This is a genomic window from Paraburkholderia strydomiana (assembly GCF_046030495.1).
GTDB lineage: Bacteria > Pseudomonadota > Gammaproteobacteria > Burkholderiales > Burkholderiaceae > Paraburkholderia > Paraburkholderia strydomiana_A.
This window is the reverse complement of record NZ_JAQQCJ010000008.1, coordinates 173,015-280,598: the sequence shown is the minus strand read 5'-3', so window position 1 is coordinate 280,598 and position 107,584 is coordinate 173,015. Positions and strand designations below refer to the sequence as shown.

Genomic DNA, 107,584 nt, shown 5'->3' with positions numbered 1-107,584 from the left:
TTGTTTCTGGCCTGACGGACGCGCTCGGGGTTTACCTTAAGCCCACCTGAAGTCGAGTGATTGCGCGACGATCCTCATCGAGACGCTGCAAGCCCAGCCAGTACGGCGTTAGCGCGCATTGTCACCCATCAGCGCCGTCGCCCCGGAAACGTTGTTTATCGCCATAAGCGATACAGCCTATCCGTCATATCGCGTTGCACGATACGGGCCATGATCGTCACACTGAGTGCAAATCAATCGCCGCATTCAGGAGACATCTCATGCGCACCCAAGTTGGCATCATCGGTGCTGGGCCCGCGGGCCTGCTGCTTTCCCACCTTCTTCATTTGCGGGGCATCGAGTCGGTCGTGCTCGAAACGCGCACACGCGAACAGATCGAATCCACCATCCGCGCGGGCGTGCTCGAACAGGGCACGATGGACCTGCTGAGCGAAGCCGGCGTCGGCGCGCGCATGAAAGCCGAAGGCGCACTGCATCATGGCTTCGAACTGGCGTTCGAAGGCAAGCGCCGCCGCATCGATCTGACCGGACTCACCGGCCATTCGATCACGGTCTATGCACAGCACGAAGTGATCAAGGATCTGGTCGCGGCGCGCGTGGCCGCGAATGGCGCGCTGCGTTTCGGCGTGTCGGAGACGTCGATTCACGGCATCGATACCGACAAGCCGGCGATCCGCTATCGCCACGAAGGCGAAGCCTGCGAGCTGCAATGCGACTTCGTGATCGGCTGCGACGGATCGCAAGGCGTCTCGCGCGCATCGATTCCGCAGGCGCTGCGCAAAGACTATGAGCGCGTCTACCCGTTCGGTTGGTTCGGTATCCTGTGCGAAGGGCCGCCGTCGTCGGCGGAACTGATCTATGCACGCCACGACCGCGGCTTCGCGCTGATCAGCACGCGCTCGCCGAACGTGCAGCGCATGTACTTTCAGTGCGATCCGAAGGACTCGGTCGAGAACTGGTCCGACGATCGTATCTGGGCCGAATTGCACGCACGTGTCGATTCGCACGACGGGCAGAAGATCGTCGACGGCAAGATTTTCCAGAAGAACATTGTCGGCATGCGCAGTTTCGTGTCGGCCACGATGCAGCATGGCCGGCTCTTCCTCGCCGGCGACGCGGCGCACATCGTGCCGCCGACGGGCGCGAAGGGCATGAACCTCGCCGTCTCCGACGTGCGTGTGCTGACGCAAGCGCTCAACGCGTTCTACGTCGAAAATCGCAGCGATCTGCTGGACGGCTATACCGAAACCGCGCTCAAGCGCATCTGGCGCGCGGAGCACTTCTCGTACTGGATGACGAGCATGATGCACCGTATCGAAGGCGCGTCGCCGTTCGAGCAACAGTTGCAGGTGGCCGAACTCGAATACGTGACGACCTCGCGTGCGGCGGCCACCGCCATGGCGGAAAACTACGTCGGCGTCGCTGGAGCGCACGCATAAACATAAGCGAAAGCGCGTAGCGTACGCAGCGCGTCGGGTGACTAGTTCAACGATAAATCCCGATGCGCCGCAGCCTGAAACTCCGTAGGCGTGACGCCGGTCTGCTTGCGGAAATAGCGACTGAAATAAGCCGCGTCCTCGAAACCGAGCGCATGCGCAATCTGTTTGATGGTCAAGCCTGAATAGACCAGATCGCGCTGCGCCTCGCGTATCAGATGATCGTTGACGAGCGACATCGGCGAATGGCCGAGTTCGTCGCGGCAGATGCGGCCCAATTGCGCGGCCGTGATGCCGATTTTGCCCGCATAGAACTCGATCGGCTGATGCTCGCGAACGTGCGCGGCGACGAGTTCGCGCAGCCGTTTGATCTGCGCCGCGCGCCGGTCGTTGACTGTTGCGCCGGCCGCCGCGCTGGCCGCCGAAGCCGCGTCGGTCAAACGCGCCACTTGTACAAAAAGTGCAATCATCAACGACATGCCCGCGGCGATGTGGCCGCGCGCACTGCCACGAAATTCCTGCTCCAGCAAACCGAATAGCGGCATCAGCGTGTCGTCGCCGATCTCGGGTCGCACGGGAATCAGCGCGGGCCGCTGCAGCACCGGCAACAGACCCGGCGACACCGCCTTCGAAATCGACTCCAAAGCCCGCTGCGCGGCGGTAATCACCAGCCCGTCGATCTCGGGCGAAAACACGAAGCCATGCACCGTTTGCGCGGGAATCAGCAGGAGGCAAGGCGGTTCGATCACGAGCTTTTCGCTTTCTATCAGCACGTGGCCCGTTCCGCTGCGGATATAGAGGATCTGCAGCAACGCGTCGTGCCGATGAGCGGAGATGTGCCAGTCGTTAGGACGGCTGCGCTCGGCGATCCATTCGAAATTGAACGCGTCGTACCAGGGCGGTCGCGCGGATTCGCCGTACAGATCGTAGTTAGGGATTTTACTCATGCCGGTTTGTCTCCTGTGTACGAATTGTCCTGCGATGCGCCGCCTTTGTCCAATTTCAAGCGCATTCGCGTCGCTATACTTTTTTCCATGAAAGGGGCGCTGGGATAGCGCGGTGCAGGTATCGACGCGGCACGCCATACCGGCAATCAAAATCATGGAGATTCGGATGACTAATCAAATAAAGAAAGCCGATGCGGACGCGAACCAGCGGCATTGGCTCGGCCTCGAAGGCAAGGTCTGCGTGGTGAGCGGCGCGGCCGGGGGCATCGGCAGTGCGATCGCTCACGTGCTGGGCGGGGCCGGCGCGCGGCTCGCATTGCTCGACCGTGACGACGACAAGTGCCGCGCGCTTGCGCAAGCGTTGAACGCGAACGGCATCGAAGCACTGGCGCTGGCCTGCGATATCGGCGACATCGACAGCGTGCGCGGCGCCGTGCAGGGCGTCGAGTCGGCGTACGGCGCGGCCGATGTGCTGGTGAACAACGCGGGCCTGCTGCGCCCGGGCGGCATCGAGGAGATCGCGCTGGATGCGTGGAACGCGATGCTGCGTGTGAACCTGACCGGCTACATGCTGTGCTCGCAGCAGTTCGGCCACGGCATGCTGAAACGGGGCGCGGGCGCGATCGTGCATGTCGCGTCGGTGGCCGCGCATCATCCACAGACTTACAGCGGCGCGTATAGCCCCGGCAAGGCCGGCGTGGCGATGCTGTCGAAACAGATCGCGGCGGAGTGGGGGCCGCGCGGTATCCGCAGCAACACGGTGTGTCCGGGCATGATCCGCACGCCGTTGTCCGCCGCGTTCTACGAGCATGGCGACATCGAGCGGCGCCGCAGCGCGATGACGGCGAGCCGCCGTATCGGCGAGCCCAACGACATCGCCGATGTCGTCGCGTTTCTCGGCAGCGCTCGCGCCGCGTATGTGAACGGCGCGGAGTTCGTCGTCGACGGCGGGCTCGAAAGCATGCTGATGGACCTCGTGCCGCGCCCAGGCTTCGAAGCCGCAGCGGCTGCGCCGGTCACTCGCCAAGCCCCCGCACAAGGACGCACATCATGACTACCGCAACACGTGCAATCGGCAACACCACACTGACCTGCGACGTGCTCGTCATCGGTTCGGGCGCGGGCGGCCTCTCGACGGCCATCACTGCGCGCAAGCAGGGGCTCGACGTGATCGTGATCGAGAAGGAGCCGTTCTTTGGCGGCACGACCGCGTTTTCCGGGGGCGTGCTGTGGATTCCGGGCAATCGTCACGCTAGCAGCAATCACGTGAGCGACACGCGCGAGGCGGCGCTGACCTACATGCGCAACGAGACCGGCGCCTTTTTCGATGCCGCCGCCGTCGACGCGTTTCTCGACACCGGCCCGCACATGCTTGAGTTCTTCGAACGGGAGACCGCAGTCAAATTCGTGCCGACGCTCTATCCCGACTATCACCCAAACGTGGGCGGCGGCGTGGATATCGGCCGCTCGGTGGTAGCCGCGCCGTTCGATGCACGCGCGCTCGGCAAGGACATCGGGCGTTTGCGGCCGCCGCTGAAGACGATCACGTTCATCGGCATGATGTTCAATTCGTCGAACGCGGACCTCAAGCACTTTTTCAACGCGACGCGCTCGTTGACGTCCGCGCTGTACGTGGCGAAGCGCCTTGCAAGCCACCTGAAGGATCTCGCGCTGTACCGGCGCGGCGTACAGGTCACGAGCGGCAACGCGCTCGCCGCACGACTCGCGAAGTCCGCGCTCGACCTCGGCATTCCGGTTCACACGAACACCGCGGCGCGCGAGTTGACCGTCGCGGGCCAACGCGTGACGGGTGCGCTCGTTAGCGGACCAGACGGCGAGATGCGCATTACCGCGCGGCGCGGCGTCGTGCTCGCGTGCGGCGGCTTCTCGCATGACGTGGCGCGCATCGCCCGTGCGTATCCGCACGTGCGGCGTGGCGGTGAGCACGTGTCGCCGGTGCCGACCGGCAATACCGGCGACGGCGTCGGCATGGCGGAACGGCTGGGCGCGAAAGTGACGATCCGTTATCCGCAACCGGCGGCCTGGATGCCGGTCTCGCGTGTGCCGATGCGCGATGGCAGCGTCGGCGTGTTTCCGCATCTGCTCGATCGCTACAAGCCTGGGATCATCGGCGTGACGCGCGCGGGCAAACGCTTCACCAACGAAGCGAATTCGTATCACGACGTGGGCGCGGCGATGATCGACGCGTGCGCGAACGAGCGCGAAACCGCGATGTGGCTGATCTGCGATCACGCGACAATCCGCAAATACGGGCTTGGTTTCGCGAAGCCCGCCCCGGTCCCGCTCGGACCGCTGCTGCGCAACGGCTATCTGACGAGCGGCCGCACGCTTGCCGAACTCGCGCGCAACGCGGGGCTCGACGGTGCGGCGCTGGAAGCGACGGTGAAACGCTACAACGCCGATGCAGTGCGCGGCGAAGACCCCGAGTTCGGGCGCGGCACGACCTCGTTCAACCGCTATCTTGCAGACCCGGAGCACCGTCCGAATCCATGCGTCGCGCCGATCGGCAATGGCCCGTATTACGCGCTGAAGGTGGTGATGGGCGACCTCGGCACCTTCGATGGCATTTCGACCAAAGTGACCGGCGAAGTGCTCGACGAAGCCGGCGCGCCGATTTCCGGCTTGTATGCAGTCGGCAACGATCGCGCGAGTGTGATGGGCGGCAACTATCCCGGCGCAGGCATCACGCTTGGCCCGATCATGACGTTCGGTTACATCACCGGGCGGCATCTGGCAGGCGTCGGTGAGACCGGTGAAACTGGTGCAAGCGGCGCGAACGCAAGTCACGACCGGGGCGGCAACGCAGGCGCCCGCAACACCGAAACCGTGTTGAGGACAGGCACATGAGCAGCGGCAAACCGTTTGTCGATCACCGCATCTATACGATCCGCCCGCGCGGCATGGCGGAATTCATCGAGGTATTCGACCGGCTGGCCATGCCGATCCAGGTGAAGTATCTCGGTGCGCCGGTCGGCTTCTATATGAGCGACATCGGCGCGCTGAATCAGGTCGTGCATCTGTGGGGCTACGAGAGCATCGCCGACTACGACCGGCGTCGCACCGCGCGCGACGCCGATCCGCAATGGCCCGCGTATTTGCAGGCGTCGGCGCATCTGATCGTCGCGCAGGAAAGCCGCATCATCAAACGCGTCGATTTCAGGAGCCTGGCGATGCTTCGCTAGCGGCGCCGCATCATTCAGGAGGAGACAAAACATGAACGATCGAACACGACGCGTCGCGCTCGTGACAGGCGCCGCGAACGGTATCGGCTGGGCGAGCGCACAACGTTTCGCGCAGGAAGGCTATAGCGTGGTCATTGCCGACATGGATGCGAATCGTGCTGGCGAACGCGCGCAGGCATTAGGTGCGGCTCATCTGGGCATCGGCGCAGATGTGGCCGTCGAAGCCGACGTGCGCGCGCTGATCGGCGCATGCATCGAGCGTTTCGGGCGGCTCGACGTGCTGGTCAACAACGCAGGCAACGGCGATCAACCGCATCCGACGATCGAGCAGAACGTCGAAGCGTTCGACCGGCTACTCGACATCCATGTGCGCGGCACCTTCCTCGCATGCCGCGAGGCGGCCCGAGTCATGCTCGCGCAGCGCAGCGGCGCGATCGTCAATCTCGGCTCGATTGCGGGGCTCGCCGGCATCCCGGCGCGCAACGCATACGGCGCCGCGAAGGCGGGCATCGTGGCGATGACGCGTTCGCTCGCCTGCGAATGGGCGCGCGACGGCGTCCGCGTGAACGCCGTGGCGCCAGGCTATGTCGCCACCGAACTGGTGGAGACGCTCAAGCGCAACGGCCAGATGAATCTGCAGGCCATCGAGCGGCGCACCCCGATGGGCCGCCTCGCACAGCCGGATGAAATCGCGCGGGCAATCAGCTTCCTCGCGTCGGACGCGGCGAGCTACATCACCGGCACGGTGCTGAGCGTCGATGGAGGCTGGCATGCGTACGGCGCCGCCGGCGACTGACAGCCTCCTGAACGCCGCGAGCGAATCTCGGCATAGGCAGCCGCATTATTCATAGCATTCCGAACAATAAAAAACACCTCGTCATATCACGGAGACACCGCAATGAAAAAGCCTCAACCAGGCAGGGCGAAAGTCCTGCGCCCGTACGGTCGTGAAACACGCGCCACCCTCGCTCGGGGAGACCTCAAATGATCCGCTCCGAACGCAATGTGGATGTTCAGGCCTTCATCGACGAGCAGCGCTTTTCGCCGTATCAATGGACGATTCTCCTGCTGTGCTTTCTCGTCGTTGCCGCGGATGGCTTCGATACGGCCGCGGTCGGCTTCATCGCGCCGTCACTGGTGCAGCAGTGGGGCATCGCGCGCAGCTCGCTCGGGCCCGTGATGAGCGCGGCGCTCGTCGGGCTCGGGATCGGCGCGCTCGCGGCCGGTCCTTTCGCGGATCGTCTCGGACGCAAAACGGTGCTGGTGTTGTCGGTGTTCTTCTTCGGCGTGTGGAGTCTCGCGGCGGCTCGCGCGAACTCGATCGAAGCGCTGACGCTGCTGCGCTTTCTCACGGGGCTGGGCCTCGGCGCGGCGATGCCGAACGCCGTCACGCTGATGTCCGAATACGCGCCGGCGCGGCTTCGCGCGGTCGCGGTCAACGGGATGTTCTGCGGATTTTCGTGCGGACTGGCGATTGGCGGTGTGGCTTCCGCGTGGCTGATTCCGCATTTCGGCTGGCCCAGCGTACTGGTGGCAGGCGGCGTCGGCCCGATCGCGCTGACCGTGCTGCTGATTCTGCTGCTGCCGGAGTCGGTGCAGTTTCTTGCCGTGCGCAGGCAGGCGGATCGGCGCATCGCGCGGATCCTGCAACGTATTGCGCCGCATAGCCGCTTCGAAGGATGCCGCTTCGTCGCGGTGGATGCGCGCGCAGGCCACGAGGCTGCGGCAAGCAACGCGAGCAAATCCGGCGCGCGTCCTCAGTGGGCGCTCGCCATCGTGCTGTCCTCACGTTACCGCTTCGGCACGCTCATGCTGTGGCTCGCGTATTTCATGGGCTTGCTGATCTATTACCTGCTGACCAACTGGCTGCCGACGCTGTTCAAGGACACCGGTTTCTCCGGCGAAAAAGCCGCGCTAATGACCTCGCTTTTTCCCCTTGGCGGCGTACTCGGCAATCTGTGCGTCGGCTGGATCATGGACCGTTTTGCCGGGCATCGCGTGGTGGCGCTGACCTTCGTCCTGGTGGGTGTGCTGGTGCTGCTGGTCGGACGTGGCGTTGGACATCAGGTCTGGCTCGGCACGCTGATCTTCCTCACCGGCACGGTGGCGACGAGCGCGGTCACGTCGATGTCGGCGCTCGCCGCGAGCTTCTATCCGACCCGGGCGCGCGCGACGGGGGTAGCGTGGATGCTGGGGATCGGCCGCATCGGCGGTGTGGCGGGCGCGCTGGTCGGCGCCGTGCTGATGGGGCTCGGCTGGCAGTTCGGCGCGGTGTTCAGTCTGCTGGCCGTGCCGTCGGTGATCGCCGCGAGCGGTGTGTATCTGATGACGCGGCGCGTGCGGGCAGACGCGTCTTCGGAGCAGGGGGCAAATCCTGCCGTCGCGCTCGAATGACCGCTGCGTGGCAAAGGGGTGTGCCGCACAATGGCGCCACGCCTTCATGACCGGCAGCCACTTTCATTGTGGTCTGAAAAACAACAGTGAATTCGTGATTGACGGATTTATCCCGTCAGGTGAGCCACCTACACTGCCTTCAATGCTGCCGCGCGAGTCACGCGGGAGCGCATGTGGAGACAATCTCTGGAGGTGGTGTCATGAAGTTGCTCATTCAAACTGTTGCTCTCGCCGTCGTTCTTGCCGCGCCGGTCGCATCGTTCGCCCAACCGGCCGGTGATCCCGGTTCTCAGGACTCGCAGGCCACGCAGACGCCAGCCGCCCGCCCGCATCACGCAGCCCGAACGGATGACAGCGGGTATGGTGCAAGCAGCCACGGTACGTCGCAGTCCGGTCGCGGCACCGACACGACGGTCAGCTCCTACTCGCCGCCGATCTACAACGCGCGTTGAGCGCAGGTGCGGGCGAGGTATTCATAAGAATGGCTCGCGCGTAAGCACTTAACGAAGCCATACATGACCCACCGCGCGACGAGCGATTCGTCGCGCGCGTGGCGTCGGGGTTCCAGTCAGGGCGTACGCAACAACGCCATCTCGTTGCGCAGCAGCGCATGCAGTTCATCGTCGGTAGGGCGAGTCCCCCAATGCTGTGCGCCCGCCACCGATGCAATCGCCATCCACGAATGCGGTGGGAACCACTCGCGCAACAGCGTGCCGTCCTGGCGCAAACACAATTGACCAGTTTGTTCGCTGTATTCGGCGCAGATGAGCGAACCATCGATGTGCGCCGTTACTCGTCTTGGATCGTTGCGTAGCAATTCGTCGCTCCTGCAAAAGGGGTGGCGAGCATGCCCACGCGATACGGCTGCGTCATCGACGCAGCCGCCGTCCGGGCATCAGTGATTGTGCCCGTGGTCGTCGCCATGGCCATGCCAGCCGTTGTCGTGACCGTGCGGGCCGCGAGCCTCGCGCCACTCGCGCCGGTCGTCATGACGCTCTTCCCATTCGCGCCGTTCCCAGTAGCGGTGGCCGTCGTAATAGCGCTCGCCGTACCAGCCGGGGCTCACCACGACCACGGGCGGCGGCGCAGGTGCGTACACCGGCGGAGGCGGGGGCGGCGCATACACCGGCTCGGGTGCGTACACGACACCCGGCACGCCGATGTTCACGCCGACATCGACGTGGGCCAGCGCGGCCGACGATGCGCCGATTCCCACGCCTGCAACGATCGCCAACGAGAGCCAGCGGTTTTTTGAATTGCTCATGTTTTATTCTCGGTCTCTACGATTGAGGGGACATGCTCGCGCGCGATGCGCATTAGTAATGGTCGTGATCGCGGTGGTGGTCGTGATCGCGATAGCCGCCTTCGGGGACCACGATGCAACCGCTCAGCGTGCTGCCGAGCGTTGCTGCCAGAATGACCAGGGCGAGAATTCTTTTCATGTCGTTGCTCCGTTTTGCTTGTGAAGCGAACTCTACTGAGCGGCGGCATTTTCGTTGTGTTTGTGTGTAACAGGACGTGTCGATGCGAACGCGCGTGGCTAACGGGCGCGGCGTGTGAGGAGGGCGTCGAGGGAGCGTTTCATCGGGCGATGGCGAGCTTGCCGCAACAGCCGCAAGCCATTGAACAGACTATGAAAAAAACGCGGCGCCCACGCATTGCGCATGACTGCGCGCATTGAGCGGTCAATGCATCAATTGCCGGCAAGTGGATCGCATCGTGTTTCGCCGCGGATAAGCCGGGCGGATACATTCAGTTGCAGACTGAGGCGTGACGTTGCATGGCGAGCGGCGCGGCCGCCGGCCTGAGTGGTCGAGGCGCGACACGACGCGAGTGCCATCAGTTCTGGATAAGGTTCGATGCGTAAAATCGACAAGATGTGCGTCCGGCGTTCACACAGGCGTGACGGCGCCAAGGCCGGGTCGAGTCAACAGCGCCGTCATTGCAGCGCGTCGTTTATCCCGCCGGTGCAGGCTCCGGCGCCGTCGTTTCGCGATAGCCGAGCCGCGCCGAGATCGCAAGACCCGACTGCTTGAGCAACGCGACATAGTGCGACTTCGTGTCGGCGCCGCAACGCATCGTCGGAAACGACACCGACAGGCCGGCGATCACGCGGCCGAAGCGATCGAACACCGGCACCGCGATGCACCGCAGTCCTTCTTCCTGCTCCTCGTTGTCTTCGCCATAACCTTGCTCGCGCACGTGAGGCAGGATGCTGAGCACCGCTTCGGCGCAGGTGAGGGTTTTCTGCGTCGACTTGCGAAACTCGACATGCGAAAGCACTTCGCGCGCGTCGGCCGGGTCCATCCACGCGAGCAGCACCTTGCCGATCGCCGTGCTGTGCAGCGGATTGCGCCGGCCGATGCGTGACTGCATGCGCAAGCCGTAGTCGGCGTCGATCTTGTGGATGTAGATGATCGCGTCTTCGTCGAATGCGCCGAGGTGCACCGCTTCGCGCGTCACCTGGCCGATGCGCCGCATTTCGACGTCGGCCTCGCGCACGAGATCGACGCTCTCCAGCGCCTTCGCGCCGAGTTCGAACAGACGGATCGTGAGCCGGTAGCGCTCGGTCTCGACTTCCTGGGTCACATAGCCGAGCGCCTTGAGCGTCTGGATCACGCGATGCACGGTGGTCTTCGACATTGCGAGCCGTTGCGACAGCTCGCTGATGCCGATCTGTCCGCCGTCGCCGATCGCGCCGAGAATCGCGAACACGCGGCCGATCGACGACGCCGATTCGCCCCGTTCGCCCCGTTCGCCGCCGTTGCCGGACTCGCCGCTCTCTGCGTCCTGTATCTGCGCGGCGGCGTCGTCCTTGCGCTGTTTGCCTGTTGCTGCCATTTCCGTCATTCCCTGTCTATACGGACCCATACGGCCCCTCTGCGTGGCCGGCCCGCGCGATCGAACACGTCAGTCACGCCCGCTCGTGCGGCGAGGCGCGCAAGCATACCGCTTCGCGCGCGTGTCTGCCGCTAGCGCGCGAGCCACCCGCCGTCTACCGCCAGTGTATGCCCGTGCACGTAGTCCGAAGCGGACGACGCGAGAAATACGACCGGCCCCGCGAGATCTTCCGGCGCGCCCCAGCGGCCCGCCGGAATCCGCCCGACAATCTCCTCGTTGCGCTGCGCGTCCTCGCGCAACGCCGTCGTGTTGGCGGTTGCCATGTAGCCCGGCGCGATCGCGTTCACGTTGATGCGCTGCGCGGCCCATTCGTTGGCGAGCAGCCGCGTCAGACCGAGCACGCCGCTTTTCGCCGCCGTATAAGAGGCGACCCGGATGCCGCCCTGGAACGACAGCATCGACGCGACGTTGATGATCTTGCCGCCGCTTTGCTGCCTGACGAACTGCCGCGCCGTGGCTTGCGACAGAAAGAACAGACTCTTCAGATTGACGTCGACGACGGCGTCCCAATCGTCTTCGGTGAAGTCGAGCGCGTCCTCGCGACGGATGATGCCGGCGTTGTTCACGAGCACGTCGACGCGGCCGAAGGCCTCGACCGCCGCGCGCACGATGTCGTCGACCGGCGCGATCGAGCCGAGGTCGGCGCGCACGTCGGCGAAACGGCGCCCAATGGCCGCGACGCGCGCGGGCGTGGCGCCGGCGTCGGCACGGCTCACGCCGATGATGTCGCAGCCGGCCGCGGCGAGCGCGAGCGCCATCGCGGCGCCGAGCCCCGTATTGCTGCCGGTGACGATGGCGACCTTGCCGGTGAGATCGAAAGTATTCACGTTATTCAAACCCATGTCGTATGCGGATGGTCGTCGGGATAAAGCGGACGGGCCCTCAACGCAGGTCGCCGATCGCGAGGTGATCCATGTCGCCGAACACCTGGTTCTCGCCGACCATGCCCCAGATGAACGTGTATGCGCGCGTACCGACGCCCGAGTGAATCGACCAGCTCGGCGAGATCACCGCCTGTTCGTTGTGCACGAGAATGTGCCGCGTTTCATGTGGCTCGCCCATCATGTGAAAGACGGCGGCGTCGTCGGCGACGTTGAAGTAGAAATACACTTCCATGCGCCGCTCGTGGGTGTGGCAGGGCATCGTGTTCCACAGGCTGCCCGGTTCGAGCCTGGTCATGCCCATCGACAGCTGGCAGGTGGGCAGCACCTCGGGCACGATGAACTTGTAGATGGTGCGGCGGTTGCTCGTGGCCGGATCGCCGAGCGTTTGCGGCGATGCCTGCGCGAGCGTGATCCTGCGGGTCGGATGCGACTCGTGCGCGGGCGCGCAGTTCAGATAGAACTTCGCCGGGCGCGCGGCGTCGTCGCTGCCGAATGCGATCGCCTGCGCACCCTTGCCGATGTAGATCGCTTCCTCGTTGCGCACCGTATGGCGCGTACCGTCGACATCGACCCAGCCGTCGCCGCCGATGTTGATCGCCCCGAGTTCGCGCCGCTCCAGCAGATAGTTGACGCCGATCGACTTGCCGAGCGAGCCGGGCACCTCGACTGCGCGCGTCGCCGGCCACACACCGCCGACGATGATCCGGTCGATATGGCTATAGGTGAGCTTCAACGCGTCGCGCTCGAACACCTCCTCGACCAGAAACGTTTTGCGCAGCCCGGCGGTATCGAGCGTCTTCGCATACTCGCTGTTGATGGCCTGTCTCACTTCCATGTTGTTTCTCCGTTCGATTCGCTTTCCGTGGGGCCGCCCCGCCCGCGCCGCCACGCCGATCTGTTCGGGACTGTAGCGCAGATTCGCAGTTTCGGAACAGTGGTCCGAAAAATTATGGCGTGTCTTCGAGCCTGGTAAAGCGTTCGCCATGCAGGCGGGTAAACGATGAGCCGAATTTATAAAGAGAATCGGAACGACGTTCCTTTCACGATGTTATATTGCGCCGAAAGGGAGCAGACCGGCGTCAGACCGGCGACCTTACCCCGGGTGATTCACCCGACCAACAGGACGCAAAGTCCATGGAGGAGGCATGAAGATCAAAAAGGCCCTCGACCGCATTCCCGGCGGGTTGATGCTGGTTCCGCTGCTGCTCGGCGCCTGTGTCCATACGTTCGCGCCCGGCGCGGGCAAATATTTCGGGTCGTTCAGCAACGGCCTGATCACCGGCACCGTGCCGATTCTGGCGGTGTGGTTCTTCTGCATGGGGGCGACGATCGACCTGCGGGCGACCGGCACCGTGCTGCGCAAGTCGGGCACGCTGCTCGCGACCAAGATGCTGGTCGCGTGGATCGTGACGATGATCGCGGCGCGCTTCATTCCGGTCGACGGCATCAAGACCGGGCTATTCGCCGGACTCTCGATCCTCGCAATCACGACTTCGATGGACATGACCAACGGCGGCCTCTATGCCGCGGTGATGCAGCAATACGGGACCAAGGAGGAGGCGGGCGCGTTCGTGCTGATGTCGGTCGAATCGGGACCGCTCGTCAGCATGATCATTCTGGGCGCGACGGGCGTCGCGTTCTTCGAGCCACGGCTCTTTGTCGGCGCGGTGCTGCCGTTCCTGATCGGCTTCGCGCTGGGCAATTTCGACAGCGATCTGCGCGATCTGTTCGGCCGCTGCGTGCATCCGCTGATTCCGTTTTTTGGCTTTGCGCTCGGCAACGGCATCGACCTGAACGTGATCGTCACGAGCGGCTTGCCGGGCATCGTGCTCGGTCTCGCGGTGATCGTCGTGACGGGCATTCCGCTGATTCTCGCCGACCGCTGGATTGCCGGCGGCAATGGGGCGGCGGGGCTGGCGGCATCGTCGACGGCGGGGGCCGCGGTGGCCAATCCGGCGATCATCGGCGACATGATTCCGAGCTTCAAGCCGCTGGTGCCGGCCGCGACGGCGATGGTCGCGACGGCTTGCCTCGTGACCGCGATTCTGGTGCCGATTCTCACCGCGCTGTGGGTACGCCGGCATCACGCACGCGATGCGTTGCGCGAGGAGTTCGCGGCGGCGCAGGCGGCGCCGCTCAATGAGCGCGACGCGCACGTTTGAGACGGTGAGGTCGTGCGGTTGCGTGAGGTTGCAAGGCAACCGGTAAGTGGCCCGCGTGCGCGCGTTGGATCGGAGCGCGGCGGGCCTTGAGCGGCATCTGCAGCCTAGACCGTCCGCGAGGCCGCGCCGATTAACGCGCGAGCTTCGCTTCCAGCATCGTCTTCACCCCGGACCATTCGTCATCGATGATGCTAAAGCGCACCGAGTTGCGCTTGCGCCCATCCGGCATGATCCGTTCATGCCGGACCACTCCTTCCTGTTTCGCACCGATGCGCAGAATCGCCGCGCGTGAGCGCTCGTTGAGCGCATCGGTCGTGAACTGCACGCGCACGCATTGCATTGCGTCGAACGCCTCGCTCAGCAGCAGATACTTTGCCTCGGTGTTGACCGCCGAGCGCTGCACCGATTCGCTCAACCACGTATGACCGATTTCGAGCTTGCGGTTCGCGCGGTCGATCTTCCAGAAGCGCGTGCTGCCGACAATCGCGCCGCTCGCGCGCAGCACGATCACGAACGGCATCACGGTGCCGGCCGCGCAGCCGTCGAGCGCGCTCGCGATATAGCCGCCGATGGTGGCCGGTCCGGGCACGACGGTCAGCTTCATGTTCCAGAGTTGGCCGTCGGCGGCGGCGTCGAGCAACGCTTGCGCGTGTTCCTGCCGAAGCGGCCGGAGCTCGACCGTCGCGCCGGTCAGCGTGGGTTGCATGAGTGGGGAAGTGTCGTGATTCATGGCAATAAAAAAGTCCGCGAGTTTTTGGCTCGCGGACCCGATGCAGTGACGTCGAACGGTACGGGCCGAAACGCCTGACTCGACTTGCGCCGACCGGCCTTCAGCCCGTGGCGGCTAAACCTTAAGCCGCCAGCACCGACACCGCCTTGGTGACCAGATAGCCTTCCATCGCTTCCGGTCCGCCTTCCGAGCCGTAGCCCGAATCCTTCACGCCGCCGAACGGCATTTCCGGCGAAGGCGTGGCCGGCTGGTTGATCCACAGCATGCCGACTTCCATTTGCTGCGACAGCAGGTGCACGTTGCTGAACGACTTCGTGTACGCGTAGCCCGCGAGGCCGAACGGCAGACGGTTGGCTTCGGCGATCGCGTCTTCGAGCTTGTCGAAGCCGCGAATCGCGGCGATCGGGCCGAACGGTTCGTTGTTGAACACGTCGGCTTCGAGCGACACGTTGGTCAGCACGGTCGGCGCGAAGAAGTTGCCTTCCGAGCCCACGCGTTCGCCGCCGGTTTCGACCTTGGCGCCGGTCTTGCGCGCGTCGTCGAGCACCTTGGTCATTGCGGAGAGACGGCGCGCGTTGGCGAGCGGCCCGAGGGTCGTGCCTTCCGCGAGGCCGTCGCCGAGCTTCAGGCTTTCGGCGTGCTTGACCAGCGCCGCGGCGAATTCTTCACGGATGCTGTTGTGCACGAGAAAGCGCGTCGGCGAGATGCAGACCTGGCCGGCGTTGCGGAACTTCGCGCCGCCGGCCGCCTTGACGGCGAGCGCCACGTCGGCGTCTTCAGCGACGATCACCGGCGCGTGACCGCCCAGCTCCATGGTCGCGCGCTTCATGTGCGCGCCGGCGAGGGCGGCCAGTTGCTTGCCGACCGGCGTCGAGCCCGTGAACGTGACCTTGCGGATCACCGGGTGCGGGATCAGGTAGCTGGAAATTTCAGCCGGGTCGCCGAACACGAGGCCGACCGTGCCCGCCGGCACGCCCGCTTCGACGAATGCCTGCAGCAGTGCCGCCGGCGATGCCGGGGTTTCTTCCGGCGCCTTCACGAGGAACGAGCAGCCGCAGGCGAGCGCCGCGGAGAGCTTGCGCACCACCTGGTTGACCGGGAAGTTCCACGGCGTGAACGCCGCGACCGGGCCGATCGGCTCCTTGAGCACCAGTTGCTGCGCGGCGAGGTTGCGCGACGGCACGATGCGGCCATACACGCGGCGGCCTTCGTCGGCGAACCACTCGATGATGTCCGCGGCGGCCAGCACTTCGACGCGCGCTTCGGCGAACGGCTTGCCCTGTTCCTGCGTCATCAGGCGGCCGATGTCGGAAGCGCGTTCGCGCACCAGAGCCGCGGCCTTGCGCATCGTCGTGGCGCGCTCGTTGGCCGGAATCTTGCGCCATGCTTCGAAGCCGCGTTGCGCGGCTTCGAGCGCGCGGTCGAGGTCGGCGATGCCGGCGTGCGCCACTTTGCCGATGGCCTGGCCGGTGGCCGGGTTGATGACGTCGAGCGTCTTGCCGCTGGCAGCATCACACCACTCGCCGTTAATCAGAAGTCGGGTATCGGTATAGCTCGAAATGGCCATGCTGGGTTCCTGTAGTTGGGAAAAACGACAGGCCGCGCGATCCTGAAGCGATGAAACCGACCTGCGCGGCCATGGATGGACTGCCGATAGCAATCATCTTATCTGATTGCGCGTCATCGCATCGGCCGCCGCCTCGATTGCGGCACGCGGCACGCCGCTTGCGGGGCGGTTGTCGCGGCACCGGGAAAACGGTAGGAGCAGCGCCGCGCAAACAGGCGTAAAGTCAGATGGCTGTGGCCGTTGCCGCGGTGGGAGCAGGCCCGGCCCGCGACGGCGGACGGCGCTGAAGCAGGAGAGAGCAGCGCGAGGCAAGTTCCCGGCGCGGCAGGCGAAGACAGCGAACAAACTCCAATCAACCCAGATGCACACGAGGAATCGACATGCCAACCGGTACAGTGAAGTGGTTCAACGACGCGAAAGGATTTGGCTTCATCACACCCGATGACGGCGGCGAAGATCTTTTCGCCCATTTTTCGGAGATTCGCTCCGAGGGCTTCAAATCGTTGCAGGAAAACCAGAAGGTCAGCTTTGAGATCAAGCAGGGGCCCAAGGGGAAACAGGCAGCGGATATCAAGCCGGTGTGAAGGAAGAGGGGCAGCCGGTTCGCACGCGGGATGAGATGCGGCCGGCTGCTTCGTGAAGCGTGGGTGGGGTTCGCATGGGCGAAGGTGGCGGCTGACGCCGGCACGCGAGTTCAAGGCAGCCTCTGGGCGCTCGAACGCCGACGCTTGGGACTTGCGCCCTGGTCAAGCCGTGCCCTTGGCCGCTACATTCTTTAAATCCCGCCGTCCGCCGCAGCCCCGATTCCTTCGAGCAATTCATCACGCAGGGCCGCGAGGGTTTCGTCGCGCCGCTCGCGTGGATGCCGTCCCGTCACCGCCACGTCGCGCAGCAGCCGCCCCGCGCGATGCGGACCTGCCGCGTTGAGCAGCAGCACCCGGTCCGACAGATAGAGCGCCTCGTCCAGATCGTGTGTGACGATCAGCGCGGCGGTGCCGTGCGCGCGCGTCAACGACAGCAACAGATCCTGCAGACGCCTGCGCGTCATCGCATCGACCGCGCTGAACGGTTCGTCGAGCAGCAACAGATCCGGCTGCGGGAACAGCCCGCGCGCAAGCGCCACACGCTGCGCCATGCCGCCCGAGAGCTGCTTGGGCAACGCCGCGCCTATGCCGGCGAGGCCGACCTCTTCGAGCAGACGCGCGACGCGCGGGTCATGGCCCTGGCGCGGACCGGCTGAAAACGCGACGTTGTCGGCCACGCTCAGCCACGGCAGCAGGCGGGGCTCCTGAAAAATCACGCCGACGCGCGGCGACGGTCCGCGCTGCGCCACTGCGTCGAGCAGCAGTTCGCCGTCGAAGTCGCGATCGAGCCCGGCCAGCACGCGCAGCAGGGTGCTTTTGCCGCATCCGCTCGGACCGACCAGGCTGACGATCTCGCCGCGTCCGAGCGCGAAGCTCACCCGGTCGAGCACCATGCGCGCGTCGTAGCGCTTGCTCACCGCCCGCACGTCCAGCAGCCGCGACGCTCCCGCGGCCGGCCCGGACGACAACCCCGTCGACACTTCAACCGCGCTCACCGCGCACCTCCCGAAACCGCCTGATCGTTCGCCGTGTCGCGCCAGCGCAGCACGCGCGCTTCGAGCGCCTTGAGCACGCTGTCGCTGAGCTTGCCGAGCAGCGCCAGCAGCAGGATCGCGCCGAACACGAGGTCGGGGCGGCCGGTTTCGCGTCCGTCGCTGAGCAGATAGCCGAGCCCGCGCGTGGCCGCGATCAGTTCGGCGGCGACCATGAACATCCACGCGAGGCTCAGGCCGGTGCGCAGACCGGTGAAGATCTGCGGCAACGCCGCCGGCAGCAGAATGCGCGTGAACAGCGCCCGGCGACTCAAGCGGTTAACCTCGCCGAGTTCGAGCAGTTTTCTATCGACGCCGCGAATCCCCGCCACCACGCTCAGTTGCACCGGGAAAAACGCGCCGATGGCGACGAGCGCGATTTTCGGCGCTTCGTCGATGCCCATCCACAGCAGCAGAATCGGCACCCACGCGAGCGATGGAATCGCACGCAACGCCTGGAACGCGGGATCGAACAGCGCGTCGAGCCGGCGGCTCAGGCCCATCGCGGCGCCGGCCAGCAGCGCGAGCGCGGCGCCGATGCCGAAACCCGCGAGCACCCGCAGTGTGCTCGCGCCGAGGTGGCGGCCAAGACGCTCGCCGCCGAGCTGCCAGAGGGTCTCGAAGATCGAACTGGGCGCCGGCACCAGATGCGCCGGCAGTATCGACGCCCGCACCAGGGCTTCGATCAGCGCGAGGAACGCGAGCGGCAGGATCAGGCCTGCGATGCGCCAGCGCCTCAGCGGATCGCGCGGCGGCGACGGGCGGCCGGCAGCGGCGGCGGGGTAGGTGGGAGGATGCAGGGAGAGCGATTCGTCGGTGGCCATGAACGTGCGTCAGCGAGGGGGGAAACGAAGGTGCGGTGGCTTGGCGGCCGCGCATGGCCGATAGGCGGTTGAGCGGCTATGCGTCCGAACGGCATGGCACACAGCCGCGACCAGACAAATGGCGAAGCATCAACCGCAGGCGATACATGGATGGCCCTGAGCGCGCGGAGCAGCAGCTAACCCAGTACGCCACGCGGCCGATGATGCACAAGCACGCAACCGCTCACTGCCCATTCGCGGCAAACACAGGCTGCGCCGATTTCACATCGATCAACGCATCGATCACCTGATTCAGATCCGTACCCGGCTTCACCAGTTGCTCCTGCACCAGAATCGGCGCGGCCGCCTTGAGCGCGGCGAGCTGCTGCGCGCCCAACTGAGGGTGGCTGAAATCGTTGCGGCTCAATTGCAGTTTCGCGACCGGCAGCGACAGCTTCGATTCTTCCGCGACGATCTTCGCGGTTTCGTCCGGATGCGCGGCGATCCACACGCGCGCTTTTTCATAGACCTTCAGCACCTGCGCGAGCGTCTCCGGATGATCGCGGATGAAATCCTCGCGGGCGTTGAGCAGACCCCATGTGTTGAAATCGACGTTGCGGTATAGCAGCTTCGCGCCATCGTCGATCTGCGCGGCAGCCATGTGCGGATCGAGGCCGGCCCAGGCGTCCACCTGGCTGTTGGCGAGCGCCGTGCGGCCATCCGGATGCTGGAGATTGACGATCTCGACGTCGTCGCGCGACAGCCCCGCCGTGTGCAATGCACGCAGCGTGAAGAGGAACGGATCGGTGCCCTTGGTCGCGGCGATCTTCTTGCCCTTCAGGTCGGCGAGGGTCTTGATCGGCGAGTCCTTGCGCACGACCAGCGCGGTCCATTCCGGGCGCGAGAACACGTACACCGAGCGGATCGGATTGCCGTTCGCCTTGGCGAGCACGGCGGCGAGACCCGCCGTCGAGCCGATGTCGATCGCACCGCTATTGAGGTATTCGAGCGCGCGATTGCTGCCGAGGCTCAGTACCCATTTGACGTCGGTGTGCTGCGGCGCCAGCGCTTGTTCAAGCCAGCCGTTACGCTTGATCACCAGACTTTCCGGCGAGTAGTACGCATAGTCGAGCTTCAGTTCGGCGGGCGGCGCGGCGCGTGCGACGTTCGGCGCGAAGAACGCAGCCAGCGCGGTGGCGGCGACCAGCAGCGACGCGAAACCGGCTTGCACGCGGTTCGCTTGCCGCGAACGCGGCGCCCGGAAAGTGGAACGCGACAGATTGGCCGTACCCCGCGGGAATGTCATCGAATGGTCCTGATTGGTCGTCTGGTGTGACCGCTCAATGTAGTGAATGACCGCGCGAAACTGAACGAATAAAAAGTCACAATCAAAGCAGCTCGGCCGCTATGGAGGCGGGGTGAATTGTGTGCTTAATGCAAGAGGTGCATGGCGTTGAGCGAGGAGGCATTCGGGCGCGTGGCCGCCAACTCCGCGGCCTCACTCCGCCGATATGGCACGATGAGATCAACGGCCGCGGTGCGGCCCGTCGGCAAGCGAGGACGTCGTGGACAAAGACAGTGCATACAAGGAAATAACCGGCAACGGCGGCGCACCGTATGCAAGGTACTTCGCCATGCAGAACCCCGAGCATCCGCTCACGCCGTTCTGCCATCGCTACCTGTTCGAAAAGGATCTCGAAGCGCGAACCGCCGCGCACGACGAAGAGCGCGGCTTCGCGCTGAAGTCGCTCGCGCAGATGGAATCGTCGTCGCATCTCGCGCAAGCGGCGGCGAGCGCATCGCGCGATGCGGCCACGGCCGCGCATACGTCCGCGCTGAGCGCGCGGCGTTCGGCATTCTGGACGATGATCGCCGCGATCGCGTCGGCGCTCGGCGTAGTGGTAAACGCTGCTCTCAATCTGGGCTGGCTCGACTGGGCAAGGCACGTTGTACGGTGAGACGGGCGACCCGCGAATCACCGCGCATTTTTGTCCGGCTAGCATAAAAAAAAGACAGCTGTGCGTAAGGTGAAACTAAAACGCAGAACCATGCCGCGCATCGCGTGAACGCAGTATTATTCATCAGGTTTCCTTCAGCTTTGCTCCGTACTATCTGCGCCACCCGTTCGCGTTCGCACGAACCACGGTCCCGATAGTGTTTCGACAGAAAACTGAAATGCCGCACAGGCTTGCTAGGGTCTCTATGAAAACTCTGTTCTTGCAGGCTCCGTCATTCGACGGCTTCGACGGCGGCGCAGGTTCGCGCTACCAGGCAAAACGTGAGGTCAAGTCGTTCTGGTATCCAACATGGCTTGCACAGCCAGCCGCTCTGATTCCCGACAGCCGCGTCTTCGATGCCACCGCGAATGGGGCATCGGTGGACGAGACGCTCGACCTCGCCCAGCAATACGATCTCGTCATCATCCACACCAGCACGCCTTCGTTTCCCACCGACGCGCTATTCGCGCAGCATCTCAAGGAACGCAGGCCGTCGATCCTGATCGGCATGGTCGGCGCGAAGGTGGCGGTCGATCCGCACAATTCGCTCACCGCGACCCAGGCAATCGACTTCGTCGGCCGCGAAGAATTCGATTTCACCTGCAAGGAAGTCGCCGATGGCGTGCCGTTCGCGCAGATCAAGGGCTTGAGCTATCGCGCCGCGGACGGTTCGATCGAACATAACGAAGCGCGTCCGATCCTCGAGAACATGGACGAGCTGCCGTTCGTCGCGCCGGTCTACAAGCGCGATCTGAAGATCGAAAACTACTTCAACGGCTATCTGAAGCATCCGTACGTTTCGCTCTACACCGGCCGCGGCTGCCGCTCGCGGTGCACGTTCTGCCTGTGGCCGCACACGGTCGGCGGCCATCGCTACCGGGTGCGTTCGGCCGAGCACGTGCTCGAGGAAGTGAAGTGGATTCGCGACAACATGCCTGAAGTCAAGGAGATCATGTTCGACGACGACACCTTCACCGACTTCAGGCCGCGCGCCGAAGAAATCGCGCGCGGCATGGGCAAGCTGGGCGTGACGTGGTCGTGCAACGCGAAGGCCAACGTGCCTTACGAGACGCTGAAGATCATGAAGGAGAACGGCCTGCGCCTGTTGCTCGTCGGCTATGAATCCGGCGACGACCAGATCCTCGTGAACGTGAAGAAGGGCTTGCGCACGGATATGGCGCGGCGCTTTGCGAAAGACTGCCGCGCGCTCGGCATCAAGGTTCACGGCACCTTCATTCTGGGCTTGCCGGGCGAAACGCCGGAAACGATCCGGAAGACCATCGAATACGCGAAAGAGGTCAATCCTCTGACGATCCAGGTGTCGCTCGCCGCGCCGTATCCCGGTACCGTGCTCTACAACCAGGCGGTCGAGAACGGCTGGCTCGCGGAGAACAAGGTCATCAACCTCGTGAGCAAGGAAGGCGTGCAGCTGGCGGCGATCGGCTATCCGCATCTGTCGCGCGACGAGATGTATCACCAGCTCGAAAACTTCTACAAACGCTTCTATTTCCGGCCGTCGAAGATCTGGGAAATCCTGCGCGAGATGTTTACCAGCTGGGACATGATGAAACGGCGCTTGCGTGAAGGCGTCGAATTCTTCCGTTTCCTGCGTGCCCATCAGGCGTGAGCGCCACGCACCTGCTCGCCGTCACGCTGGCCTACGCGTGTGCGGCGGCGGCTGTATTCGGGATCGGCTACACGGTGCTGGCCGGCGTGCTGATCGGGCGCTTCTTCGCCCGGCCGGTGTCCATGCCGACCAGTTTTCCGCCAGTCACGATCGTCAAGCCGCTGCACGGCAACGAGTGGGCGCTGCTCGCTAATCTGGCTAGCTTCTGCGAGCAGGATTATCCGGGGCCGGTGCAATTCGTATTCGGCGTGCACGACTCGAACGACCCCGCGCTGCATGCCGTTGAAGAACTGCGGCGGCTGCATCCGGACGCCGACATCACGGTGGTCGCCGATGCGCGTCTGTACGGGCCGAACCGCAAGATCAGCAACATCATCAATATGTTGCCGCAGGCGCGGCACGACGTGCTGGTGTTCGCCGACAGCGACGTGAGCGTCGCGCCCGGCTATCTGCGCCACGTCATGGGCGAACTGCAGAAGCCGGACGTGGGGCTCGTCACCTGCGCGTATCAAGGACAGCCCGATCCGGGCTTCTGGCCGCGGTTGTCGGTCAAGGCCACCAACTACCAGTTCCTGCCTAGCGTGGTGACCGGCCTCGCAGTCGGACTCGCCCGGCCGTGCTTCGGGCAGACCATTGCGATGCGGCGCGACACGTTCGACAAAATCGGCGGTTTCACGCCGTTCGTGCGGCATCTCGCCGAGGATCATGCGATCGGCGAAGCGGTGCGCATGATCGGCGAGAAGGTCGTGATCCCGCCGTTTCCGATTTCGCATGCGTGCGTCGAATCGAGCGCAACGCAGCTGATCGCGCATGAACTGCGCTGGAGCCGCACGATTCGTTATATCGATCCGCTCGGCCATCTGGGCTCGGCGCTGATTCATCCGCTGCCGTTCGCGCTGCTGGCCGTCGCATTCTCGGGCGGCGCGATCTGGGCGTGGCCGCTCGCCGTCATCGCGATGTGCGCGCGGCTCGCGCTGCAACTGCTCACCGACCGCGCGTTGCGGCTGCGCCCGCGCGACCTCTGGGTGCTTCCGTTATGGGATATCGTATCGTTTGCGATTTTCGTGGCGAGCTTCCGGTCATCGCGCGTGATCTGGCGGGGCTTCAGCTTCAAGGTGGATGGCGACGGCCTGTTGTCGGCGCCACAGGACGAGTAACGGATGAACGGCAAGGCAGGGCGGTCATGACAGATGGGTTTTTCGAACCGCGCGCAGCGGACTGTACGGCTGCATGCGCGGCGAGTGGCATCGTATTCGCGTCGGCATTGATCGCGCCGATGATGCGCGCACGCACGGTGTCCGCGCGATGAAGCATGTCGGCCGCGCCGCCGCGCTACTCGGCTTGCTGCTCTCGCTATGGCTCGTGTGGCGCGACAATCCCGGCGCCGTGCTCGGCGCGCTGCAGGCCGCGGGCGCCGGCCTCGTGCTCGCAGCACTCGTGCACCTGCTGCCGATGCTGGCCAACGCCTGCAGCTGGCGCTCGCTGATTCGCGGCGCGCAGCAGCCGAGCGTGCTCAGGATGCTGCATCTCGTGTGGGTGCGAGAATCGGTCAACAGCATGCTGCCGGTCGCGCGGATCGGCGGCGAAGTCGTCGCATTCCGCATGCTCCGGCGCTGGGACACGCGCGCTTCGACGGCGGTGGGCAGCATCGTCGTCGACATGCAGCTCACGGTGATCAGCCAATTGCTGTTCACGATGGTCGGCATCGGCTTCCTGTTCGCGCACGCGCAGTCCGACACGCTGCGCCTCGCGGGACAACTCGCATGGGGCGTGGTGGTGCTGGCGCCGCTGCTGCTGTTGTTCGCGCTCGTGCAGCATGCGAATCCGTTCGCGCGCATCACGCGTGTACTCAACCGGATGACGAGCGGCAAGCTCGCGGCGCTGGCCGGGCAGTCCGCGCAGATCGATCAGTCGATCAAGCTCATCTGGCGGCGGCGCGCAGTGGTGTTGCGCTATCTGTTCGGCTGGCAAGCGCTGCAATCCTTGATGACGGCCTTCGAAATCTGGCTCGCGCTGTATTTTCTCGGCGTGCGGATCACGCTCGTGGAAGCGATCGTGATCGAGTCGTTGATCCAGGCGATCAGCAGCGCGGCGTTCTTCGTGCCTGGCGGGCTGGGCGTGCAGGAGGGCGGTTTCATTCTGATCGGCGGCGCGCTCGGACTCGATCCGTCCACCTGTCTGGCGCTGGCCGCCGCGCGACGGATTCGCGACGTGCTGATATTCGTGCCGGGGCTGCTCGCGTGGCAGTTTGCCGAATCGCCGAAGCGCGCAAACACGCTGGCGCAGCAGGGAGCGCGCGCGGAACGGGGCGAGCCGCGCTCTGCCGTGACCGAGACTGGCCGGCGTTAGGCCTTAAGCGAGACGAACCCGGCGCGAGGGCCATCGTGCAGGAGCGTCAGTGCGCGTGCGCTTGTGCCTGCGCCTGCTCCTGCACATGGGCTGGAAACGACACATCCACCTTCAGACCTCGTCCGCCAATGCCCGCGGCCAGATTCAGCTGCGCGCCGAAATGTCCGGCGATACGCGCGGCGATCGACAACCCCAGGCCGCTGCCGGAAGCCGCGTTGCCGGTTGCGCGAAAGAATCGGCGGGTCAGGCGGGCGAGGTCGTCCGGCGCAACGCCGGGGCCGTCGTCGCACACGCTGATCTGCACGCGGTCGCCGGCCTGGCTGACCGCGACTTCGACGCTGCCGCCGCTGTGGCCGTACTTGATCGCGTTATCGAGGAGATTGTCGAGCAGGATGCCGATCAGTACCGGCTCCGCGTCGATCTCGGCGCGCATGTCGCCGGTGAGCCACACGCGGATGTTCTTCTGCTGCGCGTTGAACTCGTTCGCGCGCAGCGTGTTCTTCGCCACCATCGCGAGTTTGAGCGGCCCGGCCGACAATTTTTCATGTGCGTCGAGACGCGCTAGCAGCAGCAATTGTTCCGCGAGCCGCGCGCTGCGATCCACGGCTTGCACCACGCGCTCCATGGCGAGCCTCTGCAATGCGGTGTCCGGCTCGGCCAGCGCGACCTGCGCCTGCACCTTGATCGCGGCGAGCGGCGTCTTCAGTTCATGGGCGGCGTCGGCGGTAAACGCGCGTTCGCGCTCCAGCGAGTTCAGCAAGCGCGACAACATCAGATTGATCGCATCGACGAGCGGCCGAACTTCGAGCGGCGCACGGCCGATGTCGACCGGCTCCATCCGGTTGACGTCGCGCGAGCGAATCGCGCCCGACAGCACCTTCAGCGGCGCCAGACTCCAGCCGATGCTCAACCACACCAGCAGCGCCAGCACCGGCAACGCGATCAGCGTGGGACGCGCAATCCGGCTCGCGACGCCGCTCACCAGGTCGCTGCGCGTATTGGCTGGTTCGAACACGCGCACGGTGTGGCCGAGCGCGGTGTCGCGCAGCGTGAACGAGTGATACCGCTGGCCGCCGAGCGTGATGTCGCGCGCGCCGCTGACGGACGGCACTGGCAGGTCCCATGCGCGGAGCGCATGCAATTGCGGGCTGCCCGCGAGTACCTCGCCGTTCGCGCCGCGCACCTGGAAGAGGGCGTCGCGCGGCAGGGTGTCGTCGTCGTCGAGATCGCTGGCGCCGGGGTCGCCGCCTTTTTCTTCTTCGCGCACGTCGATGCGCGCGTTGGCGAGTGTGGTCAGATTGCGTTGGTCGAGCAGCGCGAGAATCTGCGCGAGTTCCGCAAGACGCGCCTCTTCCCATTCGCCGACTTCACGCGTGGCCTGACGATAACTCGACACCAGCGCGATGCCCCAGATCAACACGATGCTGGCGAGCACCAGCAGCATGAGGCGCCGGCGAATCGACGCGCCCATCACGCTTTCTCCACCACGTAGCCGATATTGCGCACGGTCTTGATCAACCCCGCGCCGAGTTTCTTGCGCAGGTTAGAGACATGGACTTCGATCGCGTTGCTTTCGATCTCTTCCTGCCAGCCGTACAGGCTTTCTTCGAGTTGCGAGCGTGATTGCGGAATGTCCTGATGAGTCAGCAACTGCAACAGGATCGCCCATTCGCGCGACGTGAGCGGCACGCGCGTCGTGCCCACTTCCACCGTTTGCGCGACCGGATTGACCGTCAGGTCCTGATAGCGGATCAGCTCGACACTGCGGCCTTGCGCGCGGCGCAGCAGAGCGCGGCAACGCGCGATCAGTTCGGTCAGGTCGAAGGGCTTGCCGAGGTAGTCGTCCGCGCCGGCTTCGAGACCGCCGACCCGGTCGGCCACCGTGCCTCTCGCGGTCAGCACCAGCACCGGCACGTCGTTGCCGGCGTCGCGTAAGCGACGAAGGAGTTCCATACCGCAGACGCGCGGCAAGCCGAGATCGAGCACCACCAGCGCATACGTGGTGGTGTCGAGCGCGAGGCCGGCCTTGTGGCCGTCGCGTGCCCAGTCAACGGTAAAGCCGGCTTGACGCAAGCCGGCTTCGACGCCGTAGCCGATCAGATCATCGTCTTCTACGAGGAGTACACGCATGGGGGAAATGTCCGTTTCGAATGTTTATTGCATGACGGCAGGCGCTTTTATGCGAGCGCCAATCGTGCATCCGCAGTTTAACCAGCCTCTTCATCAGACTGCTTTATACCGTGCGCATGCTTAAGGTTTCCTTCAGTTCGAATGGATAGTATCGCCCCTCAACAGCCCGGTTCGCGAGGCGATGATGAATACGTGACGCGCATACGGATGTCGGTTGATTTTTTCTGACTGCGCTTTTTTCAACATCGCATGTCGCCCACGTTCGTTAGCCAATTGCAACTCGATCGTAAGGACATCGACGGAAATTTTCCGGCCAGTGTCCATGCCGACAAGTCCCGCTGTGCGTTCCTTCACGTCACGAGGCCGCATTATGAAGCCACTCACCGTCGACATGCTGCGCGCTCATCTGCTGGTCGCCTCGCTCACTGCAGTGGGCGCCGAGGCGATCGTCTGTGTCGCACTGCTGGTGTTGCCCGTGTCGCAGCAATTCTTCGGCTCCACTTCGTTCCGGCTGCTCGCGATTGCGGTGATCGCCGGCGGCGTGATCGTGACGCGCGAATTCGCGCAGGCCGCGTTCGAGGTCGCGGTCGAAGGTCATCACACGACGCCTGCCAGGCGCTGCGAGCGGCCGTTCGAGATCGCGCCGGATTGTCCGCGGCGCTGGCTCGTCATTCTTCATCTGCGGCTGACAGGCCAACCGTTCGTGCTGGCTGGCCACTGACGGAAACGGGCTATGGCGGCGCATGTATGGACCGTATGCCAATGGATTCTGTCGACCGGCTGCATTGGCGCCGCGTTCTACGCGATGACCGCCGTGGTGGCGACGCCGTTCCTCGGCACGTGCCGGCACGCTTCGGCCCATCGGGAGGACGCCCCTGATTTTCCAGCGGCCCCCGTCTGCGCGCCGCAATCGACGCAATCGACGCAATCAGCGCAACGGCCCGATCCATTCGAGCAGGTCGGCGTCAGCGTGCTCAAACCGCTGTGCGGCGCCGAGCCGCGTCTGTACGACAACCTGCGAACCTTCTGCGAGCAACGACATGGGCATTTTCAACTGGTGCTCGGCGTCTCGTCGCCGCACGATCCCGCGATCGCGGTGGCACGCCGCTTGCAAGCCGCCTATCCGGCGCACGACATCGAGTTCGCGATCGACACGCGCGTGCACGGCAGCAATCTGAAGGTCAGCAATCTGATCAACATGGCGGGTCGAGCCCGCTACGACGTGATCGTGATTGCCGACAGCGATATTGCCGTCTCAGCCGATTACCTCGACAGCGTCGCCGCGCCGCTCGCGGACCCGCGCGTGGGGGTCGTCACGTGTCTGTACGTCGCGCGCGGCGTCGGCGGATTCTGGCCGCGCGTGGGCGCGCTCTTCATCAACGAGTGGTTCGCGCCGTCGGTGCGCGTCGCGCACGCGATCGGCTCGCGCCGCTTCGGTTTCGGCGCGACCCTCGCGTTGCGTCGCGCGACGCTCGAACGCATCGGCGGCTTCGACGCGCTGAAAAACTGTCTCGCGGACGATTACTGGCTCGCCGAACACGTGCGCGCGCTGGGCTTGCAAACGGTGCTCTCGCGCGTGGTGGTGGCCACCGATGTGATCGAGCCGACCTTCGGCGAGCTATGGCAACGTGAAACCCGCTGGTTGCGCACGATCCGCTCGGTGAATCCGTCGGGCTTCGCGTCGCTGGCGATCACGTTTGCAACGCCGTGGCTGCTGGTTGGCGCGTGGCTCAGCTTTGCTCTCACGACGTGCCAGGGCCACGGGGCGCACAGCGCGGTCGCACTGGCGAGCGCCGCCGCCACGGCGGCCGGGTTCGGCGCGCGCCTACTGCTGCATCTGCGCGCCGCGCGGCATGAGCGCACGTTCTGGCGCGATCTGCCGCTCGTGCCGCTACGCGATACGTTGCTGGCGTTGCAATGGTGCGCCGGCGCGTTCGGCTCGCACGTGACCTGGCGCGGCGTGCGTGTGCCGCTCGGCACGTCGGCTGCGGCGCCGGCGCGCAGCGGGCACGTGAACGTGATGGATGCAATGGAGGTGTCGGATGGCGGCTAGGCCACGCGGGCTGATCGTCACCGCCGACGATTTCGGCCTGCATCCGCGCGTGAATCTGGCCGTCGAGCGCGCGCATCGTGACGGCGTGTTGAGCGCGGCGAGCTTGATGATCGGCGCGCCGGCTGCAAGCGACGCCGTGGCGCGCGCCCGCGCGCTGCCGCGCCTGCGGGTCGGTCTGCATCTGGTGCTCGCCGACGGCGCCGCGCTGCTGCCGCGCGCGGAGATTCACGCGTTGCTCGACGAGCACGGCCGCTTCGGCGACAACATGGTGCGCGACGGCGTGCGCTTTTTCTTCCTGCCACGAGTGCGCCGCCAACTCGCGCGCGAAATCCGCGCGCAGTTCGACGCCTTCGCGCAAACCGGGTTGACGCTCGATCACGTGAACACACACAAGCATTTTCATCTGCACCCGACGGTGCTCGGGTTGATCCTCGCGATCGGCCGCGAGTACGGCATGCAGGCGATGCGCCTGCCGTTCGAAGCGAACGCGCCGCTCTGGCTGAAGCCGTGGATCGCGCAGGTGAGGGCGCGCCTCGATCGCGCGGGGATCGTGCACAACGACTACGTGCTCGGGATCGCCGGCAGCGGACGGATGGACGAAGCGGCGTGGCTCGCGGCGTTGAGCGCGCTGCCGCATGGCGTCGGCGAGATCTATTGCCATCCCGCGCTGGCGGGCGAACTGCCGTTGAGTGACGGCATGCGCGACTACCGGCATGCCGATGAATTGCAGGCGCTGCTCTCGCCGAAGGTGGCCGCCGCGATTCGCGCGTCGGGCGCGCGGGTCGGCGGATTTGCGGACGTGTTGACGCAGCGCATGTAATAACGGGGGTGTTTGACTGCGGGCGGGTACGTCCACGAGACCGGCGTGGACGTACCCACACGATGTGCACCCGCACGTGTGCGGCAAAAGCTGCGCGTTATATCGGCTGCTTCTTCATCAAGAGCTTCAGCAGCACCGGCAGCAGCAACAAGACGAGCGGCAACTGCACGATCAGCCCGGAAATGATCGCGATCGCGAGCGGCTGCTGCATCGCCGAGCCTTGCCCGAGCGCGAACGCCAAAGGCAGCAGCGCGAGGATCGCGGCGATCGTCGTCATCGCGATCGGGCGCAGGCGATTGCGGCCGGCGCTACGCAACGCTTCGTCGAACGGCATCTCCTCGTCACGCACGAGGCCCTGCAATTCCGACACATAGAAGATCGCCACTTCGGTGACGATGCCGATGATCATCGTCATCCCCATCATCGCGGAGATGTTCAACTCGATGCCGGTGATCCACAGGCCGATGAACACCGCGCCCGCCGCCAGCAGCGGCATCGCCAGCACCGCCAGCGCGACCCGAAAGCGCTCGTACAGAAACAGCAGCAGGCCGAACACCAGCGCAATCGCCGCGCCGAACACGGTCAGCAGCCCCTTGAACGCGATCTGCTGTTGCTGGTACAAGCCGCCCAGTTCGTAGTAGACGCCCGTCGGCAGGAGGGTGGCTTCGCCGAGCGCCTTCTGCACGTCGGCGATGGTGGAGCCGAGATCGCGCCCGTCGATGCGCGCGGTCACCGCGACCATCCGCTTGAGGTTGTCGCGGCTGATCTCAGGCTGGCCCGTCACCTTCACCTGATCGGCGACGCGGTTCAGCGCGAACAGATGGCCGTCCGGCGCGCGAATCTGTAACTGGCCCAGTTGCGTATCGGTGAGTTTCAACGCGCCGTCCACCCGCACGCGCACGCCGACCGTTTTCGGCCCGCTCTGGAACTGCGTCGCCACATTGCCTTCGACCATGTCGGACACGGCCTGCGCGATCGACTGCGGGTCCATGCCCTCGGCGGCGGCCGCGGCCGGCAGGATATGCAATTCGAGCGCGTCGCCCGCGGGATTGATGCCGTCGTTCACGTCCACCACGCCCTGAATCTTGCCGATACGCGCGGCGACCTTGCGCGCGGTGGTGTCGAGCGTGTTCGCGTCGTCGGAGAAGATCTTGATCTGCACCGGCTGGGGGACCGCCGTCAGGTCGCCGATCAGATCCTCCATCAACTGCGCGAGTTCGATATTGACGCCGGGCACCTGCGCTTCGACCTGCGAGCGGATTTCTTCCATGACCGTGTCGATCGGCTCGCGCTGGCCGGACTTCAGGCGCACGAAGAAGTCGCCTTTGTTGGGCTCGTTCAGGTCGCCGCCGAGACCCGCGCCGGTGCGGCGCGAATAGGTCGCCACATTCGGATTCGCGCGAATGATGCTCTCGATCTGCTTCATCAGCCGATCGGTTTCGGTTACCGAGGTGCCCGGTTCGGTGTGATAGTCGAGCACGAAACCGCCTTCGTCCATGCTCGGCATGAAGCCGCTGCCCACCTGCGTGAACGCGAACGCGGCCGCTACGATCAACGGCAGGACGCCGAGCAGTACGAGCACGGGTTTTGTCGTGACGCGCTCGACCAGCGTGGCGTAACGCCGGTTCAGCCATGCGGCGAAGCGGGTTTCGGCATGCTCTTCGGCGTCTTTCGGTTTCAGCCAGCGGTCGCACAGAATCGGCACCGCGAGCCAGGTGACGAGAAATGAAATGAACAACGCGCTCGCCATCGTCACTGAAAGCGCCTTGAAGAACGCGCCCGTCACGCCCGACAGGAACGCGAGCGGCACGAAGATGATCAGCGTCGCCGCCGAGGACCCGGCCAGCGGCCGCGTGAATTCGAGCGCCGCGGCCATCACGCGGCCGTGAAACGCGCGCGAGCCGGCTTCGCGCATGCGCCGCACGATGTGCTCGATCATCACGATCGCGTCGTCGATCACGAGGCCGACCGCGGCCGCCATGCCGCCGAGCGTCATGATGTTGAAGCCCATGCCGAACACGTCGAGCAGCAGGATCGTCGCGGCCATCACCACCGGCACCAGCGCCACGGCGATCGCGGTGATCTTCCAGTTGCGCAGGAATACGAACAGCGTGAGCGCCGCCAGCACGACGCCGATCATGATCGCGTCGCGCACGCTGGTGGCCGATGCGATGACCAGTTCGCTCTGGTCGTACCAGTTCGACAGATGCACGCCCGGCGGCATCTGATGCTGGAAGTCGGCGAGTTTCGCGCGGATCGCCTTCGCCATCGCGACGCTGTTCGCGCCGGGCTGCTGGTAGACGTTGAGCAGCACGGCGTCCTGGCCGTCGGCGGTGACGCGCATCCACTGCGGCACGACGCCCTGGCGGACCGTCGCGACGTCGCCCAGGCGAACCTGCGCCGCGCCGCTCGCGGACACCACCACGTTGCGCAGTTCATCGAGCTGCGTGATCGTGGTGTTGGTGATCACGAGGTACAGCTTGTCGTGGTCCTCGATGCGGCCGTTGGCCATCAGCACGTTGTGCGCGCCGATCGCCTTCGATACGTCGGCGAGCGACAGCTTGTACGCGGCGAGGCGCGCGGGGTCGACCGCGACTTCGAACTCGTCCTGAGCGCCGCCGGTCACGTCGACCCGCGCCACGCCTTCCACCGAAGACAGCAACGGCCGCATCTGGAACTGCGCGAGATCGTGCAATGCAGACAGCGACTGCTGCGTCGACGTGAGGCTGTACGCGAGCACCGGAAACACGGTCGGGTCCATGCGCCGCACCTGCATCGAGGTGCCGGGCGGCAGCGTCGCGAGAATCTCGCTGATGGCCGACTGCGCCTGCAACGTGGCCTGCGCCATGTCGGTGCCCCAGTCGAAGTTCAACGAGATTTCCGCCGCGCCGCGACTGGTGCTCGACTCGACGTCGCGCACGTTCGGCACGCGGCGCAGCGCTTCCTCGACCGGCATCGTCACGAGCGTCGCCATCTGTTCGGCGGGGCGGTCGCCCGCGTCGAGCGAGACCACCGCACGCGGAAATGCGACGTTTGGAAACAGCGAGATCGGCAGACGGAACGCCGTCAGCGCGCCCGCGATCGCCAGCAGCGCGATCACGAACAGCAGCGAGCGGCGGTGCGTCTGCATCCATTGACCGAAGTTCATCGCGGTGCGCCTCCGCCGGTTCGCACCGCCATGCCGTCCTTCAGTTCATAGTTGCCGCTGACCACGAGCCCTTGGGCGGCATCGATCGGGCCGTCCACACCGTAGCGCTCGCCGTTCTCGATCTGAACGCTTACGGCGACGCGGCGCGCTTTGTTTTGCGGCGTGATCTGGAAGACGTACGCACTCCTGTCGTCCTTGAGCACGGCCGCGCGCGGCACGACCCAATGCGTGCCGCTGCGGGTCGCGATCTCGGCGCTCACGCGCGTGCCCGGAATGAACGCACTCTCACCGAGCGGCACGTTCGCGCCGACGTCAACCTGTTGGCTCTGCGGATTGATCGCGGCGCCGACCTGCACCACGCGTCCATTGACCGGCGTGTTCGCAAGTGCGCTCGAGAGGCCGCGCAGCGTGACGGAGTCGCCCGCGTGAATCGCGGCAGCGTCCGACGGTTCGACGCCGAGCATCACGTTCGCGCGCGTGTCTTTCGCATTGCCACCGGCCAGTTGCAGGATCGGCGCGCCGGCCTGCACCTGGTCGCCTTGTGCCGCCGACAGTTGCAGCACCACGCCATCGAGCGGCGCGGTCACGACCTTGTTGCCGCTCGCGACGCCGGTCTGGGTTTGCGCAGCAAGCGCCTGTTGCGCGTCGTCGGCAGCCTTGCGGGCGGCCGCGAGTTGCGACTGCGTGGCGAGCCCCTTGTCATACAGCGACTGCGTGCGCGTCAATTCGCCTTGCGCGAGCGTCACGGCGCTCTTCGCCTGGGTCGCGGCGAGCACGGCGGCGGGATCGGCCTGCACGACGAACAGCGGCGTGCCGCGCGTGACGCGCTGGCCGGACTGCACGCGCATCTGCACGATGCGTGCGACGTAGGGCAGATTGATGGTCGTGAGATTGGAGGCAGACGCGGCGACGATGCCGAAACCGCGCACCGGCTGCGCGATTTCGGCGCGTTGCACGCGAACGGTCTGGACGGATACGGCGGGTTGATTGGCGGCGTCGTCGGCGGGGGCCGCGCTTGCGCCGGCTGCATGAGCCGCGCTCACGGCGTGGACCGCCACGCATAGCAGCGCGGCGCAGGCGAGCGCGGTCGCCACAGCGGCGACGCGCGGCCGTGAGCTTGGGAATGGACTATTTCGCATGAGTGTCGATGAAGGTCTGAGCGGAGGTGAAGGCGTCGGGAATCGCGCTGCCTAGCAGCGCCTGCAAGCCGACACGCTGTTCGGCGAGCGACTCGCGCAGTTTCGCTACGTCGACACGTTTGGCGAGCGCGGCGCTTTGCGCGTCGGTGTACGCGCCGAGCGCGAGATTGTGTTCGGCATAGGCCGCGGCCGCATGCTGGGCCGCGAGATCGACCTCGGGCAGCGCGCTTTCGGTCTGCTGCAATTGCCGCGTGAGGATCGCGAGATCCGCGCGCATCTGCGCGACGTCGGCGTAGGCCTGGTTCAGGCGCGTCTGATATTCGTCGCGCAGCCGCTGCCGGGTGGCCTTTTCGATCGCGACGTTGCCCTGGTTGCGGTTGAAGATCGGCAGGCTCAGGTTGATCTGGAAGCCGCTGGTGTAGATGTTCGACGTGTCGCGCGCGCGCACGAAGCCCACCGACAGGCTGGGAAACTGGCTCAGAATCGCCGCGCGGTACTTCTGCTCCTGCGCCTCGTAGCCCGCCTGCAGCGCGATCAGGTCCGGGCGGCGTTGTGCGAGCGAGGCGAGCGCGCCGTCGAGCGTGGGGTCGCTCAGCGGCGCGATGTCGTCGCTGCCGCGCAGGGGCAACTGGACGTCGGGCGCGAGACCGAGCAATGCGTTCAGATCGTGGTGCGTCTGCTGCGCGGCGCGTTCGGCGTCCGTGGCTTGCTTGCGCGCGTCGCTATACGCGGTGAGTGCGGCGCTCAGCGTGTCGTCGGTGAGGTTGCCGTCGCGGCGTGCTTCGGCCATCCGTTCGTATCGCGTGCGCGCGAGCTCGCGCTGTTGCTGCAGCAGCGGCAGCGTGTCCTGCTGGAAGCGCGTCTTGATGAACAACTGCCGCGCCTGCGCGACGATCTGCCATTCCTGCCAGAGCAGGCCGAGATCGGTTTTGGCAACCGTGGCGTCGGCGGACTGCTGGTTCGCACTGCGCAGCACGATCGCCATCACGTCGATGCTCAAGCCATAATTGAATGCGCGCGTGGTGCCGGCGGCGCCCGGGTAATCGCTCGACACGCTCATTTGCGGGTCGGGCAGCAGGCCCGCCGAGTAGGCTTGAGCACGCGCGATGCCGAGATCGCCGCGGGCCAGCTTGAGCTCGGGATTGTTGGCCACCGCGAGCATCGCGACTTCGTCGATGTCGAGCCCGTCGGACGGATCGAAACGATGCGCGGCCAGCTCGGGCAGCGGCATGCGCGACGCGTCGATCTGGATGCGTTCGAGCGAATGTGCGGAGGTGGACGTGTCGCGCGGCGCGAGCGGCTCGCGGTGATACCACGCGCAGCCGCCGAGCAGCAGCGCGGCGAGGGCCACGAGCGCGCGCAGCCGTGGCGCACGGCGCGCGCCCACTGACGCGCGGGTGACGGCATTCTCTGGGGGTGCCGCAGGGAAGGCCGCCGTGGCGGCATCGAAAACGGACAAAATCCGGCTCCTGAATGAAGAATTGACGCAACCGCGAGCGGATGCCGCGGCAAAGTGGAGCCGAGTTTGCGCAGGGAGCGCTTAAGTCACGCTTAACTTCAAATTAAGCAGGCCAACGGCGTCGCATCGGCCCGCTGCAACGCGCCCATAAGGCTGCGCTAAGGAAGTGTTAAGGAAGCGTTAAGGAAGCGTTAAGCTGGCGGCCTGGACAATGGGCGGGAAAAAAACTGGACGGAGAGAAGGCCATGCGCCTGCTACTGGTCGAAGACGACGAGATGATTGCGGAAACGGTGCAGGGCGCGATGCGCCGCTCCGGCTATGCGACCGACTGGGCTGAAGACGGCCGCGCGGCGGAACTGTCGCTGGACAATGACGTGTACGACCTCGTGCTGCTCGATCTCGGCCTGCCCAAGAAGGACGGCATCGAAGTGCTCAACGCGTATCGCAAGCGCGGCGGCACCGCGCCGGTGATCATCCTGACCGCGCGCGATGCGGTCGACGAAAGGATTCGCGGCCTCGACGCCGGCGCCGACGATTACCTGATCAAGCCGTTCGACCTCGACGAACTCGCCGCGCGTGTGCGCGCGCTGCTGCGCCGGCGCACCGGCCAGAAGCAGCCCATCTATGCGCACGGCGAACTCACGCTCGACCCCGCCGCGCACGAAGTCACCAAGGACGGTACGCCGCTGCCGCTCGTGCCGCGCGAGTTCGCGCTGCTGCAGGCGCTGATCGAAGAGCCCACCCGCGTGTTCACGAAGGCCGAGCTCGAAGAAAAGCTGTATGGCTGGGGCGAGGAAGTAGGCAGCAACACGATTGAGGTCCACGTGCACAGCTTGCGGCGCAAGATCGGCGCGGAGCAGGTCGTCACGGTGCGCGGCGTCGGTTACCGTCTGAAGAGGTGCTGATGAGGTCGATTCGCCGCTGGCTGCTGGGTTGGCTGATCTTCGGCATGGCGGCGGCCTCGGCCGTGGCCGCCTTCGGCATCTTTCAGACGGCGCGGCAGGAAGCCGGCGAACTGTTCGACTACGAACTGCGCACGATCGCGGTGTCGTTGCCGTCGAACCTGAACGGCGCGGGCGACGGCGAGCATCGCCACCCCGACCTCGGCGGACTGGCCGACGACCGGGTCGTCATCGAAATCTGGGATCGGGGCGGCGAGCAGATCTATCACTCGATGGAGGCGCCGGTGTTCGAGCGGCTGCCTGAGGGCTTCAGCATGGTCGAGCGGGGCGGCTCGCAATGGCGCACCTTCGGCGTGCAGCAGAAAGAGCGCTATGTGCAGGTCGCGCAGCCCATCTCGGTGCGCGAGGACCTCGCGCTGCGGCTCGCGCTGCACACGCTGTGGCCGCTCGGCGTGCTGGTCCCGGTGACGATCGTGCTGGTGCTGCTGGTGGTCGCGCGCGGGCTCGCGCCGATCGGCGGCCTGTCTCGCGCGCTATCGACGCGTTCGATCGACTCGCTCGAACCGCTGCGTCTGGACGGCACCGTGCCGGTCGAAATCAAGCCGCTGGTGGAAGCGCTCAACGATCTGCTGCAAAGGCTGCATACCGCGTCACAGGCGCAGCACACGTTCATTGCCGATGCCGCTCACGAGCTGCGCTCGCCGCTCGCCGCGCTGAAGCTGCAATTGCAGGCGGCTTCGCGCGACGGCTCGTTGAAGGGCGAAGGGCAGACGCTCGAGCGAGTCGAGGGACGCGTGAACCGGATCATTCATCTGGTGCAGCAGTTGTTGACCCTCGCGCGCGAGGACGCGCAGCCGGTGACGTCGATGGTGCCGGTCAGCTTGCGCCGGATCGGCGAGCAGGTGGTGGGCGACCTGTCGCTGCTGGCGGAATCGGCGGAGATCGATCTCGGTCTCGAATGCGAAGACGCGCGCACGCCCAACGACGCTTACACGGTGCTCGCCGAGCCGCACGGCGTGGGCGTAATGTTAGCTAACCTGATCAATAACGCGATCCGGCACACGCCGCGCGGCGGCCGTGTCGATGTGATCCTCAAGCGGGCGGGCGCGCGGGTGGGGTTCGACGTCGTCGATAATGGCTCGGGCATTCCGCAGGCCGAGATCGAGCGCGTGTTCGACCGCTTCTATCGCGGCGAGGAAGCGCGCGGCGACGGCAGCGGGCTAGGCCTCGCGATCGTGTCGCGGATCGCCGAGCGGCATCAGCTGGGACTGTCGTTGCGCAATAACGAGGGGCGGCCGGGCCTGTGCGTGGCGGTGTTCGGTCTGAAGGCGCACGATGCCGAGGCGCCTGTGGCCGTCAGAGTCTGACGAGGCTGGGGAAGGGCGCGCGGCGGTGGGCGCGCACATGCTGGTCGCGGGGGCTGGGGGGGCTGCGCGCAGATTCAAACGGCGCTGTGGAATGGAACCGTAAAGCGGCAGATTTGCCCGCCACCGGGTCAGCGTCAACGCGAGACGCGCGAGCCGGAACCTAGGTCGCTCATCGCCTCGCGGCTACCCGCGTTTGTGTCCCGATGGCATTGTCACGAGCGCATTGCCACACGCTGCTACAATCTCGTCTTTCTCGATTGATTGTGCGCTATGGGTTTCGAACAACTCGCTGAACTGAAGAAGCAACTGGCCGCGGCACGCGCCGAAGCTGCGCCTGCCGCCAGGTCCGATGCCAAACCGGCATCCAAGCCTGCTTCGAAAGCCGATTCCAAGGCCGGTTCCAGGCCGGGCGCGAAGCCTGCCCGCAGGCCCGCGCAGCCGCGTCGCGACGCGCCCGCAGCGGGCGCGCAAGCGAAGCCGGCGGTGGACGCCAAGCCGGTCGACCCGGTGGTGAAATCGATCGGGCGTCTGCAAAAGCGCTTCCCCATCGCCTTCCCGAAGAATCCGGCGCCCAAGCTGCCGTTGAAGGTCGGCATTTTCGAAGACCTCGTCGTGCATGCGAAGGAACTGTCGCTGAGCGAAGCCGAGTTGCGCGACGCGATCAAGACGTGGTGCCGCGGCAGCCGCTACTGGAAGTGTCTCGTCGAAGGCGCGGCACGCGTCGATCTGACGGGCGCAGCCGCAGGCCAGGTCACCGCGCAGGAAGCGGCGGGCGCGCAGCGTCTGCAGGCGCATCGGGCAGGCAAGGGCGCGCCGAAGGCGGTAGCGGCGGGTGCGTCTGCGGTTGAAGGCGCAACTGAAGCGGCAACTGAAGCGACGAGCGCGGCGCCCAATGTGGCCGAAGCGGCGACCACGCCGGATGCGTCCGACAGCGATGGCAAGCCGCAGGCCAACGCCGCTGAGGCGGCCGTGTCCAACGAAACGGTTGCCGCGCCCGCCAACTCGCCGGCCAATTCCCCGGCCGCACCCGAAGCATAAAGTCCTCGCCACCCCTGCTACGGGGTGCTGCCTTGCCGCTCCGCAGCCGCCAGCCGGCTGCGCACGAAGCCGACGTGTTCGCGTAGCACATAGAACGCGTCGGCGTAGGCGAGCGGCATGCGCAACTGGTTCAACGACGCCTCGATTTCATCCAGTTGAGCGAAGAGCTGCTTGCGCTCTTCGTCGGTCGAATCGGCGAGCGCGTCGCGTTCGATTGCAATCAACGACCCGTAATAGCGATAAATGCGCGAGCGCACGCGCCAGCGGTAGAGCGCGGGAATCACACGCATGGCCGGAAACAGCAGCACCGCCACCGGCAGCAATAGCACCAGCGTGCGGTCGCCGATACTCGCCAGCCAGAACGGCAGCGTGCGATACAGGAAACTTTTGCCGGTCTTGTAATAGCGCTGAGCGTCCTCGCTGATCTGATATTCATGAGCGGTCGGATTCGGGAATTGCCCCGCACGCTGCAACAGCCCCGGCATGCCATGCACGTCCTGCGCCGCTTCGATCAGCAGGTCGGAGATCGCCGGATGAAGATTGGTCCGCGCGACGAGTTCGACTGTCGGGCTGATCAGATGCACCGTTTCAGGCGGAATCCGATACTTAAGATCCAGCACGCCGGGCGGCAGGTCGATCTGATCGAGGTACGGAAAGAGCCGCGTATACGCGCTCGCTTCTTCGAAATTCATCACCGAAATGCCGGGCACCTTGAGCAGGCGCAGCATCAGGCTGCGCGTGGCCGAGTCGCCGCTGAGGATCGCCGCGTCCACCTCGCCCGAGACCAGTTGGGTGGCGGCCTGCAAACCGTCGCTCGGCACCAGCACGGTGCCGCCGCCGGGCCCGATGCCGTTTGCATCCAGCAGCTTGAGCGACAGCAGGCGCGTACCGCTGCCTTCGCGGCCTATCGCAATGCGCTTACCTTCCAGTTGTGAAAGCTGGGTCACACCGGTACCGCGATAGAACACGACCACCGGGATATAGAAAAGGCTGCCGAGCGACATCAGCGACGACGTGTCAAGCCCGCCGGCGACACCGCCTTGCACGAGCGCGATATCGACATGCTGTTTCGGGTCGAGCAGTCGTTGCAGGTTCTGCACCGAACCGTCGGATTCCAGCACGTTCAGCCGCACGCCGTTGCGGGCGAGGATCTTTTTGTACTGGTTTGCGGTGATGAGAAACGAACTGTCGCGCGGGCCCGCGCTCATCGTGATGGTCTTCGGCGGTGCCGGGTCGACCAGCCAGATCACCAGCGTGAGCGCCAGCACGACGAGCGCGGCCACGAGCACGAATGGCAGCGTGTGATCGCGCCATTCGGCATGCGGCTGCTCGCCGGGAAACTGCGGGGGACGCCGACGCTGAGCTTTCATGGACACTCCGTGGCTGAAGCCGGATAAACACATTGTCCACTGTACGCGGCGGATTCACCGTCGGCAGTTTGCTCTATTGACCATGCGCAGCGCATGGCCGGCCGGTTGCGCTATGTGTGGGATCTGAACGTCATCGCGCACCACGCCCTGATGATTGTCATCGCACCGCATGTCGTGCCGGGTTCGCGGTGCCGCGCCCCTGCAGGCGTGCCCGAATGCACCGGTAAATGGCTTCCGGTTGAACGTTCGACATCCTAAACGTCAATGTCGACGACGTCGATGGGTTTGTTGTTCGGCGGCATGGTGCCGCGCCGAAGGCGCCGATGCGTTCGCACTCAGGTCACAGCGTAGCGGACCACCACAGCCTGCCGCTGGTCAACCCCGTTCAACACGACGCAACCCGCTTGATGCGATGGAAATTGCGATCGAAATAGATCAGTCCGTCACCATCGGCGCGCACGCTGATGCGCGTCGTCTTCACGAACATCACCGAGTGCGAGCCGACTTCCTTCAGATCGACGATCTCGCCTTGCAGGCTCGCGAGCGCATCGCGCAGCACCGGTACGCCGTGTGCGCCGTCGTCCCAGATCGGCCAGCCGAAGCGTTCTTCCATCGGCACCTGGGTCATCCCTGCGAAGTGGCGCGCGAGCAGCTCGTGCTCGCCGGGCAGTACGTTGACACAGACATGCCGGTTGCCTTCGAAGGTCGCGTGCATCGCGCTCGATCGGTTCAGGCAAACGAGCAGCGTGGGCGGCGTATCGGTAACGGAGCACACCGCGCTTGCGGTGACGCCGCAGCGTCCATGCGGACCGGCGGTCGTGATGACGTTGACGGCCGCGCACAGATGCGCCATCGCCTGGCGGAATTGCTGCTTCTCGTTCAGGTGGGCGTCGCTGTCGGCGGTCGCGAGCGGGGGCGGGGTCGTGGTCATGATCTCGGTTCCTTGAGGGCGCGGCATCGTGGGTGCTGATCTGGATTGAAGCGTAATCAATCCGGATCCGGAAAAAAATCCGCACGCGCGGCGCGCAGCTGGGCGTCTTTCCCAACGTTTCTAAAGTTTTCCCCAATGCCCCACGCGTCCTCTGTGCCCTGGTGCACATTTGATTCGAACGACAGGCGCGTGACTGGGTTGTCAGCGCCGATTCAGCGTAACTTTCAGGGTAATTAGCACTTTGCACGGTTTTTTTCGCTGGCTATGATGGTTCGCGCTACACGTCCCGAACCACCCCGTCACGAACTGCTCCCGCGCCTTCCATGCCTCACTCGCCGCCATCCGTTCCCGCTCCCGCACCGATCGTCTATATCGTCGACGACGACAGCGGCATGCGCACGTCGCTCGCATGGCTGCTCGAATCGGTTGGCGTGAAGTCGGCGGGCTTTGCCAATGCGAGCGAGTTTCTTGCCGCGTTCGATCCGGCGATTCCCGCTTGTCTGGTGCTCGACGTGCGCATGCCGGAGCAAAGCGGCTTCGATGTGCAAGCGGAGTTGAACCGGCGGGGCGCCAACTTGCCGATCATTTTCGTCAGCGGCCACGGCGACATTCCGATGTCCGTGCGCGCATTGCAGAACGGCGCGATCGATTTCGTCGAAAAGCCGTATAACTCGCAGCAGATGCTCGATCGCGTGCAGCATGCGTTGAAGCTCGCCGCGCAGCGGCACGTCGCCGGTCAGAAGCAGCGCGAACTGCGCAGGCGGATCGAGTCGCTGACCGCGCGCGAAACGGAAGTGCTGCGCGGGGTGATCGACGGCAAGGGCAGCAAACGCATCGCGAGCGATCTGTCGATCAGCGTGAAAACGGTCGACGTGCATCGCGCGAGCATCAAGGACAAACTCGGCGCGGCTTCGATCGCGATGCTGGTGCGCGAAGTAATGGCGGTGTGGGAGGGGGACGGGGCGTCTGGCTGACGGCGTGAGGGCGATGGCGATGCATCCGAACGTCGCTCCCGCTGCGTGCTGCGAACGCACAGTCAACAGACACAGCGACGGCTAACACGAACGCAAGGGCAAGCACACGCGGCGCGTGGAGGTACACCCGGATGGCGCGCCAAAAAGCACACCATGCAGGCACACCAGCGCGTACAAAACCGTACCAAAGCGCACCGCGTGCGTCGAACCTTCTCGCCCTTCACCGCATGAACAATCCGCCATTCACATCCCAGCACGCGCCGTTGGCAAAGTAGGCATTCTCTGCGGCGAGCATCACCGCCACATCGGCGACATAATCCGCCGAGCCCAAACGCCCTGCGGGAATATTGGCGATCACCGCCTTGAGCTTCTCCGGCGCGACGCTTTCGTGCACGATCGGCAAATCCATCGGACCCGGCGAAATGGCGTTGACGGTCACACCGGCCGCGCCGAGGTCGCGCGCAAACACCTTGGTGAGCGTAATCACGCCGCCCTTGGCCGCCGCATAGTGCGCGCCGGTCGCCGAGCCGCCGTTCTGCCCGGCCAGCGACGCGATGTTGACGATGCGCCCCTGGCCGACGTCGGCGAAATGCTGGCCGAACACCTGACAGCCGAACAGCACGCTGCGCAGATTGACGTCGATGACCTGATCGAACTGCTCGGCGGTGATCTCCATCACGGGGACGACCTTGGACGCGCCGGCGTTGTTGACCAACGCGTCCACGCGTCCCCAGCGCTGGAGGATCGCATCGCGCGCGGCTTCGAACGCGGCCTTCGCGGTGACGTCGAGATTCAGCGCGAACGCGCTGGACCCGTCGGCGCTCAGATCGCGCGCGAGCGCCTGCGCGGCAGCGAACGCGATGTCGCCGATCGCGACCGCATAACCGGCCGCGTGAAAACGCGCGGCAATCGCGGCGCCCAGGCCGCGTGCGGCACCTGTGACGAGGACGACTCTTTTTTTCATGACTTCGACTCCGTTAGTAAGCGAGGGCAGGCGAGAGCGGGCACGACGCGCCGCCATGACACGCGGCAGCATGCGTCACCTGATGTCGCTCGGGCCCGCCCGATCCCCATCGCATTCAGGCGGCAAGAGCAGCTTCGAAACGCGCCGCAATCGCGCACACCTGTTCGTCCTGTCCTTTGCGTCCGACGATCTGCAAACCCGCCTTCAGCGGCGAGCCCGCGATCGGCAGCGGCAAGCTCAACGCGGGATGGCCGCTCAGATTGAACGGCCGGATCAGCGACGACATCGCGATCACCGACGCGCCGCCGCGCGCCTCGTCGAGTGTGATGGGCAGAGCGGGCAGCGTTGGCAGAATCAGCACGTCGACGTTATCGAGCGCATGATCGACGGCCGCGGTGAATTGCCGGCGGATCTGTTGCGCAGCGTCGAGTTGCGCGGCGGTGGTTTTCGCCGCGGCGCGCAGCCGTGTATCGAGATCGACGCCGAGCTTGCCGGTTTCGAGCAGATGACCGAATGCGCGCGATGTCTCCACATTGATGACCGCGAGGCCCGCATCGAACGCAGCCGCCAGCCCGTCGAGCCGTACCGCGTGCGCAGTGCAACCGGCCACATCGGCCGCTCGCGCGAGCGCTGCGCCGATCTCGGGGATCGCTTCGGCCTGCACGACGCCGACCTTGCACGCGCCTTGCCACACGCGTGCGGCCTGCGCGTCGAAGTCGGCGGTGATCGCCTGCATCACGGCCACCAGCATCGACATGTCGCGCGCAAACGGACCGACGCAATCTAGCGAGGATTCACGCGGCGCCACGCCGTGCCGCGACACGCGGCCGAACGTCGGCTTCAAGCCGAGCACGCCGCAGCACGCGGCGGGCCCGCGAATCGAGCCGCCGGTGTCGGTGCCGAGCGCGGCATCGGCGAGCTTCAGGCCAACCGCCGCAGCCGAACCGCTCGACGATCCGCCCGGAATACGCGTAGCGTCCTGCGGATTTTGCGGTGTGCCGGTGTAGTCGTTGATGCCGGTCATGCCGAACGCGAGTTCATGCATGTTCGCTTTGCCGACGACGCGCCAGCCGGCCGCGAGCAAACGCGCGACGACCTCCGCATGCTCTGCCGCGGGCGCCGTGTCGGCCAGCGCACGGCTTGCGGCCGTGCTCGCGTAGCCGGCGATATCGATCGTGTCCTTGATCGCGATCGACGCTCCTGTGCCGCCCAACGACAACGTCTGGATAAACTCGTTCATGGGTTAGGTATCCTTGCATTGACTTGCCACGGCGCATCGAACAGGCGCTCGGTGCGAAAGTGAGTGATGAGCCAGTCGCGGCCATTGTCCGCTGGCGCGAAATCCACTTCGAGGCGCGCCGAGATCAGCTCCGCCGGCGCATCCACATAGCCCGACGCCTGCAGCATGATCCAGCGGCCCTTCGCGGCGGCGCCGCGCACGTCGATCGTTTCCGACGTAAGGAAGTGCACGTTCACCGAGAAATGCGGCGACGGCGGCAGGTAGCGGGACAGCATCGCGATGATTGCCGCATGACCCTTCAGGCATCCGAACTTGTTGGCGTATTGCGGGCCGATGCCTTCCCAGACGGCATCGTGGGCAAACAGCGCGGCGAGCGTCTCGCCTTCGAGCGCGCCGCACGGTACATCGCACAGCGCCATATAACGCGCCATCGTGCGGCGTACCGCAGTCTCGGCTTCGAGCGCGGCGAGCCGTTCGCTCAGCACGCGCAGCGTATCCGGATTCGTCTCCATTGCATCGCGCTCCGTCATGTTCACGCCGCGTTCGCGTGCTGCGGCGGCACTTGCAACGCGCGCCCAACGCGCGCCTCGATCTTGCCATAGCGCCACAGGTTGTATTCGCCGACCGGCGTCGTGCGATACAGATTGCACACGGCGACCGTCGTGTCGAAGTCGCGCACGTCGGCCATGATGTAGAAGGTCCACGGCGAGTTGTCCGCGTGGCCGACGGTGAGGCGGTCATCGTCCATGATGCCGAGCACCTCGACGCCGTCCATTGCTTCGATCGCGGCCAGCATCTTGCCGTAGGCCTGCCACACCGTGCCGATCTGCTCGCGGGGCAAATCGAAGAAATTCTGCGTGACGCCACAGCAGAACAGAACGCGTAGCGGCAGCGCCGGATTGCCGGTCGAGGTGGACATGAGTAGGTTCTCCTTGAAATCGTTTGAACAGAGCAAAGCGAAAATGATCGGGTCGCTTCACCTAACCTGCGGATCGCGCAAAAGCGCCGATCACAAATAACCGGGAATCGGCGGCACGCCGACGAATACCGCACCGGCGCCGTCATAGTTGCCCTCGCCGAGAAACGCGTGCTGCGTGACGACCATCGAGTCGCGCAACAGCCGCTGCAACGGATGGGTGCGATAGATCGCCATCGTGCCGCCAAGCCGGTACGCGCGCTGCACGACCTCGGCGCCTTCGCGCGCGATCTGCGTGGCCGCGAGACGCAGCAGGCTGACCTGATCGGCGGTGACGGGTGTGCCGGCGAGGATCGATTGCCAGACCTCATCGGTGGTGTCGTAGAAGAACGCGCGGGCCGAACGCAATTGCGCCTCGGCTTTGGCGAGTTCGATGCGGTAGTACGCGCGGTCAGCGAGTTGCGGCGCGCCGGTCGTGGTCTTGCGCCCGCCGGCCATCTGATTGGCGACATCGAGCGCGGCGCGGGCCAGCCCGAGGTTGACGACGGCGAGCACCTGCGCCGCATAGGCGATGGTTGGGTAGCGATACAGCGGTTCGTCGACGCATGGTTCGCCGCCGCGCACGAAGGTCCACGCATCGGCGACGAACTGGTCGTGCACGCGCAGATCGTGGCTGCCGGTGCCTTGCATGCCGACCACATCCCAGTTCTCGACGATTTCCACCTGATGCGCACGGAACACGGCAGTGCGTGGCTTGCCGGGCGCGCCCGCGCCGCCCGTGCCGATGCCCACGCCCAGCCAGTCCGCGCCCTTGCAGCCGCTCGCGAATTTCCACGTGCCGTTCACGCGCCAGCCGCCGTCCGCGGGCTGCGCGGATTGCACCGGAAAGAGGCCGCCCGCGAACACCTGGTCGGGTCCGTCGGCATAGATCTCCGCCTGGGTCTGGAGCGGGAGTGCCGCGAGATAGACATTGGCCGAACCGAAACTGGCGACCCACGCGGCCGAACCATCGGCCGCCGCAATCCGCTCGATCATGTCGAGAAAAGCGGTGGGCGCGAGCGCATCGCCGCCGAAGCGCCGCGGCGTGGCCGCGCGATAGATGCCCGCGCGCTTGAGCCTGGCGATCATGTCGCGCGGCACATGCGCAAGCCGGTCGAATTCGTCGCGGCGCGCGGCGATCTCGGCGATCACGTCGGCGAGCGGCAGGCGCGCGCTCATCGACGCGGGGCAGGAGTCGGAGGCGACGGCGATGGCGGTGGCGGACATGTGGGCTTCTCCTTGATTCGATATCGACGGGAATAGGGCGCACGGTGTGGTCGAAGACAACGCGCCGTGCACGGTGAGGCCAGTCTAGGAACGCAAAAAGAACGCTTCAATTGGGATGCGGGGCGCTCTTTTAGGTAACGCGCCGGGGGCGTCTAAAGAAATCTTCAGATACGGATCGCGGGTACTGGTGTTATGTTTCTGCACAGACCAGATCGAACCCGTATGCCGCCACGCCCGATGAATTTCCCCGCCGAAGCCGATTTTCACCGCCTGCTCGACGCGCTGACGCTGTGCGTGCTGCTGCACGACGCCGAGACCAAGGCGATCGTGTGGGCCAACCGCGCGGCGTGTGAGGCGCTTGGCTTCACGCTCGACGAACTGTTGCCGCTTAAAGCGAAGGACATGACGCGCCCGGTGCCGAAGTACCGCCGCGAGATCGGCGTGGGCGCGATGGACCGCTCGATCACCGAGGGCCCGCAGGTCTACGAGTGGTGCTACCGTTCGCGCAGCGGCGCCGATATGCTGTCCGAAGCAATTGCCACCTATGTGCCGCTCGCCGGGCGTCCGGTCGTGATGGTGCAGTTCCGCGACATCAGCGCGGAGGACACGCTCAAGCAGACATTGCGGCGCTACGAATCGCGGCTGCGCGAATTCATGCAGGATCTCGGCGAAGGCGTCGCGGTCCTGACGCCCGCAGGCGTCGTGGAATTCGTCAGCGAGTCCGGACGGCGCGTGCTCGGTCTCGAAGAAGGTGCGCCGATGGGCGACCTGCTCGACTATTGCAGCGCGCCGGATCGCGACCGTCTGCTCGCGCAGCTCGCTGCGGCGCCGCGCATCCAGCCGTCGGCGCCGCAGCGTTACCGGATCACGCGCCGTGACGGCACGCCGGGCTGGCTGCGCATTACGTGCCGGCGCATCGAGATCGAAGACGACCTCAATGGCCGCCTGCTGCACTTTCGCGACGTGACCGACGAGGTGGCCGTGGAAGAGGCGCGCCGCAACGAAGCGCGTCTGCTCGAATATGCGGGGCGTTACAACGCGATGGGCGAAATGGCGACCGCGATCGCTCATGAGTTGAGCCAGCCGCTCGCGGCGGTGCGCAACTTCATCGAAGGGGCGATCCGGCGGCTCGCGCAACCCGGTTCGCTCGACGATGCCGTGTGGGGGCTGCGCAGCGCCGATCGTCAGGCGGAGCACGCGGCGTTGATCATCCGGAGCGTGCGCGATTACATTGCGAGGCGCGAGCCGAGCGAGACGTATGCCGACTTGCGCGAGGTGCTCGCGGATTCCGCCTACTTCATCGAATTGCGCGCGCGCGAGGCGGGCGTGACGGTTACGATCGATCAGGCGAGCGAGCCGTTGCCGGTGTATGTCGAGCGCGTGCTGATCGGCCAGGTGTTGCTCAATCTCGCGTTCAATGCGATCGACGCGTTGGGTCAGGGCACGCAGGCGGACCCGACACTGCCACGAAATAACGAGTTGCGCCTCGTCACTCAACTGCGCGGCAAACACGCGCAGGTCCAGGTGATCGACAACGGGCCCGGCGTGCCCGCCGATGCGTATGGGCGTCTCTTCGACGGCTTCTCGTCGTCGAAGGCGGGCGGCAACGGCATTGGCCTGTCGTTGTGCAAGAACATCGTCACGCGGCACGGCGGCGAGATCTGGGCGAAGCCGGCGCCGCACGGCGGACTCGAATGCAGCTTCACGCTGCCGCTCGCGGTTGCGCCGGCCGCCTGAGCGCGCGTTAATCATGCGCGGTGTGCGTGTTCTTCGGAATGGTCATGAGCGTCAGCGCGGTAATCAGACCGAAGCCGATCAGCATCAACGCAACCGGCCACGGCGCCCGGACTTGCGCATACAGTGCGGTCGCGACCAGCGGCGCGAGTCCGCCGGAAAAGACCGATGCGATTTCGTGGCCGAGCGCCATGCCCGAGTAGCGCACTTCGGTGGGGAACAGTTCGCCCATCAGCGCGGGTTGCGTGCCGATCATCGCGGCGTGGCAGAACGGCAGGCCCAACGCGAGCGACAGGAACACGTAGAGCGGCTGATGCGTGTCGATCAGCCAGAAGGCCGGAAACGCGATCACCACGAGACCGAGCGCGCCGATCATATACACGGGGCGTCGCCCGATGACATCGGAGAGGCGGCCCCACAGCACGATCGTCACGAGTTCGAGCAACATCGCGATCATCACACCGCCGAGCATCACCGAAACCGGCACGCCGACCGTCTTGCCGTACACCAGCACGAACGACAGAAAGATATACGTGCCGCCGTTTTCCGCAACGCGCAGGCCCATCGCCTGCAAGACCTGCTTCGGATGATTGCGCAGCACGGTCAGCACCGGCATGTGCTTCGGTTTGGCAGCAGCGAAGTCGCGGCTTTCGGGCAAGCGCCGGCGAATATACACACCGACACCGAAGATCAGCACGCTCGCGAGAAACGGCACGCGCCAACCCCACGACATGAAGCTTTCGAGCGGCAGGCGCTGCACCAGATAGAACGCCGCCGCCGACAACACGAAACCGCCGGCCACGCCCAATTGACTGAACGACGCGTAGTAGCCGCGCCGGTTGGCCGGTGCGCTTTCGCTGATCAGGAGCACGCCGCCGCCCCATTCGCCGCCGGAGGCGATGCCTTGCACGATCCGCAGACACACCAGTGCGATGGGCGCGAGAAAGCCGACCTGCGAGAACGTCGGCAACAGGCCGATGCCGAAGGTCGCCACGCCCATCATCATCAGCGTGACGACGAGCGCGCCTTTGCGTCCATGTCGGTCGCCAATGTGGCCGAACACGACGCCGCCCAGCGGCCGCGCGAGAAAGCCGATCGCGAAGCCCGCGAACGCGGCGAGCGTGCCGAGCAACGGATCGCCGTGCAGCGGGAAAAACAGCGGCCCGAAGATCAGCGCGGCGGCCGTGCCGTACAGAAAGAAGTCGTACCATTCGAGCGCATTGCCGATCACGGAGGCGATGATGATCCGCCGCAAGGTCCGCGAAGTGGCCGGCATCGCGGACGCGGGAGGCGATCCGGCCGTGGGGGAAAACGTATCGTTTTGCATCGTCGTGCTCGCTGTTGTCGCGGTATCGTGGGGGAGGGAAAGGGCGCTAGCGCCCGAGTGACCTCGCGGTGTGGCCGCCGATGCCGAAGTCGGTATTCGGTATGTCCTTGATCATCACGCGGGCGGCCGCCAGTGGCGTATCGAGCAGGTTCGCGGCGGTCTCGCTGAGCGCGGCGATCAACGCGGCTTTTTGCGTGGGCGTGCGGCCCGCGATCAGGATCGCGACGATGCTCAACAGCGCGCTGCGTGCACCAGGGGCGTTGCTCGCGCTGAGGCCGCCCACGCCGATGTCGTGCGGCGGCAATTCGCTCAGCAGAATCCGCACCGCTTCGGCAGGCGCGCCGATCGCGTCGACCGTGGCCCGCGTGAGATCCGCGATCAGCTGCGCCTTGCGCGCCGGCGCGTGTCCGGCCGGCAGATAGACTTCTAGTGTAGGCATCGTGTCGTTTTCGCTTCGCTCGTGGGGTCGACGATCGTCGTTCAGGCGATCACAGCAGGAAGCCGATCGCGCTCAACGCATCGGTCGAATCGATCAGGCGAATCACCTTCTGCACGATGCGCGGCTCGCCGCTCGCAAAGCCGATGCGATGCGTGAGGTCCGCCGCGAACAGCGTCGCCTTGCCGCGTTTGTACGCGACGATCACCTGTGCCGAGTTCACCGTGACTTCATCGCTGGCGTCGCTCGTCAGCGTGAAGCGCGAGACCGTGCGCACGGTGCGGGCGGCGTCGCTCGCCGACGCCGAATAGCCGGACGTCATCCGTTGCACGCGTTTTTCGCGCATGTCCTGATCGTCGTACGCGTAGTTCAGCGTGGCGGCGAAGTCGGTGGCGTCGGGTTCGATCGGCACCACGTAGAAGCCCGCCGGGTCCCACAGCGTCAGCCACTCGCGATAGTCCTTGCGATCCAGCAGTTCGGCTTCGCGCCAGATGAGTTCGATCGCCTCGGCGAAGATCTTCTGCGAGAACAGGGTGTTGCGCTCGTCCATCATGCTTGCTCCATCATCGTGCGCCATTGCGCGTACGCTTCGCGCATGCCGGTTTCGTCGGTGGCGTGCGCGGTCTTTTCGCCGTTCGGCGCGGTGTTCTCGCGATTCAGGCCGCGGTTCACGAGAATCGGCAGATCGGGCCCGGCGTGCGAGCCGCGCTGCACGCGCTCCCAGGCTTCGGCGTCATCGGGGCTGCCGAAACCGAACGGGCCCTGGAAGTGTTCGTGAATACGCAGACGCACGCGGTTCGCTTCGTCGGGGCCGCCGTCCATCGCGAGCGCGACGTGACGAATTTCGGTTTCATTCGCGGAAATGGGCCGCAGCACGCGGAAAAACGCCATCGACAACGCGAGATTCGGAAACAGATTCAGGTTGAAGCCGACGCCCATCAGCGAGCGCACGATGCGGCGCACCTCGTCTGGCGCATGATCTTTGGCGAGCGACGCGGCGAGCGCCTCGAAGCGTTCGGGAATGGGCGCGCCGTCATCCTTGTCCAGATCGACGAGTTCGGGCACCAGCACCGCGAGGCTATGGCCGTTGCCGAGCGAGCGGCAGAAAGCGTCGTCGCTGGTCATGAAACTGGTGATCGCGGTGGCGGTTTCGTCGTCGATCGATTTCATCCACGATTTGTGGACCACGGGGAAGTGATACAGATCCGTCGTGTTTTCGAGCTGAATCTTCCAGTTGCCGTTGAAGCGGAAGCGGTGTTCGCCGTTGGCCTTGATCGGATAGCCCGCGCCCTGCTTCATGAACAGATCGATCCAGGGCTTCGCGCCGCCGAGAAAATCCTCGAGCGGCTCGATTTCCTGATTGAAGCTCGCAAATATCAAACCTTGATAGATTCCGACGCGCAGACTCGCGAGCGGCAGTTCCGTCTTGTCGATCACGCCTTCATAGCCGTCGCCGTACGGCAGTGCGCGCAAGGCGCCGTCGAGGCCGTAGGTCCAGCTGTGATACGGGCACGTGAAGCCTTTTGCGTTGCCCTTGTGCTGTTCGCACACGGTCGCACCGCGATGGCGGCAGCGATTCTGCAGCACGTTGACCGCGCCGCTCCTGTCGCGCACGACGATCACCGGCTGGCGGCCGATCGTCGTGGTGCGGAAGTCGCCGGGGTTCGGCAGTTCGCTTTCGTGCGCGACCCAGATCCACGTCTTGTAGAAAATGCGCTCGAGTTCGGTTTCGAAGACGGCCGGGTCGTAGTACAGCGACGGGGCCACGCGGTCGGACTGCGCGCGCTGGTACAGCGCGCTCGCATCGACGGTCTGATATGAGGATTCGCTCATGACGGTGTAGTGGGGGTGTGGTCGATGGAGCAAAGTCTCGCCGAGTGACTGATATGCGTCAAATTGATCTAAAATAAAAACCAAGATCAACCGCATGGATATCTCGATGAATTCGCTGGACCACGTCGACCTCAACCTGCTGCGCGTTTTTCAGGCGATCGTCGAAGAGCGCAGCCTCACGCGGGCCGGTCAGCGGCTCGCGCTGTCACAGCCGGCCATCAGTTATTCGCTGGGGCGTTTGCGCACGCTGTTCGACGATCCGCTGTTCATTCGCACGCGGGTCGGCATGCAGCCCACGCCGATCGCGCTGGAGTTGTCGGCGATCGTGTCGCGGGCGCTCGACACGGTGCGCGAAGCGCTGCGTTACGCGGAACATTTCGATCCGGCGGTGAGCACGCGCACGTTCCGGCTGTCGCTTTCGGACGCGGGTGAACTGGCTTATCTGCCGCCGATCTGCGAGGCCTTGCACCAGCAGGCGCCACGCGTGAAATTGCGCATCGAGCCGTTGCCGGTCGAAGAAATCGAAGACGCGTTGCGCGCGAGCCGGCTCGATTTCGCCATCGGCAACCTGCCGACACTCACTGCGCGCACGCGTCATCAGGCATTGTTCGAGGAAACCTATGTGTGCATGACGCGCAAGCGACGCGGCTTGCCGCGCGCGAAAGAGCTGGGTCTGAAGGCGTTTCTGGAGGCGTCGCACGTGCAGATCACGTCGGTCGAGCACAGCCACCATGCGCTCGACGACGAGTTCCGCGCGCAAGGCGTCGGGCGTCATATCGCGCTGGAACTACCGCATTTCGTCGCGCTGCCGAGCGTGCTCGCCGTGACCGATCTGTTCGCGACGCTGCCGCGCCGCCTTGCGCAGATTTTCAACCGCAGCGGCGGCTTTCAGATTTACGAGTTGCCGGTGAGTCTGCCGGTCGCGGCGGTCACGATGCACTGGCACGAGCATTTCGACCAGGACGAGGGCAACGTGTGGCTGCGCACGCTCATGGCGGACATCGTGCGGCGCTTCGACGAGCAGTGACGCCGTTGCGGCGTCACGTCCGTTTGAAGAGCCCGCGTGCAAGCGAACACATCAGCGTGGTGGCGGGCGACTCGTCCTGCAAACGGCGGCTCATGATGATCGGCGAGGCGATGCTGGCCGCCGGAATCGGCCGGTACACGACGCCATGCGCGCGCAAACCTTCCACGCTTTCCGGCACGAGGCACACGCCCACGCGCGCCGCGACCAGACCGAGGGCGGTCTGCAATTCCCGCACTTCATGAATCGCCTTCGGCTCCAGCGCGTGATCGTGCAGCGCCGAGAGCTGCTGGTCGGCATAGCTCGGGCGCGGCGTGCTCGGATAGACGATCAGCGTTTCCTGCGCGAGCGCGGCGAGGGTCAGCGGCTTCTTTTGCCGCGCGAGCGGATGGTCTTGCGGCAGCGCCGCAATCATCCGTTCTTCGACGAGCACTTCGCGCGCCAGTTGCGCGTCGTCGAAACGCAGGCGGCCGAAGCCGACGTCGATACGGCCGCCTTTGAGCGCGGCCAGCTGCTCGATCGTGAACATTTCGATCAGCGACAACTCGATATGCGGCGCGGCCTCGCGAAACGCGCGGATCACGGCGGGTAGCGCGCCGTACAGCGTGGAGGGCACGAAGCCGATCACGATGCGCTCGGCCAGCTGCGCGAGCCGGCGCGTGAGCGGCGCGAGTTCGTCGGCTTCGTCGACGAGGCGCTTCGCCTGCGTATAGAAAATGCGGCCGGCTTCGGTCAAACGCAGCGGACGCGAGCCGCGTTCGAACAGCGGCAGGCCGACGCTTTCCTCGATCTGCTGAATCTGCCGGCTTAGCGGCGGCTGCGTCATGTGCAGGCGATTGGCGGCCCGCGTGATGTTCATTTCTTCCGCGACCGCGATGAAGTAGCGGAGTTGGCGAAGTTCCATGCAGTCCCCTAAGGTACAGGTTTTCTTATCGATCTCGAACGTTGCTGAGCATGTGGCAGGCCGTGCGGCGAAGGCGCAGATTAGTTCAGGCGGGCGGGTATGGTCAATGTTCGCGTCTGCCATGTACGCCACATACGCCGCTCATGGTCGCCGCGACGCCCCGCCATGCTCATCCGTGGCGGCGCCGGATTCCCTCTCGTAGTCGTCGACCGCACTGCCCACCGTCGGATGGAAGCGCCGCTCGCCAATCACATCAGTCAGTTCGAAGCGGATCAGCTTGTCACGCACCGGATCCTTCATTTCGGCGAAATGCAGCGTGATGCCGCGTTCGCCGAGAATCCGGCTCAGTTCCCGCAGCATGTCGGCGGAAGTGACGTCGACACTGGTCACCGGCTCCGCCGCGACGACGACCCGGCGAACCTGCGAGGGATAGTCGTCGACCGCTTCCAGAAGCCGATCCTGAAACAGCTCCGCGTTGGCGAAGAAGAGCGGCGCATCCCAGCGAAACAGCAGAAGCCCCGCGGGCCGCGCGGCATGCGGATAGCGCTTGATGTCATGGTATCCGCGCAAACCTTCCACGTGACCGAGAACCGCGTAATGAGGCCGCCAGCCGTCCCAGAGAAATTCGATGATCGCGATCACCACCGCGAGACAGATGCCCGGAATCGCACCGAATACCGCGACACCGGCGAAGCACGCGAGCGAGAGCCAGAACTCCCACTGCTGGATGCGGTAGATGCGCTTGAGGTCCGTCACTTCGAACAGGCCAAGGGCTGCGGCAATCACGACCGCGGCGAGCGCGCTGTTGGGCAGGTAGCGCATCAGATTGGGCGCCGCCAGCAGCAGCGCCGCAACGGCCAGCGCGCCGACGACGCCGGTCAGTTGCGTGCGCGCGCCCGCCGCTTCGGCCACTGGCGTGCGCGAGGCGCTGCTGCTGATCGGAAAGCCCTGGAAAAAACCTGCCGCGAGGTTGGCCGCACCCAGGCCCACCATTTCCTGATTCGGGTCGACCCGGCTGTGAAGCCGTGCGGCGAAGGTGCGCGACAGCACGCTCGTGTCGGCGAACGAAATCAACGCCACCGCGCATCCGCCGAGCAGGATCTTGACCAGATCGGCGCCGCTGGCCCACGGCAGGACGAAAGCGGGCAAGCCTTGCGGGATTTTGCCCAGCACTTTGACGCCGGCGCTGTCGAGGTCGAACAGGTAGACGCACAGCGTCGCCAGCACCACGGCGATAAGAATGCCGGGCAGCTTTTCGAAGCGCTTGAGCAGCAGGATCAGGGCGAGACTGCCCGCACCGACCGCCAGGCTGTACCCGTTGACTTTCCCGCCGGCAATGGCCTGTGTCAGGTTCAACAGGATGCCGAGAGAACCATCGCCGTTGCCGGAGACGCCGAAGAGCCGCGGCAGCTGGCTGATCAGGACGGTGACCGCGATGCCGTTCATGTAGCCGTATCGAATGGGCTTGGACAGCAGCTCGGTGATGAAGCCCAAGCGCAGCAGTCCCATGACGATGCAGAACACGCCGGAGACGATCGCCAGCATGCTGGCCACCGCGATGGCGCGCGATGGATCGCCCATGGCAAGCGTCACGACGACCGAGAGGATCGGCGCCGCGAGCGCGGAGTCCGGACCCACGACCAGAATCCGGCTCGGACCGAAGAGCGCGTAGGCGAGCAGCGGAACGATCGTCGCGTACAGGCCGACGACACCAGGGACGCCGGACGCCTCGGCATAGGCGATGCCGACGGGCACCAGCATCGTCGTCAGGACGAGACCCGCCGCCACGTCCTTTGGCAGCCAACTGAGCTGATACCCCTTCAGCATCACGAGTCCGGGGAGCCAGCGCAGCCATCCTTGCGGGCGGTTCGCGGGATGCCCGGCAGCGGGCGTGGATTGGTCGGATTGCATGAGTCGGCTATTGACCGTCGAAGCGCGGTTGCGCGTGAGAGGGTTGGACGTCGCCTTCGTTCCTTCGTTATCTGACAGAAAGAATAGTGCACAGCCGCCGAAGGCAGTAGAGGGTTCGTGTGCGGGGCCTGCCGTGAGCTGTGTCGCGTTGCTCAAACCCGTTCCCGCGTTCCATACCGCCAGAGTATGGAACTAGTCTGAATGAGTGTTGGACTGCTTGACGGGTTTGTTTCTAATATGGGGCTCCAGGTTAAAGCCGTTCAGGAGGGCAACGAATGACAGCAACACCCGTGAAGATCGAGAGCGTGGAGACGATTCTCGTCGACGTACCGACGATCCGTCCGCACCGTCTCTCGGTCGCAACGATGAACTGCCAGACGCTGGTGCTGGTGCGCATCCGTTGCGCGGACGGCGTGGTCGGCGTGGGCGAGGGCACCACGATCGGCGGCCTCGCGTATGGCGAGGAGAGCCCGGAGAGCATCAAGGTCAACATCGACACGTATTTCGCGCCGCTGCTCAAAGGAATGGACGCAACCCGTCCCGGCGCCGCGATGGCGAAATTGCGCGAGCTGTTTCAAGGCAACCGCTTTGCGAAGTCCGCGCTCGAAACCGCGTTGTTCGACGCGCAGGCGCAACGCGTCGGCGTGCCGTTGTCGGAGTTGTTCGGCGGCCGCGTGCGCGAGTCAGTGGATGTCGCATGGACGCTTGCGAGCGGCGACACGAAGCGCGATATCGACGAAGCCGAGCAGGTCTACGAGACAAAACGCCATCGCGTGTTCAAGCTGAAGATCGGCTCGCGCGCAGTGGCCGACGACGTCGCGCATGTGGTCGCGATCGGGAAAGCGCTCGCAGGATACGGTGAAGTGCGGGTCGACGTGAACCAGGCATGGACCGAATCGGAAGCGATCTGGGCGGGCCGCCGTTTCGCCGACGCCGGCGTCGCGCTGATCGAGCAGCCGATCGCCGCCGAGAACCGCGCGGGCCTGAAGCGCCTGACCGATCTCGCCCAGGTGCCGATCATGGCCGACGAAGCGCTGCACGGCCCGGCGGATGCGTTCGCGATTGCGAGCGCGCGTGCCGCCGATGTCTTCGCGGTGAAGATCGCACAATCGGGCGGCTTGAGCGGCGCCGCGCAGGTGGCGGCGATTGCGTCTGCCGCGAATATCGACCTGTACGGCGGCACGATGCTCGAAGGCGCGGTGGGCACGATCGCGTCGGCGCAACTCTTCAGTACCTTCGGCGAATTGAAGTGGGGCACCGAGCTGTTCGGCCCGCTGCTGTTGACCGAAGAAATTCTCACCGAACCGCTGCGCTACGAAAATTTTGCGCTGCATCTGCCGCAGGGTCCAGGCCTCGGCATCTCGCTCGACTGGGACAAGATCGACCGTCTGCGGCGCGATACGCGCCAGGGCGCGAGCGTTGCCGTGAAGTAATTTAGCGATCCAGAATATCAAACCAGGGAGATACCCCATGAACAAGCAAGCCATCGATACGTTGCTGCAAAAGATCAACGACAGCGCCACCAGCGAAGGTAATCCGCGCACGAAGCAGATCGTGAACCGGATCGTGCAGGACCTGTTCTATACGATCGAAGATCTCGACGTGCAGCCCGACGAGTTCTGGACCGCGCTGAACTATCTCGGCGACGCCGGCAAGAGCGGCGAGCTGGGCTTGCTCGCAGCGGGTCTCGGGTTCGAACATTTTCTCGATCTGCGTCTGGACGAAGCGGAAGCGAAGGCCGGCATTGAAGGCGGCACGCCGCGCACGATCGAAGGCCCGTTGTATGTGGCGGGCGCACCGGAGTCGATCGGCCATGCACGGCTCGACGACGGCACCGATCCGGGCCAGACGCTCGTGATGCGCGGCCGCGTGCTCGGCGAGGACGGCCAGCCGCTCGCGAATGCGCTGGTCGAAGTGTGGCATGCGAACCATCTCGGCAATTACTCGTACTTCGACAAATCGCAGCCGGCGTTCAACCTGCGCCGCTCGATCCGTACGGATGCCGAAGGCAAATACAGCTTCCGCAGCGTCGTGCCGGTCGGCTATAGCGTGCCGCCGCAAGGTCAGACGCAATTGCTGCTCGATCAGCTCGGCCGTCACGGGCATCGTCCGGCGCATATCCACTTCTTCGTTTCCGCGCCGGGTTGCCGTAAGTTGACGACGCAGATCAACATCGACGGCGATCCGTATCTGTGGGACGACTTCGCTTTCGCGACGCGCGACGGCCTCGTGCCTGCGCTCAAGCAGGCCGAAGGCGCAGACGGCAAACCGTATGGCGTGGAAGGCAACTTCGCGCTGATCGATTTCGACTTCACGCTGTTCAACGAACGCGACAATCTGCCGGGCGCCGAAGTGGAACGGGTACGCGCCGAGGCCTGATGCTGCGCAGCGTTGAGAGAAGACGCTCGAACGCAGTGCAGGAATTCGTCGACCCTGGCTTGCACGGCGTGTGGCTTGCCGTGTCAGCCAGGGTCTTTCATGACCGATCATCCTATTGATCATGTGTCGATAATCCGTCATGCACGGGATCGATCACCCCAGGAGAGCAAGCATGTTGTTTCACGTCGAGATGACCGTCAATCTGCCGCCGGACATGGATGCGGAACGCGCCGCACGTCTGAAGGCCGACGAGAAAGCGATGTCGCAACGACTTCAGCAGGAAGGCGTATGGCGGCACTTGTGGCGCATTGCCGGGCGCTACGCGAATATCAGCGTGTTCGATGTGGAAAGCCCGGCGCATCTGCATGACGTGCTGAGCCAGTTGCCGCTGTTTCCGTACATGGATGTCGAAGTGCGCGCGCTGTGCCGGCACGCATCGTCGATTCGCGACGACGACCGGTAAGCGTCGAGGAAGATAAGCAGGAAGAGACCAGGCTCAGGAAGGTGCTGCGAATGCAGCACCTTCTGCCATTGCATGAAGCCGCTGTCGTGCAACGGCGCAATGCAGAAATACGGTTATGCGGTTTTCACGCGCCACGCGCACTACCGCACCACATCAAAGATCCAGCACCAGCACCGGCGACGTCGCGCGCGACACACAGCAGCAGATCACCTTGCCGCTCGCGCGTTCCGCTTTGCTCAGGCAATGGTCGCGATGCTCGGGCGTACCGCTCACCACGTCGATCATGCAGGTGCCGCAGACGCCCTCGCCACACGACGTATCCACTTCGATGCCGATCGACGCCAGCGCCGCCACGATGGTCGTGTCCTTGTCGACGTGCACGGTTGCGCCGCTGCTGGCGATCCGCACGTCGAACGCGTCGAGCGTCGCAGCTTCACCGCTCATGGCAGCGGAAGCCGGCTCGGCCGCAAAACGTTCGAGGTGAATGGCGTCCGGCGCGACGCACGTTTCGCCGATCGCGACCACGCGTTCCATGAAAGGCGCGGGGCCGCAGGTGTAGATATGCGTGCCTTCACGCGAGCCTTGCAGACAATCGCCGAGCACCGCATCGAGCTGCTCGCGCGTGACGCCGAAGTGAAACTTCACGTGATCGCTGAACGGCGCGCGCGAGAGCAACGGCAAGAACGCCGCATGCTCCGCGCTGCGTGCGAAATAGTGCAGCGTGAAGCGCTGTCGCTGCTTCAGCAACCGGTAGGCCATGCTCAATAACGGTGTCACGCCGATGCCCGCGGCGACCAGAATGTGTTCGTCGGCGCCGGGCGCAAGCTGGAACAGATTGCGCGGCGCGCCGATCGTCAGTTCGCTGCCGACCGTGACTTCGTCGTGCAGCGCACGCGAGCCGCCGCGCGAAGCGTCTTCGCGCTTCACCGCAAACAGATGCGCGTCGCGCTGATCCGGGTCGCCGCATAACGAATATTGACGCGTGAGCCCGGACGGGCCGACGACGTCGATGTGCGCGCCGGGTTCGTAGCGGTCGAACGGCTGGCCATCCAGACGCGAGACGCTGAACGAGCGCACGCCGTGCGCTTCGTCACGCACGCTCTCGACACGTACGTTGAAGGTGGTTCTTTCCATGATTCTGCCGACAAGAAATAACGCTGCAAGGCGCACTGCGGTGAGCAGTGCGGGCGCCGCGCGCATGGGTTGCAGGCGGTCGTGCGTCAAGGATAAGAACTCGGGCTAAATCAGGCAAATCGATTAAAAATAGCTAGATGAATAAATGCGACTGATATCAACGAGGTGAGCCGGACCCCGTCCGAAACCGCTAGATGCCAGCCAGATGCCGCACCAGTGCCTTTTCCAGCCGCGACATCGCGTTCAGCTCGCGCATGCAGACCAGCAAGCGGCGCGAGGCCCAGCTCTCGGCCAGCTCGATCGTGCGAATGCCCGGCGTGCCGCGATAGCGCCTCGCCGCCGTGGCCGGCACGATGCCGACCCCGGCACCCTGTTCGACCATGCAGCAGATGCCGTCGAAGGTACGCATGTGCGCGCGATAGCTGAGCGTTTGCCCGGCCAGCAAAGCGCGCTCGCCGAGATACGCGTGCAACGCGCTGTCCGCGCTGAGACCGATGAATTCGCGCGCGGCCACTTCCGCGAGCGTGGCGCGCCGGCGCGTAGCGAGCGGGTCGTCGCGGCTCGTGATCAGCACCAGCTTGTCGACGGCAAACGCAAACGTCTGCAGTGCGCCATGTTCGACTGCATCGGAAATGATGCCGATCTCCGCGGCGCCGGTCAGCACGGCCTTGACGGTCTCGCTGCTTTGACGCTCCTTCAGATCGATCTGCACGTTCGGGTGATCGCGTAGAAACAGGCCGATCGCCGACGGCAGGAACTCGGTGATCGCGGCGGTATTGGTCCACAGGCGAATGCAGGCTTTGCGTCCCTCCTGATGCTCGCCCAGTTCGCCTTGCATCCTTTCTATCTGCCCGAGCACGAGCCGCGCATGGTGCGCGAGCGTATCGCCGGTCGGCGTGGATTCGACACCGCGGCGGCCGCGTTCGAGCAGCGGCATGCCCAGCGCGTCTTCCATGCCGCGCAGCCGGGCGCTGGCCGAGGGCAGCGACATGTTCGCGCGCGCGGCCCCGTGCGTGATGCTGCCGGTGTCGAGTACATGGAGAAAGAGCCGGAGATCGATGAAGTCGAAGCGCATGAGCGTGTGGTTCGGGTGGGCGCTGCTGGAGGGAATTGAGACTTAGTCTCAGCCTAAGTCACGATACGTATCTTACGCATTGTGGACCGCGCGGCGGTGCTTGAAAATCGCTCACATCACTTCAATAAAAATCTGCCGATGATCTCTTCGTTTGCGAGTCTGTTTTCCGGTCCGCTTCCGGGTTCGATTGCGCTGCATGCCAGCGTGATCGCCGCGACCTTCGTGGTGGCCGGTTTCGTAAAAGGCGTGACCGGCATGGGTCTGCCCACCGTCGCAATGGGCGTGCTCGGCATGTTGATGCTGCCCGCTCAGGCGGCCGCCTTGCTGCTGTTGCCGTCGTTCGTCACGAACGTGTGGCAACTGTTCGCGGGGCCGAGCGTGCGGGCGCTGCTCAAGCGCTTGTGGCCGATGATGGCGGGCATCGTCGGCGGTACGCTCGCGGCGGCGTCGTTCATTGCGGGGGCGGGCGGTGCATGGGCGGTCGTCGGACTCGGCGCCGCGTTGACGCTGTATGCGGTGGCCGGCTTGCTGGCGTGGCGCTTCCCGGTGCCGGCGCGGCACGAGCGCTGGCTGTCGCCGGCGATCGGCGCGCTTACCGGTCTGGTCACAGGCGGCACCGGCGTGTTCGTGGTGCCGGCGGTCCCTTATCTGCAGTCGCTCGCGCTGAAGAAAGAGGAGCTGGTGCAAGCGCTCGGTCTGTCGTTCACCGTGTCGACCATCGCGCTGGCCATCGGACTCGCGCGCGAGCATGCATTTGCCGCCGACGAGCTAGGTGTATCGCTCGCCGCCGTCGCACCGGCGCTGATCGGTATGTGGATCGGCCAGCGCGTGCGCGGACTCATCAGCCCGGCGAGCTTTCGCCGCTGGTTCTTCATCTGCCTGCTCGGACTCGGCATTCAATTGATGGCGCGCGCATTCGTTTAATAAGAATGCGATGGCAGCGGACAACGGAGGGATATCGTGTTGCACGTCATTCTGGATACGCTCGGTGCGCTGGCGGTGCTGGCAAGTGTAGGCGCGCAGATCGCGCTGATACGTAAGCGCTGAGTTCATTTCTCCCCCCATCTGGCCAGCTGCACAATGCGGACCGCCATCGTCTCGCGAGCACGTACGCACGTACGCACGCATGCACGCGCATGCTGCAGCAGCAGATTGCCGATTGTTCGGCTCAACCGACGTATCTATTCGCCGTCAGCCGCTTTATCCCGCACGCTGACATGCCTACATTGTGTCCAGTGACAGCGCCACTGCAAATCCAGCTTCATCGACGTGCATTCCGCGAATCTTCGCGACAGCGCGTCGGCGCAAATCCCATTTAAAGGACATGATCATGAGCAAGCTCACAGGTAAAGTCGCGGTCGTAACAGGCGGATCGAAAGGCATCGGCGCGGCCATCGCGAAGGCATTGGCGGCGCAGGGCGCATCGGTGGTCGTGAACTATGCGTCCAGCAAGGCAGGCGCCGACAGCGTGGTCGAAGCGATCACCGCGGCGGGTGGCAAGGCCATCGCGGTCGGCGGGGACGTCGCCAAAGCGGCCGACGCGCAAGGCATCATCGATGCGGCGGTCGAAACCTATGGCCGTCTCGACATCCTCGTCAACAACTCGGGCGTGTACGAGTTTTCGCCGATCGAGCAGATCACCGAAGAACACTTCCATAAGCATTTCAATGTGAACGTGCTGGGTCTGCTGCTGACCACGCAGGCGGCGGTCAAACATCTCGGCGAAGGCGGCAGCATCGTCAACGTCAGCTCGGTGGTGAGCCGCATCACGCCGCCGGGCAGCGCGGTCTATACGGCGACCAAAGGCGCGGTGGACGGCATCACGGGCGTGCTCGCGAAGGAACTCGGTCCGCGCAAGATTCGCGTGAATTCCGTGAATCCGGGCATGGTCGCGACCGAAGGCACGCATAGCGCGGGGATCATTGGTTCGGATCTCGAAGCGTGGGCGCTCGGCACGACGCCGCTGGGACGCATCGGCCAACCTGACGATATCGCGGATGTCGTCGTGTTCCTCGCCTCCAACGATTCGCGCTGGCTGACGGGCGAGAGTCTGATTGCGAGCGGCGGCTCGCGCTGAGCGAGCCTGTAGTGCGATGGTGTGCGGTGCAGCCCGCGAGGACGGTGGCCGCAACCGCATGCCTGACACTGACAGTACAGCAGCAGGGAAGTACTCCCGCCCGGCAAGTGACTCGCCGCAAATTCCAGTCATCACCTGCCGGGCACCTCATATTTTCATCCAGCCACAGCCGCGGCGGCGCCAGGCAACTGCACCGCAAACAACGCATCGAGCAGATTCGACCCCGGCCGCTCGGCGAGCCGCGTTAGCGACTCGATCATCTGCACCCGGCAATCCTGCAGCGGGATCATCCTGATCCGCCGCGACTCATTGAATTCGGCGCGCGCGATCACGCCCACGCCGATGCCTTGCGCGACCGCTTCTTCCAACGCCTCGCGTCCGTCCACGTACATCACCGGCTCGACCTGCAACGACTCCCGCACCAGCTCGATTTCGAGCAGCTGCTGCGTGACCGACTGCGACTCGCGGAAAATCATCGGCTGTTTGACCAGTTCCGCGTAGCTCAGTCTGCGTTTCTTCGCGACCGGATCGCCGGCCGGCACCATCGCCACCAGCGGATCGCGCCGCAACACGCGCGACTCCAGCCGGCTGTGCACTTGCGGCGCGGCGGTGATGGCCGCGTCGACCGCGCTCGACAGCACGCGCTGCATGCAGTCCGCCGCGTTGGCGATCGACAGCGTCACGACGATTCCGGGATGGAGCTTGCGAAACGCGCCGATCAGCGTGACCGCGAGATCGGGCGCATCGGCGGCCAGCGACAGCGAGCCGGACTCGAGCCCGCCCGCCGACTCCAGCAGTTGCCGCGCGTCGCGCTCGCACCCGAGCATGTGGCGCGTCACGCTGAACAGGCGCAAACCCAGTTCGGTGGTTTCGACGCCGCGTGGACCGCGTTCGAACAGCTTGACGCCGTAATCCTGCTCCAGCCGCCGCACGTGATCCGACACGGCCGGCTGCGTCAGCGACAAGGCCTGCGCCGCTTTCGAAAACCCGCCGTGTTCCGCGACCGCATGAAACGCCCGCAATTGCGCGTATTGCACGTGTGCCTCGCCGCTCGTTTCGAGCAATAAGTTTTTACGATACCGCCATCGATTATATCGATTTTACCGATGCCATACGGTTCTGTACTGTGTCACGCATCGACATAGCGACACCGGAGTTCTGCACATGGAAAGCGCGATCGGTCATTCAGCCTCTTCAACCGAGCCCGGCGCGCTGCCATGCGCCGCGCCGGCGAGCGGCGAGCCATATCTATTGACGCCGGGGCCGCTGACCACCGCGCGCTCGACCAAAGAAGCCATGCTGCGCGACTGGGGCTCGTGGGACGGCGATTTCCGGGCGATGACCGCGCAGTTGCGCGCGAGCCTGCTCGACATCGCGGGCGCTGGCACGGACAACCCCGCCGGCGACTACGACTGCGTGCCGCTGCAAGGCAGCGGCAGCTATTGCGTCGAAGCGATGCTCGGCAGTCTGGTGCCGCGCGACGGCCACGCGCTCGTGCTTGCCAACGGCGCCTACGGCAAACGCATCGCCACCACGCTCGGCTATCTGGGCCGCGCCTACACGCTGCTCGACAAGGGCGACTATCTGCCGCCGCGCGGCGCGGAAATCGAACGCATGCTGGATGCCGATCCGCGCATCACGCACGTGGTCGCGGTGCATTGCGAAACCAGCTCGGGGATTCTCAATCCGCTCGCGGAGATCGCCGCGGCCACGGCGAAGAAAGGCCGCAAGCTGCTGATCGATTCGATGAGCGCGTTCGGCGCGGTGCCGCTCGACGTGCGCGAGACGGCCTGCGAGGCGTTCGTGTCGTCGGCGAATAAATGCATCGAGGGCGTACCCGGTTTCGGCTTCGTGATCGCGCGCAAGCGCGCGTTGCAGGAAGCGAAGGGCCGCAGCCATTCGCTCGCGCTCGACGTCTACGATCAATGGGACGTGATGAACCGCACCGGGCAGTGGCGCTTCACGCCGCCCACCCACACGGTGGCCGCGTTTATCGAGGCGCTGCGTCTGCACAAGCTCGAAGGCGGTCAGCCGGGGCGTCTCGCGCGATACGCGAACAATCGCGACGTGCTGATCGAAGGCATGCAGGCGCTCGGTTTCGAGCCGCTGCTGAATGCGCGCTGGCGCTCGCCGATCATCGTGACGTTTTTCGCGCCGGCGCATCCGTCGTTCGAATTCACGCGCTTCTACGAATTGATGAAACAGCAGGGCTTCATCATCTATCCGGGCAAGCTGACGGTGGTGGAGAGCTTTCGCATCGGCTGCATCGGCCAGGTGGATGAGCACGTGATGCGCCGCGTGGTGCAGGCCTGCGCCGCGTCGTTGCAGGCGCTCGGTGTCGACCACGCGGCGCCGCCTGCAGCGGCGCTCGAAGAAAGCAAGGCATTGGCGCAAGCGCAATGATCGACGAGGCCACCTCATGAGGATTGAAACCAATGAGACACGTTAAAGCGGTGATTTTCGACTGGGCCGGCACGGTGGTCGACTACGGTTCGCTCGCGCCGATGGGTGCATTCGTCGAGACCTTCGAGCAGTTCGGCGTCCCGATCACAATCGACGAAGCGCGCGGCCCGATGGGCATGGCCAAGCGTCCGCATATCGCCGCGCTGATGGCGTTGCCGCGCGTCGCGCGCGCCTGGGCCGACCAATACGGGCACGCGCCGAACGAAGCCGATATCGACGCCATCTACGACGTGTTCGTGCCGAAGAACATCGCGGTGGCGGCGAGGTACAGCTCGGTGATTCCGGGCGTGGCCGAAGTGGCGAGCGCGCTGCGCGAGGACGATATCCGCATCGGTACGACCACCGGCTACACGCGCGAGATCATCGACGAGATCCTGCCGGGCGCGGCGGCGCAGGGATTCTCACCGGACAGCATCGTCTGCACCGGCGACACGCCCGAAGGGCGGCCGTCGCCGTACATGATCTACCGGACAATGCCGGCACTGGGCGTCTGGCGCACGAGGGAGGTCATCAAGGTCGACGATACCGCGGTCGGTATCGAAGAGGGGCTCAACGCCGGGACGTGGACGGTCGGCGTCGCGGTGAGCGGCAACGCGTTCGGCATGACCGAAGCGCAGGTCAAGGCGTTGTCGCCGGATGAGTTCGCGTCGCGCCGTCACGCGGCGTTCCAGAAGTTGCAGGCGGCGGGCGCGCACTATGTGATCGACAGCGTCGCCGATCTGATGCCGGTGGTGTACGACATCGACGCGCGTCTTGCGCGCGGCGAGCGCCCGTGATGCGGTGAAGCTGGCTGAGCGGGGTGAAACGACCAGCCGCGCGTCATTCCCGTCACCTCACTCGAAATACCCCACGGCCAGATCGATGAATTCCCGCACCTTGCGCGGCACGAACTCGCGGCTTGGATAAACCAGCGACACCGCGACGTCGCCATTGAGCATCGTGTAGTCGCCGAGTATCCGCACCAGCGTGCCGGCGTGCAATTCGTCGGCGACCATCTCCAGCGGCAGCAACGCGATGCCCATCGCGCCCAGCGCCGCCTGTTTCTGCATGATCATGCTGTTCACCGTGAACGACGCATCGAGCGCGACGCTCTCGTCGTTGCCGCCGTCCTTGCTGAAGATCCAGCTCTGCGGACTCGTGTCGAGTGGCGCTGCGATCACCCGATGCCCCGCGAGATCGGCCGGCCTCGCGGGCTGCCCGGCCTGCGCGAGATAGGCGGCCGACGCCACCGGCACCGCGTGCGAATTGAGCAGACGCCGCACCACCAGCGATTCCGAGCGGATCATATGTTCGGTCACGATACCCACGTCGAAACCGCCTTCGAGCAGATCGACGCGCTTTTCGGTCAGCGTGACGCGCAGATTCACGTGAGGAAACTTGGCCTGGTACTCCGCGAACAGCGGCGTGAGGCGAAACAGCGAGAAGCTGCCCAGCGCGACGATACGCAGATCGCCGGCGACTTCCTTCGAGGTCGTGGTCGCGCGCGATTCGACTTCTTCGAGCTCGGCGAGCAGGACGCGGCAACCGTCCGCGTACTCCGCGCCGGCTTCGGTCAGCACGACCTTGCGCGTGGTGCGCTGGAACAGGCGAATGCCGAGATGCTGTTCGAGGCTCGACACGTGACGCGTCACGACCGAGGTCGAAACGCCGAGGTGCGCCGCGGCCTGCGCGAAGCTGCCCGCGTCGGCGACCTTGACGAATGCCTGCATGGCCTGAAAGAGATTGATCATGTGAGTGCGGGAAACGTGTTGGTGCGTGTGCGTGCGTGTTCGTGGACGCCGGTGGCGTGGAGTGTAGCGCGAGGTGCCGGCGCGGCAATGGAGGCGGCGACCACGCCCATCCGCGCCGTGCCGCGCGTTTCAGCCGCCCGGCTAATGTTGCGCGTGCGCGCCGTCGCGCGCGACGATCCGGCCGTTCGCCATCACGAGCTTGCGGGCCGGCCGCGCGACGATCGCATGCGCAAGCGTGTCGGCGTCCACCAGCACGAGGTCGGCGCGCGCGCCCGCCTGCAATCCGTAGTGCGTGAATCCGCAACCGCGCGCCGCTGTGCCGCTCACGCAGTCGAATGCGAGCGCGAGGTCGTCATCGCGGCGCAGGTTGTAGCGCATGGCGATCAGCATCGCGCGTTCGAGCATGTCCGGCGAGCCGTACGGCGTCCACGTGTCGCGAATGCCGTCGTTGCCGCCGAACAGCGTGACGCCTTGGTCGATGCAGGCTTGCAGCGGCGGCACCGGCGTCGACGGCGGGGCAGTTGTCAGCAGCGCGACGCGCAGATCGGCGAGGCGCGCGAGCAACGCATCGCGTTCGCGCTCGGGCAGCGCGCCGAGACAGAACGCGTGACTCACCACCACCTGGCCTTGCATGCCGAGCGCCGCGACGCGATCTAGCAGAAGGCCGAGTGTGAATGCGCCGATTTCGCCGGGCTCGTGCAGATGAATATCGATCGGCTTCTGATGACGCTGCGCGAGGCCGAACGTCAGGTCCAGCGACGCCACCGGATCGCCGTCGATCAGCGCCGGGTCGAGCGCGCCGAGCACATCGGCGCCCGCGCTCAACGCGCGATCGAGTAAGGCGTCGGTGCCTCGCCGGCCAAGCAGACCCGATTGCGGAAACGCGACGATCTGCAGGTCGAGCACGTCGCGCAGCGCGGCGCGCGTGGCGAGCACGCCCTCGAGGTGGCGCAGACCCGCCTCGGTGTCGATGTCGACGTGCGTGCGCAGCCGCGTCGTGCCCGCGAGCAGAAACGCGCGGGCCAGCGCGAGCGACTGCACGCCCGCGTCGTGGCCGCTCTGCGCGCGCCAGCGCCGTTCGTTCTCGATGCGGTCGGTCAGTTTCGGCCCGACCTCGTTGCGATACCAGCGCATGCCCCAATGGGTCTTGTCCAGATGCGTATGGCCTTCGACGAAACCGGGCAGCAGCAGCGCACCGGCGCCGTCTTCGATCGTGATGCCGGGCGCGCGCGCGAGGTCCGGACCGATGGCCGCGATGCGGCCGTCGGCGATCGACACGTCGACGCGTGCGCCATCGGTCTGGCGCACGTTCGTGATGAGCCGGGCGTTCGTCATACTGGAAGGGGCAGTGGTGGTCATGAGCAGGTCGACGGCACGGACAAGTGCAGCGCGCCGCATGGCGCAAGCAATGGTCAGTTGAATGAAGCGCGCTGCCTGATCGGCAGGCAAACGAAGACGGCGCGCGGCTGGCGTGTGATTGTACTTCGCGAGGCCGCGCGCCGATCGCCGCCGCCGGGTTGCCCATCGTCGGGTCCGCCGTCGAAAGCGCTCATCGCGCGCGCGCCGAAGCGCTCAAGTTTCGTACGTTTATGCCGTTGACATAGGCTGATCACATTCCGGGACCCAGCCGTGCAACTCGCTCACAGTAACGACCGTCTCTCCAGCCGGATGGCCGTCGATCCGTTCGCCCCCGGTGAACCCGAGGTGGAGTCTTCGGTCATCGAGTGGTTGTTGCACGACGATCAGGTGATGCGCGAGTGCTTTACCCATGCGGCGGAAATCCTCAAGAGCGTGACCGGCGCGGCGATCACCGCGATCACGCTGCTCGACGAGGAGTACCAGCATTACCGGGCCGAGGTCGGCATGGCGATGCCGCTCGTCACACGGGCCCGGTCGCTGGCCGACTATGCGGTGCGCGACGGGGATCTGTTCGTCATCGAGGACACCCACGACGACAGCCGCTTCGGCGAGTGCATGCTGGTGCAGCGCTATCCGTTCGTGCGCTTCTATGCGGCGATCGCGCTGCGTGCGCCGAATGGCGAGATCGTCGGCGCGTTGTGCGCGATGGACCCGTCGCCTGGCCGGCTCGACGCGGGGCAGCAGGGCGTGTTCTACCATCTGCGCGCGATGATCGAAAACGACCTTAAGATGCGCACGGCCACCGCGATCGATCCGCTCACGCAGTTGTACAACCGGCGCTTTCTGCTCGAGAGCATCGCGCGGCGCTGGAAGGAAGCGCGGGACGGCGACGTGATGGGCTCGGTGGTGGTCGACGTGGACTGGTTCAAGCAATACAACGACACCTACGGCCACCAGGCCGGCGATCATTGCCTGTGCAAAGTGGCCTCGGTGATGCAGGCGGCGGCCGATGGCGAGCGCGTCGTCGTCGGACGCATGGGCGGCGAAGAGTTCGGGCTGCTGGTGCTGCACGCGGAGGCCGCCGCGCTCGCCGATACGCTCGAAACGCTGCGGCGGGGCGTCGTCGATCTGGCGATCGAGCATCGTGCCTCGCCGCTCGGCGTGGTGACGGTAAGCGTGGGGGCGTCGTTGACACGCATCAGCGAGCACGCGCGGCTCGCGCATCGCGATGGCTTCGCGAGCGCGGACCGCGCGTTATATCGCTCGAAGCATGGCGGCAGGAACCAGGTGACGATGGCGTAGGGCGGCGGCACTTCGCCCGCGAACGGCGATCGGTGAACGGCCGCGCACGAGGCAAGCGACGCTACCGTCAGCTATCCTGAAGATTCGCGTAAAGCTGGCTCACCCAGTCGGCGAACACACGCACCTTCGTGCTGTAGCGCCGGCTCGGCGGATACGCGAGATAAACCTGCAGCGGCGCGGGCCGCCAGTCGGTGAGAATCGGCAGGAGTTCGCCGCGCGCAATCGCCGGGCGCACCATGAAATCAAGCGTATGCACGATACCGAGGCCCGCCAGCGCGGTCGCGAGATGCGCGTTGCTTTCGCTCACCAGCACCGGACTGCGCACGCCGCCTGGCACGATCGACTCGCCGTCCCTCTCGAAGCGCAACGGCTGCGTGACGCCGCTGCTCGCGGAAAAATAGCCGACGACCGCGTGCCCGTCATCGACGATCTGCTGCGGATGCAACGGTGTGCCATGCGCGGCCAGATACGCCGGGCTTGCGCAGGTGGTCCAGCGCAGCGTGCCGATCGCATGCGTGACGAGCGCAGGGTCGTCCGCGGTGCTGCGAATCGCGCAATCGATGTTCTCGGCAATCAGGTCGGCGGTGCGGTCCGTCACGCTCAACTGCACCTGAATGTCCGGATAACGCGCGCAAAACGCCGGCAGGGCGGGAATCAGAATGCCGCTCGCGGTCGAACCGCCGCTGTCCACGCGCAACGCGCCGCGCGGATTCGCGCGGTCGCGCCCCAAGGTTGCCTCGATATCGTCGAGTTCGGTGAGCAGCGGCTGGATGCGCTCGTAGTAGGCGACGCCGTCGGTCGTCACGTTGACGCTGCGCGTGCTGCGTTCGAGCAACTTCACGCCGAGATGGTCTTCGAGCGATCGGACCCACTTGCTCACGGTCGCGTTGGGCATCTGCAGCGATTGAGCGGCGCGGCTGAAGCCGCCGGTTTCCACGACCCGCGCGAAGATGCGGATGGCTTGCAGGTGATCCATGAGTTCTCTGCTTTCGGGTAATTATCCACAACTGTGAATAAAGAAACCACAGGATACATATTTATCTCTGTGCGCGCGTGAAATATGCTGGCGTCACTGGGTCAACTGCCCTCACACACAACGGAGCTAGCCATGAATCAGTCCACTCAAGGGAACATCCACACCACTAAACATGCCGGCAAGATCGTGCTGGTCACCGGCGGCAGCAGCGGCATCGGCCTTGCCGCCGCGACCCGTTTCGCGCGGGAAGGCGCGACGGTCTACATCACCGGCCGGCGTCAGGCGGAACTGGACGAAGCAGTGGAGCGCATCGGGCACGGCGCGGTCGCGATTCGCGCGGATATCTCGTCGGCCGCCGATCTCGACCGGATGTTCAGCACGGTGCAGGCCGCCCATCAGCGGCTCGATATTCTGTTTGCGAATGCGGGCGGCGGCGAGTTCACACCGCTTGGCGAAATCACCGAAGCGCAGTTCGACAAGTACTTCGACATCAACGTCAAAGGCACGCTGTTCACGGTGCAAAAAGCGTTGCCCTTGATGCCGCGCGGCAGCGCGATCGTGCTCACGGGCTCGGTCACCTCGATACAGGGCGTCCCGGCGTTCGGCGTGTATGCGGCGACCAAGGCGGCATTGCGTTCGTTTGCGCGCACCTGGGCATCGGATCTCAAGGGCCGCGATATTCGCGTCAACGTGGTCGCGCCCGGGGTAGTGGTCACGCCCGCGTACAAGTCGGAGCTGCACATGAGCGACGAGCAGATCGAAGCGTACCGGCAGCATGTCAGCGCGACCACGCCGCTCGGCCGCGTCGGCGAACCGGACGAGATCGCGAAGGCCGTCTCGTTCCTCGCCTCGGACGACGCGAGTTACATCACGGGAATCGAGTTGTTCGTCGACGGTGGGATGGTGCAGGTGTAATCGGCAGGGCAACACGAAAACCGACATAGCGTGAAGAAGGCCGGGACAACCGGCCTTTTTTACATGTAGCGCCGAGTTGAGCACGGGCGGATAGAGCAGGAAAGACCGAGTCAGCAGCCCGTGCAACGGGCGCAATAAAATTGGCCGGATCTCATGCCGTTTCCCCGGTCACGCATAAGGTTTCCTTAAGGTACGGTTGTTTACATAGTCGGCGGCGCGCGCGTATCAGTCGGCACGATGCGCCTCGAAAACGACGGAGAAAAACAACGATGCCCAACGAACGAAAGCGTGGCGGCAAACAAGGCGGCAAGCGCGACCTGCAGGCCGAGAAGACGCTTTACAGATCGATCTACCAGATAGAGTTGGCGCGCGGCAGTTCGTACATTGCCAGCACGCGGAGTCCGGCGACGCAACGCATCGCGATTGCCGAGGTCTTTCAGGAATTTCACCTGCGGTACGGTCCCGACACGGCGAACATCTTTCGCGAACTGTTGGCGGAGAGCCTGAGGCGACGCGGCGATCCGCCGGCGGCGCAGGCCGTCCTGAGTTTCGAGCCAGGCTGATTGCGAGGGTGCAAGTTCGCCGAACCCACGCGTTCAAACTTGCTTGCCCCGAAGCGGCCATGACGCGAGGGGCAAGAGAAAAGCGCGAGCCTCACCCCGCGATCAACTTCAGCCCCACCGGCAAGGACTCGCCGAACACGCGGCCTTCGTCGGCGTTGTCGAGCTCGACGCTCTCGCTCACCATCGTGATCCATGCGCGCGGCGCATTGGCCGCTTCGAGCCGGCGTACGACCGTCTGACGCAAATCGTCGGGCAGATCGCGCGAGCGGTCGCCCGTCATGCGCGCGATCTGCACGGCGGCGAACGCCGCAGGGTCGACCTTCTTCCAGTCGAGCGCGAGGATCGTGTTCAGCCATTGCCCGGCGATCTCCGGCGGCACGACGCTATGCGCGCTGCCGTAGAACGGCTGGCGCGCGCCGATACGTCCGACCGCCCACCAGCTCTGATGATTCTCAGCCGGCTTCTTCAGCCGCGTCAGCACCGACTCGCCGAGTTCGATCTTGCGCTCGACCGGAATGCGTTCGAGCGACGCGCTCAATCTGACCATATCGGCGGGGCCCGTTTTCGCGACGTCGAACGGCAGCTTGTGTCGCGACTGCGCGGCCGTTTGCAGGTACGCCATCGCATTGAGCACGCGCAGTTGCGCGCTTTCATCGAGCCCGCCCGCCGCACGGCGCCAGAGCGTCCACCACTCCGACCAGACCTGGCTGTCGTTGACGTATTGAATGCCGTCGTCGAACAGCGACCACAGCTGTTCGACGCGCCATTCGTCGAGCGGATAGCCGAAGCCGGGCCGCACGCAATAGCCGGCGAGGTTCAGCCAGAGCCGTTCGTGATCCGCGGAACGTCGGCGACGGCGCGCGCGTTCCCACAGCGCGCCGAACAGTTCACGCAGCAACGCGCTGTTCCAGCTTTCGCGTGAGCCCAGCAGTTGTTCGAGTTGTGAGCGCAGCCGTTTGACTTCTTTCGGGTCGACGTTTTGCGCACGCGAACCGAAGCAGCGGTCGATCTGCTCGAGCGCGCGGTCGGCAGCCGGATGACGGGCCGATGCGGAGTCGGCGGGCAGGTCCACGCGTGCGTCCTCGCCGCGCAACTGGAATTCGAGCAGCCAGCGTTGCGCGGGATCGTCGCGTTCGATGCAGTGCACGTCGAGCGTGCCCACTTCGGTGAGCGACGTGGCGATCCGCACGAGGGTTTCGCGCGCGATGCGCTCGCCGCGCGGTTGCACGACGGTGGCGATCGGCGGCAGGCGCACGAAGTCGCCGCCCGCCAGATCGATCAGCTCGCCGGCCTGATAAACCGTGTCCGCGCTCGACGACACCAGATGAAAACGCACCGGATGCCCGAGGCGCAACGCGAAGGTGCGATCGGCGATCAGGATCTCGTGGCCTTCCTCGGTGCCGCGCGGCAGCAGGCAGATGCCGCGTTGCGCAGGTTCGGCGGCGGAGTGGCCGTCGGCGCGGGTCTCGGTGTCGTCGTCGAGCACGAGGAAGTAGCTGCGCGGCGAGCCGCCGCCGATTTTCGGCGCGTTGCCCACGCGCGCCAGCGAATAGGCGACCGCGCCGCGCGCGACGGCCACATCGGGATCGTCGTTGTGCAGCACGTTGAGCGGGGCACCGCGCCACATGCCGAGGGTATCGGCGAGACGTTGCGTGAGCGCTTCGGCGCGGAATACGCCGCCGTTCAGGAGGAGGGTGTCGGGAATCGGGAGAGCGGCGGTGTTGTCTCCGGTGCTGGTGGAGACACCGTTTTCGCCGGGTGTGCTATTTGCGGCAGAGGCACCGCCCGCACGCGAGTCCGTGCTCTCACCACCATCCCCTCCACCTAGCGCCTTGCGCGACTGCGCCGCGAACCGGCTCAAAAACGCCGCGATATGCCGGGTGACCGCCGCATCGGTCGCGTAGGGCAGGCCGAACTCGACAATCGCGCCGCGGGCCCTGCCGGGCCGTTCGTGCGACGCCACCGCCGGAAAAAAACCATCGACGATGACCCGCTCGACCTCGTCACGCGTCACCTGCGCAGTACGCGCGCCGCCGATCAGCTTCGCCCCCGCGCCGAGCAGCGTGATCGACGCCGAATCCGGCGCCTGCGGGCCGAGCAGGTGTTCTTTCGCCCTGCGGCAGCGCTCGACCAGTTGCGACAGACTCGCCGCCGATAACCGTGCGTTCGGCGTGCGCGCATCGCCACCCGGCAACCGCGCCTCGACCAGATGCGCGAGCGCGAGATCCATGTTGTCGCCGCCGAGCATCAGATGATTGCCCACGCCGATGCGCGTGAGTTGCGGCTCGCCGTCCTTCATGCCCACTTCGATCAGCGTGAGATCGGTGGTGCCGCCGCCGACGTCGCAGATCAGCACGAGTCGCGAGTGCGCGAGTTCGCTCGCAAGCCGCTCGCGATGATGAAACAGCCAGTCGTAGAACGCCGCCTGCGGCTCTTCGAGCAGCCGCAGCGCAGGCAGACCGGCAAGCCGTGCCGCTTCGACGGTCAGCGCGCGCGCACCTTCGTCGAACGATGCGGGCACCGTGAGCACCACGTCCTGCTGTTCGAGCGGTGCGTCGGGGAAGCGTTGATTCCACGCGGCGCGCACGTGTGCGAGATAGCTCGCGCTCGCGTCGACGGGCGAGACTTTGCGGACATCGTCGGCAGCGCCCCACGGCAGGATCGGCGCCACGCGGTCGACCGACGCGTGCGAGAGCCAGCTTTTCGCGCTCGCTACCAGCCGTCCCGGCACCTGAGCGCCCAGCACACGCGCGAGCTGGCCGATCACGACGGGCGGCGCCGCGTCGGCGGCTGCGCGATCCGCCGTGGACCACGGTAATTGCAGATCGCCCGCGCTCAGCTCGCCCGCGGCCGCGTGATAGCGCACCGAGGGCAGCAGCGGCCGCGCGGCGACTTCGCCGGGGCTCACCAGCTGCTCGATCCCGAACACCCGGATCGGCGCAGCGCCGTCCTGCGCGCCGGCCTCCGCATAGGCGAGCACCGTGTTGCTGGTGCCGAGATCGATGCCGACGCTGTAGCGCTTCATCTCGCTCACGCAGGCGCGTTATGCCGACGCGCTGCCGCGCACGTCGAACTCGACTTTCCAGCGCTCGTCGGAGCCGCGCGGCATCGCTTCCAGTTCGAGCGTGCCCGCTTCGGTGACGCGCGCATGCAGCTTCACCGGCACGACTTCACCGGCGGTGCGGCCGGAGGCGGGCAGCGTCGCCTGGATTTCCTCGAGTTCCTGCAATTCCTCGGGGCCCCAGAAGTCGAGCAGCGTGCCGACCTGATCCTGACGACGCACCGACGACCCGAAAAAGCGGAAGTGCACCGGCTCGCCGACCACGAGGCCGAACTCCTGCGCGGGCAATTCGGCCTCGGTGCCTTCCTCCATGCCGAACGGCGCGACGCACAGCGCCTGCACCGGCGGTTCGAGCCCGGGCACGGCCGGCATCGCCGATTCGATCGCGATGTAGTACGCGCGCGCGGTGCCGCCGCGAATCCGCACGCCCTGGCCGCGCCGCACGTAGCCGTAGTAAGCCGCGCCGCGCGCGACCGCTAGATCGAGGTCCGCGCCTTCGAGCAGGCGCGCCGGCGCCGCGCCTTCCGCCGTGAGCCATTGGTTGAGCGTGCCCATGATGCGCTCGACGAGCAGCGGCGACTTGAACACGCCGCCGTTGAACAGCACGGCGGTGGGGTGCAGGAAGCTCGCGCCTTCGACCGCCTGATCGCGCAAGCCTTCGATTTCGGCGAGCGCGCCGGCCTGACGGCCGAGGAACGCCGCCAGATGCCGCGTGATGCCCGCGTCCTGCGCGTACGGCAAGCCGAGTTGCGTCAGACCGACGCGCGCGCGGCTGACCGGCCGCGCCGCGCTGTCCACCTGCGGGAAGAAGCCTTCGAGGATTGTCTGCGTCAACTCCGCGCGCGTCAGTTCCGTGCGGATCGAACCGCCGATCAGCTTCGAGCCGCGGCTCGGCACGACGAGCGGCACGGTATCGGTGGCGGGGTCGCTGAGCAGCGTTTCCTTCGCCGAGCGGCACGCGTAGGTGAGGGCGCGCAGTTGCCACGCGTCGGCCTGGGTGCCTTGGGCCGCGAGCTTGCGCGCGACCACGTGCGCGAGCGCGAGGTCCATGTTGTCGCCGCCGAGCAGAATATGTTCGCCGACCGCGATGCGATGCAATTCGAGATTGCCGTCGCGCTCGATCACCGCGATCAGCGAGAGGTCGGTCGTGCCGCCGCCCACGTCGACCACGAGGATGATGTCGCCGACCTTGACCTGCTTGCGCCAGCCGCCGGTGCTCTTCTGAATCCAGCTATAGAGCGCGGCTTGCGGTTCTTCGAGCAGCGTCATGCGGCCAAAGCCCGCGGCCTCGGCGGCCTCGGCGGTCAGCTCGCGCGCGGCCGGATCGAACGAGGCGGGGATCGTCACTGTGATGTCCTGCTGGACGAACGGCGCGTCCGGATGAGCGTGGTCCCAGGCTTCGCGCAGGTGCGTCAGATAGCGCACCGAGCTTTCGAGCGGCGACACGCGCGCGACTTCGGGCGGTGCGTCGTTGGGCAGAATCGCCGCGCGGCGATCGACGCCCGGATGGCATAGCCAGCTCTTCGCGCTCGACACGAGCCGGATTGGCGTGGCCGCGCCGCGGCTGCGGGCGAACTCGCCGACCGCGAACTCGCGCTGGCCGGTCCAGGGCAGATAGAGATCGCCCGCAGCCAGTTCGTCAGGATGCGGCAAATAGAGGAAGGAGGGCAGCAGATCGAGGTTGTCGATGGCGCCGGGGCCGGTCAGTTGGGCGATCGGCAGCACGCCCTGGGCGGTTTTTTCGCCGTCGCTCGCGCTCGTGTCCACGTAGGACAGCGCGCAGTGCGTGGTGCCGAGGTCGATGCCGATCGAATAGCGCGCGTCGCTCACAGTTCCACCTCTGCCGGTGCGATGACCTTGGCGTTGTGGCTGTCCGCGAGTTTCGGCAGACGAACCTCGTCGACGCGCCAGCCGCGATGGCTGATGCTGCCGTTGAACGGCGCTTTCCCGACGACGTTGCCGGTCAGGCGGATCGAACTCGCGTCGAAACCTTCGGCGAGCGTGACGCGCGCGCCTTCGGCTTCGTCGCGCACCGGGCGGATCGTGAAATGCTCGCGCAGCGTCGCACGGCAGCCCTCGTGCACGAGGCGCGCGGCGGCGCCGATGTCGGCGTCGCTGTAGTTCCTGATGTCCTCTTCGACGAAATCGATGAAGCGCGCGTCGCGTTGCAACAGGCCGAGCAGTTGCAGCGCGGCCTCGGGAGTGGCTTCTTTCAGCGTGGGCGCGGGTTGTGATGCAGGCGCGGGCGCCGGGGCCGGTGTCTGCGTGGGCGCGCTTGCGCCCACGGTTTCACCTTGACGCAGACGCAACACGCCGGCGGCGAATTCGCCATTGCCGAGAATGCTGAAAAACGTGCCGACGGCAAGTGAAATCCTGCCGAGGAAGGATGGGTTCGAATCGGTCATAAATGCTCCTGAGGTGCTCTGTTAAAGGACGAGCTGTCCTGGCTGCGCCGCACGCGACGGGCCGCCTGGCCGTTGCCGGGTCTGACCGGGCCGCCGTCGTGCGTGATTGCGAAGGCCGGCGGCAAGCTTGCAGCCGGCGGTGATTCAGCGGTAGCGCGAAAGTCGTATTTTGCCTTGCGGCGCGCCCGAAGCGGACAAAGGCGGCCATTCTAGCGGGCAATCGGGCGAGATTGGCGGGTTGTTGCGAGGAGGGCGGAAGTGCGCCAGGCAGGTAGGCTGACAGATCAGGCAGGCAAATCTGCGCGTTCGGGTCCTGAGCCGGCTGGTGCCGGTTGGTGCCTGTTGGATCAATACGCGCGGTCAATGCGCCCGCCGGGGTAGCGCCGCTTTGCCTGAGAGCGGACGGGAGCGGGCGAAAGCTGCGATGAACGGCCGGTCCCAACGGCCCGGCTCGCCCGGTTATCCCATGCAGCGTGGCGAAATTACGATTTCTTCGGGTCCTTCGGCGCCGGTCGGGCTGCCGGCGCCGGCTTGCCCGGCGCAACAGCATGCGCGACCGGCATCGGACCCGGCGTGGGCTGGCCGCGTCCGGCGACGGCCGGCGCAGGTTCTCCCGGATGTCCCATCTGCGGATGGCCGCCGCCTTGACGGCTCTCACCGATGTGGTGGTCCCCACCCATGCGATGGTCTGCGCCAATCGGATGATCCGGCAATCGGCCTTCATGGTTCGCCATCACCCGGTGCAATTCTTCGCGGCGATGAAACACGTCCGCGCGGTGGTCGCCATGGGCGTAGAACTGGCGATGCCGGGCGCCATTCGGACCAACCACCCAGATATAGGTGTCGCCGCCAGAAATGAAGACGTCGTGATCGACGACGTTTGCGACGTAGACATCGGTGGGCATCGGCTGGTAAGCCTCCTCAACCACCATGGGCGCCGGCGGCGAGGGCGCGAGCGCACTCGCGATCACGTCATTGACTTTGTTCGGGTCGATCACGAGCTGGCCTTGCTCGTTGGTCGCGCATCCCGCCAGAAGGGCCGTCAATGCAGCCGATGCCAGCAGGGCTTTTCTTATGGTTTTCAACTTCAATCCCCAGTCCGTATTGATTATGTTGTCGAACGACTCATTATTAACGGTCAGGGGTTTGGGGTTCTTGATATGCAATGACTCGCCTCGCGAGTCATGCTGATTACGACGTATTACAGCAGCGGCGTGAAGCGTGAATTATCGAGCATTCGCGGAAGTCAATGCCAAAGATCGATTCATGCCTTTTGAACAGAAAGGATTTGTTTGAAAAACCTTTGGCACTCACGCGCGATTGGCCCAGATGTTCAATCGGACGTGACTCATCTAAAGCCCTGACATGACGCGTCATGGCGCATTGCCCGGTTCATCGTCTTTGGTCTTGCCCGCATCCCAATTCATTCTGTGACGATTAACGGTTTCCTTATGCCGCGCGTCGTCTTCCGTGTGCAGATAAAGACTCGTCGTATTGAGCGACACGTGTCCGAGGTTGTCGCGGATGGTGCGCAGATCGACGCCGCCATCGGCCTGATGAGAGCCGGCGGTATGGCGCAGCCAGTGAGCCGACGCCCGTTCGAGTTCATCGGCGCGATCGGCGAACGCCGGACCTCGCGCGCGCAGCCATGACGCCGCGCCGCTGAAAATGCCCTTGATCGCATCGTGGATCGCGGAGCGCGACAGACAGCGATTTCTGCCCTTGAACGGAATGACGAGCGGCGTTTCCTCGGAGCGTGTGGGCAGGGCGGCGAGACCATTCTGGGTCCGGTAGCTGCGCAACTCCTGAACCAGTTCGACCGAGACGGGGACGATCCGCTCCTTATCACCCTTGCCCAGCGTTTCCAGCCACCACTGATCCTTGCCGTCCGCGCCGAGTCTGCGGAAAAAGCTGCCCATCTGGCCGCCGGCGACTTCGGAAATCCGCATGCCCTGCAGATAGAACAGCGTGGTCAGCCAGCGGCAGCGTGCGTAGTAGGCGCGTTGCGCGTCGGTGTCCCGCGGCAGTTGTTCGACGAAGAGCTTCACTTCGTCCCAGAGCGACGTCGACAGATAGCGCGTGACGCGCGGCGCCGAGCGTTTGGCTCGTTGCCGCAGCAAGGCCATCGGATTGCCGCGCAGATAGCCGGCGTTGACCAGCCACGTGAACATCGCGTTCAGGATGATCAGCGCCTGACGCTGGCTGGCCGGCGACAGCGGCCCGTTGAACGGCCGCCAGCGCTCGTCGCCACGCGCATATTTTCCGCCGTTGGCCGACACCCAGCGGCTGGCCGGCTGCGGATCCACGAGAAACGTTTTGAATACCAGTAGATCTTCGTGGGTCAGCGATGACAGCGGCTTGCCCAATTGCACGACCGCCCACAGCAGCAGCCGCTCGGCTTCCTTGCGGTAGTTGTCGAAGGTGGTTTTCGTGTCGGCGTAATTCGACAGCCAGGCGCGCACGGCATCCAGATCGTTGCGGGCCGAAAGCTGCGAATTCTCGATCGCGCCGCGATTGGTGCCGTCGCGGCCATCGAGACTCTCCGGGACGGCGAGCGTTTCGACAGGCTGAACGGTGGCTAGCTGGGCATTGGACACGGTCTGAGGGCTCCAGATTGCAAGGAAAACGCCAAATCAGGCGACTATACACTAAACACGACATTATAGTACTAATGTCGTGTTTGAGGTTGTGAAATGTAGCGTTGTATAGGATTTACGTTGTATTATCAACACACCAAAGTTCTCTGATCGTTTCCCGCGCCCATGACACTCGAATCCGACATTGAAGCCGTCCGCGAACACGCCGCCGACACGCAAGCGCTATATCGCGAGGTCTGCGCGCTGATGTTCTTCCGGTACGGCGAAACGCCGACCGCCAACCGGCTTTACCAGCTGGTGCGCAAAGGCAGCATGAGCGCGCCGGCCAAGGCGCTGCGCGACTTCTGGGTCGAGGTGCGCGAAAAGACCCGCGTCGATGTTGGCCGTCCGGACTTGCCGCCCGAGGTCGCCAAGGCGGCGGGCGAACTGGCCGCCAACCTGTGGCGACTATCGAGCGACGCGGCGAGCGCCGCGCTGGACGTATTCAGGCAGGACGCGCAGTCGGACATCGCCGCAGCTCGCCAGCAGGCGCAGGACATGGAAGCGCAGCGCAATGACGCGGCGCTGAAAGCCGACCAGGCTGCCCGCGACGCCGCCGCGCTCGGCCAGCAGATCAGCGGGCTCGAAGCGCGCCTCGTCGAACTGCAAACGGCCAACGACATGCTGAAGAGGCAACTGGCTGTCTCGAAGGACGAAATCTCGGCAGGCACGGCCGCACTGGCGGACGCACGACGCGATTTCGCCGAGGAATTGGCCAAACTGCGCCAGTCGCACGATCTGAACGAACAGCGGCTGGCGGCGACCGAAAAGCGGGCCTTGCTTGAAATCGAGAGCGAACGGGCGGCGGCCAGTCGCGCGCGCAAGGAACTGCAAGCGGCCAATGAACGGATCGCGTCGCTGGAAACCGAACATCGCTCGGAGCGCGACGCCTTGCGCGATGAGCTCGCGACGGCGAAGGCCGACCTGGCCGCGTCGAGATCGAGATGTGCGGCAATCGATGCGCAACTCGCGGAAAAGGATGCGTTGCTAGTTGAGCGGATCGCCTCGACGGACCTGCTTCGCGAGCGCCTTGAAACAATGTCGCGGCGACTGGAAACGGCGCGCACTGAGCCCGCCTCCGGACGCCCTTCTCGCCGGTCCCGCGTGAAGGCCGAGCCTCAGGCGCGTGCGTCGGTCGATTTTTCGGGTGGGCCTTTCGTCAAACGGCCGCCAAGCAATAAGCGATGAACGCCGCGCCGCAGTGGATGCAATGGCGGCGGCGTTCAGAGTTTTGAAGCGCGCGCTATGAGCACCGCAGCGGGGCGCCCATGAATCCGCCCAATCCGCCCGCTTCTCTGCTCATTCTCTGCTCATTCTCTGCTCATTCTCTGCCCATTCAGTGCCCATTCAGTGCCCACCCGCCCCGGCCGCTGCCGCCGCGCTCGCGTGATCGGGCTTCGTCACCCAGATCAGCGGGATGATCAACACGAAGATCACCGCCGACAGCCAGAAAATATCGTTCAGGCCAAGCATTGCCGCCTGCGTGTTCAACGAGTGCTCGAAGTACGCCATCGCCTGAGCCGGGCTGCCGCCCACCGAACTGTGCAACGAATCGAGCGCGGACGTGAAGGTCGGATTGTCGACGCTCGTCTGCTCGGCGAGCCGCGCGTGATGCAGGATCGTCCGGTTGTTCCATCCGGTCGATGCCAGCGACGTCCCCACAGCCCCGGCAAACACCCGCACGAAATTCGACAGCCCCGCCGCCGCCGGAATCCTGTCCGCGGAGAGACCGGACAGAATGATCGCGGTGAGCGGCACGAAGAAGAACGCGGTCGGGAACCCTTGCAACAGGGTCGGCAATACGAGAGTCCACGTATCCACGCCCGTCGTGTAGTGCGAGCGCATGAAAAACACCCCCGCGAAGCCGATGAACGCCAGCGTTGCCAATACCCGCGCGTCCGACTTCGGCAGGAGCTTCGCGATCACCGGCGCGAGCACCACCGCGAAGATGCCGAGCGGCGCGGTCGCGAGGCCGGCATCCACGGAGCGGTAGTTCAGGTAGCCCTGCATCCATTGCGGCAGCAGCACGAGGTTCGAGAAAAACACCGCATAGGCCACTGAAATCGCAATCGTGCCGCCGAGGAAATTTCGTTTTCCGAACAATCTCAGATCGACGATCGGACTCTTTTCGGTCAACTCCCAGATCACGAAGAACGCGAAGCTGATCGCCGCGAACACGGTCAACGCGACGATCACCGGCGAATTGAACCAGTCGAGGTCCTTGCCTTTGTCGAGCATGATCTGCAGCGAACCGACCCATGCGATCAGCGAGATCAGCCCGATCTTGTCGATCGGCAGACGCCGCGTCGGGGTTTCGCGAGTGCGATAGATCGCCCACGTCACGCCGGCGGCGAACAGGCCCACTGGAATGTTGATGTAGAAAATCCACGACCACGAGTAGCTGTCGGTGATCCAGCCGCCGAGCGCGGGGCCGGCGATCGGCCCGACGGTCGCCGTCATCGCCCACAGCGCCAGTGCGTGCGAGCTTTTTTCCTTCGGATACGAACCGAGCAGGATCGCTTGCGACAGCGGAATCAACGGCCCCGCCACCGCGCCTTGCAGGATCCGCGCGGCGAGCAGCACCGGCAGATTCGGCGCGATGCCGCACAGCCACGACGACAGCACGAACAGCAGGATCGCCCACACGAACAGCTTGATCTGCCCGACGCGCTGCGTGAGCCAGCCCGTCAGGGGAATCGCGATCGCGTTGGCGGCCGCGAACAGCGTGATCACCCACGTGCCCTCGTCCACCGACACGCCCAGGTTGCCGGCGATCGTCGGAATCGCCACGTTCGCGATCGACGAATCCAGCACGTTCATAAACGTGGCCAGCGCCACGGCAAGCGTGGCCAGTACGAGCTTGCCGCCTGTCAACGGCGGCAGCGTCGCCGCAGTGCCCGATCCATTCATGTCATCACCTGTCGAGGAAGATAAAACTATCTGACTTATCAGTTAATTGGGCGAAAAGCCCGGCCTGCGCGGCTGCCGTTTCAGCCCGCCTTGCGCGGTGTGGGCTTTTGCGCCGCGTTCTTTTGCGTCGTGCTGGCCGCGATCTCGCGCGTGGCCGGCATGTTCTGCGCGATGATCCGGGCGATTTCCGCATCCGCATCGGCGCCGTATTGCGCGAACACATCCGTGCGGTACGTGGTGCCGGCCGCCGCGCCGAGCTGCGCGCCCGACTCTTCGCGCGTGTCGACGTCGACCTGCATCGACAGCCCGATACGCAGCGGATGCCCGTTCAGTTCGCTTTGATCGAGCTGGATGCGCGCCGGCAGCCGCTGCACGACCTTGATCCAGTTGCCGGTGGCGTTCTGCGCGGGCAACACCGCGAAGGCGGCGCCCGTCCCCGCCGAAAAGCCCACTACCCGGCCGTGATACTTGACGCCCGAGCCGTACACGTCGGCGGTAAGCGTGACGGGTTGGCCGATGCGCATGTGGTTAAGCTGGCCTTCCTTGAAGTTCGCATCGACCCAGACGCCGTCGAGCGGCACGATCGCCATCAGCGGCGTGCCTGGCGCGACGCGCTGGCCGACCTGCACCGAACGCCGCGCGACGTAGCCGGTCACCGGCGCGGGCAAGGTGTTGCGCGCGTAGTTCAGATAGGCGTCGCGCACTTTCGTAGCGGCGGCCTGCACGTTCGGATGCTGTTCGATCGACGTGCGATCGGTCAGCGCATGGTTGGCCTCGGCTTGCTGGCGCGCGGCGTCGAGCGCGGCCTGGGCGGAGCTGACCGCGTCGCGGGCATGGGCGATTTCCTCGCCGGATACCGCGCCCGTCTCGGCCACGGTCAGCCGGCGCTTCAGGTCGTCGTTCGCACGCGCGAGATCGGACTGGCGTTGCGCGACGGTGGCCGCGTAGAAGTCGTTGTTCACGTAGAGGCCGCTGACCTGGCGCACGGTCTGGCCGAGCGACGCTTCCGCATCGGCCAGCGCGATCTTCGCGTCGGCGTTGTCGAGCGTGACGAGCGGCGCGCCCTGCTTGACGATCTGCGTGTCGTCGGCGTTCACCGCGACGACCGTGCCGCTCACTTGCGGCGTCAGTTGGACGAGGTTGCCGCTCACGTACGCGTCGTCGGTGGACTGGTGGTACTGGCCCACCGTGAAGTAGTACGCGCCGTAAGCCGCGCCCGCCACCACGACGGTTGCGGCGAGCAGCGTGAGCAGCAGCTTGCGCTTCGTGCGGGGCTGTTGCGTTTCAGGGACCGGGTCCGCTTTCGCGGTCGCGCGGACAGTGTCGATCGTTTCGCTCATGATGGGGCTCCTGACAGATTCGGAATGTCGCGATGGCGTTTCAACGCGCGGCGACGATGGGTTGAGTGTTTGCCGCCGAAGCGGCCGCTGCCGATGCCGTGGCCGTGGCCGGATTCGCGGCATCGGCGTGGTCGGCATAGCCGCCGCCGAGCGCCACGGCCAGGGCAATCTGCTGATCGCGCCGGTTCATCCTGAGATTGGCGACCTGCTGGTCGGCGGCGAGCGCGGTGGTGTCGGCGTTGAGCACCGTCAGCTGATTGGCGAGGCCGGCCTTGTATTGCGTGAGCGCCAGCTGGTCGGCGCCGCGAGCGGCGTCCTGCGCAGCCTCGGCGTCGACGAGTTGCTGGTCGGTCGAGCGGATTTGCGCGAGCTGCGTCGCGACTTCCGAGAGCGCGGTGACGAGCGTCTGGTTATAGGTGGCGACCGCGTAGTCGAACTCGGCGTAACGGCCCTTCAATTGCGCGCGCAATTGGCCGCCGTCGAAGATCGGCAGATGAATCGCCGGGCCGGCCGATGCGGTGCGGCTCGCCGCAGTCAGAAAACGGCCGAAGCCGAACGCGTCGAGCCCAATGGCCGCGCTCAGATTGATGTCGGGATAGAACTCGGCCTTGGCTTCCTTCACGTCGTGCGTCAGCGCATCGACACGCCATTTCGCGGCCACCAGATCGGGGCGGCGGCTCACCAGATCGGCGGGCAGGTTCTCCGGCAGACGCACTTCATCGCCGACGCCGAGCGCCGGCCGCGTGATCGCGAGACCGCGGTCCGGCCCCGCGCCGAGCAACGCCGCCAGTTGATAGCGGGTCGTGACGATGCTGCCGTCGAGCGCGGCCAGCGTCGCGCGGCTGGTGGCGAGATTGGCCTGTGCCGTCTTGCGTTCCACTTGCGTGTCGAGACCACTGGCGATGCGCCCGGCGGTGATACGGTCGATCCGTTCGCGTTGCGTGATCTCCTGCTGCGCGATGTCGCGCAACGCGTAGAGGCGTGCCAACTGGTTATACGCACGCGCCATCGACGACGTGAGCGTCAGCCCGACGACTTCCGCGTCGGCCTGGCTTGCCTGCAGTTGCGACAGCGACGCCTTCAGCGCTTCGCGATTCTTACCCCACAGATCAAGATCGTAGGAAGCGGACAGCAGTCCCTTGTTTTCCGATTGCCATGAACCCGCATACGGCGGCGGCACGAGCGCGGTGCTCGAAAACTGTTGCCGCGTGAACGAGTAGGTCGCGCCGACCTGCGGCATCGTGGCGGCCTTCGCGGTGTCGCTGTAGGCGGCCGCGGCAGCGACCCGGGCGCGGGCCTGTTCGACCGATGGATTGCCCTTCAGCGCTTCGGCGAGCAAGGCCTTCAGTTGCGCGTCGCCGAACTGGTCGGCCCAATCGGCGGCCGGCCAATGACCGTTGTCAGGCGGAATGCTTTGCTCAGTCGCGTAGGTCTGCGGCTGCGCCATCTGCCTGTCGCTCGAGATACCGGCGTAGTTCGCGCACGCCGACAGCACGGCCGCGAAGATCACCGTCACACCAGCCTGCGCGACTCGCGACCGGGCTGCCCGGTTAATTAACTGTGATTTCATTTTCTGACCTGTCAGATAAATAGATGAAAAAAAATCGCTGCGATGCCGCGCGGCGCCGTCCGTCCTTGAGTGCCCTCGCGTGCGCCTTCGTCTGCGTTGTGGCTAGTCCGCGAGAAACTTGTTCAGCAAGCGGCGGAGTTCTTCGAATTCGGCTTTCGTGAACTTCCTCAAACGCCGGTTAAGCACGACCGGGACGATCTCCGGCAACTGCGCGGCGACCGCTTCGCCCTCTTTCGTCAGCTTCAGGTTGACGACGCGGCGGTCTTCGATGCTACGCGAGCGCTCCAGCAAACCCTTCGTTTCCAGCTTGTCGAGCATGCGCGTCATCAGGCCGGTGTCGATGCCGAGCAGCTTCGACAACTCGAACGGCGTGGCGGCGACGCCCCGCCGCATCGACAGCAGAATGCCCATCTGCTGTGCCGTGATATCGAGGTCCTTGAGCGCGGCATCCATTTCGGTCACGAGCAGGTTACGCGCTTTGTTGATCGAAAAGCCCACGCTTTGCGTGAGGCTGAAACTATCCGGCGAGTAATGGTTCATCGTGGCCTCCTGGTGGGTGAGCGGAACTTTATCTGCGAAGTCAGATATTGTCAAAGTTGATTCCGGTACTTCACTGTTTCATGGCGCGGCCTATCTCGCGGCGCGGCAGTGCGTCAAAGTGGTTACCTTGAATTAGACAAAACCGGTCATTTCATAAAGCCAGTCGAGCCTTTAATCTGCATTCAGGTTTAATCACTAACGCAAGGACGGAAATCATGAAGATCATGCACGTCGACGCCAGCGCGAAACGCGAGCGCTCCAACTCCCGCGCGTTGAGCCGCTATTTTCTGGAACGCCTGTGCGAAGCGCGCGTGGACCTCGAAGTCGACTACCTCGACGTCACGGTCGATACCCCGCCGCACGTCACCGAGGCTTTCGCGATTGCGACCTACACCCCGGCCCACGAACGTACGGCGGCGATGAAGGCGACGCTGGCGGCATCGGATGCGCTGTGCAAGCGCCTGCTCGCCGCCGATGCACTCGTCTTCGCGATGCCGATGTACAACTGGTCGATGCCTTCCGCGTTCAAGGCGTACATCGACAGCGTCACGCGCACCGGCCTCACCTACGTGAACTCGGAAGATGGCCACACCGTCGGGCAACTCGTGCGCCAGAAGGTGCTGTTCATCACGAGCCGTGGCGCGGACTTGCGCGCGGGCTCGCCCTACGAATCGATGGATGCGCTCACGCCGGCGTTGAAAGCGGCTTTCGGCTTTCTCGGGGTCGCCGAGCCGACTTTCGTCGATGCGCAGCCGCTGCAGTTTGCGAACCCCGAGGCGCGTGCGGAAGCACTCGAACGGGCACGCACGGAACTGGTCGAGGTAGCGGCAAATTGGGCGAAGCAGGTTCACGCTACCGCGGATGCGCTCACCGCCGATACAAACAATGAAGTCATGACGCTTTGTCAGGAGTAACGCAATGAAGATTCGCACCCTTATCGCGGCGACGTTGGCCGGATTCTCGATCATCGGCGCTTCGCCGTCCGCGTTCGCCGCCGACTCCACCGCTCGCGAAACGATCACACCTGCTTTCGCCGAAGCGATTGCGAACGTGCCGGGCAAGACGATGACCGCGCTGGTGGTCGACTACGCGCCGGGCGGCAAGTCGCCGTCGCATCGGCACGGCCAGGCTTTCGTGGTCGGCTATGTGCTGTCGGGCGCGATTCGCAGCCGGGTCAACAATGGCGAGGAGCGCGTCTATCACGCGGGCGAATACTGGACCGAGAAGCCCGGCGTCCATCATACGGTTAGCGAAAACGCGAGCGCGACCGAACCGGCGAAACTGCTCGCCATCTTCGTGGCGGATACGAAAGACAAAAACCTCGTCACGTTCGACAAGAAGTGACGGCGTGGCAGCGGCCCTCGTTGCCGCGCACGCAAGCAGGCGGCCGGCGCGGTTGAGGCATCGAAGCCGCCTGCCGGCATTTTTTTGTTGAGTACGGTGAGCGGAGCGAACGAGGCAGTGCGGCGTCTGGTGCTGCCGCGAAAGTCGTCGCAGTTGCGATGCTTCTATTAGTTGCCGCACGCCGCGGCCGCGCGTGTCATGGAAAGGTTTCGTTAAAGCCGGCGTGGCGGCTTTCGAATACACGCGTCAATGGATTCGCGGTTTGTGAATGCTGCGGCGGGCCAGCGGCTCATCGCCGACGCAGACACACACCTGCATTGCGGAAAAACGGCGAGCGCATATCGCACCCCTGCCCGCTTCACACTAGAACTTCGGATGGCACTCGAAATTAACCGACGACGCGTGCTCCGACATCACCTGCACACCGGTGACGGTTTCTGTCGTGACGCTGCTTTGCATTCCGCGACGCTCGCAATAGTCGCGCGCTTCGTTCACCGCGTGTTCGTGCGCGCGCGCCCATGCCATGCGCCCGCCTGTCGCGCTGGCCGCGACCGTGTAGGTACCGGGCTTGTCGCTGGCGACGACGTCGCTCGTCGATGCACAGCCCACGAGGCTCGCGCTCGCGAGCACGGCCGCGATAAAACCGCGCACGCGGTGGTTGGATTCGAGTAGTCGAGGGGAATGATGGAGGGCCATGTGATACCTGTACTTTTTCTCGCGGATTACCAAACGTAATTATCCGCAATCGCATGCAAGAGATCAGCCTCGCCACCTGAAAACACTGTTACGCGTGTATTAACAATCTTTCGAAACGTTGCGGCGCGCGTCCACGCGTCATTTCATTCCACGCCCATTGCCTTTTGCCGCCGCGGCACATTCGTTGCTCCCTCGCTCCGACATCACGGCACGTGTAAAAGCCTTCCGCAAACGCATTTCAGCGCCTAGTCTGTAACGACACCGTTCAAACGAAACCGGAAAGTGGACCGGAGGAGACATCGATGGAACTCGAAGCACGCACCCTGAAACGTGTCACGGTTCGGCTCGTGCCGTTCCTGATACTTTGCTATTTCATCGCCTATCTGGATCGTGTCAACGTGGGCTTTGCCGCGTTGCAGATGAACAAGGCGCTCGACCTGTCGGCCAGTGCGTTCGGTTTCGGCGCGGGGGTCTTCTTCATCGCGTATTTTTTCTTCGAAGTGCCGTCCAACCTGCTGCTCGAACGCTTCGGCGCGCGCCGCTGGATCGCGCGGATCATGTTCACGTGGGGCATTCTCGCGGGCGCGATGGCGTTCATCCCCGATATCTCGCGCTACACGGGACTCTCGCCCGCGCATGTCTTTTATGGCCTGCGCATTCTGCTGGGCGTGGCCGAGGCGGGCTTCTTTCCCGGCATCATTTTCCTGCTGACGCTGTGGTTCCCGGCCGCCTATCGCGGCCGCGTGGTCGGCTATTTCATGGCGGCGATTCCACTGTCCACGGTGATCGGCGGGCCGATTTCCGGTGCGCTGCTGTCGCTCGACGGCCACGGCGGACTCGCCGGCTGGCAGTGGGTGTATCTGATCGAGGCGCTGCCCGCCGTGTTCCTTTCGTTTGCGGTGCTGTTCTACCTGACCGACCGGCCCGCCGACGCCACCTGGCTCGCCGCCGAAGAACGCGACTGGCTGGTTGCGCGCCAGAAGCAGGAGCGCGAGCATCGTGAAGCCGCGCGCGCCTTCAGCGTGAAGGAAGCGCTGATCAATCCGCGCGTGCTTGCCATCGCCCTCATCTATTTCGGCGCGAACGCGACCAATTACGGGCTGAGCTTCTTCCTGCCGCAGATCGTCAAGTCCTTCGGTCTCACCAACCTGCAGACGGGTTTCGTGACGTCGCTGCCGTATATCGTCGGCGTGATCAGCATGGTGCTGTGGGGGCGGCATTCGGACCACAAGCTCGAACGCCGATGGCACGTCGCGATCGCGCTGCTGGTCGCGGCCGGCGGCATCGCGGCGGCGGCCGGGCTCGACAATCCGGTGCAGAAGATGATCGCATTGTCGATCGCCGGGTTCGGCATCTTCGGCTGCCTGCCGGTGATCTGGACGTTGCCGGCCGCGTTCCTGTCGGGCGCGGCGGCAGCGGGCGGAATTGCCGCGATCAACTCGCTCGGCAATCTGGCCGGATTCTTCGGACCGTTCGCGATGGGCTGGATCAAGGACAGCACCGGCGGCTTCGGCGCGGGTTTGCTGTGCCTGTCGGGCGCGGGACTCGTGGGGGTCGCGGCGGTGTTGCTGCTGCATCACGATGCGTCGCTCGAAGCGTCGGCATCCGGGCTGCCTGATCCGCGCGCGGCGGGCGGTGCTAATGTGGCGCGATCTTAGTGGTGGATGGGGTGGCAGAGATGCGGCGCGATGGGGCATCACGCCGTGCACGAAGCGCGGGATAGCCCCGGCTTGTGGACGAGGCCAAGCGACGCGTGAGCCGAAGCGGTCACGCTGCGGTGACGCAACCGCGCTGCAGCGACATAGACTCGGGATCTTGCCGCGCTGTCCGAACGTATTGATCAACGCGATCGAGCCCCGGCCGCACCGATGCCCGTGAGCAGCTCGGACCCCGCGCCCAGACCGCCGGAATCGAGGGAGCGCTCAGCGAACCAACCGCGCTGAGCGCCCCCCGGAGCCATCGCATCGTGCGGCCCCGGTCTCGCAGACTGCTCTCCACGCTCAGCGCGCCGCGCTGCCGTTCATCGTCGCCCCTTCGCCGGGCGTGCTATCCGCATCGGGCGGCACGACATCGTCCGGGGTGGGCGTCGGCGCGATGGCCGGCGCACCGCCGCCGCGCGCTTCACCGTCGACCGCCCCGCTCGCGGGCGCCGGCGCCGATCCCGGCGCTTGTAGCAGCGGCGGCAAGTCGCGCGGCTCGACCACCGTCTCCGACACCGCGGACGCCGCCGACGCCTGAGGCGCAACGGTTTCAACCGGCGCCCGGCGCACCGGACTGCGCGGCGCAACCGGCTTCTCCGGTTTGACCGGCGGCGCCGCCAGCAACTGCTGGAACCAGTCGCGCAACCGGCCGGTGCGTTCGGCGAACCAGCCCGGTTCCTGCGCCGTATCGAACTTGACGTGCGTGTCGACGAGGCGCGAGCGTTGCGCGCGCTGGAAGAAGTCGCCGACGATCGGCAGCGCGCTATGCGCCCCCTGCCCCCAGTAATCGCTGCGCAACGTGACCCGGCTGTCGTTGAAGCCCACCCACGCGCCCGCCACCAGTTGGGGATGAATCAGGATGAACCAGCCGTCCGCGTTGCCCTGGGTCGTACCCGTCTTGCCCGCGACGTCGCCGCGCACGCCGAAGCGGCCGCGAATGCTCGAACCGGTGCCGCGGCTCACGACGTCGCGCATCACGTCGACCAGCGTGCGGGCGGCATCGGCGGGCAGTTCCTGGCGGGACGGCGCCGGCGCGAAATCGGCCAGCACCTCGCCGTTGCGATCTTCGATGCGTGTGACCATCACCGGCTCCACATAGCCGCCGAGGTTGGCGATCGTGCCGTAGGCCGACACCATCTCCTTGAGCGTCACCGGGCTCGTGCCGAGCGCGAGCGACGGCACCGGGTCGAGTTCGCTGTCGCGCACGCCCATGTCGCGCGCGAGGCGCGCGACCTTGGTCGGGCCGACCGTCTCCATCACCTGCGCGGTAATGCGGTTGCGCGAAAACGCGAGCGCGTCGCGCAGGCTGATGGCGCGCTCGCTCGGTTCGTCCTCGTCGCTCGGACGCCAGACTTCGCCGCCCGCCAGCGGAATTTCGACGGGTTTGTCGACCAGCGTATCGGACGGTTTCGCGCCCGCCTCGAAGGCCGCCGCATAGACGAACGGCTTGAAAGTCGAGCCCGGCTGACGGCGCGCCTGCTGCACGTGGTCGAACGGGTCCTGGCTGAAGTCGCGGCTGCCGACCCACGCCCTGATCTGGCCGTTGCGCGGGTCCATCGCGAGGAAGTCGGCCTGCACGCGGGTCTTCGTCTCGCAGACCGACTTCACCAGATCGTGATCGGATGCGACGCGCTTGAGTGCGTCGTCGTCGCTCAGGCCCGCGTCTTTCGCGGCGCGGAACTCGGGCGTCTCGCGCAGGAAAGTCTGCAGCAGGTCGCGGCCGCTCGAACATCCCGAGCGCGTGCCCCACGCCGAGTTCGCGATGCCCTGCAACTGGTTGCCCTGCAGCGTGACGGCCTGGGTCGCCATGTTCTGCAGGCGCGAATCGATAGTGGTGCGCACCACGAGGCCGTCAGAGTAGATGTTGTAGTCGTTGCGATCAGCCCATGCCGCGAGCCACTTGCGCAGTTGCTGCGCGAAGTGCGGCGCGGGTCCGGGCGGCTCGGTCTGACGCTCGAAATCGATGCGCAACGGGCGGCGCTTGAGCGTCTCGTAGGCGGCGGGCGTCAGCTTGCCGTACTTGACCATCTGCGCGAGCACCGTATTGCGGCGATCCAGCGCGCGCTCCGGGTTCAGCACCGGGTTGTAATAGCTGTTGCCCTTGAGCATGCCGGTGAGCGTCGCGCTTTCCAGCACGTTCAGGTCGGACGCCGATTTGTCGAAATAGGTGCGTGCCGCCATCTCGATGCCGTATGCGTTGTACAGGAACGGCACCGTGTTCAGGTAGGTTTCGAGAATCTCGTCCTTGCTGTAGAGCGCTTCGATCTTGAACGCCGTGATCGCTTCCTTGAGCTTGCGCGTGAGGGTCGGCGCGCGGCCGATCTCGTCCGGATAGAGGTTGCGCGCGAGCTGCTGCGTGATGGTCGAGCCGCCCTGGCGGTCGCCGGAAAACGTATGCAGCGCGGCGGATGCGGTGCGCCGCCAGTCGAGGCCGAAATGCTGATAGAAGCGGTGGTCTTCGGTCGCGATCAGCGCGCTCACCACGTTCGGCGAGATGTCCTTGAGCTTGACCCACTCGCGGTTGGACGGCTTGAACTCGGCGAGCAGCTTGCCGTCGGCCGAGAGAATTCGCGCCGGCTGCTCGATCTTCGCCTTGCGGATGTCGCCGATGCCCGGCGTGAACGGAATCAACAGCAGCACATACAGGAGCAGCAGCACCGGCAGCGCGGCGCACGCCCACACCACGCCGCGGCGGGTAGGATGGCGCAGGTGCCACAGCGCCTGCGCGATGTGCGGGTTGATGAAGGTCAGCCCTTTGTCGAGGGCCGCCAGAAACGAGGGGATGAGGCGCTTCACGCTTGCTACCGTCTGCCGGGAAAGGCGCAATCCTACCAAGATGCGCGGCGGCGGCGGATTTTTGCGTGATGGACGGCAACCCGGGTCGGCCAAACCCGCACGGTGGCCCGCAACAATCGGGGGCCACTATAATGTCGCCAAATTCCGACAAGAGGTGCTTCATGATCATCAAACCGCGCGTGCGTGGCTTTATCTGCGTTTCCACCCATCCGACCGGCTGCGAAGCCAACGTCCGCGAACAGATCGAGTACGTCAACGCACGCGGCCCCATCGCCAATGGCCCGAAAAAGGTGCTCGTGATCGGCGCATCCACCGGCTACGGCCTCGCCGCGCGCATCAGCGCCGCGTTCGGCTGCGGCGCCGACACGCTCGGCGTGTTCTTCGAGCGCGCCGGCAGCGAAACCAAGGCGGGCACGGCGGGCTGGTACAACAGCGCCGCGTTCGAGAAATTCGCCACGGAAAAAGGCCCGTACGCGAGCAGCATCAACGGCGACGCGTTCTCCGACGAAGTCAAGCAGCGCACCATCGAGGTCATCAAGCGCGATCTCGGCCAGGTCGACCTCGTCGTGTACAGCCTTGCGGCGCCCAAGCGCACGCATCCGAAGAGCGGCGAAGTGTTCAGCTCGACGCTCAAGCCGGTCGGCCAGGCCGTGAACCTGCGCGGCATCGACACGGACAAGGAAGTCATCAAGGAAACGGTCCTCGAACCGGCGACGCAGACCGAGATCGACCACACCGTGGCGGTCATGGGCGGCGAAGACTGGCAGATGTGGATCGACGCGCTGCTGGAAGCCGGCGTGCTCGCGGACGGCGCGAAGACCACCGCGTTTACCTACCTCGGCGAGAAGATCACACACGACATCTACTGGAACGGTTCGATCGGCGCGGCCAAGAAAGACCTCGACCAGAAGGTGCTGGGCATCCGCTCGAAGCTCGCGGCCAAGGGCGGCGACGCGCGCGTGTCGGTGCTCAAGGCGGTGGTCACCCAGGCCAGCTCCGCGATTCCGATGATGCCGCTGTACCTGTCGCTGCTCTTCAAGGTCATGAAGGAGAAAGGCACGCACGAAGGCTGCATCGAGCAGGTGTACGGTCTGTACAAGGAGAGCCTCTACGGCGCCGCGCCGCATCTGGACGACGAAGGCCGCCTGCGCGCCGACTACAAGGAGCTCGACCCCGAAGTGCAGGAGCGCGTGCAGGCGCTATGGAATCAGGTGACCAACGAGAATATCTACGAACTCACCGATTTCAGCGGCTACAAGACCGATTTCCTGCGGCTGTTCGGCTTCGAGATCTCGGGCGTGGATTACGAAGCGGACGTCAATCCCGACGTGCAGATTCCGAAGCTCGTGCAGGTTTGAGTGGCGTTTGAGGTTTGGTGTTTGACGCGCGGCGGGCTCGCTCGATGCGGGTTCGTCGCGCGGTTGCACTGTTGGTTTCGTCGCGGGCAGACGGCTGCCGTGACTCAAGTTGCGAGGACCTGCGTGCGATGCCATTCGAAGCCGCCGAAGCCACTATGTGGCAACTCGTCCAACGCCATACGGGCCGGGTCGGCTACCGGCGCGGCATGAAACCGGAAGGGTTGTCGGCGAGTCCGCCGGTCATCGACTGCTCCGGCTGGACCGCCCTGCTTCTGTCGCGAGCGTTGCAAGCGCACAACGTGGCGGCCGCCCGCACGGTGTTCGCCGACGACGACATCGCCGCGCTCCACACGTGGTCCGAGCGCATCATCCACGAGATCGGGCAGCGCACCGGCTTCGTCCTGCAAGGCACCGCCCTCACAGCCGATACGTTGCCGCGATGCGCGACCATCGGCCTGAAGATCGGCAATCCCGCCTGGGCGGCCAACCATCCCCGGCCGCGAGGGATCACGCATATCGTGCAGATCGTCCGCCGTCCGGACGACGACGCACCGTTCGTCTCCGAATCGTTCGATGGTTCTGTGGCCGGCATCCGGCTCACGCCTCTTGGGGAGTGGCTGGCGCGCGCCCAGCCGACGCTCGACGCGAACGAGGCGTGGGCCGTCGACGCCTTCCGGCTGGCCTCAGGCGCGGCGCGCTCGCATCAGCAGGGAAACGCCCCCTGAAGCGCACGCAGAATCGCGAGGCCGATCGGAAAATCGTCCGAAATGCCGGGGTGGTTGGCAAAAAACGCGTCGAGCAACGGATAGACGGTCTGATTGCCGATCGCGAGCGTTTGCGGCGGGCAGAACAACTGCGGCCGCTTCTTCGCGACCAGGTCGCCGTTCGCCCAACCGTACGCGTTGATCGTGCCGGTGATGTACGCGGCGTAGACCGAGTTGTTATCCGTATGAGCCCACTGTTTGTACTGGGCCGCCGTCATTTCGGCGTTCGCATTGAGAGCGAAGAACGCTGTCAGCAAAGCCAGCGCGAATTTCGATAACCGCATCGTTGAACCTTCAATCCGTGTCGCAAAAGCGGCCATTGTAGGGGAGTCGGGACGTGGTGCGCAGAAGCGTTGCGTACGTGCGAATCTGTAAGCTTTTCCGGTGGGTTTTTGTCAGTAGCGCGGACACGGAAAGGACGGGTGCGGCGCAGGACGCGCCGCGTCGGTCGCTCGGTTCGCCTCGGCGAAAACGGAGGTGCACGCATGCCGTGCGAGGCGCGGCCGAGCGGCCGATTGCCTTATGGCGTGCCGTTGCGGCAGTAGTCGCGATAGCCTTCGCGCCCGGCCAGCCGAGCCATGTAAGCGCTAACGGCCGGAAAATCTTCGTGCTGCAGCGGCGTGTCGAGCCAGCGGTTGACCGACAGCGCGATCGGAATGTCCGCGAGCGAGAACGCCTGCCCCGCGATGAACGCGCCCGTGCGCTCCAGTTGTCCTTCGACGATCGCCATGTGCTTCGTCCAGTTCGCGCATGACAGCGCGATCTGCTGCTGATCCTGATGGGCGGGAGAATGCCGCACCAGCGCGAGAAATGCGTAACTCCACGAGCGATTCAGCTCACTCGCCTGCCAGTCGATCCATTGGTCGCAGCGCGCTCGCTCGCAAGGATCGCCCGGATAGATCGCCTCGCCGTGATAGCGGCCCGCCAGATAGCGGATGATCGAATTGGATTCCCACAGCACGAAGTCGCCGTCGCGGATCACGGGCACCATCGCGTTCGGATTGAGCGCGCGAAATTCCGCGACGTCCGTCGCGCGAAATCCCGAACCCCAGTCCTCCTGCTCGAAGGACAGCCCGAGTTCCGCGCAGGTCCAGAGCACCTTGCGGACGTTGATCGATGAGGTCTTGCCGAGTATCTGGAGCACGGCTCGTTCGTCGTGGATGGATGATCTGATGAAAAGGCTGGGACGGCTGACTCCCCCCTCACCCCTTCAGCGTCGCCTGCTCGCGAATCATGTCGTACAGTGCCTGCGCCGCCGGCGACAGTTGCGCGGTCTTCCGTGCGACCAGCACGAGCGTGCGCGACACCACCGGCTGTGTCAACTCGATCATGCGAACCGTAGGGTACGCGCCCTTCTGCAGCGCGAGCGCCGGCACCACGGCCGCGCCGACGCCTTGTGCGACCAGCCCCACCGCCGTCGAGCTGCGCTGGACCTCGTAGAACGAGCGCAACGCGAGCCCGCTCGTTTCCAGTGCGCCATCGAGCAGCGCGCGATTGCCGCTGACCTCGCCCGCAAAGATCAGCGCATACGCGTGCAATTGCCGCCACGCCATGCGCCGCCGCTTCGCGAGCGGATGATCCTGGTCGCAGATCAGCACGTAACGGTCCACCGTCAACGGCACATTGACCAGATCCGGATGCGGATCGCGCGCGATACTGATGCCGAATTCGACCTCCCGCCGCAACACGGCCTCCTCCACCGCCGCCGACGCGTGATCGAGAATCTTGATGCGGTTATGCGGATAGCGCGCTGCATACGCCTGCAGAATGCGCGGCAGATACTGCACGCCCACGGTCGGCACGCAGGCCATCGACACGTCGCCGCGCCGGGCCGTCCCCGTCTCGCGGATTTCGACCAGCGCGTCGGCGAGTTCGCCGAGCAAGCGGCGCGCTTGCGGCAGGAAGCTGCGGCCGATTTCGGTGAGCGCCATCGACCGGGTGGTCCGCTCGATCAGCGTGACGCCGAGAAACGCTTCGAGCTTGCGCAGTCGTTGCGTGATCGCCGTTTGCGTGACGTGCAGCGAATCGGCCGCGCCCTGAAAGCTGCCGCGATCCGCAATTGCGACGAAGGCCTGAACGCCGAGCGTGTCGATTTTCATTAGAAAAATGAAGGAATCGGAATGATAAATTCATTTTACTCCGGTGACGTATCGAGCCGAGAATGCGCTTTTTGAACGCAGCCGCAAACCGGCCGTTCAGCATGACCCGCACACAAAGGAGCATCAGATGACAGCGACAACGGCTTGGCAGGCGAAACAGTACATGCTGTTCGAAAACGAGCGCACCCGTCCGGTGAGGGATCTGCTCGCCGCGGTCCCCGCGACGGACGTGCGCCACGCGGTCGACCTCGGCTGCGGCCCCGGCAATTCCACCGAAACGCTCGCGGCGCACGCACCGGGCGCGGCGATCGTCGGTCTGGACAGCTCCGCCGACATGATCGCGGCGGCCCGCCAGCGCCTGCCGCAATTCCGGTTCGACGTGAGCGACATTTCGACGTGGGACGCGCCGGGACCGTACGACCTGATCCTCGCCAACGCGGTGCTGCAATGGGTGCCCGGCCACGAGCGGCTGTTTCCTTCGCTCGCGCAAAAGCTCGCGCCGGGCGGCAGCCTCGCCGTGCAGATGCCCGACAATCTGGACGAACCCGCGCACTGTCTGCTGCGCGAGGTCGCCGAGCACGGCCCATGGGCGCTCAAGCTCAAGGGCGTCGAGCGGACCATGCGCTTTGGCGCCGACTGGTATTACGGTTTGCTCAAGCCACTCTGCACACGGGTCGACGTGTGGCGCACCGTCTACCATCACCCGCTCGCAGGCGGGGCCGGCGCGGTGGTCGAATGGTTCAAGGGCAGCGCGTTGCGGCCGTTCCTCGCCGCGCTCGACGACGCCGAACAGCAGGCCTTCCTGCAACGCTACCAGGACGAAATCGCGAAGGCCTATCCGGCGCTCCCCGACGGCACGGTGCTGCTGCCGTTCCCGCGGCTTTTCATCGTCGCGACGCGTTAGCCGCGCCGGCCGCACCCGAGCGGCGGCGCCGACCGCTCGGGCATGCGCAAAGCGTATGCCCGCATGCTGCAAACAGTGCGCCAGGATACGCTGGAAATTGCCGCGCCTGAATTTTGCGTGATATTGTTGCTGAAAGCGGAGGACGACGTCCCGCCGTCCTCTCCGGGCAATTTACAGCAGCGAGCGTCGCCATGAGTGATGTACGCCATCATCTGAGTCCACGTGACCGTCTGGAGCTGTTGTGCTGGCTCACATGCGGCAGCCTTGGCGCCTATTACCTGAACGAAGACTGGCCCGACGCGGCGTTTCACGTGCAGTCCGCGCACAAGTGGCTCGACCGCCGCGCGCGCGAGGCCGACTGGCTGAGCATCGCGAAGCTGTCGGCCACGGCGCTCGACATCGCGCAGCGGCACGCCCGCTTCGTCGATACCGATTGGGCGCGTGACGCGGTCGAGGAAATTCTCGATACCGACGACCTCGACCCGCAAGCACGGCTGGTCAGGCAAGTACTGGCGGATTGCCAGAATGCGCTGGCGGATCGCCGGCTCGCGGATTGAGCCGTCGCGCGTGCGGCGCGTTCAGAAGTTGTGCCGCAACCCGACGATCACGGAAAGCTGCTTATCCGAGTCTGAGTTGACGATATTCGGAATCTGCGCGAGGTTCTGCGTCGCGCCCGTCGACGGATCGATCGCCAGCCCCGCGCCCGAAGACTTCTGCCCGATCGCCACCGCGTACACCGCGGTGCGCTTCGACAAGCTGTACACCGCCCCCAGATTCACCTGATGTACTCGCGTCGACGCGCTGCCCGACGGCCTGGCGTCGTTGAAAATATAGGCGAAGCCTAGCTGCAAATCGGGCGCCAGCGCGTACGTGGTATTCAATTCGGCGATATCGAACGAAATATCCGCGCCGTCGGGCCGCGCCGCACTCGCGAAGTACTGGCTCTGCGACAGGCGCGTATGCGTGTAAGTCAGCGCCACGTTCGCCTTGCCGAACGCATACGAGCCCCCTGCCCCGAATATCCGCACCTTGCTCGCGTCCTGCAGCAGGCAGTACGACGCGCCGGGGTTCGCGCAACTGAAGTCGCCGATATAACCGTTGGCGCCGCCCAATGCCGCGTCGAGCGGCTGGTTCAACTCCAGATACCCCGCGCTCAGCGACAACGGCCCATGCACGTAATTCGCCGCGAGCGCCCATCCCTTGTTGCGTGAAAAATCGCCCGCGACGCCGCCGAGACTGAACAGCCCGCCGAACGTGAAGCCGCCGAAGCTCGGGCTGATGTACTTGATCGAGTTGTTGAAGTTGAACGCCTCGTTCAGATTGTCGACGTCGCCGAAATGCGAGCCGTACAGCGTCGCCCAGTTATTGCTCGACACATAGGCGCCGAGGAAATCGGAGAACGGATCGTACTGGCGGCCGAAGGTGAGCGCGCCGTACGTGCTGTTGTTCAGACCGACCCACGCGTTGCGGTTGAACAGCGTGTTCGATTGCAGCATCGCGCCGTTGCCGATCAGGAAGCTGTTTTCCAACGTGAAATTGACCGTCGTGCCGCCGCCGATGTCCTCCGTGCCCATCAGGCCCCAGCGCGACGGCACCAGATTGCCGCCCGCCAGCTGATAGTTCGCGTGGCCGCTGGTACTGCCGTCGGCGTGCGTCGTCTGCTGGTTGTTCGTGTAGACGAGGCCGGCGTCGACCGTGCCGTACAGCGTGACTGAAGATTGCGCGTGTGCGCCCATCGCGAGGCCGAGCGCGGCCAGCGCAAGCGCCGAGCGCTTGACGAATTTGTCTGCCATGTTTTTTGCCGGAAAGTGAGGTGAGCTGTGGTGAGCGTGGACCGATGCGCAGAGACGCTTACTGGCCGAAGCCCGCGTAGATGTCCGGCCGCTTCTTGCGCAGGATGAGACCGATCAGCACGCCGACGAGCGCCACGGCGAACACGATCCAGGGGAAGGACTTGACGATCGGGCTATCGGAGCCGCTCAACGCATCGAGATTGCGCACGAGGATCACGCCGATATACAGCAGGCCGAGTCCGCCGAGCAGCGGCGCGAGGAACGAGTGCCACACGCGGGTATCCTTGCGCGTCTTGCGGAAGAATGCGATCACCGAAAAACTCGTCACCGCCTGCAGCATGACGATGCCGATCGTGCCGAGGGCCGAGCTCCAGCTGAACACGACGTTGAACACGTCGCTGCCCGACGCGATGAACAGTCCGAGCAACACGCACACGGACAGCGTTTGCAGATAGCTCGCGACATACGGCGAACGGTATTTTTCATGCACGCGGTTCAGCGCTTGCGGCAGGATGCCTTCGAGGCTCAACGCGTGGATATAGCGCACCAGCGTGTTATGAAACGACAGCAGACTCGCGAAAATACTGCTGAGCAGCAGGAAGCTCATCACCGTCGTGACCGCGCCACCGAGGTACTTGCCGGATTGAATGAACCAGAAATCGCCGGGCTGTTTGGTCGCGACGTCGACCACGTCGGCGAGACCGTACGCGCAGACGATGGTCCACGTGACGAACGCGAAGAACACGAGAATCAGCATGACCGACACGTACGTTGCGCGCGGCACGGTCACTTTCGGATCGCGGCATTCCTTGCCATAGATCGCGGTGGCTTCGAAACCGATGAACGACGCGAACGCGAACATCACGGCAATGCCGAGGTGGCCGCTGAAAACATGCTGCGGCGAGAACGGCGCGAGCGTGAGGCCGTTGGGCCCGCCGCCGTGGATCACGATCGCCATCGCGAGCAGCATGAGGATGCCGAGTTCGAGACACATCAGCACGCCGAGCAGGCGGCTATTCAGATCGATGCCGCGAATGCCGGTGAATTGCACCACCGCCACGCAGATCAGCGAATAGCCGTACCACGGCAGCGCGGTATGCAGCAGCGGCGACAGGATCACCGTGCAGAAGAATCCAAACAGACCGTATAGCGCGATCTGGATGAACGTGTACGACATCAGTGCGACGAGCGCGCCGGCCATGCCCAACGGCCGCCCGAGTCCTGCGGCGATGTAGGCGTAGAACGCACCGGCGCGCACCACGTGCCGGCTCATCGACGCAAAGCCGACGCTGAAGATCAGCAGCACGAGCCCGGCAATCACGAACGCGCCAGGAATGCCCGCGCCGTTGCCGAGACTGATCGCGGGCGGCACCGCGCCGAGCATGCCGGTCAGCGGCGCCGCCGCGGAAATCACGAGAAACACGATCTGCCACAAGCCCAGCGTATTGCCCTTCAATTCCACGGGGTTCTCCGCGTCGACCAGACTGGTCGGCGAATAGGGTTCATTCATCGCTGCCTCTATGTTATTGGCTAGTCTGAAACTCGCCAGAACCCTTGCACTACTGGTTATGGCGCTCGCTTGACCGACCTCAAATGCTTCGGGGTGAGCGCATGGTAGGTAGCTAAAAAATAAAGCGACTTCGCCAACTGCGCCAAATTTTCGATAAAGCGCGCCAATGCGGGCGAACCCTGAATTCGCCAGCCTGCAGCAGATACTTAGGAAACCCGATGTTATTTTTTCCGGTGTGGCCGGCGCGAGGTCGCACGATACTTTCAGAATGAAAGCAGCATGCGTGTGCGCCGCGCGACTATTTTTTCCAGCTGCGTGTGGCGCGCCATAACACGGTCGCGTCGGCATAACCGACTGCCCGTGCGATTGCCGCATTGGTGAGCCCGTCGCGTTCGAGCAAACCCGCGACGCTGCGCTGCCGCTCCTCGCGCAGAATCTGCCGCACGGACGTGCCTTCCTGCGCGAGATGCCGTTGCAGCGAGCGATGCGAGAGGCCGAGGTCTTTGGCAATGTCCGCGACGATCAGCTTTTCATGCGCAAGCCGCCGCGTAACCAGATCGCGCACCTGTTCGACGATGCTGTGCGGCATCGCATCGTTCGCAATCAGATCGGTTGCGTGGCGCTCCATCATGCGCGCCATTTGCGTATCGGCGCTTTTGAGCGAAGCGTCGAGATCCTGCGGCCGCAGAATCACGCCATTGAAAGGCTGCTGAAAGCGCACCGGTACGCGAAAGATGCGCGCATAGGGTTTGAGATCGGCCGGCGCCGCGTGTTCGAAATGCACTTCGACCGGATTCCATGCGGCGCCGCGCACGAGCCGGATCATGTTGCACATGGTCGACAGGCTGTACTCCGCGTCCTGGCGGCGCGGCCAGATTTGCGGACTGGCGATCTGGTAGGTCCAGATGGGCCACTCGTCGTCGCGCAGCACTTCGCAGCTTGTCGTGTTCTGCCACGAGGCGAGCGCGAGCGTGAACTTGCGCATTGCCGCGTTCAGCGTGGGTGACGAAAGAAAGACGAGGCCCGCCGGCCCCAGTTCCGTCAACTGCAATTCGCTGCCGAGCCGCAAGCCGAGCGACGCTTCGCCGAGCACTTCGGCCGCGCGCTCGAAGGCCGCCACGTAACGCGTGAGCGGCAGGATTTCATAGGGATTGGACAATAGCCGCCGGCTCATGCCGAACGCTTCGAGCAGCGTGTCGCAATCGGCGCCCGATTGATCGAGTGCGCGCACGACCGGTCCCATCACCGCCGCGCGAATCATCGGGAAACTGCCATTGAGCGTGACTTTTTTCATGTTGAGCGTCTCCTCTCCAGTCTGCGCTGTCGTGTTGCCCGAGTCGTTTCCTCTGGCGCACTTTATCGCTCAATTGGCGCGATAAGCAAGCGCGAAAATATTATTGGGTTCCTACGATTTGCCATCGACTCAGCGTGCGCCGCGTGTCACCGGCGCCGATCGGCACGCTGTCCGGTCCAGCAAACATCTTTACGGGAATCTTATGAACACGAATGCCACGAAAGCTGCCCGCCCCCTCGTTCATCCGCTCGACCCATTGAGCGGCGACGAAATGCAACTTGCCTGCGATCTCGTGAAGGCCGCCGAAAAACTCGACTCGCACGCCCGTTTCCCGATGGTCGAATTGCGCGAGCCGCCCAAAGCCGAAGTGGTCGCGTTCAAGACCGGCGACTATTTTTCGCGCACCGCATTCGTGCTCGCGATCGACCGCTCGAATGGCGCGACGATCGAATTCGACGTGGACCTGAGAGAAAAACGCATCGCGTCGCGCCGGGTGTTGCCGTTCGACCAGGCGCCTTACGGTCAGCCGCCCATCATGATCGACGACTTCATGAACGCCGAGCAGATCGTCAAGAACGACGAAGCGTGGCGCGTGGCGATCATGAAGCGCGGCCTCAGCGAAAAGGACCTGGAGCGCGTGCAGGTCGATCCGTTCTCGGCCGGCTGCTTCGATCGCGAACACGAAAACGGCCGGCGTCTCGTGCGCTGCGTGAGCTACTACCGCGAGACGCTGACCGATAACGGCTACGCGCACCCGATCGAAGGCGTGCTTGCGGTGGTCGATCTGCTCGAAAAGAAAGTGATCGAGCTGATCGACGACGGCCGCATCATTCCGATTCCGCGCGCCAAACACAACTACGACACCCCGAGCCTCGGCCAGCCGCGCAGCACGCTCAAGCCGCTGTCGATCGATCAGCCCGACGGCCCGAGCTTCACGATCGACGGCTGGCACGTGAGCTGGCAGAACTGGACCTTCCGCGTCGGCTTCACGCCGCGCGAGGGGCTCGTGCTGCATCAACTGTCGTGGGACGACGGCAAGCGCGCGCGGCCGATCATCTACCGCGCGAGCGTCACGGAAATGTGCGTGCCCTACTCCGATCCGAGCACCAACCATTACTGGAAAAGCGCGTTCGATGCGGGCGAATACGGGCTCGGCAAACTCGCGAACCAGCTCGAACTCGGTTGCGATTGCCTCGGCACGATCCGCTATTTCGACATCCCTTCCGCCGACGACTTCGGCAACGCGTTCGTGATGAAGAACGCCGTATGCATGCACGAGGAAGACTACGGCACGCTGTGGAAGCACTATGAATTCCGCACCGGCGTGTTCGAAATGCGCCGCTCGCGCCGTCTCGTGATTTCGTTCTTTGCGACGGTCGGCAATTACGACTATGGCTTCTACTGGTATCTGTATCAGGACGGCACGATCCAGCTCGAATGCAAGCTGACCGGCATCGTGCAGACCTCGGCGGTGGCGGACGGCGACACCTATCCGTGGGGCGGCATGATCACGGAGAACCTCGGCGGCCCCACGCACCAGCACTTCTTCAATGCGCGCATGCACATGATGGTCGACGGCGAGCGCAATACCGTCACCGAACACGAATTCGTGCCGCGTCCGATGGGCGATACGAATCCGTACGGCAATGTGTTCGATACGACGAAGCAGGTGCTCAAAACGGAGAGCGAAGCCGCGCGCCTCGCGAATGGTCGCACGGGTCGCTACTGGAAAGTCATCAACCCGAACGTGAAGAACGCCGTGGGGGCAAATCCGGGCTACAAGCTGATCGTCAACGACTCGCCGCTGATGCTCGCCGACGAGCGTTCGAAGGTGCGTCAACGCGGCGGCTTCGCGACGCGTCACGTGTGGGTCACGCCGTTCGATCCGGCCGAGCGCTATGCGAGCGGCGACTATCCGAACCAGCATTCGGGCGGCGACGGCTTGCCGCGTTATATCGAGGCGAACCGCAACATCGAGAACGAAGACCTCGTGTTGTGGCACAGCTTCGGCCACACGCACGTGTGCAAGCCCGAAGACTTTCCGGTGATGCCCGTCGAGTACGCCGGCTTCATGCTCAAGCCGAACAACTTCTTCGCCGGCAATCCGACGATGGACCTGCCGGCCGAGCGCGATCTCAACAGCGTCGAAGACGGCAAGCCGACGGATCATGGCTGCTGCAAGCACTGATCCGGCGCTGCGCGGCGCGCGGCGCGTCGGCGATACGGCAAGCGTGCTTGCCGTGTGCGCGGCCGGCTCGGCTTGCGTGCTGATCGCTGGCGGCGCCGCTGCGTTGTCGATGCGCGCGGGCCTCCATCCACACACCAGCGCGCTGTGGATGAGCGCGCTGGCGCTGGCGACGATGATGGGCGCGCCGCTGCTGATAGCGCGCTCGACTCGCCGCACCACCGTCGCAACCGCCGCAACCGCCGCAACATTGATCGTCACGATGAGCGCGGTGAATGCGCTACCGGCGTATCTGAGCGGATTGCAGCAAGGCGGCCTGCTCGCCGCGTTGATGATCGCGGCGGGCGGCGCCCTGCTGTTTTACTGGCGGCAATTGAGCGGCACGGTCCCCAATGAGCGTCATCACACGAATGAGCCTACGCAATCGACGCGCGCAGCAAGCACGACAGCGCTGCTCGCGTTGCTTGCGGGCATGTCGAGCGGCACTCTCGCGCGCTTCCAGTTGTTTGCTGTATGCGGCGCGGGCGGCGCGGGCGACGTGCAACCGCTCTGGCACATTGCGCTCCTGCTGGCGGCGGTATGCGCGCTGGCCTGCTACGCCGACCGCTCGCGCAACGACCGGATGCTCACGGTGTTGTACGTTGCACGCGCGCTGCTGATCGGGACGCTCGCCACCGTCGATAACCCCGCGCTCGCCCCGCTCGCGGCAAAGCTATTTCTGTTGCTCGACTGCCTGACGATCCCAGCCCTCGCGAATCTGCAAGGCAACGCGAAGCGCGCGCTGAGCGCGAGTTGCCCCGGCATCGCGCATCACGTCGGCATGCTGGCAGGCGCCGCCTTGTCGACCACCCCCTACTTTTTCGGCGACGGATTCGTCGTGCTATTCAGCATCAGCGCGGCCACGAACCTGCTTTGCGCCGCGTCGCTCGCCACCCATTGGCGCGGCACGAAACCGTTCCACTTGCGCGCACACCGGTATCACAGCGAGGCTCACTCATCCGGTTAGCGTCGCACCGCTTGCACCCACGGACCACCGACCCACGGACTCAAGACGCACTCAACGGAGACGAAGCACCATGCGCGAACACCACGAACACCATCAAGCAGCGGCGGCGTTGCCGCAGACCATGTTCATCAACGGCGAGAAAACCCGCAGCGCCGCAGGTAAAACCTTTCCGGTCTTCAATCCGGCTACGGCCGAAGAACTCGCGCAGATTCCCGATGCCTCGGACTCGGACATCGATCACGCGGTGAGAACCTCGAAAGCCGCGTTCGAATCCGATGCGTGGCGCAGAATGCCGCCGGCCGCGCGCGAGCGTCTGCTGCTCAAACTCGCCGACCTCGTCGAACAGCACACCGACGAACTCGCCGCGCTGGAAACGCTGAACCAGGGCAAGCTGATCGGCTTCTCGAAGATGCTCGAAGTGTCGGGCAGCGTTCAATGGCTGCGCTACATGGCCGGCTGGGCAACCAAAATCGAGGGCACCACGTTCGATCTGTCGATTCCGTTTCCGCCGGGCACGCGCTACAACGCGTCGACCCGCCGCGTGCCGGCCGGTGTCGTTGCCGCTATCGTGCCGTGGAATTTCCCGCTGCTGATGGCGGTGTGGAAAATCGCGCCGGCGCTCGCGTGCGGCTGCACCGTCGTGCTCAAGCCCGCGGAAGAAACGCCGCTGACCGCGATCCGCCTCGCCGAACTCGCGCACGAAGCGGGCTTCCCGCCGGGCGTGTTCAACGTGGTCACCGGCCGCGGCGAAACAGCTGGTGCGGCGTTGGTTAGGCATCCTCTGGTCAACAAGGTCACGTTCACGGGATCGACCGAGGTGGGCCGCATCATCGGCCGCCAGTGTGCCGGCGATCTGAAGCGCGCGTCGCTGGAACTGGGCGGCAAGAGCCCGGTGATCGTGCTCGACGACTGCGACCCGCGCAAGGCGATCGAAGGCGCGGCCGGCGCGATCTTCTTCAATCACGGTCAGGTGTGCACGGCGGGTTCGCGCCTCTATGTGGCGCGCTCGATCTACGATGAAGTCGTGCAAGGCGTCGCGGCGGTGGCCGACGGCATCGCACTCGGCTCGGGCTTCGATGCGGCGACGCAGATGGGACCGATGGTGTCCGCACGGCATCGCGACAAGGTGGTCGGCATGATCGCCCAAGGCAGGCAGGAAGGCGGCGAGATCCTCTCATGCGAGGCGCGTGTGGACGGCGACGGCTACTTCGTGCGCCCGACCGTGATTGCCAACCGCGCGTGCAAGCCGCTGTCCGTCGTCACCGAAGAAGTGTTCGGGCCGGTGCTCGTCGCGATGCCTTATGACGATCTCGACGAAGTGCTGGCGCAGGCGAACGCGTCCGAATACGGACTCGGTGCGAGCGTCTGGACCAATCAGCTCGACAAGGCACTGCGGCTCGTGGATGGGATCGAAGCAGGCACCGTATGGGTCAATACGCACAACATGGTCGACCCGGCGATGCCGTTCGGCGGCTTCAAGGCTTCGGGCATCGGCCGCGAACATGGCAAGGCGATCATCGACGCGTATACCGAGAGCAAGTCGGTTTGCATCGCGTATTGATCGGACATGGCCCGCGCACCGCTTCGTCTGCGTGGCGAATGCCATAGCGCAAACAGATGAAATGCCGGGACCTTGCGCCACCGCGCATCATGTCCCGGTCGAATATTTTGAACCGCGAAATGCCCGCGCCCACGCGGTGATACACCCGGCGCAGAGGAAGTCCCTCACCCCTCCA

General features: G+C 65.1%; 97 protein-coding genes (1 of these 97 only partly in view). 43 read left to right on the top strand and 54 right to left on the bottom strand.

Annotated features, from left to right (window positions below; genetic code table 11):
• Positions 1-260 precede the first annotated feature (260 nt).
• Entirely contained in the window at positions 261-1,439 is a 1,179-nt protein-coding gene (locus tag PQQ53_RS13690; protein ID WP_408324457.1) for a 4-hydroxybenzoate 3-monooxygenase, read from the top strand.
• Between the two features lie 41 nt (positions 1,440-1,480).
• On the opposite strand, the gene PQQ53_RS13685 is transcribed toward PQQ53_RS13690, so the two are convergent.
• Entirely contained in the window at positions 1,481-2,383 is a 903-nt protein-coding gene (locus tag PQQ53_RS13685; RefSeq protein WP_408142084.1) for a helix-turn-helix domain-containing protein, read from the bottom strand.
• 166 nt (positions 2,384-2,549) lie between these two features.
• Between PQQ53_RS13685 and PQQ53_RS13680 the strand changes: the two genes are divergently transcribed.
• From PQQ53_RS13680 to PQQ53_RS13655, 6 genes are all read left to right on the top strand, one after another.
• Complete coding sequence (locus PQQ53_RS13680) at positions 2,550-3,437, top strand: SDR family NAD(P)-dependent oxidoreductase (RefSeq protein WP_408324455.1); 888 nt, start codon at positions 2,550-2,552, stop codon at positions 3,435-3,437.
• Positions 3,434-5,251, top strand: a complete 1,818-nt coding sequence (locus PQQ53_RS13675; protein WP_408324454.1) for an FAD-dependent oxidoreductase — start codon at positions 3,434-3,436, stop codon at positions 5,249-5,251. Before PQQ53_RS13680 ends, PQQ53_RS13675 begins: the two co-directional genes overlap by 4 nt.
• On the top strand, positions 5,248-5,586 hold the full coding sequence (locus PQQ53_RS13670; RefSeq protein WP_408324452.1) for an NIPSNAP family protein: 339 nt from the start codon (positions 5,248-5,250) through the stop codon (positions 5,584-5,586). The genes PQQ53_RS13675 and PQQ53_RS13670 overlap by 4 nt, the downstream gene beginning before the upstream one ends.
• Positions 5,587-5,617: 31 nt before the next feature.
• Positions 5,618-6,382 carry an SDR family NAD(P)-dependent oxidoreductase gene (locus PQQ53_RS13665; RefSeq protein ID WP_408142091.1) on the top strand — a complete coding sequence of 255 codons (765 nt, stop codon included), beginning with the start codon at positions 5,618-5,620 and terminating at the stop codon, positions 6,380-6,382.
• 188 nt (positions 6,383-6,570) lie between these two features.
• Positions 6,571-7,980 (top strand): MFS transporter, encoded by a 1,410-nt coding sequence (locus PQQ53_RS13660; protein ID WP_408324450.1) that lies wholly within the window; start codon positions 6,571-6,573, stop codon positions 7,978-7,980.
• Positions 7,981-8,180: 200 nt separating this feature from the next.
• A complete protein-coding gene (locus PQQ53_RS13655) occupies positions 8,181-8,432 on the top strand; it encodes a hypothetical protein (protein ID WP_408142095.1) in 252 nt (83 codons plus the stop codon).
• A 116-nt stretch (positions 8,433-8,548) separates the two neighbouring features.
• Here PQQ53_RS13655 and PQQ53_RS13650 read toward each other — a convergent pair whose 3' ends face one another.
• The 6 genes from PQQ53_RS13650 to kduI all read right to left on the bottom strand — a co-directional run bounded on the left by PQQ53_RS13650 (position 8,549) and on the right by kduI (position 12,600).
• On the bottom strand, positions 8,549-8,797 hold the full coding sequence (locus PQQ53_RS13650) for a hypothetical protein (RefSeq protein ID WP_408324449.1): 249 nt from the start codon (positions 8,795-8,797) through the stop codon (positions 8,549-8,551).
• A gap of 78 nt (positions 8,798-8,875) precedes the next feature.
• Positions 8,876-9,244, bottom strand: coding sequence for a hypothetical protein (locus PQQ53_RS13645; RefSeq protein ID WP_408142097.1), 369 nt, complete (start codon positions 9,242-9,244; stop codon positions 8,876-8,878).
• A 52-nt stretch (positions 9,245-9,296) separates the two neighbouring features.
• Positions 9,297-9,422, bottom strand: a complete 126-nt coding sequence (locus tag PQQ53_RS13640; RefSeq protein WP_408324447.1) for a hypothetical protein — start codon at positions 9,420-9,422, stop codon at positions 9,297-9,299.
• Between the two features lie 514 nt (positions 9,423-9,936).
• A complete protein-coding gene (gene kdgR / locus PQQ53_RS13635) occupies positions 9,937-10,821 on the bottom strand; it encodes a DNA-binding transcriptional regulator KdgR (protein ID WP_408324446.1) in 885 nt (294 codons plus the stop codon).
• Positions 10,822-10,952: 131 nt separating this feature from the next.
• Positions 10,953-11,723, bottom strand: a complete 771-nt coding sequence (kduD, locus tag PQQ53_RS13630; RefSeq protein ID WP_408324444.1) for a 2-dehydro-3-deoxy-D-gluconate 5-dehydrogenase KduD — start codon at positions 11,721-11,723, stop codon at positions 10,953-10,955.
• A 40-nt stretch (positions 11,724-11,763) separates the two neighbouring features.
• Complete coding sequence (gene kduI, locus PQQ53_RS13625) at positions 11,764-12,600, bottom strand: 5-dehydro-4-deoxy-D-glucuronate isomerase (protein ID WP_408324443.1); 837 nt, start codon at positions 12,598-12,600, stop codon at positions 11,764-11,766.
• A 310-nt stretch (positions 12,601-12,910) separates the two neighbouring features.
• Between kduI and kdgT the strand changes: the two genes are divergently transcribed.
• A complete protein-coding gene (kdgT, locus tag PQQ53_RS13620; protein WP_408142105.1) occupies positions 12,911-13,927 on the top strand; it encodes a 2-keto-3-deoxygluconate transporter in 1,017 nt (338 codons plus the stop codon).
• Positions 13,928-14,057: 130 nt separating this feature from the next.
• On the opposite strand, the gene PQQ53_RS13615 is transcribed toward kdgT, so the two are convergent.
• Both PQQ53_RS13615 and PQQ53_RS13610 read right to left on the bottom strand, forming a co-directional pair.
• Positions 14,058-14,657, bottom strand: a complete 600-nt coding sequence (locus PQQ53_RS13615) for a GNAT family N-acetyltransferase (RefSeq protein WP_408142107.1) — start codon at positions 14,655-14,657, stop codon at positions 14,058-14,060.
• Positions 14,658-14,778: 121 nt separating this feature from the next.
• Positions 14,779-16,224, bottom strand: a complete 1,446-nt coding sequence (locus PQQ53_RS13610; RefSeq protein ID WP_121319406.1) for an NAD-dependent succinate-semialdehyde dehydrogenase — start codon at positions 16,222-16,224, stop codon at positions 14,779-14,781.
• Positions 16,225-16,604: 380 nt separating this feature from the next.
• Between PQQ53_RS13610 and PQQ53_RS13605 the strand changes: the two genes are divergently transcribed.
• Positions 16,605-16,808 carry a cold-shock protein gene (locus PQQ53_RS13605; RefSeq protein WP_007181784.1) on the top strand — a complete coding sequence of 68 codons (204 nt, stop codon included), beginning with the start codon at positions 16,605-16,607 and terminating at the stop codon, positions 16,806-16,808.
• Positions 16,809-16,999: 191 nt separating this feature from the next.
• On the opposite strand, the gene PQQ53_RS13600 is transcribed toward PQQ53_RS13605, so the two are convergent.
• The 3 genes from PQQ53_RS13600 to PQQ53_RS13590 form a co-directional block, all read right to left on the bottom strand.
• Positions 17,000-17,788, bottom strand: coding sequence for an ABC transporter ATP-binding protein (locus PQQ53_RS13600; protein ID WP_408142473.1), 789 nt, complete (start codon positions 17,786-17,788; stop codon positions 17,000-17,002).
• An 11-nt stretch (positions 17,789-17,799) separates the two neighbouring features.
• On the bottom strand, positions 17,800-18,663 hold the full coding sequence (locus PQQ53_RS13595; protein WP_408142110.1) for an ABC transporter permease: 864 nt from the start codon (positions 18,661-18,663) through the stop codon (positions 17,800-17,802).
• 223 nt (positions 18,664-18,886) lie between these two features.
• Positions 18,887-19,948, bottom strand: coding sequence for an aliphatic sulfonate ABC transporter substrate-binding protein (locus tag PQQ53_RS13590; protein ID WP_408324441.1), 1,062 nt, complete (start codon positions 19,946-19,948; stop codon positions 18,887-18,889).
• A gap of 259 nt (positions 19,949-20,207) precedes the next feature.
• Here PQQ53_RS13590 and PQQ53_RS13585 point away from each other — a divergent pair, with 259 nt between their 5' ends.
• The 4 genes from PQQ53_RS13585 to PQQ53_RS13570 all read left to right on the top strand — a co-directional run bounded on the left by PQQ53_RS13585 (position 20,208) and on the right by PQQ53_RS13570 (position 24,615).
• Positions 20,208-20,600, top strand: coding sequence for a hypothetical protein (locus PQQ53_RS13585; protein WP_408142115.1), 393 nt, complete (start codon positions 20,208-20,210; stop codon positions 20,598-20,600).
• A 244-nt stretch (positions 20,601-20,844) separates the two neighbouring features.
• Positions 20,845-22,266 (top strand): hopanoid biosynthesis associated radical SAM protein HpnJ, encoded by a 1,422-nt coding sequence (gene hpnJ / locus PQQ53_RS13580; protein WP_408142117.1) that lies wholly within the window; start codon positions 20,845-20,847, stop codon positions 22,264-22,266.
• On the top strand, positions 22,263-23,423 hold the full coding sequence (gene hpnI, locus PQQ53_RS13575; RefSeq protein WP_408142119.1) for a bacteriohopanetetrol glucosamine biosynthesis glycosyltransferase HpnI: 1,161 nt from the start codon (positions 22,263-22,265) through the stop codon (positions 23,421-23,423). The genes hpnJ and hpnI (PQQ53_RS13575) overlap by 4 nt, the downstream gene beginning before the upstream one ends.
• A 148-nt stretch (positions 23,424-23,571) precedes the next feature.
• Positions 23,572-24,615, top strand: coding sequence for a flippase-like domain-containing protein (locus PQQ53_RS13570; RefSeq protein ID WP_408142121.1), 1,044 nt, complete (start codon positions 23,572-23,574; stop codon positions 24,613-24,615).
• Between the two features lie 46 nt (positions 24,616-24,661).
• On the opposite strand, the gene PQQ53_RS13565 is transcribed toward PQQ53_RS13570, so the two are convergent.
• Together PQQ53_RS13565 and PQQ53_RS13560 are read right to left on the bottom strand one after the other, a co-directional pair.
• Complete coding sequence (locus PQQ53_RS13565) at positions 24,662-26,089, bottom strand: ATP-binding protein (protein ID WP_408324440.1); 1,428 nt, start codon at positions 26,087-26,089, stop codon at positions 24,662-24,664.
• Positions 26,086-26,745: a response regulator gene (locus tag PQQ53_RS13560; protein ID WP_408152670.1), complete on the bottom strand. Its 660-nt coding sequence runs from the start codon at positions 26,743-26,745 to the stop codon at positions 26,086-26,088. The genes PQQ53_RS13565 and PQQ53_RS13560 overlap by 4 nt, the downstream gene beginning before the upstream one ends.
• A 370-nt stretch (positions 26,746-27,115) precedes the next feature.
• On the opposite strand from PQQ53_RS13560, the gene PQQ53_RS13555 reads away from it, so the two are divergent.
• Genes PQQ53_RS13555 through hpnK form a run of 3 tightly spaced genes read left to right on the top strand, consistent with a single transcriptional unit; the run spans position 27,116 to position 29,618 of the window.
• Positions 27,116-27,466 (top strand): hypothetical protein, encoded by a 351-nt coding sequence (locus PQQ53_RS13555; RefSeq protein WP_408142129.1) that lies wholly within the window; start codon positions 27,116-27,118, stop codon positions 27,464-27,466.
• Between the two features lie 12 nt (positions 27,467-27,478).
• Positions 27,479-28,798 carry a bacteriohopanetetrol glucosamine biosynthesis glycosyltransferase HpnI gene (gene hpnI / locus PQQ53_RS13550; RefSeq protein WP_408324439.1) on the top strand — a complete coding sequence of 440 codons (1,320 nt, stop codon included), beginning with the start codon at positions 27,479-27,481 and terminating at the stop codon, positions 28,796-28,798.
• Positions 28,788-29,618, top strand: a complete 831-nt coding sequence (gene hpnK, locus PQQ53_RS13545; protein WP_408324438.1) for a hopanoid biosynthesis-associated protein HpnK — start codon at positions 28,788-28,790, stop codon at positions 29,616-29,618. The genes hpnI (PQQ53_RS13550) and hpnK overlap by 11 nt, the downstream gene beginning before the upstream one ends.
• A 97-nt stretch (positions 29,619-29,715) precedes the next feature.
• Here hpnK and PQQ53_RS13540 read toward each other — a convergent pair whose 3' ends face one another.
• From PQQ53_RS13540 to PQQ53_RS13530, 3 genes are read right to left on the bottom strand one after another with little or no spacing between them, the layout of a single operon-like run.
• Positions 29,716-32,766: an efflux RND transporter permease subunit gene (locus PQQ53_RS13540; protein WP_408324437.1), complete on the bottom strand. Its 3,051-nt coding sequence runs from the start codon at positions 32,764-32,766 to the stop codon at positions 29,716-29,718.
• Positions 32,763-33,905, bottom strand: a complete 1,143-nt coding sequence (locus PQQ53_RS13535) for an efflux RND transporter periplasmic adaptor subunit (RefSeq protein WP_408142137.1) — start codon at positions 33,903-33,905, stop codon at positions 32,763-32,765. Before PQQ53_RS13535 ends, PQQ53_RS13540 begins: the two co-directional genes overlap by 4 nt.
• Entirely contained in the window at positions 33,895-35,364 is a 1,470-nt protein-coding gene (locus tag PQQ53_RS13530) for a TolC family protein (protein WP_408324436.1), read from the bottom strand. Before PQQ53_RS13530 ends, PQQ53_RS13535 begins: the two co-directional genes overlap by 11 nt.
• A 245-nt stretch (positions 35,365-35,609) precedes the next feature.
• On the opposite strand from PQQ53_RS13530, the gene PQQ53_RS13525 reads away from it, so the two are divergent.
• From PQQ53_RS13525 to PQQ53_RS13515, 3 genes are all read left to right on the top strand, one after another.
• Complete coding sequence (locus tag PQQ53_RS13525) at positions 35,610-36,269, top strand: response regulator (protein WP_408142141.1); 660 nt, start codon at positions 35,610-35,612, stop codon at positions 36,267-36,269.
• Positions 36,269-37,633 (top strand): ATP-binding protein, encoded by a 1,365-nt coding sequence (locus tag PQQ53_RS13520; RefSeq protein WP_408142143.1) that lies wholly within the window; start codon positions 36,269-36,271, stop codon positions 37,631-37,633. Before PQQ53_RS13525 ends, PQQ53_RS13520 begins: the two co-directional genes overlap by 1 nt.
• 270 nt (positions 37,634-37,903) lie before the next feature.
• On the top strand, positions 37,904-38,671 hold the full coding sequence (locus PQQ53_RS13515; protein WP_408142145.1) for a ProQ/FinO family protein: 768 nt from the start codon (positions 37,904-37,906) through the stop codon (positions 38,669-38,671).
• A 17-nt stretch (positions 38,672-38,688) separates the two neighbouring features.
• Here the strand turns inward: PQQ53_RS13515 and PQQ53_RS13510 are convergent, their stop codons facing one another.
• The gene (locus PQQ53_RS13510) at positions 38,689-40,041 is read right to left on the bottom strand and encodes a TAXI family TRAP transporter solute-binding subunit (RefSeq protein WP_408324434.1); all 1,353 of its coding nucleotides are present in this window, start codon (positions 40,039-40,041) and stop codon (positions 38,689-38,691) included.
• A gap of 385 nt (positions 40,042-40,426) precedes the next feature.
• Positions 40,427-40,972, bottom strand: a complete 546-nt coding sequence (gene hpaC, locus PQQ53_RS13505) for a 4-hydroxyphenylacetate 3-monooxygenase, reductase component (RefSeq protein WP_408142149.1) — start codon at positions 40,970-40,972, stop codon at positions 40,427-40,429.
• Between the two features lie 323 nt (positions 40,973-41,295).
• On the opposite strand from hpaC, the gene PQQ53_RS13500 reads away from it, so the two are divergent.
• Entirely contained in the window at positions 41,296-41,946 is a 651-nt protein-coding gene (locus tag PQQ53_RS13500) for a response regulator transcription factor (RefSeq protein ID WP_408142151.1), read from the top strand.
• 220 nt (positions 41,947-42,166) lie between these two features.
• Here the strand turns inward: PQQ53_RS13500 and PQQ53_RS13495 are convergent, their stop codons facing one another.
• The 5 genes from PQQ53_RS13495 to PQQ53_RS13475 all read right to left on the bottom strand — a co-directional run bounded on the left by PQQ53_RS13495 (position 42,167) and on the right by PQQ53_RS13475 (position 46,332).
• Positions 42,167-42,910 carry an SDR family NAD(P)-dependent oxidoreductase gene (locus PQQ53_RS13495; protein WP_408142153.1) on the bottom strand — a complete coding sequence of 248 codons (744 nt, stop codon included), beginning with the start codon at positions 42,908-42,910 and terminating at the stop codon, positions 42,167-42,169.
• A 115-nt stretch (positions 42,911-43,025) separates the two neighbouring features.
• Positions 43,026-44,150: an amidase gene (locus PQQ53_RS13490; RefSeq protein ID WP_408142155.1), complete on the bottom strand. Its 1,125-nt coding sequence runs from the start codon at positions 44,148-44,150 to the stop codon at positions 43,026-43,028.
• Positions 44,147-44,662 carry a nuclear transport factor 2 family protein gene (locus tag PQQ53_RS13485; protein WP_408324432.1) on the bottom strand — a complete coding sequence of 172 codons (516 nt, stop codon included), beginning with the start codon at positions 44,660-44,662 and terminating at the stop codon, positions 44,147-44,149. The genes PQQ53_RS13490 and PQQ53_RS13485 overlap by 4 nt, the downstream gene beginning before the upstream one ends.
• Before the next feature lie 20 nt (positions 44,663-44,682).
• Positions 44,683-45,069 carry a hypothetical protein gene (locus tag PQQ53_RS13480; protein ID WP_408142159.1) on the bottom strand — a complete coding sequence of 129 codons (387 nt, stop codon included), beginning with the start codon at positions 45,067-45,069 and terminating at the stop codon, positions 44,683-44,685.
• Between the two features lie 90 nt (positions 45,070-45,159).
• Positions 45,160-46,332, bottom strand: a complete 1,173-nt coding sequence (locus PQQ53_RS13475) for an acyl-CoA dehydrogenase family protein (protein ID WP_408142161.1) — start codon at positions 46,330-46,332, stop codon at positions 45,160-45,162.
• 237 nt (positions 46,333-46,569) lie between these two features.
• Here PQQ53_RS13475 and PQQ53_RS13470 point away from each other — a divergent pair, with 237 nt between their 5' ends.
• A complete protein-coding gene (locus PQQ53_RS13470) occupies positions 46,570-48,069 on the top strand; it encodes a PAS domain-containing sensor histidine kinase (RefSeq protein WP_408324466.1) in 1,500 nt (499 codons plus the stop codon).
• A gap of 7 nt (positions 48,070-48,076) precedes the next feature.
• Here the strand turns inward: PQQ53_RS13470 and PQQ53_RS13465 are convergent, their stop codons facing one another.
• Genes PQQ53_RS13465 through PQQ53_RS13450 form a run of 4 tightly spaced genes read right to left on the bottom strand, consistent with a single transcriptional unit; the run spans position 48,077 to position 51,662 of the window.
• Positions 48,077-49,393 carry an MFS transporter gene (locus tag PQQ53_RS13465; RefSeq protein WP_408142163.1) on the bottom strand — a complete coding sequence of 439 codons (1,317 nt, stop codon included), beginning with the start codon at positions 49,391-49,393 and terminating at the stop codon, positions 48,077-48,079.
• A 46-nt stretch (positions 49,394-49,439) separates the two neighbouring features.
• A complete protein-coding gene (locus PQQ53_RS13460) occupies positions 49,440-49,832 on the bottom strand; it encodes a tautomerase family protein (RefSeq protein ID WP_408152656.1) in 393 nt (130 codons plus the stop codon).
• Between the two features lie 49 nt (positions 49,833-49,881).
• Positions 49,882-50,382 carry an aromatic-ring-hydroxylating dioxygenase subunit beta gene (locus PQQ53_RS13455; RefSeq protein ID WP_408142167.1) on the bottom strand — a complete coding sequence of 167 codons (501 nt, stop codon included), beginning with the start codon at positions 50,380-50,382 and terminating at the stop codon, positions 49,882-49,884.
• Positions 50,379-51,662 carry an aromatic ring-hydroxylating oxygenase subunit alpha gene (locus tag PQQ53_RS13450; protein ID WP_408142169.1) on the bottom strand — a complete coding sequence of 428 codons (1,284 nt, stop codon included), beginning with the start codon at positions 51,660-51,662 and terminating at the stop codon, positions 50,379-50,381. The genes PQQ53_RS13455 and PQQ53_RS13450 overlap by 4 nt, the downstream gene beginning before the upstream one ends.
• A 106-nt stretch (positions 51,663-51,768) precedes the next feature.
• Between PQQ53_RS13450 and PQQ53_RS13445 the strand changes: the two genes are divergently transcribed.
• Positions 51,769-52,689 (top strand): LysR family transcriptional regulator, encoded by a 921-nt coding sequence (locus tag PQQ53_RS13445; RefSeq protein ID WP_408142171.1) that lies wholly within the window; start codon positions 51,769-51,771, stop codon positions 52,687-52,689.
• Between the two features lie 13 nt (positions 52,690-52,702).
• Here PQQ53_RS13445 and PQQ53_RS13440 read toward each other — a convergent pair whose 3' ends face one another.
• Together PQQ53_RS13440 and PQQ53_RS13435 are read right to left on the bottom strand one after the other, a co-directional pair.
• Positions 52,703-53,590 (bottom strand): LysR family transcriptional regulator, encoded by an 888-nt coding sequence (locus PQQ53_RS13440; protein WP_408142173.1) that lies wholly within the window; start codon positions 53,588-53,590, stop codon positions 52,703-52,705.
• Between the two features lie 141 nt (positions 53,591-53,731).
• A complete protein-coding gene (locus PQQ53_RS13435) occupies positions 53,732-55,501 on the bottom strand; it encodes a SulP family inorganic anion transporter (RefSeq protein WP_408324431.1) in 1,770 nt (589 codons plus the stop codon).
• Positions 55,502-55,776: 275 nt separating this feature from the next.
• Here PQQ53_RS13435 and PQQ53_RS13430 point away from each other — a divergent pair, with 275 nt between their 5' ends.
• The 3 genes from PQQ53_RS13430 to catC all read left to right on the top strand — a co-directional run bounded on the left by PQQ53_RS13430 (position 55,777) and on the right by catC (position 58,343).
• Positions 55,777-56,934, top strand: coding sequence for a muconate/chloromuconate family cycloisomerase (locus PQQ53_RS13430; protein ID WP_408324429.1), 1,158 nt, complete (start codon positions 55,777-55,779; stop codon positions 56,932-56,934).
• Positions 56,935-56,971: 37 nt separating this feature from the next.
• A complete protein-coding gene (gene catA / locus PQQ53_RS13425; protein ID WP_408324427.1) occupies positions 56,972-57,880 on the top strand; it encodes a catechol 1,2-dioxygenase in 909 nt (302 codons plus the stop codon).
• 172 nt (positions 57,881-58,052) lie between these two features.
• Positions 58,053-58,343: a muconolactone Delta-isomerase gene (gene catC, locus PQQ53_RS13420; RefSeq protein ID WP_408324426.1), complete on the top strand. Its 291-nt coding sequence runs from the start codon at positions 58,053-58,055 to the stop codon at positions 58,341-58,343.
• Between the two features lie 153 nt (positions 58,344-58,496).
• Here the strand turns inward: catC and PQQ53_RS13415 are convergent, their stop codons facing one another.
• Complete coding sequence (locus tag PQQ53_RS13415; RefSeq protein ID WP_408324425.1) at positions 58,497-59,477, bottom strand: PDR/VanB family oxidoreductase; 981 nt, start codon at positions 59,475-59,477, stop codon at positions 58,497-58,499.
• A 190-nt stretch (positions 59,478-59,667) separates the two neighbouring features.
• Positions 59,668-60,552, bottom strand: a complete 885-nt coding sequence (locus PQQ53_RS13410; protein ID WP_408142184.1) for a LysR family transcriptional regulator — start codon at positions 60,550-60,552, stop codon at positions 59,668-59,670.
• Positions 60,553-60,690: 138 nt separating this feature from the next.
• On the opposite strand from PQQ53_RS13410, the gene PQQ53_RS13405 reads away from it, so the two are divergent.
• Both PQQ53_RS13405 and PQQ53_RS13400 read left to right on the top strand, forming a co-directional pair.
• Complete coding sequence (locus tag PQQ53_RS13405) at positions 60,691-61,476, top strand: sulfite exporter TauE/SafE family protein (protein ID WP_408324424.1); 786 nt, start codon at positions 60,691-60,693, stop codon at positions 61,474-61,476.
• Positions 61,477-61,882: 406 nt separating this feature from the next.
• Complete coding sequence (locus tag PQQ53_RS13400) at positions 61,883-62,629, top strand: glucose 1-dehydrogenase (protein WP_408142188.1); 747 nt, start codon at positions 61,883-61,885, stop codon at positions 62,627-62,629.
• A gap of 155 nt (positions 62,630-62,784) precedes the next feature.
• Here PQQ53_RS13400 and PQQ53_RS13395 read toward each other — a convergent pair whose 3' ends face one another.
• Positions 62,785-63,666: a LysR substrate-binding domain-containing protein gene (locus tag PQQ53_RS13395; protein ID WP_408324423.1), complete on the bottom strand. Its 882-nt coding sequence runs from the start codon at positions 63,664-63,666 to the stop codon at positions 62,785-62,787.
• 127 nt (positions 63,667-63,793) lie between these two features.
• Here PQQ53_RS13395 and PQQ53_RS13390 point away from each other — a divergent pair, with 127 nt between their 5' ends.
• Positions 63,794-65,032, top strand: a complete 1,239-nt coding sequence (locus tag PQQ53_RS13390) for a 2-aminoethylphosphonate--pyruvate transaminase (RefSeq protein ID WP_408324422.1) — start codon at positions 63,794-63,796, stop codon at positions 65,030-65,032.
• 32 nt (positions 65,033-65,064) lie between these two features.
• Entirely contained in the window at positions 65,065-65,868 is an 804-nt protein-coding gene (phnX, locus tag PQQ53_RS13385) for a phosphonoacetaldehyde hydrolase (RefSeq protein WP_408324420.1), read from the top strand.
• Positions 65,869-65,925: 57 nt separating this feature from the next.
• On the opposite strand, the gene PQQ53_RS13380 is transcribed toward phnX, so the two are convergent.
• Complete coding sequence (locus PQQ53_RS13380; protein WP_408142194.1) at positions 65,926-66,822, bottom strand: LysR family transcriptional regulator; 897 nt, start codon at positions 66,820-66,822, stop codon at positions 65,926-65,928.
• A 141-nt stretch (positions 66,823-66,963) separates the two neighbouring features.
• A complete protein-coding gene (locus tag PQQ53_RS13375) occupies positions 66,964-68,181 on the bottom strand; it encodes an amidohydrolase family protein (RefSeq protein ID WP_408324419.1) in 1,218 nt (405 codons plus the stop codon).
• 270 nt (positions 68,182-68,451) lie between these two features.
• On the opposite strand from PQQ53_RS13375, the gene PQQ53_RS13370 reads away from it, so the two are divergent.
• Positions 68,452-69,483, top strand: a complete 1,032-nt coding sequence (locus tag PQQ53_RS13370) for a GGDEF domain-containing protein (RefSeq protein ID WP_408142198.1) — start codon at positions 68,452-68,454, stop codon at positions 69,481-69,483.
• 67 nt (positions 69,484-69,550) lie between these two features.
• Here the strand turns inward: PQQ53_RS13370 and PQQ53_RS13365 are convergent, their stop codons facing one another.
• The gene (locus tag PQQ53_RS13365) at positions 69,551-70,459 is read right to left on the bottom strand and encodes a LysR family transcriptional regulator (RefSeq protein ID WP_408324418.1); all 909 of its coding nucleotides are present in this window, start codon (positions 70,457-70,459) and stop codon (positions 69,551-69,553) included.
• A 132-nt stretch (positions 70,460-70,591) separates the two neighbouring features.
• Between PQQ53_RS13365 and PQQ53_RS13360 the strand changes: the two genes are divergently transcribed.
• Together PQQ53_RS13360 and PQQ53_RS13355 are read left to right on the top strand one after the other, a co-directional pair.
• Positions 70,592-71,374 (top strand): glucose 1-dehydrogenase, encoded by a 783-nt coding sequence (locus PQQ53_RS13360; protein WP_408324417.1) that lies wholly within the window; start codon positions 70,592-70,594, stop codon positions 71,372-71,374.
• Positions 71,375-71,643: 269 nt separating this feature from the next.
• Positions 71,644-71,937, top strand: a complete 294-nt coding sequence (locus tag PQQ53_RS13355) for a hypothetical protein (RefSeq protein ID WP_408142204.1) — start codon at positions 71,644-71,646, stop codon at positions 71,935-71,937.
• Positions 71,938-72,028: 91 nt separating this feature from the next.
• Here PQQ53_RS13355 and PQQ53_RS13350 read toward each other — a convergent pair whose 3' ends face one another.
• The 5 genes from PQQ53_RS13350 to PQQ53_RS13330 all read right to left on the bottom strand — a co-directional run bounded on the left by PQQ53_RS13350 (position 72,029) and on the right by PQQ53_RS13330 (position 80,000).
• Positions 72,029-74,971, bottom strand: coding sequence for an Hsp70 family protein (locus PQQ53_RS13350; RefSeq protein ID WP_408324416.1), 2,943 nt, complete (start codon positions 74,969-74,971; stop codon positions 72,029-72,031).
• Positions 74,972-74,980: 9 nt separating this feature from the next.
• Positions 74,981-76,828 (bottom strand): Hsp70 family protein, encoded by a 1,848-nt coding sequence (locus PQQ53_RS13345; RefSeq protein WP_408142207.1) that lies wholly within the window; start codon positions 76,826-76,828, stop codon positions 74,981-74,983.
• Positions 76,825-77,403 (bottom strand): DUF2760 domain-containing protein, encoded by a 579-nt coding sequence (locus tag PQQ53_RS13340; RefSeq protein WP_408142209.1) that lies wholly within the window; start codon positions 77,401-77,403, stop codon positions 76,825-76,827. The genes PQQ53_RS13345 and PQQ53_RS13340 overlap by 4 nt, the downstream gene beginning before the upstream one ends.
• A 482-nt stretch (positions 77,404-77,885) precedes the next feature.
• A complete protein-coding gene (locus PQQ53_RS13335; RefSeq protein WP_408152644.1) occupies positions 77,886-78,569 on the bottom strand; it encodes a hypothetical protein in 684 nt (227 codons plus the stop codon).
• A 207-nt stretch (positions 78,570-78,776) separates the two neighbouring features.
• Complete coding sequence (locus PQQ53_RS13330; RefSeq protein WP_408324415.1) at positions 78,777-80,000, bottom strand: tyrosine-type recombinase/integrase; 1,224 nt, start codon at positions 79,998-80,000, stop codon at positions 78,777-78,779.
• A 165-nt stretch (positions 80,001-80,165) separates the two neighbouring features.
• Here PQQ53_RS13330 and PQQ53_RS13325 point away from each other — a divergent pair, with 165 nt between their 5' ends.
• Positions 80,166-81,227, top strand: coding sequence for a DNA-binding protein (locus PQQ53_RS13325; protein WP_408324414.1), 1,062 nt, complete (start codon positions 80,166-80,168; stop codon positions 81,225-81,227).
• Between the two features lie 159 nt (positions 81,228-81,386).
• On the opposite strand, the gene PQQ53_RS13320 is transcribed toward PQQ53_RS13325, so the two are convergent.
• From PQQ53_RS13320 to PQQ53_RS13305, 4 genes are all read right to left on the bottom strand, one after another.
• Positions 81,387-82,949, bottom strand: a complete 1,563-nt coding sequence (locus tag PQQ53_RS13320) for a DHA2 family efflux MFS transporter permease subunit (RefSeq protein ID WP_408324413.1) — start codon at positions 82,947-82,949, stop codon at positions 81,387-81,389.
• An 80-nt stretch (positions 82,950-83,029) separates the two neighbouring features.
• Complete coding sequence (locus PQQ53_RS13315; protein WP_408324411.1) at positions 83,030-84,289, bottom strand: HlyD family secretion protein; 1,260 nt, start codon at positions 84,287-84,289, stop codon at positions 83,030-83,032.
• A gap of 40 nt (positions 84,290-84,329) precedes the next feature.
• Positions 84,330-85,859 carry an efflux transporter outer membrane subunit gene (locus PQQ53_RS13310; protein WP_408324409.1) on the bottom strand — a complete coding sequence of 510 codons (1,530 nt, stop codon included), beginning with the start codon at positions 85,857-85,859 and terminating at the stop codon, positions 84,330-84,332.
• Positions 85,860-85,961: 102 nt separating this feature from the next.
• Entirely contained in the window at positions 85,962-86,399 is a 438-nt protein-coding gene (locus tag PQQ53_RS13305; RefSeq protein ID WP_408142222.1) for a MarR family winged helix-turn-helix transcriptional regulator, read from the bottom strand.
• Between the two features lie 215 nt (positions 86,400-86,614).
• Between PQQ53_RS13305 and PQQ53_RS13300 the strand changes: the two genes are divergently transcribed.
• Complete coding sequence (locus PQQ53_RS13300; RefSeq protein WP_408324407.1) at positions 86,615-87,313, top strand: FMN-dependent NADH-azoreductase; 699 nt, start codon at positions 86,615-86,617, stop codon at positions 87,311-87,313.
• Between the two features lie 4 nt (positions 87,314-87,317).
• On the top strand, positions 87,318-87,743 hold the full coding sequence (locus tag PQQ53_RS13295) for a cupin domain-containing protein (protein ID WP_408142226.1): 426 nt from the start codon (positions 87,318-87,320) through the stop codon (positions 87,741-87,743).
• A 363-nt stretch (positions 87,744-88,106) separates the two neighbouring features.
• Here the strand turns inward: PQQ53_RS13295 and PQQ53_RS13290 are convergent, their stop codons facing one another.
• The gene (locus PQQ53_RS13290; RefSeq protein ID WP_408324405.1) at positions 88,107-88,439 is read right to left on the bottom strand and encodes a hypothetical protein; all 333 of its coding nucleotides are present in this window, start codon (positions 88,437-88,439) and stop codon (positions 88,107-88,109) included.
• Between the two features lie 302 nt (positions 88,440-88,741).
• Here PQQ53_RS13290 and PQQ53_RS13285 point away from each other — a divergent pair, with 302 nt between their 5' ends.
• Positions 88,742-90,097 (top strand): MFS transporter, encoded by a 1,356-nt coding sequence (locus tag PQQ53_RS13285; protein ID WP_408152636.1) that lies wholly within the window; start codon positions 88,742-88,744, stop codon positions 90,095-90,097.
• Positions 90,098-90,439: 342 nt separating this feature from the next.
• On the opposite strand, the gene PQQ53_RS13280 is transcribed toward PQQ53_RS13285, so the two are convergent.
• Positions 90,440-92,935, bottom strand: a complete 2,496-nt coding sequence (locus PQQ53_RS13280; RefSeq protein ID WP_408324403.1) for a penicillin-binding protein 1A — start codon at positions 92,933-92,935, stop codon at positions 90,440-90,442.
• A gap of 161 nt (positions 92,936-93,096) precedes the next feature.
• On the opposite strand from PQQ53_RS13280, the gene fabV reads away from it, so the two are divergent.
• Both fabV and PQQ53_RS13270 read left to right on the top strand, forming a co-directional pair.
• Positions 93,097-94,293 (top strand): enoyl-ACP reductase FabV, encoded by a 1,197-nt coding sequence (gene fabV, locus PQQ53_RS13275; protein WP_408324402.1) that lies wholly within the window; start codon positions 93,097-93,099, stop codon positions 94,291-94,293.
• 128 nt (positions 94,294-94,421) lie between these two features.
• Complete coding sequence (locus PQQ53_RS13270; protein WP_408324400.1) at positions 94,422-95,018, top strand: hypothetical protein; 597 nt, start codon at positions 94,422-94,424, stop codon at positions 95,016-95,018.
• Here PQQ53_RS13270 and PQQ53_RS13265 read toward each other — a convergent pair.
• From PQQ53_RS13265 to PQQ53_RS13255, 3 genes are all read right to left on the bottom strand, one after another.
• Positions 94,997-95,341 carry a Rap1a family protein gene (locus PQQ53_RS13265; protein WP_408142238.1) on the bottom strand — a complete coding sequence of 115 codons (345 nt, stop codon included), beginning with the start codon at positions 95,339-95,341 and terminating at the stop codon, positions 94,997-94,999. The two genes, PQQ53_RS13270 and PQQ53_RS13265, sit on opposite strands and share 22 nt — an antisense overlap.
• Positions 95,342-95,577: 236 nt before the next feature.
• A complete protein-coding gene (locus tag PQQ53_RS13260) occupies positions 95,578-96,201 on the bottom strand; it encodes a glutathione S-transferase family protein (protein WP_408142240.1) in 624 nt (207 codons plus the stop codon).
• A 58-nt stretch (positions 96,202-96,259) separates the two neighbouring features.
• Complete coding sequence (locus tag PQQ53_RS13255) at positions 96,260-97,156, bottom strand: LysR family transcriptional regulator (RefSeq protein WP_408142242.1); 897 nt, start codon at positions 97,154-97,156, stop codon at positions 96,260-96,262.
• A 127-nt stretch (positions 97,157-97,283) separates the two neighbouring features.
• Here PQQ53_RS13255 and tam point away from each other — a divergent pair, with 127 nt between their 5' ends.
• Both tam and PQQ53_RS13245 read left to right on the top strand, forming a co-directional pair.
• Positions 97,284-98,060: a trans-aconitate 2-methyltransferase gene (gene tam, locus PQQ53_RS13250; RefSeq protein WP_408324399.1), complete on the top strand. Its 777-nt coding sequence runs from the start codon at positions 97,284-97,286 to the stop codon at positions 98,058-98,060.
• A gap of 191 nt (positions 98,061-98,251) precedes the next feature.
• The gene (locus PQQ53_RS13245; RefSeq protein ID WP_175157603.1) at positions 98,252-98,617 is read left to right on the top strand and encodes a hypothetical protein; all 366 of its coding nucleotides are present in this window, start codon (positions 98,252-98,254) and stop codon (positions 98,615-98,617) included.
• 21 nt (positions 98,618-98,638) lie between these two features.
• Here PQQ53_RS13245 and PQQ53_RS13240 read toward each other — a convergent pair whose 3' ends face one another.
• From PQQ53_RS13240 to PQQ53_RS13230, 3 genes are all read right to left on the bottom strand, one after another.
• Positions 98,639-99,853 (bottom strand): porin, encoded by a 1,215-nt coding sequence (locus PQQ53_RS13240; RefSeq protein ID WP_408142247.1) that lies wholly within the window; start codon positions 99,851-99,853, stop codon positions 98,639-98,641.
• 58 nt (positions 99,854-99,911) lie between these two features.
• On the bottom strand, positions 99,912-101,363 hold the full coding sequence (locus PQQ53_RS13235) for an APC family permease (protein WP_408324396.1): 1,452 nt from the start codon (positions 101,361-101,363) through the stop codon (positions 99,912-99,914).
• A 298-nt stretch (positions 101,364-101,661) separates the two neighbouring features.
• Positions 101,662-102,657: an AraC family transcriptional regulator gene (locus PQQ53_RS13230; RefSeq protein WP_408142251.1), complete on the bottom strand. Its 996-nt coding sequence runs from the start codon at positions 102,655-102,657 to the stop codon at positions 101,662-101,664.
• Positions 102,658-102,859: 202 nt separating this feature from the next.
• Between PQQ53_RS13230 and PQQ53_RS13225 the strand changes: the two genes are divergently transcribed.
• The 3 genes from PQQ53_RS13225 (at position 102,860) to styD (ending at position 107,409) form a co-directional block, all read left to right on the top strand.
• On the top strand, positions 102,860-104,845 hold the full coding sequence (locus tag PQQ53_RS13225; RefSeq protein ID WP_408142253.1) for a primary-amine oxidase: 1,986 nt from the start codon (positions 102,860-102,862) through the stop codon (positions 104,843-104,845).
• Positions 104,826-105,848, top strand: a complete 1,023-nt coding sequence (locus PQQ53_RS13220; RefSeq protein ID WP_408324395.1) for a hypothetical protein — start codon at positions 104,826-104,828, stop codon at positions 105,846-105,848. Before PQQ53_RS13225 ends, PQQ53_RS13220 begins: the two co-directional genes overlap by 20 nt.
• 70 nt (positions 105,849-105,918) lie before the next feature.
• A complete protein-coding gene (gene styD, locus PQQ53_RS13215; protein ID WP_408324394.1) occupies positions 105,919-107,409 on the top strand; it encodes a phenylacetaldehyde dehydrogenase StyD in 1,491 nt (496 codons plus the stop codon).
• A 164-nt stretch (positions 107,410-107,573) separates the two neighbouring features.
• Here styD and PQQ53_RS13210 read toward each other — a convergent pair whose 3' ends face one another.
• A protein-coding gene (locus PQQ53_RS13210; RefSeq protein ID WP_408142257.1) for an ArsR/SmtB family transcription factor crosses the window boundary here: on the bottom strand, positions 107,574-107,584 show its end. 355 nt of this gene lie beyond the right edge of the window; the window shows 11 of its 366 coding nt (coding positions 356-366); its start codon lies beyond the right edge, outside the window — the gene reads right to left on this strand; its stop codon occupies positions 107,574-107,576.

Excerpts from the sequence above, each read along its gene's own strand:
- PQQ53_RS13690 (WP_408324457.1), top strand. The coding sequence starts at position 261 with ATGCGCACCCAAGTTGGCATCATCGGTGCTGGGCCCGCGGGCCTGCTG.
- PQQ53_RS13685 (WP_408142084.1), bottom strand. The coding sequence starts at position 2,383 with ATGAGTAAAATCCCTAACTACGATCTGTACGGCGAATCCGCGCGACCG.
- PQQ53_RS13680 (WP_408324455.1), top strand. The coding sequence starts at position 2,550 with ATGACTAATCAAATAAAGAAAGCCGATGCGGACGCGAACCAGCGGCAT.
- PQQ53_RS13675 (WP_408324454.1), top strand. The coding sequence starts at position 3,434 with ATGACTACCGCAACACGTGCAATCGGCAACACCACACTGACCTGCGAC.
- PQQ53_RS13670 (WP_408324452.1), top strand. The coding sequence starts at position 5,248 with ATGAGCAGCGGCAAACCGTTTGTCGATCACCGCATCTATACGATCCGC.
- PQQ53_RS13665 (WP_408142091.1), top strand. The coding sequence starts at position 5,618 with ATGAACGATCGAACACGACGCGTCGCGCTCGTGACAGGCGCCGCGAAC.
- PQQ53_RS13660 (WP_408324450.1), top strand. The coding sequence starts at position 6,571 with ATGATCCGCTCCGAACGCAATGTGGATGTTCAGGCCTTCATCGACGAG.
- PQQ53_RS13655 (WP_408142095.1), top strand. The coding sequence starts at position 8,181 with ATGAAGTTGCTCATTCAAACTGTTGCTCTCGCCGTCGTTCTTGCCGCG.
- PQQ53_RS13645 (WP_408142097.1), bottom strand. The coding sequence starts at position 9,244 with ATGAGCAATTCAAAAAACCGCTGGCTCTCGTTGGCGATCGTTGCAGGC.
- PQQ53_RS13640 (WP_408324447.1), bottom strand. The coding sequence starts at position 9,422 with ATGAAAAGAATTCTCGCCCTGGTCATTCTGGCAGCAACGCTCGGCAGC.
- kdgR (WP_408324446.1), bottom strand. The coding sequence starts at position 10,821 with ATGGCAGCAACAGGCAAACAGCGCAAGGACGACGCCGCCGCGCAGATA.
- kduD (WP_408324444.1), bottom strand. The coding sequence starts at position 11,723 with ATGGGTTTGAATAACGTGAATACTTTCGATCTCACCGGCAAGGTCGCC.
- kduI (WP_408324443.1), bottom strand. The coding sequence starts at position 12,600 with ATGGAAGTGAGACAGGCCATCAACAGCGAGTATGCGAAGACGCTCGAT.
- kdgT (WP_408142105.1), top strand. The coding sequence starts at position 12,911 with ATGAAGATCAAAAAGGCCCTCGACCGCATTCCCGGCGGGTTGATGCTG.
- PQQ53_RS13615 (WP_408142107.1), bottom strand. The coding sequence starts at position 14,657 with ATGAATCACGACACTTCCCCACTCATGCAACCCACGCTGACCGGCGCG.
- PQQ53_RS13610 (WP_121319406.1), bottom strand. The coding sequence starts at position 16,224 with ATGGCCATTTCGAGCTATACCGATACCCGACTTCTGATTAACGGCGAG.
- PQQ53_RS13605 (WP_007181784.1), top strand. The coding sequence starts at position 16,605 with ATGCCAACCGGTACAGTGAAGTGGTTCAACGACGCGAAAGGATTTGGC.
- PQQ53_RS13595 (WP_408142110.1), bottom strand. The coding sequence starts at position 18,663 with ATGGCCACCGACGAATCGCTCTCCCTGCATCCTCCCACCTACCCCGCC.
- PQQ53_RS13590 (WP_408324441.1), bottom strand. The coding sequence starts at position 19,948 with ATGACATTCCCGCGGGGTACGGCCAATCTGTCGCGTTCCACTTTCCGG.
- hpnJ (WP_408142117.1), top strand. The coding sequence starts at position 20,845 with ATGAAAACTCTGTTCTTGCAGGCTCCGTCATTCGACGGCTTCGACGGC.
- PQQ53_RS13570 (WP_408142121.1), top strand. The coding sequence starts at position 23,572 with ATGAAGCATGTCGGCCGCGCCGCCGCGCTACTCGGCTTGCTGCTCTCG.
- PQQ53_RS13560 (WP_408152670.1), bottom strand. The coding sequence starts at position 26,745 with ATGCGTGTACTCCTCGTAGAAGACGATGATCTGATCGGCTACGGCGTC.
- PQQ53_RS13555 (WP_408142129.1), top strand. The coding sequence starts at position 27,116 with ATGAAGCCACTCACCGTCGACATGCTGCGCGCTCATCTGCTGGTCGCC.
- hpnI (WP_408324439.1), top strand. The coding sequence starts at position 27,479 with ATGGCGGCGCATGTATGGACCGTATGCCAATGGATTCTGTCGACCGGC.
- hpnK (WP_408324438.1), top strand. The coding sequence starts at position 28,788 with ATGGCGGCTAGGCCACGCGGGCTGATCGTCACCGCCGACGATTTCGGC.
- PQQ53_RS13540 (WP_408324437.1), bottom strand. The coding sequence starts at position 32,766 with ATGAACTTCGGTCAATGGATGCAGACGCACCGCCGCTCGCTGCTGTTC.
- PQQ53_RS13535 (WP_408142137.1), bottom strand. The coding sequence starts at position 33,905 with ATGCGAAATAGTCCATTCCCAAGCTCACGGCCGCGCGTCGCCGCTGTG.
- PQQ53_RS13525 (WP_408142141.1), top strand. The coding sequence starts at position 35,610 with ATGCGCCTGCTACTGGTCGAAGACGACGAGATGATTGCGGAAACGGTG.
- PQQ53_RS13520 (WP_408142143.1), top strand. The coding sequence starts at position 36,269 with ATGAGGTCGATTCGCCGCTGGCTGCTGGGTTGGCTGATCTTCGGCATG.
- PQQ53_RS13515 (WP_408142145.1), top strand. The coding sequence starts at position 37,904 with ATGGGTTTCGAACAACTCGCTGAACTGAAGAAGCAACTGGCCGCGGCA.
- PQQ53_RS13510 (WP_408324434.1), bottom strand. The coding sequence starts at position 40,041 with ATGAAAGCTCAGCGTCGGCGTCCCCCGCAGTTTCCCGGCGAGCAGCCG.
- hpaC (WP_408142149.1), bottom strand. The coding sequence starts at position 40,972 with ATGACCACGACCCCGCCCCCGCTCGCGACCGCCGACAGCGACGCCCAC.
- PQQ53_RS13500 (WP_408142151.1), top strand. The coding sequence starts at position 41,296 with ATGCCTCACTCGCCGCCATCCGTTCCCGCTCCCGCACCGATCGTCTAT.
- PQQ53_RS13495 (WP_408142153.1), bottom strand. The coding sequence starts at position 42,910 with ATGAAAAAAAGAGTCGTCCTCGTCACAGGTGCCGCACGCGGCCTGGGC.
- PQQ53_RS13490 (WP_408142155.1), bottom strand. The coding sequence starts at position 44,150 with ATGAACGAGTTTATCCAGACGTTGTCGTTGGGCGGCACAGGAGCGTCG.
- PQQ53_RS13485 (WP_408324432.1), bottom strand. The coding sequence starts at position 44,662 with ATGGAGACGAATCCGGATACGCTGCGCGTGCTGAGCGAACGGCTCGCC.
- PQQ53_RS13480 (WP_408142159.1), bottom strand. The coding sequence starts at position 45,069 with ATGTCCACCTCGACCGGCAATCCGGCGCTGCCGCTACGCGTTCTGTTC.
- PQQ53_RS13475 (WP_408142161.1), bottom strand. The coding sequence starts at position 46,332 with ATGTCCGCCACCGCCATCGCCGTCGCCTCCGACTCCTGCCCCGCGTCG.
- PQQ53_RS13470 (WP_408324466.1), top strand. The coding sequence starts at position 46,570 with ATGAATTTCCCCGCCGAAGCCGATTTTCACCGCCTGCTCGACGCGCTG.
- PQQ53_RS13465 (WP_408142163.1), bottom strand. The coding sequence starts at position 49,393 with ATGCAAAACGATACGTTTTCCCCCACGGCCGGATCGCCTCCCGCGTCC.
- PQQ53_RS13460 (WP_408152656.1), bottom strand. The coding sequence starts at position 49,832 with ATGCCTACACTAGAAGTCTATCTGCCGGCCGGACACGCGCCGGCGCGC.
- PQQ53_RS13455 (WP_408142167.1), bottom strand. The coding sequence starts at position 50,382 with ATGATGGACGAGCGCAACACCCTGTTCTCGCAGAAGATCTTCGCCGAG.
- PQQ53_RS13450 (WP_408142169.1), bottom strand. The coding sequence starts at position 51,662 with ATGAGCGAATCCTCATATCAGACCGTCGATGCGAGCGCGCTGTACCAG.
- PQQ53_RS13445 (WP_408142171.1), top strand. The coding sequence starts at position 51,769 with ATGAATTCGCTGGACCACGTCGACCTCAACCTGCTGCGCGTTTTTCAG.
- PQQ53_RS13440 (WP_408142173.1), bottom strand. The coding sequence starts at position 53,590 with ATGGAACTTCGCCAACTCCGCTACTTCATCGCGGTCGCGGAAGAAATG.
- PQQ53_RS13435 (WP_408324431.1), bottom strand. The coding sequence starts at position 55,501 with ATGCAATCCGACCAATCCACGCCCGCTGCCGGGCATCCCGCGAACCGC.
- PQQ53_RS13430 (WP_408324429.1), top strand. The coding sequence starts at position 55,777 with ATGACAGCAACACCCGTGAAGATCGAGAGCGTGGAGACGATTCTCGTC.
- catA (WP_408324427.1), top strand. The coding sequence starts at position 56,972 with ATGAACAAGCAAGCCATCGATACGTTGCTGCAAAAGATCAACGACAGC.
- catC (WP_408324426.1), top strand. The coding sequence starts at position 58,053 with ATGTTGTTTCACGTCGAGATGACCGTCAATCTGCCGCCGGACATGGAT.
- PQQ53_RS13415 (WP_408324425.1), bottom strand. The coding sequence starts at position 59,477 with ATGGAAAGAACCACCTTCAACGTACGTGTCGAGAGCGTGCGTGACGAA.
- PQQ53_RS13410 (WP_408142184.1), bottom strand. The coding sequence starts at position 60,552 with ATGCGCTTCGACTTCATCGATCTCCGGCTCTTTCTCCATGTACTCGAC.
- PQQ53_RS13405 (WP_408324424.1), top strand. The coding sequence starts at position 60,691 with ATGATCTCTTCGTTTGCGAGTCTGTTTTCCGGTCCGCTTCCGGGTTCG.
- PQQ53_RS13400 (WP_408142188.1), top strand. The coding sequence starts at position 61,883 with ATGAGCAAGCTCACAGGTAAAGTCGCGGTCGTAACAGGCGGATCGAAA.
- PQQ53_RS13390 (WP_408324422.1), top strand. The coding sequence starts at position 63,794 with ATGGAAAGCGCGATCGGTCATTCAGCCTCTTCAACCGAGCCCGGCGCG.
- phnX (WP_408324420.1), top strand. The coding sequence starts at position 65,065 with ATGAGACACGTTAAAGCGGTGATTTTCGACTGGGCCGGCACGGTGGTC.
- PQQ53_RS13380 (WP_408142194.1), bottom strand. The coding sequence starts at position 66,822 with ATGATCAATCTCTTTCAGGCCATGCAGGCATTCGTCAAGGTCGCCGAC.
- PQQ53_RS13375 (WP_408324419.1), bottom strand. The coding sequence starts at position 68,181 with ATGACCACCACTGCCCCTTCCAGTATGACGAACGCCCGGCTCATCACG.
- PQQ53_RS13365 (WP_408324418.1), bottom strand. The coding sequence starts at position 70,459 with ATGGATCACCTGCAAGCCATCCGCATCTTCGCGCGGGTCGTGGAAACC.
- PQQ53_RS13360 (WP_408324417.1), top strand. The coding sequence starts at position 70,592 with ATGAATCAGTCCACTCAAGGGAACATCCACACCACTAAACATGCCGGC.
- PQQ53_RS13355 (WP_408142204.1), top strand. The coding sequence starts at position 71,644 with ATGCCCAACGAACGAAAGCGTGGCGGCAAACAAGGCGGCAAGCGCGAC.
- PQQ53_RS13340 (WP_408142209.1), bottom strand. The coding sequence starts at position 77,403 with ATGACCGATTCGAACCCATCCTTCCTCGGCAGGATTTCACTTGCCGTC.
- PQQ53_RS13325 (WP_408324414.1), top strand. The coding sequence starts at position 80,166 with ATGACACTCGAATCCGACATTGAAGCCGTCCGCGAACACGCCGCCGAC.
- PQQ53_RS13320 (WP_408324413.1), bottom strand. The coding sequence starts at position 82,949 with ATGAATGGATCGGGCACTGCGGCGACGCTGCCGCCGTTGACAGGCGGC.
- PQQ53_RS13315 (WP_408324411.1), bottom strand. The coding sequence starts at position 84,289 with ATGAGCGAAACGATCGACACTGTCCGCGCGACCGCGAAAGCGGACCCG.
- PQQ53_RS13310 (WP_408324409.1), bottom strand. The coding sequence starts at position 85,859 with ATGAAATCACAGTTAATTAACCGGGCAGCCCGGTCGCGAGTCGCGCAG.
- PQQ53_RS13305 (WP_408142222.1), bottom strand. The coding sequence starts at position 86,399 with ATGAACCATTACTCGCCGGATAGTTTCAGCCTCACGCAAAGCGTGGGC.
- PQQ53_RS13300 (WP_408324407.1), top strand. The coding sequence starts at position 86,615 with ATGAAGATCATGCACGTCGACGCCAGCGCGAAACGCGAGCGCTCCAAC.
- PQQ53_RS13295 (WP_408142226.1), top strand. The coding sequence starts at position 87,318 with ATGAAGATTCGCACCCTTATCGCGGCGACGTTGGCCGGATTCTCGATC.
- PQQ53_RS13290 (WP_408324405.1), bottom strand. The coding sequence starts at position 88,439 with ATGGCCCTCCATCATTCCCCTCGACTACTCGAATCCAACCACCGCGTG.
- PQQ53_RS13285 (WP_408152636.1), top strand. The coding sequence starts at position 88,742 with ATGGAACTCGAAGCACGCACCCTGAAACGTGTCACGGTTCGGCTCGTG.
- fabV (WP_408324402.1), top strand. The coding sequence starts at position 93,097 with ATGATCATCAAACCGCGCGTGCGTGGCTTTATCTGCGTTTCCACCCAT.
- PQQ53_RS13270 (WP_408324400.1), top strand. The coding sequence starts at position 94,422 with ATGCCATTCGAAGCCGCCGAAGCCACTATGTGGCAACTCGTCCAACGC.
- PQQ53_RS13265 (WP_408142238.1), bottom strand. The coding sequence starts at position 95,341 with ATGCGGTTATCGAAATTCGCGCTGGCTTTGCTGACAGCGTTCTTCGCT.
- PQQ53_RS13255 (WP_408142242.1), bottom strand. The coding sequence starts at position 97,156 with ATGAAAATCGACACGCTCGGCGTTCAGGCCTTCGTCGCAATTGCGGAT.
- tam (WP_408324399.1), top strand. The coding sequence starts at position 97,284 with ATGACAGCGACAACGGCTTGGCAGGCGAAACAGTACATGCTGTTCGAA.
- PQQ53_RS13245 (WP_175157603.1), top strand. The coding sequence starts at position 98,252 with ATGAGTGATGTACGCCATCATCTGAGTCCACGTGACCGTCTGGAGCTG.
- PQQ53_RS13240 (WP_408142247.1), bottom strand. The coding sequence starts at position 99,853 with ATGGCAGACAAATTCGTCAAGCGCTCGGCGCTTGCGCTGGCCGCGCTC.
- PQQ53_RS13235 (WP_408324396.1), bottom strand. The coding sequence starts at position 101,363 with ATGAATGAACCCTATTCGCCGACCAGTCTGGTCGACGCGGAGAACCCC.
- PQQ53_RS13230 (WP_408142251.1), bottom strand. The coding sequence starts at position 102,657 with ATGAAAAAAGTCACGCTCAATGGCAGTTTCCCGATGATTCGCGCGGCG.
- PQQ53_RS13225 (WP_408142253.1), top strand. The coding sequence starts at position 102,860 with ATGAACACGAATGCCACGAAAGCTGCCCGCCCCCTCGTTCATCCGCTC.
- PQQ53_RS13220 (WP_408324395.1), top strand. The coding sequence starts at position 104,826 with ATGGCTGCTGCAAGCACTGATCCGGCGCTGCGCGGCGCGCGGCGCGTC.
- styD (WP_408324394.1), top strand. The coding sequence starts at position 105,919 with ATGCGCGAACACCACGAACACCATCAAGCAGCGGCGGCGTTGCCGCAG.